This is a genomic window from Polaromonas vacuolata (assembly GCF_012584515.1).
GTDB classification, from domain to species: domain Bacteria; phylum Pseudomonadota; class Gammaproteobacteria; order Burkholderiales; family Burkholderiaceae_C; genus Polaromonas; species Polaromonas vacuolata.
The window spans coordinates 3,505,200-3,620,542 of the sequence record NZ_CP051461.1; the positions used below are offsets into that span (position 1 = coordinate 3,505,200).

The following is a 115,343-nucleotide window of genomic DNA, read 5'->3' on the forward strand; positions in this document are numbered from 1 at the left end:
TGCGCAATACGGTTGGCGTATTTTGGCGGTGATTGTGGTCTCGACGCTTATCGGTTTGGCGATTACCGCACTGTGTCTAAAGAGTCTTGGGCAGGCCGACGAAAAAGCCCGCCAATCCGCGCCAGATAAAGCCGGTTAAAACATGTCTAACTTTGTTGAACTCTGGGTTTATCTATCCGCCACACCGCTGTTTGGCCTGACCGCGACACTCACCGTCTACGTGCTGGCGCACGCGGCTTATTCGCGTTTAGCGCAAGCGCCTTGGGCCAATCCTGTGCTGTGGACGGTGATAGTTTTAGCCAGTGCCTTAATCTTGGGCGACGTGTCGTACCAGACTTATTTTGCCGGTGCGCAGTTCATACACTTTTTGTTGGGCCCAGCGGTGGTGGCGTTAGCTTGGCCGCTCTGGCTAAGACGCGCCGAACTGCGCAAACGCTGGGGCAGACTGCTAATCGCCGCGCTAGCCGGCGGCACTGCGGCCAGTTTGTCTGCCGGACTAATGGCTTGGGCCATGGGTTTGCCGCAAGACGTATTGCTTTCGCTGCTGCCCAAATCAGTCACCGCACCAGTGGCTATGGGCATTGCAGAAAAAATCGGCGGCATACCGGCGTTGGCGGCGGTGTTTGCGGTGATCACCGGTTTGGTAGGTGCATTGGCTGGCAAATACCTGTTTGCCGCTCTAGGCATAAACCAGCAGCCGGGCGGCTGGGCCGCGCGCGGCTTTGCATTGGGCACTGCATCCCACGGCATTGGCGCGGCCAGGGCGCTACAAGTGAATGCCGATGCGGGTGCTTATGCCGGGCTGGCCTTAGGTCTGCAAGTGGTGTTGGCGTCGCTATTGATGCCGCTGGTGTTTAAGTTGTTTTAAAGCCTTGGCAAGGCAAACTGACAAAATAGTTTTCGCCGGTCTAGCCTAAGGCTTTACCCGAGCAGTCAGCTGCGGCGGACACTGGCGATATAGTCAAAGCCATGAGCTACACCTTGAAAATTTTTGCCTCCGAAGACGTGAGTCAAACCGAGCGCGACCAAGCCGGTCTGCGCTTTCGCGCCGCACTCGAAGAGTCCTTGGGCGACGCCAGCTTGGTTGCGCCGGTCTACCGCGCTTGGCTTAGGCTTTATCAAATTTATGGCGACACGCCGCGTCCCTGGCCGGTGAGCCCACCCGAGCTGCTACTGGCCGAACAATGGGATGCAGCTGAACTAGCGGCAACCCAAGCGGCTTTTGGCGAGAACCGCTACATGGGCGACGCGCATTTCGAGATTGAAATCTAAACCAAAGTGAGCAAAGCACACCGGTTGCTAACTAAAACTTAAATATGATTTTTTTTGGCCGCTTGCAGCGAACTCACCAAAATGTGTATGAAGTGCAGCTTGGCTATCACCTCACGCGGCAGTGTGAAGGGATAGAAATCGGGTTGACCCATGCTGCGCGACATCTCGGTCAACATAGTCGTCAAGCGCGTCCAATCGTTGAGGAAGTCGAGAAAAATCTGTGCCTGCGGATGCTGCGGACGGTACAAATCGTCCAAGGTAAAGGGCGTGAATTCCAGCTCGGCATTGTCTGCCGTCAGACCAAAACTCATCGCCGTGTCTATGGTGTCGCGCATATGCAGGTAGTGGGCCCAGCATTCTGCCCAGTCCTCCCAAGGGTGGGTACTGGCGTAGGCGCTGACAAAATGCAACCACCACTGAGCCGGAGGGCCTTCTTCGTAGTTGCGCTTTAGGCTGGCCGCATAGTCTTGCGTCTCATCGCCAAACAACTCATGAAAGCCCTCCATCCAGTCGGTATCCCACACCAGACGGTCCCAGTAGTAATGGCCGACTTCATGGCGAAAATGACCGAGCAAGGTTCGGTACGGCTCATGCATGGCATGACGAACCGCTTCGCGCAAGCTGTCGTCCGCTTCTTGCAAATCCAGCGTGATCAGGCCATTGTTGTGGCCGGTCATGACGCGTGGCCCTTCTATGGGTGAGCGCAGCAAGTCAAACATCAGGCCGCGCTCAGTATCTTCAGAAACTTTTGAGGCCACCGGCAAACCCAACACAATCAAAGCCGACACCAAGCGGCGCTTGGCCAATTCGGTCAGACCGTAAAGCTTGCCGTTGTCAAGCCGATCTGGGTCATTGAGATCCAGCAAATTGCGGTTAAGACGACAGGCGCGGCACAAAAATACACCCGCCTCGGACTCATGCAAAGGCAGCAACCAGTTGCAAGAAGCCCCGGTTTTAAGATTGGCGCAGCGTACAAACACCGGGGAAGGCACTGGAGCGGGGACCAGTTCGTCTAGGACGGCTTGCTGGTCTTGGCTTTGGCTTTGTTGAAAGCCTTGCGTTTGACTCTGCTGCAACCCTTGCGTTTGGCTCTGCGTTTGAATCTCTTGCGGACTCACTAGCGCCGGACTTGTCTCTTGATTTGGCTCCTGATTTGGCTCTTGCCACTCCACCCACGTATCGGCTTGCTCGGCCGGCATCAAAGACAACATCAGCGATTGGCTGGGCTCGTAACCCAGCGGCGTCTGGCAAGTCAAGCATTTACTGTTGCGGAAAAATATCGTATTGCCGCACTGACAATGATAGGCACGACCAGCCAGCGCCGGCAGATGGACTTGAACATGGGGCTGGATTTCGGTGGGTAACAAATCGGTTTTCTCTCGCCAGTAAAAAGGCCTGCGATGCAGACGAAAGAGGATTTTGCCACGCATGAAATGCCCGCAAATTAAACCGGTTTGACGGCGCAATGACAGGCGCTTGGCTTGGGTTTAATCGACTACTAAATACGTCACATCTGTTGTCATCCGTGCCGCAAAGCCGGGCTTTATCGTGCGATCATTGCACCGAGACGCTACTTCTGATGACGCGCAGCAGTAGTTTTTCACCCCACTTTTATTCATCACATCAAGGATACCTATGCCTTTTTACCATGTCGAAATGATGGAAGGCCGCACGCCGGCGCAAAAAAAGCAACTGGTCGAAGCCATGACTCGAACCAGCGTTGAAATACTCGGCGGCAAGCCCGAGTCTGTCACCATCATCATCACCGACGTCAAACGCGAGAACTGGTCCAGCGGCGGCAAGCTTTGGTCTGAGCCGCGTGACTAAGCCGGACAACCTTTAAGCGAGCCCACTATGTGTCAACTGCTGGGAATGAACTGCAACACACCGACCGATGTGACCTTTAGCTTTCGCGGCTTCGCGCAGCGTGCTGGGGTAACCGACCATCACGAGGACGGCTGGGGGATTGGATTTTTTGAAGGCCAAGGCACAAACGCTGACAACCCGCAAGGCGATGACCGCGGCCTGCGTCACTTTATCGACCACCTGCCAGCCAGCCAGTCACCTGTGGCCGAGTTGATAGGTCGCTACCCGATCAAAAGCCGCAACGTGATTGCGCATATTCGCAAAGCCACCCAAGGCGTGGTGGCGCTGGAAAACTGTCACCCCTTTGTGCGTGAATTGTGGGGTCGCTACTGGATGTTTGCGCACAATGGCGACCTGAAAAATTTTGCGCCGCGCCTGCATGCCAGCTTCAAACCGGTCGGCAGCACCGACAGTGAAAGGGCTTTTTGCTGGATCATGCAAGAGCTGGCCAAGTCACACGCCGCTATGCCCAGCATTGCCGAGTTGAGCATCACGTTGCGTGAGTTGGCCGCGCAAGTGGCCAGCCACGGCACGTTTAATTTTTTACTCAGCAACGGCCAAGCCTTGTGGGCTCATGCCAGTACCCACCTGTGCTTTGTGGAGCGACGCCATCCGTTTACCCATGCGAGTTTGAGCGACGAGGACTTGAGCGTCAATTTTGCCGAGCTAGCGGCCAGTACGGACCGCGTAGCAGTCGTGGTCACCGCCGCGCTAACGCGCAACGAGAACTGGACGGCCTTTGCACCGGGCGAGCTCAAGGTGTTTGAGTCTGGCGCGCTAACGGCTTGGTAAATAGGTCGTCAATAGACCGTAGAACTACGCCAGACCCACTAAGCCAAGTCAATTAACGCGACTCGGACCCGGGCAGGTCATGCTTTGACCGTCAAGTCGCTGCCGCGCCAGTGCAAAGTCTGCGCGCATTACCGCGCCGCTGCGGTGCACAGTCAAAATATAAATGCTGTCAAAGTCGCGACTCTTCCAATCCGGAACATCGCCCGCCTGACCACCCATTTGTGACAACATACTTTTAACAATGCCCTCGAGCTGATGGTGCTCCCAGCCCACTAGTAGCACGGCGTTGTGGTACTTGGGCAAGGCCAACTCCTGCTGCAGACCGGCGCTGTCGGCATAACCAAACGCAGTATTAATCGGCAAACCGAGCTGAGCGGCCAAAGGCGCGACTGTCAGCAACGGTCTTAAGTAGTTGTATAGCTGAGAGTCTTCGCCGTCGGGTTTTTTCTCGTGGGGATCGGGCGCAAACACCGCATCAAACTTGCCAAATTTAGCCAGCAACACGGCTGGTAATGCCAATGCGCGGTTCAGACCTTGGCAGTTGAGCATGCCAAGGCCTTGGGCCGGCTTTTCAGCATGGCGTATGAAGACTATGGTCTGCACACTTTCTGCCGCTGCAGCCCCGGCAAAGCTGGGCCAGAAAGCTGCCGCTAGCGCTAGCGAGACTGCGCATTCTTTTAGATTTTTTATACCCATGTGTAGCGCGCTCTTAGCTAATTTTCCGCTTTATGTCAGCCTTTTAACGCCGCTTCCAGCGCATCGATAAACATGGCCGCGACATCAAAGCCGGTCTGGTCAAAGATTTCCTGAAAGCAAGTCGGGCTGGTGACATTGATCTCGGTCACGTGGTCGCCAATCACGTCTACGCCAGCCAACAGCAAGCCGCGTGCGGCCAGCACTGGCCCCAAGGTATCGCCAATTAATTGGTCGCGCACCGAAAGCTTTTGCGCCACGCCCAAGCCACCCGCCGCCAAATTACCACGCACCTCGCCGCCCTGAGGAATACGCGCCAAACTAAACGGCACCGGCTTGCCGCCAATCACCAAAACGCGTTTGTCGCCTTTACTGATTTCAGGCAAGAACTTTTGCACCATCACGCTTTGCGCGCCTTCCTTATTTAAGGTCTCAATGATGCTGCCTAGATTCAAGCCGTCTTGCTTAACGCGAAATATGCCCATGCCGCCCATGCCGTCTAGCGGCTTGAGGATGATGTCTTGGTGCTCAGCGTGAAAGCGTTTGATATCAGCCGCGCTGCGGGTGACCAAAGTCGGACCGCTGAACTGAGAAAACTCAAGCAAAGCGAGTTTTTCGGGATGGTCGCGCAGCGCTCGGGGTTTGTTGAAGACTTTGGCGCCTTCGCGCTCGGCTTGCTCTAACAAATGGGTGCTATAAAAATACTCGCTGTCAAACGGCGGGTCCTTGCGCATGATGACGGCGTCAAAGCTGGCGATATCGGCAAGGCCATCAGGCCTGGCGCTGTCGGGCTTAAACCAGACCACGGCGTCGCCGGTCAAGCTGATGTTTTGGATCTTTGCATTGACCTTGTGTCCGGTCTGCCAGCTCATGTCTTGTGGCTGACAAGCACTGATGCGGTGGCCGCGCTTTTGGGCCTCGCGCATCATCGCGAACGTCGTGTCCTTGTAGATTTTGAAGGTCGAAAGCGGATCAGCGATAAAGAGAATATTCATATTTTTTGACTTTTTGAGGGGTAAATAACGCACAGCCTAGTTAAGCACAGCGCATAAGCATGAAGCTATTGTTGTCTGAACCCATGCACAAACGCGCCAGCCTACCCAAAGACCGGAGCCAAGACGGCCATTAGCTCATCTATTGACTAGCGAATTGCGATGTACGGTGTCATTAGTGCTACGAAAGTCACAGATACAGTTATTTTGCTGCGATTAATGCTGGGCGCAGTATCCAATACAGTAGGGGTATGGATAAAACTGCTCAAAACTCATCTTTATTACCTGCTCAGCGCCCACGCGCCATTTTCTTTGATGCCTACGGCACACTGTTTGATGTCTACAGCGTCGGCTTATTAGCCGAGCAATTTTTCCCCGGCCAAGGCCAAGCATTCAGCCAAATCTGGCGCGACAAGCAAATCGAGTACAGCCGCTTAGTCACCACCAGCAATCACGGCCAGCATTACCAACCTTTTTGGGATTTGACCTTGGCCGGTCTGCGTTACGCCGGTCTGCGCCTCAAGCTTGACCTCACGGCCGAGCGAGAACAACAGCTGATGAACCAATACCGCCACTTGAGCGCCTTCCCAGAAAACCGCGAAGTGCTGCAAGCCCTCAAGGACCGCGGCGTAGTCACAGGAATACTCTCCAATGGCGACCCGTCCATGCTGGATGTGGCGGTTAAATCCGCCGGTTTAGGTGACCTGCTCGACCACGTGATCAGCGTCGACAGCATACGTAAATACAAGACCCATCCCGACGCCTATGCACTGGCCGAGCAAGCCACTGGCCTGAAAGCCAGCCAGATTGGCTTTGTCAGCTGCAACAGCTGGGACGCGCTAGCCGCCACTTGGTATGGCTACCAAACCTTTTGGGTAAACCGCTACCAGCTTCCGTTTGAAACACTAGGCACTGAGCCATGCCACACCGGCAGCAACCTCAAGGACGTTCTGAGCTTGCTAGCCGACTAAGAACCCCAGACTTTTTTAACTTTTCTCCGTTTCTTTTTTTCGAGGACTCCCGCATGACCGTATCCGCCACTCCCCGCACCGCCTGCCATCAGCTACAGGTTGCTACCGTTTTATACCGTTTTATTGAAGACAAAGTTCTGCCCGGTACGGGCGTGGACAGCGCGGTGTTCTGGAAAGGCTTTGACAGCCTGGTCAGCGATTTAGCGCCTAAAAATATCGCCCTGCTGGCAGAGCGTGATCGTCTGCAAACCGAACTCGACACATGGCATAAAGCCAACCCCGGCCCGATCCATGACATGCCGGCCTACCGCGCCTTTTTGCACACGATTGGCTACCTCGTGCCGCAACCCAAAGACGTTCACGCCACCACCACCAACGTCGACGCAGAACTGGCGCTGCAAGCCGGCCCACAGCTGGTCGTGCCAGTGCTGAACGCGCGTTACGCGCTGAACGCAGCCAACGCACGTTGGGGTTCGCTGTATGACGCGCTATATGGCACGGACGCCATCTCAGAAGCCGATGGCGCTGAAAAAGGCCGCAGTTACAACCCCGTGCGCGGCGCCAAAGTGATTGCCTTCGCCCGCAACGTGCTGGATCAAGCAGTGCCGCTGGCCAAGGGTTCGCACAAAGATGCGACTGGCTACAGCGTCGAAAACGGCAAACTCGTGGTGCTCACCGCTGCGGGCAAAACCGGTTTGATGGATGAGGAACAGTGGGCTGGTTTTCAAGGCCAAGCCGCAGCCCCGACTGCGCTGCTGTTCAAACACAATGGCCTGCATTTAGACCTGCAAATTGACCGCAGCACCGCCATCGGCAAGACCGATCCAGCAGGCGTTAGCGACTTGGTGTTGGAAGCGGCGCTGTCAACTATTCTTGACTTGGAAGACTCTGTCACAGTGGTCGATGCCGACGACAAAGTGCTGGCCTACAGCAACTGGTTAGGCATTTTGCAAACCACGCTGACCGAAGAAGTCAGCAAAGGCGGCAAGACGTTTGTGCGTGGTCTGAACCCAGACCGCGTCTACACCGGCGCAGACGGTCAGCCACTTAAGCTGCACGGCCGCTCGCTGATGTTTTTGCGCAATGTTGGCCACCTGATGACCAACCCAGCGATTCTCTATGGCAACGGCCAAGAAATTCCAGAAGGCATTTTGGATGCCATGGTCACCGTGACGATTGCCATGCATGACCTCAAGCGCCGCGGCAAAGAAGCGATAGTGAACTCACGCACCGGCTCGGTCTACATCGTCAAACCCAAAATGCACGGCCCAGCCGAAGTGGCTTTTTCGTCCGAGTTGTTTGGCCGCGTCGAAGCCGTGTTGGGCCTAGAAGCCAACACCGTCAAGCTAGGCATCATGGACGAAGAGCGCCGCACCAGCGTCAACCTCAAAGCCTGTATCGCTGAGGCCGGCCCACGTGTGGCCTTTATCAACACCGGCTTTTTAGACCGCACCGGCGACGAAATGCACACCGCCATGCAAGCCGGCCCCATGATTCGCAAAGGCGACATGAAAACCAGCGCCTGGATTGCGGCCTACGAGAAAAACAATGTGCTGACCGGCCTGAACTGCGGCCTGCGCGGCAAAGCCCAAATCGGCAAAGGTATGTGGGCCATGCCTGACTTGATGGCGGCTATGTTGGAGCAAAAAATTGGTCACCCCAAAGCTGGCGCCAACACCGCTTGGGTGCCGAGCCCAACCGCGGCCACGCTGCATGCCCTGCACTACCACCAAGTCAATGTGGCCGAGGTACAAAAAGAGTTGGAGCAGACCGACATAGAAGGTCAGCGCGATACCTTGCTAAATGGTTTGCTTGAAGTACCCGTCAGCGCCAACCCGAACTGGTCGGCAGCAGACAAACAGCAAGAACTCGACAACAACGCCCAAGGCATTTTGGGTTATGTGGTGCGCTGGATTGACCAAGGCGTGGGTTGCTCTAAGGTGTTGGACATCCACAACGTCGGCCTGATGGAAGACCGTGCCACGCTGCGCATCAGCAGCCAACACATGGCCAACTGGTTGCTGCACGGCGTGGTCAGCCATGCCCAAGTGAAGGAAACTTTCGAGCGCATGGCGGCAGTGGTTGACGGGCAAAACGCCGGCGACGCACTGTACCAACCCATGGCCGGCAACTTTGAAACCTCAGCGGCCTACAAGGCTGCGTGCGAGCTGGTGTTCAAGGGCTTGGAGCAGCCTAGCGGCTACACCGAACCACTGCTGCACGCCTGGCGCTTGAAAGTTAAAGCTCAAGCCTAATCGCTGGCGTTGACGTTGACGTTGACGTTGACGGGTATGTCCCTAGCTACAGGCTGGTGGCGGGGACATACGATGGGTGATCAATTATTTGGAAGTAACACCATGATGCGTTCACTTTTGGCCAGCGCCCTTAGCTTGGCTTGCGTTTCTGCAATGGCGCAAATGAGCCCAGTAGGCTTATGGCAAACCATTAACGACGAAACTGGTAAGCCTCAGTCTGAGGTCACTCTGACCGAGGCCGGCGGCATCATTTCTGGCACTGTCACCAAGAGTTTAGTGCCGAGCAAAGAGCCCAACTGCGTCAAGTGCACCGACGAGCGCAAAGACAAGCCCAAGCTAGGCATGGAAATCATCCGGGGTGCTAAAAAATCCGAGACCCAAGATGTTTGGGTGGATGGCAATATTCTGGACCCCAACAACGGCACAATTTACAAACTCAAAATGACGCCAATCGAGGGCGGCAGCAAACTTGAAGTGCGTGGTTTTATTGGTATTGCGTTGCTCGGTCGAACCCAGACTTGGGTGCGAATTCCCTGAAGACGCGGCTTTGTTGGCCGCGCTAACAACTAGCGTTGTTTATTGCTGTTTCTACGCGATATGGCGTTGTAGTAGCGAGCAAGAACTCACTCGTTTGCAAATAGCCAGGCAAGCGGGATAGCCAGGACCTGATTAGTGCTGCGTGGATTTTTTAGCACAGCAATACCTTCGTTTATGACGGCAACTACGCCCTGTCCAGTCAACAGCGAAGTGCACAACATGCTTGCACTCAAGCGACTCTAACCGCAGGTTTTCAAACGCAATCGCGGATATCGCTCTCTAGCCCAAATCAAATCGCTTTGGCGCCTACATCGCTAGAAGCAACAGCACTTGTCATGGTCAAGTCACGCAGCGCAGATAAGCTGTGCAAATCCTCAATATTTAAGTTTTACTTTGTGCGCATGGATCAATTCACCACCGCAGCCGCAATAACAGTGACGAATTTTATTCCAGTTGCTCTGAAAGAAACACAGAGCCATCTACTCGCACCAAGTCTTGAACTATTTTGTATAGGTATCAGCACTTCACTGAACGGCTACAACCCCACACACTAATGCAAGACTTAACTTCCACCCCATGCAACTCCCTAGGTAGGCGCCTGCTAACTACCTTTTTCACTGTACTGCTGCTGTCACTGATAGGTTCTGCCATCGGTCTGTGGTCGCTCTACCGCGTCAATAGTGCAACCGACCAAATGGTGGCGCAAAGCATGGCCACTGAACGACTGGTGAGCGATGCCTTTCGCCAACAGGAGATCAATGCGGCAAACTACAAGGCGATGGCGCTGAGCTCAGAGCCTGAGGTGGGTGATATTCTTGCCGCGGATATTTTGCTGCGCCAGCAGCGCTATGACGTGTTGATGAAGCAGCTAGCTAGCCGTTTAGAAAGCCAGCAGGATCAAGCTTTGCTAGCAAAAATCAGCAGCACTAGAAAAGATTTCATCGCCGCCCAAACCGAACTGGTGGCGGCGCGCGACTCCGGTCTGACTAGCCGTATTCGCCAAGTTTATGCAGAACGATTCACGCCTTCATCCGATGCGCTGCTGGCGGCCGTTGCGAGCTTGGCTGACTCGCAGCGCCAGTCAATTGATGCTGCAGCCAGTCAAATCGCCCGTTGGAGCGCCATGGCCCGCACTGCATTGATTGTTTTTGGCGTCTTAGCTCTGCTGTTGGGCGGTGTGCTGTCGAAGCGACTGGTGCGCAGTATTACTCAACCGCTTAAACTGGCCAGCGACAGCGCCGATCGCGTCGCCAGCTTGGATCTGCGCCACGAAATCAAAGGCCATGAACGTGACGAAACTGGCAGACTTTTGTCATCTCTAAGTCTGATGCAGACAGCACTTCGTGCACTGGTGCAGCACGTGCGCGGGTCAGCACAAAATATTAGCCATGCATCGACAGACATCGCCAGCGGCAATGCTGACCTCTCCCGTCGCACAGAAGAAACCGCAGCCAGCCTACAACAAACGGCGGCTTCGCTGGAGATGATTACCCAAGCCGTGCAGCACTCAACCAAAGCAGCAGAACGTGCTGAAAACATGGCCAGCTCGGCCGCTACCTTAGCCGTTCAAGGCGGTAAAGCAGTCACCGAAATGGTCGTGACTATGCAGGAAATTCTTGCCTCCTCGCGCCATATAGAGAACATCGTCAATGTCATAGACGGCATCGCTTTTCAGACCAATTTATTGGCACTAAATGCCGCGGTTGAGGCGGCACATGCGGGCGAGCACGGACGCGGTTTTTCCGTGGTCGCCACTGAAGTGCGCAGCCTAGCGAGCCGATCAAGTACAGCAGCGCGAGAAATCAAAACCTTAATCAACGCGTCGATGCAGCGCATAGAAACCGGCGCTCATTTGGTCAACCACACCGGCCAGACCATGAACCACACCGTAGAAGCGATTCAAAACGTAGCCCACACGATTAGCCAAATCTCCAGCGCCACCCAAGCGCAGACCCTAGACATTGCGCAAATCAATATCGCTGTCGCGCGGCTAGACCAGATGACACAGCAAAATTCGGCGCTGGTAGAACAATCGTCCAACGCCTCAGAAAGCCTACGCCTTCAGTCGCATGAACTCGCCAGTCTTATCAGCCGATTCGTGCTACCTGTGCGGGATTTAAAACCTACGGTTTTGGTTAACTTTGGCTGAGGTTTGCAGCAGTGATGGACTAACTTACCAAGGTCAATTCGGTCGCCCAGCAAACGTATGATGTTGGGATTATTTCTAATTCCCCACACTCCTTAATCTGGCCAGCACTGCCAACGCCAAAAGACCCGGCGGCAAAGCAAGACTCTCAGGGCTTTGCCATGCCTTATGTGGTCGATGACGGCCAAGCCCTTTCGCTGCATTTTTCACACAGCGAATTACAAAGCCGTATGCACGCGCAAAAGCCTTGGCAGTTAGAGGTCGACTACACCTTAACCATGATGGGATTTTTGCTGTTGCAGCCAGAGCCCAAACGCATCGCCATGGTTGGCTTGGGCGGTGGCTCGCTGGCCAAGTTTTGTTACCACTATTTACCCGACTGCCAATTCACGGCGGTCGAGATCAATCCCCATGTGATCGCACTGCGCGAAGCCTTTTGCATACCGCTTGATAATCACCGTTTTGAGATCTTGCAAGCCGATGGCGTGGACTTTGTCGCCAGCCCCGCTGAGCCGCTTGATGTGCTGCTGATCGACGGCTTTGATCAAAACGGTCAACCCGCTGCGCTGTGCACTCAAGGCTTTTACGATGACTGCTTTGAGCGCCTTGCGCCCAACGGCTTGCTAGTGGTCAATCTGCACTACGACAGCCCGGACTATCCGCTTTGGGTAGCGCGGATTTTGCGCAGTTTTGATGGCTGCGCGGTCGAGGTTGCGGCGCCCGAAAAAAGCAATTGCATTGTGTTCGCCTCACGTGGAGCGACCCTAGCGTCACGCAAAATCAAACTATCCGCAGCACTGGCTAGGCTTGACCGGGCAGCGCAGTTGCAACTAAGGCCTGAGTTCACCCGTCTGAGCTGGCAGATGCGAGATGCGGATACTCAGGCAAGGGATGCAGCATGACGCGACTCCATTTAAGCCGACCCAGCAGGCCGAAAAAAAACCTCTGTTTACGCCTTAACGCAGCGTCAATCTGATCGCACACCACGCATGGACAAACTCAAACAACTCGAATCTTTTGTCGCCATAGTCGCACGCGGCAGCCTGACCGCTGCGGCTAAGGCCGACGGTTTAGCACCGGCCATCATGGGCCGACGCTTAGATGCCTTAGAAGAGAGACTGGGCGTGAAACTTCTGGTGCGCACTACCCGGCGCATCACGTTAACGCACGAGGGCAGCGCTTTTTTAGAAGACTGTCAGCGCCTGTTGGCCGATCTGGCCAATGCCGAGGCCAGCGTATCGGCCGGCGGCGTCAAGGCCAGTGGCCATTTACGCGTGACCGCACCGGCTGGCTTTGGTCGCCGCCATGTCGCACCACTGGTGGCAAAGTTTCGTGAACAACATGCGGATGTGACCATCTCACTGAACCTAGGCGACCGCATGATTGACTTAGCCGGCGAAGGCTTTGACTGTGCGGTGCGCGTCGGCGATATGCCGGACTCATCTTTAGTCAGCGTGCGCATGGCCGACAACCGGCGCCTGTGTGTAGCCGCGCCAGACTATATTGCGCGTCACGGCAGACCGGGCCATCCCTCAGAGTTGGCACGCTTTGACTGCTTGGCACTGTCGAGCGAAGCATCGCAAACCCGCGGCTGGGCATTTACTGTAGGCTGTGAGTTGCAACACCTCAAACCACATGGGCCGTTAGATTGCTCTGACGGACAGGTATTGCACGATTGGTGTTTGGCTGGCTACGGCATCGCGTGGCGCAGCACTTGGGAAGTACAAGACGAAATCGCTGCCGGCACACTAGTGCCTTTGCTAGAGGAATTTTCAGCCCCGCCCAACGGTATTTACGCGGTATTTCCGCAGGCCCGCCATCTGCCGATACGGGTACGGCTGTGGATTGATTTCTTAAAACACCACTACGGCCAGCCGAGTTTTTGGGCTGGGCCGTCGCTAGACAAAAAAGTTTAAAGCGGCTGATTTAAACCAGCCGCTCTAGACTTAAGCGCTCAATCAGCATTCGCTGTCTTCAGCGCCGTAGTCGACGTAATCGCCTTAGTGACCTTAAGCGCTTTGTGTCGCTGGCCGGACCGAAACACTGATCTTGCGCGCTGGCAGCTGACCGGTAAAGGCAAAGTCAACGTCTGGCACGCGCCCGCTCACGATGTCAGCAATCGCAGCACCAGAGCCGCAAGAATGCGTCCAGCCCAGCGTACCGTGACCGGTATTTAAAAACAAATTACGGGTTTTAGACGCGCCAATATACGGCACGTTTGACGGTGTTGCAGGCCGCAGACCGGTCCAGTATTGGGCGTTCTGGCCGTCCGTCATATCCGGGAACAAAGCACGGGTGCGCCGCACAATCGCTTCGCAACGGGCCAAGTTCAGGTCGGTGTTGTAGCCGCCTAACTCGGCCGTGCCGGCGATTCGCAGGCGGTTGCCTAGACGCGAGAAAACCAATTTATATTCATCATCGGTCAGCGAGACGTTGTAGGAAGCGGCTTCATTAATCACCGGCAAAGTCACTGAGTAGCCTTTGGCCGGATAGATGCGCAGCGTCTGGCCCAACAAATCAGCCCATTGCGCGCTGTATGAACCCAAGCACATCACATACGAGTCAGCGCTAACTTGGCTGACCACGCCAGCAGCATTCGCCACTTGCACGCTAGAGATGGCATCGCCTTGCTTTTGCACACCGACGATGCGGGTGTCATACATAAATTTCACGCCCTGCGCGGCGCACAAAGCGGCAAGTTCACGTGTGAAAGCATGGGCATCGCCCGACTCGTCGCTAGGCGTCATAGAGCCGCCGACGATTTTTGAACGGCTTGCGGCCAGCGCCGGCTCAATCGCCACGCATTCGTCTGGCGTTTTCATGTCCAGCTCGCAGCCGTATTCGCGCATCACCGCAGCCGGGCCTTGTGCGTCGGCGTATTCGCGCTCGCTGGTATAAAAATGCAAAATGCCGCGGGTTTTGTGGTCGTAGTTCAAGCCGGTATCAGCGCGTAATTTCTGCAGCGTGGCACGGCTATACAGCCCGAGGTTGACCATTTGTTTGATGTTGTGGCGGGTGCGTGTGGGTGTGCATTCGCGCAAGAAAGCCAGGCCCCAAAGCCATTGTTTCAGGTCGGGGCGCAAACGAAACAGCAATGGCGCGTCTTCGTGCATCAACCACTTGAGCACTTTGAGCGGCGCGCCCGGGTTGGCCCAAGGTTCGGCGTGGCTCACGGATATCTGACCGCCGTTGGCAAAACTGGTTTCCAGACCGGCGCCGCTTTGACGATCAATCACGGTGACGTCGTGGCCGGCTTGGCTCAAAAACCAGGCCGAAGTAATGCCGGTCACGCCGGCGCCTAAAACTGTGACTTTCATATTGAAATTTCCCAAAGACATAAGCTGAGCAAACCGCCGTTTAAGGCGCGCAGCAAACTATGAAAAAAAGGGATTTTTCATGGGACGCGCACGCGCAACTAAGGCGGTGCCGCTCCCACTGTCCTTGGTACCTGAGAGATTCAACCCCGGGCACAGCGTGCGTCTGGGTTTTGCTCCTTCGGTGGCGTCCGCGTTGCGCGGCAGCTCTCTCCAGATTCGGCGTTTATCCATCCAATACATGGGCCTGAGCGATCATGGGAGATTGCGCCTTCGGCGGCTTGCAACGGATGCAAACGCTCTCTTGGGTGAAGTTTGGATTGTGACACAGGCGTGCAGCTTTTAATCTCTAAGACTTGCCGAACAATCAAGCCCGCGCAAAATAAATCGACACCACTCCAGCCAGTAGGTTTGAGTTTTGGCTTGCGGTTTATGATTTGTAGCTTGTTTCTACAAACGCCTCGCTTTAGCGTCATTGACGGACACCACTGACTGAGATTAAAAATTAAGCCAAAAAAGGCAAGAAAAAGCAGTCCGAAACGCATTCCCTCAGATTTGTACGGCAGTACCAAATTGCCACATTGGCTTGACCGTAAAATCAAACCATGCTTCTGATAAAAAACGACCTTCTGGCAGCCTTGGCTGCAAGCCTTGAACAGCTCTCTCCTGGCGCCGGCGCAAAAGCCGCCTTTGAATCTCCCAAGGTAGCCGCCCATGGCGACTTTGCCTGCACCGCGGCCATGCAACTGGCCAAAAGCCTCAAGCTCAACCCGCGCCAAGTCGCCGACAGCCTGCGCCTGCTGCTGCTGGCCAATCCAGTCTTTGACCGCTGGGTAGAGGCGATTGAAATTGCCGGCCCAGGCTTTATCAACATCCGCCTCAAACCCGAAGCGAAACAAGAAACCGTGCGCGACATACTAAAAGCCGGTAGCGTCTACGGCGTCAAGCCACTGACCGGCGAGCGCACGCTGGTCGAATTTGTCTCAGCCAACCCAACTGGCCCGCTGCATGTAGGCCATGGCCGGCAAGCCGCCTTGGGTGATGCGATCTGCAAACTCTTTGCCACTCAGGGCGTAGACGTGTTTCGCGAGTTTTACTACAACGATGCCGGCGTTCAAATTCACACCTTGGCCACCAGCACCCAAGCCAGAGCCAAGGGCATCAACCCGGGCGATCCGCTGTGGTTAGAAAACGCCTACAACGGCGACTATATTGCCGAGATCGCGGCCGATTTCGTCGCGCTTAAAACCGTGCGATCAGACGACCGCGAAGTCACGGCCACGGGCGATATTGAAGACTTGGATGCGATTCGCCAATTCGCGGTTGCCTATCTGCGCCGCGAGCAAGACCTAGACTTGCAAGCTTTTTCGGTACGCTTTGATAACTACTACTTAGAGTCCAGCCTATACAGCTCGGGCCGGGTCGAGTCCACGGTTGAGCGGCTCAAAGAAGCCGGCAAAACTTACGAGCTCGACGGCGCGCTGTGGCTAAAGTCCACCGACTACGGCGACGACAAAGACCGCGTGATGCGCAAAGGCGACGGCAGCTACACCTACTTCGTGCCCGATGTGGCCTACCACTTGGCCAAGTGGGAACGCGGCTTTAGCCGCGCCATCAACATCCAAGGCATGGACCACCACGGCACGATTGCCCGCGTCAGAGCTGGCCTGCAGGCAGCCGACGCCGGCGTGCCGCTGGGCTACCCCGACTACGTTTTGCACACCATGGTGCGAGTCATGCGCAACGGCGTGGAAGTAAAAATCTCCAAGCGCGCCGGCAGTTATGTGACGCTGCGTGATTTGATTGAGTGGACTAGCGCAGACGCCGTGCGCTTTTTCCTGCTCAGCCGCAAACCCGACACCGAATACATTTTCGACATCGACTTGGCGCTGGCCAAGAACAATGAAAACCCGGTCTATTACGTTCAATATGCACATGCGCGAATCTGCTCGGTGCTCGCAGCTTGGGGTGGCGAGCTCGCCACACTCGATAGCGTAGACCTCGCGCCACTGACCAGCCCGCAAGCCCAAGCCTTGATGCTGCTGCTGGCCAAATATCCCGATATGCTGACCAACGCGGCCAGCGGCTTTGCGCCCCACGATGTGGCGTTTTACCTGCGCGAACTCGCCGCCTGCTACCACAGCTACTATGACGCTGAGCGGATTTTGGTCGACGACCAAGCCGTCAAACTCGCCCGCTTAGCGCTGGTAGCGGCGACTGCGCAGGTATTGCACAATGGTCTGGAAGTGCTGGGCGTTAGCGCACCGCGCAAGATGTAAAGCCATTTCAGCAATTCAAGACCGCCTAAACAAACAGCAACACATGCCGCTAAAAATGCAGGCCATGACAAACGGGAGATTTTCAAGCTTATGAACAAACCAACACGCAAGCCTCAGGCCGGCGGAACCATACTGGGCTTGGTGCTTGGCGTATTGCTAGGCTTGGGCGCGGCGCTGGCAGTCGCGGTGTATGTCACCAAAGTACCGATTCCCTTTCTCACCAAAGGCCAGTCACACGGCGCCGAGAACGACGCTGCTGAAGCCAAGAAAAACAAGGATTGGGACCCGAACGCAGCATTGGCCGGCAAAAACCCCGCCAGAAGCGCCGCCAGCGCGTCCGGCACACTTAATCAAGACAGCACAGCACCCGCTATGCAACCACCTGCTTTAACCGCTGCGCCACCCAATACCGTCGACGAAGGCAAAGCCCCTTCTTCCGATCCACTGGGCGACTTGGCCAAAGCCAAAGCGGCGGCAAAACCGATGGACAAAATCAGCACAAAGCCAGTAGCAGCTGCGGCGCCTAGTACCGATCCGTTTAACTACTTCATTCAAGCCGGCGCTTTTCGCACACCTCAGGACGCCGAGCAGCAACGCGCCAAGCTTTCTTTGCTGGGTTTTCAGGCCAAAGTCAGCGAACGCGAGCAATCGGGCAGCATGATTTACCGTGTTCGACTGGGGCCATTTGACAAAAAAGCCGAGGCCGACAAAATTAAAGAGAAGCTGGATGCAAGCTCGGTAGAAACCGCTTTGGTAAGGATCCAGCGATAAACCTGAACTTTCTGTCGTTAAGCCGTCAAACACTGTGTTGGGGCAAGCCTGCCGCGCCAGAATTTTTTCATTCCTCTATTTATTCGGCCTAAGCCAAGAAAGACGATATCCATGCAAAGACGTGAATTCTCACTATCAGCCGTAGCCGCCACCGCAGCAAGCAGCGGCCTGTTATTGCCAAACCTTGCACAAGCCCAAGCCAAAGCGCCAAAAGAAGGCAGTGATTACCTGCTGCTGGACAGGCCAGCACCAACCGAAGCACCCGCCGGCAAAGTCGAAGTAGTCGAGTTCTTCTGGTACAGCTGCCCGCACTGCAACGCTTTTGAGCCGCAACTCACGGCATGGCTAGCCAAGATGTCCAAAAACGTGAGCTTTAGACGCGCTCCGATTGCCTTCCGGCCCGATTTTGAGCCTCAGCAGCGGCTTTACTACGTGCTCGAAGGCATGAACCGTTTAGGCGACTTGCACGCCAAGGTTTTTTATGCAATTCACGTTGAAAAACAAACCCTGAACAACGCCGAGCAAATCGCCAACTGGATCGCCAAGCAAGGCGTTGACAAGGCCAAGTTCATGCAAGCCTACGAGTCATTCCCAGTGGTGACCAAGGTGCGCAAGGCGGTGCAATTGCAAGACGCCTACAAGGTCGATGGCGTGCCGGCTTTAGGCATTGCAGGAAAGTATTACACCTCGGGCTCGCAAGCCCAGTCTATGGAACGCGCTCTGACGGTGGTCGATTATTTGGTTGGCTTGCAGATCAAAGCCTAAGCAGCCTATAGCGTCGCTTTCACCCGGTTACGCATTGGTTTGAAAGCGCGCCAGCGCCCAAAGCCCGCCGCAATTTTTGCAGCGGGCTTTTTTTGTGTTCTTCTTATTTTGTTACGCTCACTTTGACGCTGTGGCAATCAGATACATTGCAAAAGCTGAGCGTTCAAACGCATGGCTACAATAAACAATCTATGCAGCAAGATTCGTGCCCCTTATGAAAAAACTCCACGCCCTGATGGCTGTCCTGGCAACCGTGACAGCCCTTTCCGCGACAGCAGCTTACGCCCAAAGTGCGCCAAAAGCCGACCGCGATATGCCCATGAATGCTGAGGCGGACGCACTGCGCTACGACGACCTCAAGCAAACCAGCGTTTTCACTGGCAATGTGGTGATCACCAAGGGCACCACCATTATTCGTGGTGAGCGCGTCGATGTGCGCCAAGACCCCCAAGGCTATCAATTTGCCACCGTCATCGCGCCCGCAGGCAAGCGAGCCTTCTACCGCAAAAAGCGCGAAGGAGTTGACGAGTACATTGAAGGCGAAGGCGAATTAATCGAGTACGACAGTCAAGCCGACATTGTCAAATTCACCCGCCGCGCTGAACTGCGCCGCTACAACGGTACTACCTTAGTCGATGAGACAAGCGGTGCCTTAATTACCTACAACAACAACACCGATGTCTTCACAGTAGACGGCGGCGCGAAAAACAGCACTGCCGCCAACCCCACTGGCCGGGTACGCGCCCTGCTCTCACCACGCACAGCAGCAGCGCCGCCCAAAGTAGCGCCAACAACTACCCCCGGCCCGGTGCTACGCCCTAGCCTGCGCTTGGGCGCGGACAAAAACTAAGAAACGCATGCAATCGGGTAACACCACCTCACCACTCAACGCATCGAGCGCCAGCAACGCCGTACCAGGCACCAGCCAGTTAATAGCCAACGGTCTACAAAAAGCCTACGGCAGCCGCAAGGTAGTTAAAGACATTTCGCTAGCCGTCAAAAATGGCGAAGTCGTGGGTTTACTAGGCCCTAACGGGGCTGGCAAAACCACTTCTTTCTACATGATTGTGGGTTTGGTGCGCGCCGATGCCGGCAACATCAGCATTGACGGCCAGCCGATAGAAAACATGCCCATACACCGGCGTGCCAGTCTGGGCCTGAGCTATCTGCCGCAGGAAGCCTCTATCTTTCGCAAACTTACAGTACAAGAAAATGTGCGCGCAGTGTTGGAACTGCAATACGATGCTGCCGGCAAACCACTCAGCAAAACGGCCATTGATCAGCGCTTAGACACCTTGCTAGAAGACTTGCGCGTCTCCCATCTGCGCGACTCGCCAGCGCTAGCGCTGTCCGGTGGTGAGCGCCGCCGCGTCGAAATCGCCCGCGCACTAGCCACCCAGCCGCGCTTTATCTTGCTTGACGAGCCGTTTGCTGGCATTGATCCGATTGCCGTGATCGAAATTCAACGCATCATCGGCTTTTTAAAAGCCCGCGGCATAGGTGTTTTGATCACCGACCACAACGTGCGCGAGACACTGGGCATTTGCGACCACGCCTACATCATCAGCGACGGCCAAGTTCTGGCCAACGGCACGCCAACAGAAATCGTCAACAACGCAGATGTGCGCCGGGTCTATCTGGGCGAACATTTCCGAATGTAGGCACAGCGCAGATGAAACAAGGCTTGTCACTGCGCGTCTCGCAGCATCTGGCGCTCACGCCCCAGTTGCAGCAATCGATTCGCCTGCTGCAACTCTCGACCTTAGAGCTCAGCCAAGAAGTCGAACAAATGCTGGACGAAAACCCTTTTCTAGAGCAATCCGAAGACAGCGCAGCGCGCGAGGACTTCGGCCTAGACCAAGTTGACTCGCCGGTCAGTCAAGAGGCTCAAGAATTTGAATCCGTCGCCGAATTCACGCCCTCCCACGACTCGACCAGCAGCAGTCAAAGCACTAGCGAAAACTCAAACGACAACGACAGCACGCCCGAGATCAGCTCTGAAGCCAAGCTCGAAGAAAGCTGGGACGGCGACGGCACAGTAGAGACCTCAGCAGACGACGGCGAATGGGGCGGCGACGCTCAGCCACGTAAAAACAATGGCGATGACAGCGACGCCGATGCCTCTGATTTGGCCCGCAGCCATGAGTCGCTGCAAGACCATCTGCACCGCCAAGCGCTTAGCCTGCGCTTGTCTGAAGAAGACCGCGCCGCGCTGTACTTTTTAATCGAATCACTCAACGACGATGGCTATTTGGAAGACAGCCTAAGCTCGCTCGCCGCAGGTCTAGCCGGCGCTGAACCCGAGCAGCTCGAAGACCGTGAAGATCTAGAACAGCACTTCACAATTGCCCTCAAGCTGCTGCAACACATGGAGCCCGCCGGCGTAGGCGCACGCCACTTGGCCGAATGCCTAAGCCTGCAACTGCTCGAATGTGAAAGCAGCCAAGCGGTGAGTGCGGCCAAGGCTATTTGTCGCCAACCCATGGAGTTACTGGCCAAGCGCGACATCAAGCGCTTAGTTCATCTGTGCGGATTTCCTGACGCCGTCATACGCGCAGCGATTGCTCTCATCGCCAGACTTGACCCCAAACCGGGCCGGCGCTTTATCAATGTTGAGCGCAACCTAATCGTGCCCGATGTGCTGGTCACCAAAGTCGCCAAAGGGTTTAAGGTCGCGCTTAACAGCGACGTAATGCCGCGTCTACGCGTGCACGACATCTACGCCAACGCCCTGAAGCAACACAAAGGCCAAGGCGGCCCGGCACTCACCCAGCGCTTGCAAGAAGCGCGCTGGTTTATCAAAAACATACAGCAGCGCTTTGACACCATTTTGCGAGTCAGCACCGCCATCGTCGAGCGCCAGAAAAACTTCTTCACCCACGGTGAGTTAGCCATGCGGCCGCTGGTGCTGCGCGAGATCGCAGACGAGCTCGGTCTGCATGAATCGACCATCTCACGCGTGACCACCGCCAAATACATGAGCACGCCGTTTGGCACTTTTGAGCTGAAGTATTTCTTCGGCTCAGCGCTGGGCACAGAAACCGGCGGCAACGCATCTAGCACCGCAGTGCGCGCGCTGATTAAGCAGTTTGTGAGCTCAGAGAGTTTAAAAAAACCACTGAGCGACAATCAGATATCCGAAATGCTCAAAGAGCAAGGCATTGAATGTGCACGCCGCACCGTCGCCAAGTACCGGGAAGCCCTGCGCATAGCGCCGGCAAGCCTGCGCAAAGCCCTCACCTGAATCTAGAACTATGAACCAACTTCAACTATTCCTACCCTGCGCCGCCGGCGTCGAAACCTTGCTGGCCACCGAGATCAAACGCGTCACCGGCATAGACGGCAAAGCCTGGCGCGCCGGCGTACAGCTGCAAGCCTCGTGGCGCGATGCCATGCTGCTGAATCTGCACAGCCGCCTAGCCCAGCGCGTGTTGATCGAGTTGCAACACCGCCAATACCGCAGCGAGCAAGACCTCTACAACGCCGCCGCCGAAGTGGCGTGGGAAATTTGGTTCACGCCCAAGCAAACCTTTAAGGTTGAGATCACCGCCCAGCACAGCCCGCTGACCAGCTTGAACTTTGCCGCGCTAAAAATCAAAGACGCGATTGCCGACCGTTTTCGCGACAAGTTCGATGTCCGTCCCGATGTCGACACGCGCTGGCCAGATGTGCGCGTCTACGTCCACCTGACCACAGAAACCGTGACGATTTATATCGACAGTTCAGGCGAGCCACTGTTTAAACGCGGCTGGCGCGAAGACAAAGGCGATGCACCACTGAAAGAAACCTTGGCCGCCGCCATGATCGCCGCCAGCGGCTGGGATGAATTGTGCAAGCAAGGCGTAGCACTTTATGACCCCTGCTGCGGCTCCGGCACGATTGCCATCGAAGCGGCGCAAATTGCCTGCAACATCGCGCCCGGCATTAACCGTCGCTTTGCTTTTCAAAAGTATTTACCGTTTCAAGCCCACGTCTGGGACGGCTTGCTAGACCAAGCCGAAGCAGCTATTACCGAGCCCACGGCAGAAGTCTTTGGCAGTGATGTGTCGTTTCGTATGGTCGACTTTTCTGAGCGCAACGCAGAGCGCGCCGGTGTTGCTGGCGCAGTTCAGTTCAGAGGTGGCGACGCACTCCAGCGTATGCCGCCAGTCGCCTCCGGCGTGATGCTGGTTAATCCACCCTATGGTGAACGTATCGACGTCGCCGGCGTAGCTGGCATACCCGCGCTGCAAGGCAGAGACCAAAGGCGCAGCCAGTTTCAAGGCCAAAACATTGACGAGTTTGGTCAACCCGTGGCGCGCGACGAATCCCCACAAGTTAGCCGCGACCGCAGCAACAACCCCGGACGCGAGCAAGCCCAAACCGAAACCGGCGAGCAAGCGTCTGAATTTTTTCCACAGCTGTCCGCGCACTGGAAGAAAAACTACGCCGGCTGGACGGCCCATGTGCTCACGCCAGACCTTAAGCTGCCGGGCAAAATGCGCCTCAAAGAATCGCGCCGCGTACCGATGTGGAATGGCCCAATCGAATGCCGCTTGTTCCGCTTTGACATGGTCGCCGGCTCAGCCCGCAACAAGCCCGCAGCATGAGCACTGGCGCATTGCTGGTGCTTGACACGAACATAGTCTTGGACTGTTTCGTGTTCTCTGATCTGGCTGCCAAACCAGTCGTGCAAGGCTTGCAATCCGGTGAGTTTGACTGGATTAGCACCCAAGCCATGCGCGATGAATTAGCCCGCGTGCTGGGCTACCCACAAATCGTGCCGCGGCTTAGTTACTACAAACTCAGCGCCAATAATGTGCTGGCAGCGTTTGATCAATACGCGCGTCTGGTGGAGGTAGCACCCAAAGCAATGCTCAACTGCCGCGATGCTGATGACCAAAAATTCATAGACCTAGCCATCAGCCACAAAGCCCTGCTGCTAAGCAAAGACAAAGATGTGATGAATATGCAAAAAAGACTGCTGGCTTATGGCGTGCAGGCACAACGCGCATCGTAAAAGTCTGAGCCTTAACTTTGAGATGATCCATTAGCGGCTGTGTGCAAAAACAGCCATTGCAACGCAGTGCTTAGTTCCCTTGATCACTTTTAAAAGGCAGAACATAAGCGGCTGGTGTGACCCATTTTTTAAATTCCTCGATAACACCGCACTCACAGTCAGGCGCGTATCCTGAGACAACAAAACTGCCAGTAGTCAATTGTTAACCTATGCGATAGGATTTGCGGATATAGAACATATCAGCAGGAACAATATGCCTAAATTGATTAGCTTGACATCAATTTTCAAACTGCCCACAACAAAAAGAGCGAGTTCAAACGCTCAAGCAGTAAAACCAAATTTGACTAAACCAGAGCAGCACAACACGCTCAAGCCTGTCACCATCCACCTAGCGCAACGTGATGTGCGCGCAGCAAGTTCTACGGCAACTAAGCCAATACCTGAATTAAGGCCTAACCCCACTTTAGGTCCCGCTTTAGGTCCCGCTTCAAAAAGTAGTCAAAGTGTTGAATCAAATAGTAGTCAAGCTTTAGAAAGTAAAGCGCTACAGCCCACCCAAACCAGCATCACGAATATTGAAGCATTCGTTGTGGCCGCCTCTGGCGATAAAGTTCAACTAAAAAAACTGCAAGCCGGCAAAGGTGATCAGCCATCCAGCGTACTGACACAACCCGTACTTTATGACGCCGTAGAAAAATTACTCTACATCGTCAGCAGTGAAGGTAGCAAGCTGACCGTTCCGCATAAGGTCTGCGAAATCGGAGGTGAAGCAGTCATTGGTGGAGACGGTAACCCCGTCGTTATTTTGACGAATCGAAAAGGACAAGAGTCTTACTTCATCGTTAATCAAGAAACGCAGACCTTGCAGCCGAGTAACCCACTGCTACAAAAATTAGCAGCAGAAACGCATGTTATTGGCGGTCAAGCATCTAGCGATGCAAGGTATTTACAAAAGGCTGACCTTAGAAGTTTGGCAACATCTAATGGCGCTGATCTGATGAAAAATATTTTTATTCATAACGGCACACCCGTAGTCAAGATTCCAAATAAAGATAAATTATCTTTTGTCTATCGCTCGCTCGAAGATTTTTCAAAAGATATAGAAAACCATATAGGTCTTGAAATTAAAAAACTTTCAGAGTCAAAAACGTCTGTAGCGCACGCCATACGGATTAAAAAAGAAACCGAAAAAAATATACCCTTTTTAGAACGATTGAAACAAGCCAGCGTAATTTATAAAGCACTGCTTAAGACAGAAAAAATTTCTGTTCCTGTCATATCTGGGCAAATAAAAAATATCGTGGAATTTAATCATTCACCCGGTGGAGAAGGAATTCAATTAGTGCATAAAGTGGGTGATAAAAATCAACAGTCTTTAGTGGAGTACAACCCAGCTGATGAATCTCTCTATGTGCGAGTTGGTCAAACAGACATGACAATTCCGCATGAGGTTTTTAAAGTTAAAGGTGAACCAGTGAAAGACTGCGACGGCAATCAAATTGTCGTTGTTCAGGACGAAGATGGGGCAAATGACTATTACGCTATCGACGTTGATGCCGGAGCACTGCTGCCTATCAAATCACTCCTTACACCATTGGCAAAAAAAGATGAAAGCTTCATTATTGATAAAAACAATGATGCGTATCAAAAATACAAAAAAAATATTGATACAGCAGCCTTAATTAAAGAAAACGTAAACTCTTTACGAGAGCGTGTCTTTATACATAGCGGCATAGCCATGCTAAAAGTCCCGACTACACAGGGAGATCCTTTATTTGTATTTCGCCCCCTTAGTAAAGTTTCAGAAGAAATAATTTTACTTAATGCCGAAATCACAAGTAAATTTTCAGAATCAAAGGCAACAGGAAAAGATCTGATTACTTACGAAAAAGAAATAATCGAAAGATTAGATTTAGCTAGTCGTTTAGAAAAAATTAGCACGACATATAGTGAACTAGCAGAAGAATCATTTGGTGTTTTAGAAAAAACAGAAGCTTTTAAAAGCAGGCGGATTCAAGCTTGAAGTGCAACCGTATGCTGATAGGACTCTAACTGTTCCATAAAAACCTGATGCGGCGTTCGATACCCTAAACATTTTCTAGGACGATGATTGAGCCTGTGCATCGCTAAAGCAATGTCATCGTCGGTGATGCAATTAAAGCGCATCCCCTTTGGGAAAAACTGGCGAATCAAACCGTTCATATTCTCGTTCGCCCCACGCTCCCACGAGGCGTATGGATGGGCGAAAAAGAAATCTGCACTCAGCGCAGAAGCTATTCGTTCATGCTGGGCAAATTCCTTGCCGTTATCAGTCGTGAGAGTGTGCACGCAATGAGCGAACGGTTTGAGTAAAGTGATTAACGCGTCCCCTACGGCTTGCGCTGTTTTGAATGGCACGTGGAAAATTATTGAATAGCGAGAGACACGCTCATTAATCGTCACTAGTGCTTGCTTCTGCCCGGCACCAATCACCAGATCAGCCTCCCAGTCGCCAAAGCGCGCACGCTCAAGCACGATGTCGGGTCGCAGTTCTATTGAGACCTGGTGAGAGATGGTGCCGCGCCGTTCACGGCCACTGCTGCGTTTTTTTCGCGTCTTCTGGCAACGCAGTGTTTTATGCAAGGTGCCGCCCGCGCGTTTGTCAGCGTAGATGTACTGGTAAATGCTCTCATAGCTAACACCGGGTTGGTGGCTAGCTTCGAGGTGGCCGCTGATTTGCTCGGGGCTCCAAGCCTCAGCCAACTTTTCCTCCACTACAGCCCATGTCGAGTCAGCAACTCTAGGACTATTGGCGCAGGCAAGTCTACGTTCTTGGGCTTTGTCATTTGCCTGCTTAGGGCGATAGCCTCGTAGACCGCGGTTACGACGCAACTCACGGCTGATGCTCGATTTATCACGGTCCATCATTTTTGCAATTTCACTTTGATTGAAGTTTGCTTTGACGAGGATTGCAATCTGGTAACGTTCGTCACGGGTGAGGTGTGTGTAAATCATTCTGGGCAACTTTGACTTGGTAGTCGGGAAGCTTGGATGCTCTCACATCTCACCCACCCGTACGGTTAATTTCAAAGTTGCACTTCAGACTTGAATCCGCGGCATCAAAAACTACCAGCTTAAAAATTTATCCGCAATCGCCAGTGGTATTGAATTTGAGGCGGCGCGCAAAGCAATCCATACCGAATTTTTGAGCCTAGAAAAAGAGCTTCAAAAAGAGTGGCCTACAAAAGGACATAACGGAATTATTGGAAAAAACACCTTGCACAGCATAGTGCAAGACAAGGAAAGAGAGATCTTAAAAAATTTGCTTAGTCAAATAATGATTAACGCACTAAAAAATGAAACTGACTCAGAAAAAAGAGATGACTTTTATGACAGAGAAAAACCGGTACTCGTTGGAATGCTGGGGCGTAGGCAAGCTATCTTTAAAGATTTATCTAGTTCAGTACAAAGTCTTGTAGTAGAAAAAATTTTTACTAAACAAGAAGGTGAAAAATTTGTACAAGAACAAATCTTAAGAAAATTAAATATATCGATGGAATCTTTGCTAACCAGCAGTATGTTTTTATTCAATCCACAAAATGGTCTGCTAGACGCTAGTGACCAAGACCTATGGGTAGGCGACTTCGATGATCTGGTTTGGACTATGGCAGCGGGATTTGCGAATCAAAATATACCTGCGACTCAAGCGTTGGAAATAGTGCCTAACCCTTCAAGCAATATAAAAACACATAGATTTTCACAAATAGTCTCCGAAACTGGCCAGCAAGCTTTAGATATTCTGTCTGGTAAAGCAAGTAATTTTACCGGCTTCATACGCTCAATATCAGCAACGTCAACGTCATCGTCAAGCTCGACTTCGACTTCGACTTCGACGGAGTCTACTAACTTATGGGAAAAAACTAAAACAAACACTTTGGAAAATATACGAAAAATGGTGGATACGTCACTTGAAAAAATGGCAGATCAGGATGAAAGCGCGGCAAATATCGCATTCAAAGAAGGGATTCAAAAATTTTTTCAAGATCTGGTGGTTAACAATTTTTCAAGAGTGGAAAAAACTAGACCTATCGCCACATTGTCACCAGAAAAAATAAGTGATTTAGTCGCTCAAGAAGCTAACGCCTTAAAAACTGAAGAACGTCAAAGAGGAAACCCTCATTGCTATATCGACAATATAGTGACTCTGGTCGATACGCTAAACACTTCGACTATTTCTGAAAAGACATCACCTAAAAAATATTTGGAACAACAAGAATTTTTTAAAGCAGAAATTCCTCTAACAGGAAATCGTACATTTTTCACAAAAATATTGGATTGGTTTGCAGGGCGTTCAGCAGAGCAGTCTGCGCTTTTAGGAATAGTCAACAGTTTGCCAGATAAGACGCTTGCCAAAGCAGATAAATCTGCATTGAGAAAATATATACAAAGCAATAAACCCACACAAATCATTATGAATCTAGGAAAAGTGGTTGGCTTCAAAATTGAAAAAAAGGGAGCAAACAATACACTAGAAAAAATAGACGATATTTCTACTGAGAATGCATCGCTTCAGAATTTTTTTAATCTAATCAATACAACTAAAACTGGTTTAGACAAAAATAACCGTAGTGAAATATTAGAAAAAATAAAAACTGCATCGAATACATGTCCCGACAAAATAAAAGCTTATGAAGAAAGTCGCCTTAGAACTATAAAAAGTCTGATGCAGGGACTAGAAAAATTAAACCCAATCCAGCAACCTGAAGAATTTTTACGACACTTTCAGAACCCAAGCGTATTCAAATTTGATTTAATAAAGCCCCTGTTAGATCCGTCAGATACGGCTTACGAAAAAGAAAAAAAGCTGTTTGTAGATGTTTTACGTCAAGGTTTTTATCACGCCTGTAAGCAGCCACCAGTGCCAAATAGTTTGGTAATCATGTTCTTTGGTCAAATCACAGAAAAAACAATGGCTGCCTCGGCACTATTGGTTAGCAAACCCTGGCTAGACAGCCAAGAAGTTTTGAAAGCCAGTGGACTAGTATTTTCGTAATTAGAAAAATTAAAGCAATTGACGTACTTTATAAATACAGCGTGATAAATAGCGATCAACCCACGCCAAATTCACGCTGACCTTAAAAGCGCGCATCTAAAAAAATGCCAAGAAATAAGGCTAAATAATTTCACTGAATCACGCATCGACCAGTTTTTTATAAAGATTTGAGTTCAGGTAAACACTTAAAGTTAAGTGGCTTTTCTTTACCGTAAAGAGTTAATTCTTTATCAAAGCTTACAATAACCTTTCAAATGCATTAATTCGTTGACCAATGGAAGTAAAAAAAGTTAGCTTCTGCCCAGCGAATGATGAATAAAACAATCCATTCAGACCTCTTGCTATAACCGGCAAAAAGTCATCACTCCGACGCTGCACTTGACGCACGCGCTCAGCCACCCCGCAACCCGTTCGGCTAAAGACAGCCGACAACCGTGACAAGCGCCACACGCTTTACGGACCGCGGACAACGCCATCGCACCCTTAAGAGTGCGGCGCTGTTCACACTTTTTTTATCTCTCTAGATACGCTGCCGCATGTCGCGCAGCATCGCCATCTTCCTTGAAAGGAAAACCATGTCGATTAAAGACCCCGAAGACGTCGTCGAAGCGATTCGCAAACGCGCCAGCGCGCTCGGCAGCAAAACAATAGGCACGGTTGCCGTTGGCGTGCTGCTTTTGTTTTTTGTCGTCACAAGCTGGTTCACTGTGCAACCCGAAGAAACCGGCATAGTGCAGCGCTTTGGCGCGGTCAACCGCACGGTTGGCCCGGGCCTACATTTCAAGTTTCCTAACGGGATTGAAAAAGTGCGCATGGTGCCAACAGCCCGCGTGCTGAAAGAAGAGTTTGGTTTTGTCACCACCTCTACTGGCGGTCCTCGCACCCAATATGCGGACAACAGCAACCCGTTCAAAGAAGTCTCATTAATGCTAAGTGGCGACCTTAACGTGATCGATGTGCAGTGGATTGTTCAGTACCGAATTGAAGACCCGACCAAATACTTATTTAACGTGCGCCAGTCGCGCCAGACCATACGCGACACCTCAGAAGCAGTCATGCGCAGAGTGGTCGGCAACCGTTTAGGCAGCGATGTCTTGACTGTAGGCCGAGTGGCTATTTCCTTGCAGGTGAAAGAAGAAATGCAAGAAATTCTCACGTCCTACGGCACTGGCGTGAGGCTGGTGACGGTAGAGCTGCAAGATGTGACGCCGCCAGACAGCGTCAAGCCGGCGTTCAACGAAGTGAACGAGGCGCGCCAAGACAAAGAGCGCACCATTAACCAAGCGCAAGAGCAAGCCAACCGTGAGATTCCCAAAGCACGCGGCGAGGCCGTCCAGACCGTCACCATCGCCGAAGGTTATGCCCTAGAGCGAGTCAACCGTGCAAAAGGCGAAGCGACGCGCTTTACCGCGATTCTGACCGACTACAAAAAGTCCCCAGAAGTCACCCGCCGCCGTCTTTACCTAGAAGCCATGGGCAGCATATTGCCAGACGCAAAAGCCGTCTACATCGTCGACAGTGAACAGCGTGCCATGTTGCCATTGCTCAGCATGGACGGCGGCCAGTTGACCGCACCCGCCAGCGGCTCAACAACCGGCATTAAAGGAGTAAAACCACAATGAAAAAATCCATCAACATCGGTTTTGGGGCCTTGATTCTCGCGGCCATCGTCGCCTTCTCAGGCACTTTCTACACTCTGGAAGAGGGCGAGCAAGCCATCATCGTTCAGTTCGGTCGGCCTATAGGGCAGCCCGTCACCGACGCTGGTCTGCATGTCAAAGTTCCGTTTATTCAAGACGTTCGCTTGTTCGAGAAACGCTTGTTAATCTGGGACGGCGCACCGAACCAAATCCCCACCAAGGGCAGAGAGTTCATTTGGATAGACACAACCGCGCGCTGGCGCATCGCTGATGCCACGACTTTTCTTGAAAGTGTCGCCACAGAAGCGGGCGCCCGTTCCCGTCTGGACGACATCATCGACTCGGTGGTGCGTGACCAAGTCTCGGGCAGCGAGTTAGTCGAGCTAGTACGCAGCGCCTCATGGAAAGCACCAGGCGACAAGGTAATGGAAGAAGTGCCAGCAGAAGTGCAGGCGCAGTTAAACCAAAAAATCTCGCGCGGCCGTGAAGAAATCACCCGCAACATTTTGACCGAAGCGCGCAAAATCATGCCCCAGTACGGCATAGAGTTGGTTGACGTGCGCATCAAGCGCCTTGACTACGTAGAAAGCGTACGCGAGCGGGTTTATTCGCGGATGATTTCGGAACGTAAGCGCATCGCCGCGCAGTTCCGCTCAGAAGGCGAAGGCCAAAGCGCCGAGATTCTCGGCACCATGGGCAAAGAGCTGAGCGAAATTCGCTCCAGTGCTTACCGCAAAGTTCAAGAGATCCGAGGCAAGGCCGACGCTGAAGCGACTCGCATTTATGGCGAAGCCTACAACGCCGATCCTGAGTTTTATGCATTCTCTCGTACCTTAGAAGCCTACAAAGAAGGCCAAAACGAGAACTCGGTGATGATCCTAACAACCGACAGTGATTACTACCGGTATTTGAAAAAGGCCGGTAAGTAAAAAGCAAAGCCATCAGTGCGCGCTGGGCTTGTACTACTAGCTACAAGGCGCGTACTAAGTAACTGATGAGCGAATACCAGCGCAGTGTCCGGCATCAGACGCTGCGCTGATAAGCGCTCATTACTCGCCTAGCCGCAGGGCGTAGATCGGTTTAGAGACAGATGCGCTCACTCGTATCACTTATGGCTAACGGTCTATGTCCTATTGTCCATCAAAACAACGCAGAGCAACACTGGAACAAGGTCATAAAAAGTCAAGAAAAGTGACAATTTAGACCACTAAAACATTTGAATACCTTGGCGCTTATGTTTGACGCTGCTGGCCACCCGGGCGGCACGGTCAACATTGCAAGCATCCACAGGTTTGACTAGACGATGTCAAAGACATGATTGAAGAGCCGCTATTAAAGCTTGTTGACTGATGAAATTCGCTGACAAAGATGTGCACTGACAGGTGACTGGTAGATTTGCACAAAAAACGCTCAAAGCGATACTTGAGCAAGTTGTATATCGCAGTATCAATCGATAAAATTAACATTCGGATCGAAGCTAGTTTTATTGCTAATGTGCGCATCAATGCCGTGCCATACTCGACGCTTTCGGTTGATTTCCCCGTCCGTCTTCTCTTGGATTTTTATATGCGTCACAAGTCAATCCTATTTGCCCTATTGGCTGTCGTACTGACCATAAACAATGTCAATGCACAGCAATACTTTCGCATTGGCACAGGCGGCACATCGGGCACTTACTACCCAATTGGTGTGCTGGTAGCGCAAGTCGTTTCACAGCCCAACAAAATCATAGCGTCAGCGCAGACTAGCAATGGCTCGCTTGGCAATGTAATAGGCATCGCCAGTGGCTCTATAGAGTCGGGGTTTGTACAAGCCGATGTGGCGAGCTGGGCGCAAAAGGGCACCGGTATCTTTGAAGGCCGACCCGCCTTGGGTGAGTTGCGGCTGATCGCCAATCTCTATCCCGAGAGCTTGCACATGGTGGTCAGACAAGACTCAGCGATTCAATCCGTCGCAGACCTCAAGGGCAAACGGATAGCGCTCGATGAAGTCGGCTCAGGCACATTAGTCAACGCGCGCCAAGTGCTGGCAGCTTATGGCTTAGAGGTAACGGATGTAAAAGCAGAATACATAAAGCCTAAGCAAGCAAGCGATAAACTCAAGGCGGGAACTCTGGACGCTTTTTTCTTCACCGGTGGAACGCCTGCAATGGCGATTTCCGAATTAGCCGATAGTGGTGTCGGCATCAGATTGCTGCCCATAGATGGCGCTGCGGCCGTGCGTTTGCGCGCCACCAGTAGTCCCTTCTTATTTAATGATGTGATACCGGCTAACACCTATAAAGGCGTAGGCGCAGTGCAAACACTGGCGGTTGGCGCGCAATGGGTCACCAACGAAAAAATCAGTGCCGACACTGTCTATCAGATCACCAAAGCTCTGTTTACGGAGTCATCCCAAAAGGTCTTGCGAAGCGGTCACCCTAAAGGGCTTTTCATCACCAAGGAAAATGCGGTCAAAGGGGTAGGTATTCCCTTTCACCCCGGTGCCATGCGCTTTTACAAAGAAATCGGAGTGCTGAAGTAGCATGAAACTACCGCAGCGTTACGTGCCAGCTTTGCTAGCCGTATTGACGGGTGTAGTGCTTTTCGCAGCGATTGGTTACAAGCTTGTACGTGAACGCAATGTTGCGATCGAGGTCGCACGCACACAGACTCAAAATCTAGTCGGAGTGCTTGAAGAGCATGCGCGCCAAACCCTTCACCGGGTTGGAAACCACTTAAGCCAAGCCAGCGAAACGCTAGAAGAACAGCGTGTGGCCAACATCACCGATAAAGCATTACTTCGCAATAAATTGATTGCGATTTTGCCAGCCGATAGATTGATTCGCGCATTCTTAGTACTCGATCAAAAAGGCAATGTGCAACTGTCAACGCTAGAGTTAGGCGAGCCAGCGCCAAAAAATCTAGCCGACCGCGACTACTTTTTCCCGCATATTGAGGGGTCTGATCGCGAGCTGGTGTTTGGTGCGTTAGAGAAAAATCCAGCGGATGGCAATTGGACGCTACCAGTCAGTCGCAGTCTGACCTCAGCCAATGGCAAGTTAAACGGGGTTCTTGTCGCATTGGTTGAACCGCGCTATTTCCAATCTTTTTACGACTCGATTGATAGCGGCGAGAAGGGCTTGCTGTCGTTATTCCTGACCTCGGGCTGGGCCGCAGTGACGACCCCGCACAACGCCGCCTTGCTCAATCGTAACTGGTTGAAATCACCCTTGTTTCGAGTTTATATGCCCAAGTGGCCAACCGGTACCGTGCATGAAGTTGAAACTATTGACGGTGTAGAGCGCATCTACAGCTACCGCGTGATGAATGATTATCCGGTGGTCTTGAGCTACGGCCTGTCAATGGATGCTGTACTGTCTGGATGGCGCAGAGTCGCTTGGATGGACGGCATTTTGCTACTCGTCGGACTGATGGCTTTGACAGGCGCGAGCCTGGTGCTCACGCGTCACGACAAACGTCGCCGCGCGACTGAAAAAATACTGGACGAAAGCCAAGAGCGCTACCGCGTCTTGATCGAATCGTCTCCAGTCGGCATCGCCGCTCATAAGGATGGTCGATTCGTTTATGTGAATCCGGCCTGTATCAAGATGTTGGGAGCAACCTGCGAAGCCGATTTATTGAAAAAACCAATACTAGACTTTGTACACCCCAGCTTCCACCGCGCCGTAGTAAAACAGATTAAAAAGCGTTTTATCGACAATGGCGGCGCAATCGACAAACTAGAAGTCAAACTTGTGTGCTTTGATGGCCGGGCAATTGACGTCGAAGTTGAGGGAACCTTGATTCCGTTTGAAGGCAGTAAAGCCTCGCAAATTAGCATAATCGACATCACCGATCGAAAACGCGCAGAAGAAAGTCTGCGCGTTGCGGCTATCGCATTTGAGGCGCAGGAAGGCATCATCGTGACCGATGCCGACAAGATCATCCTTCGCGTCAACAGTGCTTTTACTCGCATCACCGGCTACAGCGCGAATGAAGCGATAGGCAATACCTCACGCCTGTTTCGATCTTCCCGCCACACACCAGAATTCTTTGACAACTTATTGAAAGTTATCACTGACTCAGGCATTTGGCAGGGCGAGTTGTGGAATCAGCGTAAAAATGGTGAGGAATATCCGACCCGACTCTCGATTACTGTCGTGAAAGACATTCACGGACAACTCACCCATTACGTCGCCACCATGGTCGACATCACACAAGACCGGGCAGCGGCAGATGTGATTAAAAAACTAGCCTTCTATGATTCGCTGACAGAGCTGCCCAATCGCCGCCTGCTGATGGATCGCTTACAAGAGGCGGTAACCAGCAGCGCACGACATGACCGGTATGGCGCCCTGCTGTTTTTGGATCTGGATCATTTCAAGATACTCAACGACACGCAAGGGCACGACGCTGGCGACGCGCTACTGCAGCAGGTCGCACGGCGTCTGACTAGCGTGGTACGCGAGGACGACACCGTAGCCCGTTTAGGCGGGGACGAGTTTGTGGTTTTGCTTGAGAATTTAAGCGTGAACGCGCTGGACGCCGCCGAACAAACACAAGTCATCAGCAACAAAATATCACTCGCCTTGAGCCAGCCATACACATTGGACGAGCACCAACACCACAGTACGGCCAGCGTGGGCGCGGTGCAGTTCAAAGGTCAACAACAATCAGCGGCCAATTTACTCAAGCAAGCCGACATAGCCATGTATGCAGCCAAGACCGCCGGACGCAACACATACCGTTTGTTCGATCCAAAAATGCAGGCCTGTATTAGCGAGCGCGCCGCCCTAGACGCTGACTTGCGACTAGCGCTGAGCGAGCAGCAGTTGCGCTTGTATTTTCAAAAACAAGTCAGCCACGACGGACACACTGTGGGGGCCGAAGTGTTGCTGCGTTGGCAACATCCGCAGCGCGGTCTAGTACTGCCAGACCAATTCATTCCACTGGCAGAAGATTCTGGACAGATTGTGGCGATTGGTGCTTGGCTGCTATTAGAGGCCTGTCAGCAGTTAAAGCTCTGGCAGAGCGATCCACAGCACAGCACATTGACGCTGGCCGTGAACGTTAGCGCAGGTCAGTTCAGGCAGAGCGACTTTGTCGAGCAGGTAAAGCACGCGCTGCAGACCACAGGCGCACACGCAGACCATCTCAAACTCGAGCTAACCGAGAGCACTGCGCTCGACAACGTCGACGACACGATAAGCAAGATGAATGCACTCAAAACGCTAGGCGTGCGCTTTGCTATCGACGATTTCGGCACCGGTCAGTCTTCACTGTCTTATCTGACGCAACTGCCGCTAGATCAAATCAAAATTGACCAAAGCTTTGTGCGACACATAGGCAGGCGGCCGCAAGACACATTGATAGTCCAAACCATCATAGGCATGGCCCACAACCTCGGCATGGAAGTGATTGCCGAAGGCGTCGAGACTCAAGCGCAATGCGATTTCTTAGTCAAGCATGACTGCTTGCTGTTTCAAGGTTATCTGTTCGGCCGGCCAGTGCCGCTTGAGGATTTCAATCTTAATGCCGCAGACAAGTGAGTCAGACGTCATCGCCGTATATTGTTAAATCGCTCCCCTATCAAACAAATTTCGATCCTGAACTCAGCACTACAAATTTCGTGTTTGCAGATGCGTATTTTTCGTTTTTTCATTGAAACCTAGCTTCACAGAATTGGCGCGATTAGAGGCAAAAGTCGGAAAGACTCAGCGTCAAACTTCAGCCTGTCATGAAACCGCAGGGCTAAACAGATGTTTGCATTTCTCTAAAAGCAAGCGCCCGTTTTAAGCCCTAACCACAGACCTTAAAGCTTGATACTTTGCGCCCAAACGATTGCGGCGAAGTGCGCCTGATTGATGCGCTCGGCATCCATACCCATGGCTTTGGCCATCGTTGCGACATCGCCGTCCTCTGACTCACAGGCCACAGCCAAAGCCAGATACGGTCCATAGACACCGTCATAAGAGCGCAGGGCTTGGAGGACAGTATCAGGCAACACCACATGGCTAAAAATCTCATCCACTGGAATTTCCAGCAACTGGTCTAGCAGTGAAAAAATGCCCACGATAAACAGGCTGTCGACTTCACTTTTGGGCAACCTGCCTTGGCCTAGCAATTCAATAAATCGCCCACGAATAATCGCCGTCTGCAACATGGCGGGACAAAAACCAGATGTGCAAGTTGTGACGAGTAATAGTGAAAGCCAGCGAAACAGTGGCTTGTAGCCCAGCATAGTCACCGCTTGGCGTACAGACGCAATGTGACCGCCTAGACCAAATCTGGCCGAGTTCAAGTGACCCAGCAACCTCTCTGCAATACTGGCGTCTTGATTCAGTAATTTTTCTAAATGCTGAATGTCGGCATTGTCTTGAACTAGCTGCATCAATTGAAGAAGCAATATCGCCTGCCAGCTTAGCTTTTGGTCTGGGTTGAGCAGACGTGGTGTGGCGCATAAATTTTTGAAAAATCCGCTAACACCCACGCGCGCACGGGCATCAAATGCTTGCCAGCTTGGTAACTGATCCACTACCACAGTCAAAGCAATTTTTCTGTTTTTAGCTAACTGAGTCATAGCGAGTAAATCGGGATGTGCCGAATCAATTTTGAGATGAGTTATCAAGGACAACACCACTTCGTCGGTTTCTAAAAAAACCAAATCTGCATCACACAGCGCCAGCTTAAAACCTCGGCTGCGCAGCAATGTTGCCCGTGCTAAATGGTCTTCATCTACCAAGTCGGCGCAGTTAAGCATCAACACCGTATCAGCTGGCGGCAAGGCATTGAGCGCTGCAGCGCCAAACACAGCAGGACTTGCGTCCAAAAATAAAAAACCTAACTTAGCCGTGTCTATGTGTTGGGCAACAAAGTTCAGCAATTTTGGAGATTGCACGTCGCCCTCACTAAGGCTATGTTTTTGCCATGCCAGTTTGTAGCCCACAACGTTTTGCTTAGGGTCTAGCAGCGGCAACCGCACGAGATAATTATTTTCAATCATGGATGAGTCAAATCCTAATTTGAGAAAGACTTTTAAGTCTTCTATCCGCTAAAACCAACAACAGAAATTTTTGGTGTACGACAAGAAAAAAACTAATCAATTTTTTAAGTATAGATTCAATTTTGTTGCAGTTTTTCAATAAGCAGAGCGAGTAAAAACTCCTTAAAAAATGAGTAAGAATAAAAATAAAGATCTATTTAGAAACACTCTTTATTTCGATTTTTGTCGCATAAATAGTCATATGCATTTAGTTATCGGTGATGACTAAGCCAATTACCAGCACACAGATATTTTGAACACATCTATTAGATAGTACGTATAAATAGAAAAAATTTTAAGAATCTAATTTTGGTTACAAAAATATGAATCTGCCTAGGGAAAACGAGAAGTGTGTACACATCACATCGCCGTCTGTCAGGCCTAAAATAAAAAATCAAAGTCAAAAAATTCAACGCTGAAAAGAGAAATATGCGCCTTCCTATTTTGTTAAACCGTCTAACACTAGCACTTGGTTTATGCCTTGGTCTATCTATCAGTAACAGCACTTTTGCAGGTGCAGTTTTTTCCGATGCAGCAGGCAGTCAAGCAATCGGAAGAGATGTGAAGTTTACGGTTTACTTGCCTGACGGCTACAAAGAAAGCACCCAGCCTTATCCGGTGGTTTATTTGCTGCACGGTGCTGGCGGTGACGAGAATGAATGGCGTACCAAGGGCGGTGCAGTAGAAACACTAGACGGTCTTATTAAACGCGGTCTGATGCGTCCATCCGTCGTCGTGATGCCTACCGTTGGACCAGCGAGTTGGTGGGCTAACGGTGCAGCAGAAAAAAGCGAAAGTGCCATCATGGACGACTTACTTCCGTATGTGGAAAGCCGCTATAAAGTCACGCGTGATCGAAAGGGCCGCGCTATTGGCGGGCTTTCAATGGGCGGCTATGGCGCATTAAATATCGCACTGCGTCACCCAGAAAAGTTTTGTGCGGCAGCCATCATCAGCCCAGCGATTTATGATCCTTTGCCACCCGAGGCATCTGCGTCGCGCCGCACGCCGCAGTTCGTGCGCAACGGTCAGTTTGATCCCGACACTTGGCGGGCGTTGAATTATCCGGCGCAGTTACCCGCCTACACGGCACAAGCGCTGCGCGTACCGATGTGGATTGTTGCGGGTGATCACGATTACCTAGGCATTGCACAGATGTCCGCTAACTTGTTTGCGCGTATTCATCAGATTCAACCCAAGCAAGCTGAGCTGCGAATCGTGAATGGCGATCATGAATGGCTGGTGTTTCGCGATGCACTGCCAGAGGCGTTGCAATATGTTGACCAGTCCTGCTCGCGTAGCTAATGCCTTGTGAGTGACGGGTTGACTTTCCCAATCTGTCAGTGAGCGGTGCGGTCATGCGCGATAAAAAACCTGGACATAGGATATTGGCTAAATCGCAACCGGTCTTTCCCTTAACTTCAGCAGGAGTTGATCGTCATGCAGCGCAAGATTCTCATCGCTCGTTTCAATCATGAAACCAATACCTTCTCGCCGATTGAGACAACGCTTAAAGCCTTCAGTCCGAAGTGGAAACTAGACGCCTACAAAGATCAAAAAGGTGCACGTACCGCTATGGGTGCATTTTTGGATATTGCGGAGTCTGTCCTCAATGCATCACTCATCACGCCAGTCAGTGCGACCGCCAATCCCAGCGGCACTGTCGCGGCGCAGGCTTACGACACCATATGCACAGCCATACTTGAGGCCGTCGCGCAAGGATGCGATGCCATCATGCTGGATTTGCACGGTGCGATGGTGACTGAAAATGCCGCCGATGGTGAAGGCGTATTACTAGAAAAAATTAGGCAAATCGCGGCCAACGTGCCTATCTGTGTCGCGCTAGATCTGCATGGCAATGTGACGCAAAAAATGATGGATAACTGCGACATTATTGTCGGCTTTAAAACCTATCCACATATAGACATGTATGAAACGGGAATGCATGCGGGACTGCTACTTACTCGTTTGTTAGAACAAAAAATCAAGCCGGTAATGGCGTGGCGTCAACTACCGTTGTTGTCGCATACCTTGATGAGTAATACCTCAGAGTCGGCGATGCAACGCGCGGTTTTTGCAGCCAGCGCAGCACAAACTGAACCAGGTGTGTTGGCGGTCTCCATCATGGCGGGATTCTCCCTCGCTGACTTTGAAGACGCTGGCGTGTCGGTTGTGGTTGTCACTGATCAAAATGCTGATTTAGCCGATGCGGTCGCTGCCCGTATCTCAGAACAAATCTGGGCCGACCGCGAAGGATTTATTTATACCAGCGAGCCGCTTGCAATATCGTTGCAGCACGCACAAGCACTCGCATCAAGCGCAGCTACTGGCCCTGTGCTGTTGCTAGACCATAGTGACAATGTGATGTCGGGCGGCAGTTGCGACACCATGGATGTGCTCGAAGCTGCGCTGCAAGCAGGTTTGAGTGACATCGCAGTTGGACCAATTTGTGATCCCGCAGCGGTGGCAGAACTGGTTAATGCCGGCCTAGGCGCTACAGTCACGATTGCGCTGGGCAATAAGACTTTTTTAAAGTCGCAAAACTTGCGCAAAACACCCGTCGTATTAACCGGTGTTGTTCGCACTATCAGCGCCGGTGAATTTCGCGTGAGTGGGCCCATCTACACCGGCTCGACGGTGAAAATGGGGCGTACCGTGTTGTTTGATATTGGAGCGGCGCAAATCCTTGTAACCCAAGAACGGATTGAGCCCTATGACCTAGGTCTCTTTACCAGCGTCGGCATAGTGCCTGCAGAAAAAACCTATTTGCTGCTCAAGTCGCGTATGTATTGCCGACCCGTTTTCGAGCCAATTAGCAAAGGACTGATCGCCTGTGATTCTGATTCTGGTGGTCCGACTAGCTCTAACTATTCCTTGTTTCCATTTAAGAAAATTCGCCGACCGATTTATCCGCTGGATTTGTAATCGATTGGTTTTGAATTTTCTAAGTGACGTTTTAGCGGCCAAAACTTACCAAGGTTTTAGCGTACAAATTTAGTTCTCAGCGCTACACCCAACCACCACACACAGGGAAAACCTGACCGACAAAACAATTCGCGTTGTCACTACAAAGATAGGCGGCGAATTCAGCATCTTCGCTGGCGCCCACTAGTCGGCCCAGTGGTACTTCGCGCTTTATGCGCTCTTGAAATTTTGGATTGGCTTGTACTTCTGAAGGAAAGTAGGTGGGGTTGTCGACAAAGTTTTGGGCAATCGCATTGACCTGAATATTGTGGCTGGCCATTTCCACCCCAACCGCTTGAACGTAAGCCAGTTGCGCGCCACGCGCAGCACTGTAAGTCGACGCTCGCTTCATACCGCGCAGCGCTGAAGCGCTGCCCATCACCAAAATCTTGCCGCTGCGACGCGCAATCATCGCAGGTAACACCGCGCGACATAAGCGCGGCAGCGGGTTCACGAGTGCTGCAAATATGTCACTCCACTCATCATCAAGAACGTCAGTCACCGCAGTACTAGGCGCAGGCACCGCCAAATTCACAACCAATATATCGATCTGCCCCAGAGCAGCGATGAGGGACGCCGGTGCGTCTGGATGCAGTAATGAATCAGTACTTTCAAGCACTGTTGCGCCGTGCGCTGCAAACACTTGGCACAAAACTGGCCCCATGAACACATCAGCGTTGGTGATGAGCACTCGTTTTCCGATCAAGTTCATATTCGCCATAAGTTTTCTTTGTGATGATTTGTTTTGAAAACACCAGTCTATCGCTTGTCAAAAATCAAAATCAATTCAAGCAAAAAACAGTTATTACAAAAAATTCTCAAACCTGCGGTCGCCACTGCGACTTGTCTAGCGGATTTAAATGACGGGAACGATACGATGCAGAGTCCAATAGATTAGTAATTCGAGACCTCAGATTTCCAATCTCGCCATTGAATCTTCCCCGCAATACTTTGAAGGAACACAGATGAACTACCCGACAACCCAACTTTTTATTGATGGTCATTGGCAAGATGCAGCTAATGCCCGTACGCAAGCTGTTTTCAACCCAGCTGATGGCAAAGAAATTGGCCGCGTCGCGCATGCCTCCACGGCTGACTTAGATCGCGCACTGGCAGCTGCTGCCAAAGGGTTTGAGACTTGGCGCAACGTGCCGGCGTTTGAACGCTGCCAAATCATGCGCCGCGCAGCTGGCCTTTTGCGCGAACGCGCTGATGCAATTTCTTCATTGATGACCCAAGAACAAGGTAAGCCCTTGGTGGAGGCGAAGATGGAAGTCATAGCCGCAGCCGGCATCATGGAGTGGTTTGCTGAAGAAGGCCTGCGGGTTTATGGCCGGATCATGCCTTCGCGCAATCTCGCCGTGCGTCAAATGGTGTTGAAAGACCCGGTCGGGCCGGTTGCGGCTTTCACCCCATGGAATTTTCCTATTGCCCAAGTGGTGCGTAAACTGGGCGCTGCCTTGACGGCCGGTTGCTCCATCTTGGTCAAAGCTGCAGAAGAAACACCAGCCAGCCCAGCCGAACTGATTCGTGCGCTAGCCGATGCCGGCATTCCTGCGGGTGTGATTGGCTTGGTCTATGGCGACCCGGCCGAGATCTCAAACTATCTCATTGCCCATCCTGTGATCCGAAAAATCACCTTTACTGGCTCCACACCGGTTGGCAAACAATTGGCGGCGATGGCGGGTAAATATATGAAACGCAGCACCATGGAACTGGGCGGTCACGCGCCCGTGATCGTGGCAGAAGATGCGGATGTCGCGTTGGCGGTGAAGACTGTGGGTGCGTCTAAGTTTCGCAATGCTGGACAAGTTTGTATCTCGCCGACACGGTTTTTGGTGCATGAAAGTTTGGTCACCGAGTTTGCCAACGCACTGGTGTCACATGCACAGTCCCTAAAAGTGGGAGATGGTTTGACTGAAGGTACGCAGATGGGGCCATTGGCCAATCCGCGCCGGTTGTTGGCAATGGCTGACTTAACGCAAGACGCGCTCAGCAGCGGTGCGCGGCTCGCCACGGGCGGTGAACGCATAGGCGAGCAAGGCAATTTCTGGGCGCCAACGGTGCTCATAGATGTGCCGTTAAAAGCGCGGCTTTTTAATGAAGAACCTTTTGGACCGATTGCCGGTATTCACAGCTTCAAAACACTTGACGAAGCGATTAACGAAGCCAATCGCTTGCCATTCGGGCTTGCCGCCTATGCCTTTACCCAATCGCTAGCGACCTCGCATGCGCTGGCGCAGCGGGTAGAAGTCGGCATGCTGTGGATTAACCAAGCCGCTGCGGCTTGGCCTGAAATGCCGTTTGGTGGCGTGAAAGATTCTGGCTACGGCACTGAAGGCGGACCAGAGGCGATAGAGGCTTACCTCAACACACGCGCGGTTTCCATCATGAGTGTTTGAGGGTCGCCGTAAAACTTTGGGCTGGTGTCTGAATTTGCAGACTTAGACATTTGCAATGCCAGCAGGTCAGTCTTTCAAAAACCAGTTGGGGGTATCGCTTTAAGCCACACGCCACTCCCAAGCCTCGGCTTGGAAGACGGCGCGGCGATGGCCTTCACGGCTAAGCTCTAACCAATCAATAGACTGTACTTGTGCGGTGATGATGGCTAGGTTGTGCGAAGGCGAAGGAGACGACGCGAGCGCGGGCTCGGCATCATCAGCGGCACTCTGGAGTAAATCTCCCGGCGCGCGGGCCGACAAATAGTCGCCAGCGGCATGGGACTGACTCACCCGCGCCCAGACCGCATCAACCTCAGGCCCGCTGTGCTGCACCGAGACACTGGCTTTGACCCTGAGTTGCCAGTTTAGTCGCTTGCTCCAAAACGCCAGCATCAGCGCCGGCTTAAATGCCAGCTCCGCTACTTTCGGGCTACGGCCATCGGTATAAATTTGCAGCGTAGCCAGCTTGGCGTCGGCATGCCTTAGCACAACACTGCGCGCTTGCGGCAAGCCGTCTGCGCTGACCGTGGCTAACACCGGCGTGCGCCATTCATGGTGCCGGTCTTGCGTGGCGCGTTGCAGTTCCATCCAAATGCGTTGGCGGATTTCGGGTTCGGTTTGTAGTGAAGTTTTCAAAGTGGTGAGCCTAGGGTGAACAGTAGCAAATGTTTTAACGCAAGCCTTAGTCAAGAAGACCGGCGGGGTCTAAATACCCACTTTTATTCCTGCCTTTTTTCCCTACTTTTTTGCACCGTTCGCTGTGCAGCGCGTCGCGCTTGTGCTGTCACTTTGACGATAAATGCGATTGCCTTTGAATTAGCCAAGCAATGCTAGCGCTCAATTCAAACAAGGCTTCAGGCGATCCACTCCAACTCAGCGCATGGTCTGGTCCAGCGATGCCGCAACAACTGATCCGTCAGCGCGGGCTCAAGAACTTAAAAGCCTAAGAGCTTGAGGTCAAACACGCGCTCTATCAACCACACCAATGCCACCAGCATGATTAGCCACGAACCGACTAAAAATACCCCACGCAGATAAAACCGCGTGTGACGAAGTAAAAAAGCCAGCGGTAAAAATACTGCGACTATGGCCATTTGTCCGACCTCAACGCCAGCATTAAAGCCCAACAGCGACAACACCAAAGCGTCGGCAGGCAAACCAAGTTCGGCCAAAACGCTGGCAAAGCCAAAGCCATGTATCAAGCCAAAACCGAAGGCCACCAGCCAGCGCTTGTGCTCTACAACCGGCCAAATATTGTTGGCCGCAGCCAGCACCACCGACAGTGCGATAGCAGACTCCACCAACCGCGAAGGCAGTGACACCAGTCCCAATGCAGCCAGCGACAAAGTAATCGAGTGCGCGGCGGTAAATGAGGTCACTACCCACAGCACCTCGCGCAAAGCCACGCCAAAATTGTCGACGCCGCGCCACCGCCGCATGCTCACCACCAGCACGGCAGGCAGCAGTAGCGAGAGCAAAAACAAAATATGGTCAAAGCCAATCCAAATGTGCCAAACACCTTCTTCTAGGTACTTGGTGAACTGCTTCCAGCGCGAGACTTTCTCGGCACTAAATTGCACCAAACCGCTGCTTGGTGAGAGCACGGTTGTGTGGGTGACGCCGTCGAGGTTTAAGCGCAGCAGGCCACGGTGCAAATTATCCAGCTCAAACAACAAGCGGTATTGCAAGCCCAAGTCGCCAGTTGCGGCGGGGCAATTACCGGTGATGTGCAAAACAGCGTAGCCGCCATCCGTGTGGTCATCGACCTGAAGACTTGACACCGCCAGCGAGCAAGCACCGCCGCGTGCAATATCTAATCGACTCAAGGCCCAAGCCGATAAGTCGTTCTGACGCGCGCGCAACTCGCCCCAAGTAATTTCAGCATCACCGTTACTGTCAAGGCCTAGCGCAAAGTCTATGTCTCTCAGGGCAATATCCCATTGGGCGGTGATGGCCATGCCTTTTGCATCCACCACCAAAAAGCTGTCGCTGGCTTTATGCGCCCAAGCACTGGGCTGGCACAGCAGCAAAACCATCAGCAGGACAAAGCGCATCATGATTTGCTTTCAGACTTCTTTGAACTAAGCGGTAATTGGCTGATTTGCTTGGCTAGGCTTTGCAGGTGCGCGTCTTCAAAACGACTCGTTTGCAACCAGTCGAGTGCAGGTTTAGCGCCTTCAGCGCTTTTGGCGGCCAGCGCAGATTCGAGCAAAATCCGGACGTCGCGCGGCTCTTTTTGCACCTGATAGTTGTCCATGGCCACTTGCAAAGATAAGGCGGGATTGTTGCGTAGCCGGAGCTGAAAGCGCGCCTCTTCTGCCCGGTGCGTGGTGTCGCCACGCAGCTTGGCTGCGGCGAAGCGGTCATCCAGAGCCTGAATGTGGGCCGCCGCTGCGGGTAGCTTTAACAACGCTTCAGCCTCAGCCAAACGCAGCAGCAGACCGTCTGACGCTTCCCAAGAGGCCAGCAACTTGGCGACTTCAGCGGGGCGCTGGTTATCGAGCAAAAAATCAGCCCAAGCGGCCAACAAATAGCCATCGTCTTGACCTAGCGCCACAGCGTCACGGTAGTGGCGCTCAGCCTTAGCGGTCTGGCCCTTCCAAGCGGCTACCTCGCCCAGCCGGGTGAGTAACCAGCGGCGCCTGTCGTCGTCACGGGTAGTCGACAAGGCTTGTTGCAGCGTCGCATAGCCATCGGCCAGCTGACCGGTATAGGCTTGCAATAGGCCGGTACAACCGCCGTACAGCACGGCGCGCTGCATTTGCAAAAGTGCGGCGCACTCTTGGCTGGCGTTGCTGTACTTGGCTTCCACCAAATAAATCGCGCCACGCCAGGCATGCGCAATGGCTAGATCGGGATCCATAGACTTAGCGGCAGCAAAGTCAGTTAATGCGCCAGCAAAGTCGTGCCGGTATTGCTGCAACATGCCGCGTGTGATGAGCAAGTCCGGTGTCATTTTGCTGCCGAAACGCGCCACGATGGCATCGGCATAACCCACGTAACGCGGGTCACCAAGCGCCAGCGCTAAATTAAAATACGCCTGCGCCAGCGTGACAGAGGCGGCGGCGTCATCAGGCGCCTTCAACACGTTTGCACGCATCTCCGCTAGGGCTTTAGCACGGGTGTCACCAGCGCGAAACGGGAGTCGCTCTATGACGGCGGCGTCTTGGGTTGGTGTGCGCGGGGCAGTCAACGCTGGCGTAGCCAACACCGCTGCAAACAGGGCTAGCCCAAACTTAAAAGACCACTGGTTGCATTTAATAAGCATATATAAGGTACATTGTATCGGCGGTGTAAAGGCCGTTTATCTGATCGATTAAAACTTAGGAGATTGACCATGCAAAAATTATTGTCTAGCCTTGTTATTGCTGCTTTCGCAACTGCTTCAATGGGTGCTTTCGCAGCCGCCCACGGTGGCGCTATGTCGGACAAAGAAAAAGCAGAAATGGCTGAGAAATGCGCCAAGATGGACCCGGCTAAAGCCGATGCCAAAATGAAGGCCGAATGCAAAAAAATGATGGAAATGAAGAAGTAATTTTTACTTTCATCTGAAAAAGCGGACTTTTAGTCCGTTTTTTTTTGGCTTTCCTTTTGTCATTAAGCTATGAAGAACGAGCCAAAACACCTTTTTTGAACCAGCGACTCAACAGCTTTCACAAAAATCCTAATTTTTGTCTTTTAGCTGATGCGCGCTTGTGTCTGACAGCGCGTCACAGCTGTGCCGCTGACGTAGCGCCATTAAATAATGGCCTTTGTAATTTAATTTTTGACACTTTCAGCTCGGATCGATTTTTTTGATCAAATAATCACCCGGCGGCAACCCAGCCCATAGCCGCTCGGCATAAATGACAATTCGCCCTACGCGTTCAGCGCAACGCGTTTGACTAATACTCCGGCGCCAGCACTAACCGCACCAAGCAGATTCTGAGCGAGATTAAACAAGTAATAAAAAAAAGAAACGAAGCAACTTCGTGTCTGTCATTTAGTTTTAGGTCGCCGCGTCTTCGCAACTTTTAAGTGCTCATAGTGAAATAAATTTTGATGCTCATCCACACGTGGTTTAGTTCGACCAAGATGTTAGCCATGAGTCTAAGCATCTCGCGATTTTTGTGACAACGTTGCCACGTGTGTTCTGCGTTTGATATTCTTGTTCAAGCCTTCTAATCACCTGTCCGCCTTTGCGCAATCGCTCATAGCGCGCAAAGAGCAACGCATAAGACGTTTCATCATGTGATGGGTTGCGCCTAGTTTCTAAGCTGACGTCTAACTTTTTGGTGTAGTGACTGATTTTATTTGAAGAAATACTACCCGCTGAATCGACTAGTAATGACTTGCAGATACACCCTAAAAAATTTAAAAAAATTTCTGTAATGCGGAGGTAAATTACAGAAAAAAATAGATCAGAGTACGCGGAAAAAAATTAAAAAATCAAAGAAATAAGCCAATATATTTGGATAAATATTTAAGTTCTAGACACGCGCAATAGGAAGGAAATTTGAGTGAATTTTTTCTTCTTAATTTTGTATTGTTGATTTTATATTTTGGTAATCTCAGAAAGATTTATACCGAATAAAAATGGTTAACTTTGAAATTTATTAGCTTACCAATTCATCAATTTATTGACAATTTTTAATACCTATTAGCGAGCCAGTACGCTCCAAAATAAAAGCATTCCAAGCCAAGCATTTTGCATCGAGCGATGCGGCAGGTTTTCAACACCATCTTCCAAAAAGTTAATGATTATTCTGTCCAGCGCAGTGGCTAAAAAAAATAGCAATGCAAATGACAATCACATAGTCCGCGCGTCATGGTGCGAAATCGCAATCAGTTCAAGCGCCTAAATCTGAGTGAATTTTTTCACTTTTCACTTTTCACTTTTCACTTTTCACTTTTCACTCTCACGAGATATTGAAACCAAAGCGCAATATCAACTGCTATAGCTTGCGTTTATAAATTTTCTGTTGTGTACGTAAAAAACAGAAATTATTAATTGATATAGATCAAACAGAAATAAACGCTTTTGTTTTTATACCAACAACATTTAGAATCCCAATGCCTAAAAAATTTGGTACTTTCTGGCTCATTTAATAAGCACACGCTTGACCGAAAAAATAGAATCTACTAACTATTTTGTGCTGTTGTCAGAGCAAAAAAATTTAGCAAAACAAACTTAGCGGCTATTCATTTGTGGATGAATTCTCGCTACCAAGCCGCGTTTATTAAGGGGCGGATTCAAGCTTGAAGTGCAACCGTATGCTGATAGGACTCTAACTGTTCCATAAAAACCTGATGCGGCGTTCGATACCCTAAACATTTTCTAGGACGATGATTGAGCCTGTGCATCGCTAAAGCAATGTCATCGTCGGTTATGCAATTAAAGCGCATCCCCTTTGGGAAAAACTGGCGAATCAAACCGTTCATATTCTCGTTCGCCCCACGCTCCCACGAGGCGTATGGATGGGCGAAAAAGAAATCTGCACTCAGCGCAGAAGCTATTCGTTCATGCTGAGAAAATTCCTTGCCGTTATCAGTCGTGAGAGTGTGCACGCAATGAGCGAACGGTTTGAGTAAAGTGATTAACGCGTCCCCTACGGCTTGCGCTGTTTTGAATGGCACGTGGAAAATTATTGAATAGCGAGAGACACGCTCATTAATCGTCACTAGTGCTTGCTTCTGCCCGGCACCAATCACCAGATCAGCCTCCCAGTCGCCAAAGCGCGCACGCTCAAGCACGATGTCGGGTCGCAGTTCTATTGAGACCTGGTGAGAGATGGTGCCGCGCCGTTCACGGCCACTGCTGCGTTTTTTTCGCGTCTTCTGGCAACGCAGTGTTTTATGCAAGGTGCCGCCCGCGCGTTTGTCAGCGTAGATGTACTGGTAAATGCTCTCATAGCTAACACCGGGTTGGTGGCTAGCTTCGAGGTGGCCGCTGATTTGCTCGGGGCTCCAAGCCTCAGCCAACTTTTCCTCCACTACAGCCCATGTCGAGTCAGCAACTCTAGGACTATTGGCGCAGGCAAGTCTACGTTCTTGGGCTTTGTCATTTGCCTGCTTAGGGCGATAGCCTCGTAGACCGCGGTTACGACGCAACTCACGGCTGATGCTCGATTTATCACGGTCCATCATTTTTGCAATTTCACTTTGATTGAAGTTTGCTTTGACGAGGATTGCAATCTGGTAACGTTCGTCACGGGTGAGGTGTGTGTAAATCATTCTGGGCAACTTTGACTTGGTAGTCGGGAAGCTTGGATGCTCTCACATCTCACCCACCCGTACGGTTAATTTCAAAGTTGCACTTCAGACTTGAATCCGCGCTGTCTTTCATGATTGTTACGCACCTAAAAAAAAATTTGGGCCGTGATAGGGTGTTTTGGACTGTTTTAGATTGATCGATTTTTTGAGTGCTAATTTGTCAACGACACCATTGAAATGAATTGATTGACCATTCGCGTGAAGATAGCAAGCGCTACTACTAGCGCGCAGCTAGGTGCAAGTGATTGCCCAAATGGCAGGTTCAAGCTAGCGATTAACAGCTTTTAGATTGGAGGACTATGCGTTGAGCAGCGAGCTACGGTTTGTAGCTGCGGCGGCAGCTGTCAATTGTCTGACCTGTATTAGTTCGAATCAGGTAATCGCAGATTGAAGGAAATGCGTACGTGCAGACTGTTATCCCTTAGCCACTCCTTAACACCGCTCAGTGATGCGCAAAAAAACCTGACTGAGACAGCTTTGTTAGTCGTACCTAAGCAGAGCCAACTGGTTGGCACCTACTCCCTAGCCATCGGCTCAGGTGGGCGCACTAAATCTACGCTTGCCAGCGGACGAATACAGCACGGTTTAATCGGCAATTGTCGCAACCGGCACCGACGCACACATTACGTTTGATGATGGTTGGGGACTCGGCGCGTGGCCTTGGGTTATGGCGCTAGCAATACAGGTGGCGCCAGTCATGCGCAGTCGAGCGAGCTGCGCCAACTGTTTAATACCTGCGGCGGCAATGAAGTCGAACTTAAAATTTATAGCCGTTACCTGAGCCCTGAATTAGCCAAGCAAGTGTTGCTAGTACCGAACTTAGAAAAAATCCGACTGCAAAGCAATAGCACAGGTTTTTTTACCGCCAGCGCTACCCAATTGGAACTCCTAAATCCTAAGAAACCAATCTACCAATTTCAGGTGCAATGGGTCTGTCAGGTGATTACCGTGGGTACGGATGCGACCTTGAAAATTGCACGCTTTGGCGCTCATGCCAACAATATGCGTCAACCGGTTGGGCAAGCCAACGGCCGCATGGCGGTCAGCACCGTTATCAGCATAACGCTAAATTCTTCAGGCGGTCTAGCAAAAATTAACCACACATTCTTTGACGCTGCCGTGGGTATTGAGAACATCATTTCCTTCGATGTTCTAACCGATGCCAAACTTTAGTTCAGGCACGCACTAGATTGCTTAAACAGCACGCCGCTTCGACACTACGGCCTCGATTGCAAGCCCTCAGGAGAAGCGGCAAAGCCGGTCAAGGTGCGCTCTGCATGGCTCAAGCGCCAGTTCAGCATTTTTTGTGCGTACTGCAAAATCAGCGTAGCGTAGTGCGGATTGTCGGCCTGGTTGTGCAGTTGCTCGGGGTCTTTTTTGAGGTCAAAAAACAGCGGCGCTAAGGCCGCAAAATGCACGTATTTATAGGCCTTGTCTTGCACCACGGCGAGTGCGCATTGATCCATTTTTAGACCTAAGAATTCTTCTGGCTTAGAGTAAAAAATATTTCGAAAGTCGTATTCATAGTGCACCTCTTCACGCCAATCAACAGGTGTAGCGCCGTGGTGCACAAAGGGCAGCAAGGATTCTCCGTCGCAGCTGCGCGGCACTTCTTGCCCCAACCATTTCAAAATCGTCGGCATGGTGTCTATGGTTTCGGTGAACGCCGACACCAATGTGCCGCGTGTGGCATCGGCAGCAGCACTCGGGTCGCGCACCACCATAGGGATGTGAAAACTCTCGTCAAAATAACCCACCTTGCCAAGCAGGTGATGGTCACCGAGTTGCTCGCCGTGGTCACTGGTGAAAACGATTAAGGTGTTGTCCCACTGACCAGTCTGTTTTAGATAGTCAAACACACGGCCGAGTTGATCATCGATCTCGCTCATCAAACCATAGTAAGTTGCGCGCAGTTGGCGAACTTCCGCATCGCTCATTTCGCTGGCCGCGCCTTGGCCGTTTTGAAAGAATTTTTCTCGTGGTGTGTTGCGCAGATAAAAATCTAACACCGGATGTTGCGCGGCTTCAAGTTCTGCCGAGGCGGCGCGCACCGGTGACGGGCAATGCTGCGGATCGTACATCGCGTGATACGGCGCGGGAGCCGCAAACGGTGGATGCGGCCGGTAGTAACCGAGGTGCAAAAACCAAGACTTGTGCTCAGTGCCGCGCAGATAGTCAAGCGCGCGATCAGTAAACCAAACCGTGTCCGACAGTTCAGCCGGAATGCGACTCGGCTTAGCGCTGGCACCGATATCAGTGGCTTCCAAATCTTGCGGCAACCAAATGTCCCAAGGATTTTCCGGCATGGGAAAACCTTGGCCCGCAACCCAAGAAAAATAGGCCTCCATCTTGTTGCCCCAAGAGCCAACCGGACGCCAACCCTCCATGTCAGCGCCCAGCACTTTAAAGCGCGGGTCTTGTGCGGCAGTTACCCGTGGGTCTGGCGTGGTGGTGGTGTAGCCGACCAGTGCCGGGTCATAGCCGGCCTTGCGCACTTCAAGAGCGATATTGGTGTGGCGCGCATCGAGTGGAATCGTATTTTGAACCGCTCTGTGATTCATCATGTATTGACCAGTCAACAAACTGGCCCGACCAGGACCGCAGGGAACAGCCTGGGTGTAATGCTTGGCAAAGGTCACCCCAAGCGCTGCCAGGGCTTGGATGTTGGGCGTTTTAATCACCGGATGATCGAGCATGGGCAGCGTGTCACCACGCCACTGGTCGACCACAATCATGAGCACGTTTTTTTGTTTCACTAAAACCTCACTGGAATAAAAAAATAAATCAACGAAGCGTGGGATCCAACCGGTCACGCAACCAATCACCCACCAAGCTGACAGAAAAAGTAGTCAGCACAATCACCGCACTAGGGGCCAACAAAATCCACGGCGCCGACTGCAAATACTCGCGGCCAGAGCCGACCATATTGCCCAGACTTGTCATTGGCAGCTGAACGCCCAGACCCAAAAATGACAAGCCGGCTTCGAGCAAAATCAGCTCCGGAAAAGTCAGTGTCACACTGACAATCAAGGTGCTGGCGATATTCGGCAATACATGCAAGGCATAGACCCGCAGCGGTGACGCGCCTATCTCATGAGCCGCTGCGGCATAGCCTTGCTCGTTGGCGGCAATCGTCAAACCGCGGGTAATCCGAGCCGCACGCTCCCAGCCGTAAAACCCCATCAAGGCTATAAAAAGTGGCAAGGTATTACCCAAAAAAGCCAACACAGCAAGGGCTATCACCATGAAGGGCATGGAGGCCTGAAAGTCGACCAGCAGCAACACCAGTTGCTCAACCCAAGCGCGAAAGTGCGCCGCCAAAAAGCCCAGCGTGATGCCTATCGTGGCGGACAAAATCGTGCCCAAAAAAGCCACCAACAAACTGATGCGCACGGAGACGAACAAACGCGAGAGTAAGTCGCGCCCCAATTCATCGGTACCCAGCCAATGCGCAGCGCTGCCGCCGAAAAAGACCGGCGCTTGCAGCCTGGCCGTGAGGTCGAGTTGGGTGTAGGGGTAAGGCGCTAGCCAATTGGCAAAGACGGCTACAAAAAGTACCAACACCAGCCAACCCATACCAGCGAGAACCAGCGGCGGGTAGGCTACCAAAAAGCGTTTTAAACGTTTTAAGAAACTTTGCCGGTTAGAAAAATTAGCCTCGTTTTCATCATTGGCCGCATTTGATTCAGCCAGCAAAGGCGGCGGTAAAACCAAGGTAGAAGGCTTTAGTTTTTGCATTAGCCGGCCCTTCCAGTCTTGGCGCCAGAACGCAGGCGCGGATCAAACCAGCCATACAGTGCGTCGACTAATAAATTCGACGTCACCATGGTCGCGGCCACTAACAGCAGCAAACTTTGCACCACCGCCAGATCACGGCTGGCCACCGCAGACACCAACAAGCGGCCAACACCAGGCCAAGAAAACACACTCTCGACCACTACCGCGCCGGCAATTAAACTGCCCACCATAAAGCCAATGATGGTGATGGTTGGAATCGCAGCATTCGGCAGTGCGTGGTTGCGCACCACGCTTTGCCACTTCAAACCTTTGGCCGAGGCGGTGCGGATATACGGCTGACCCATGACTTCTAGCATGGCCGATCGGGTAAACCGCGCCAAGATGGCAGCGCCGCCCAAACTCAGCGTGACGATGGGCAAAATAGCATGCTGCCAACTGGTATTACCACCACTAGGCAACCAGCCTAAGCCGACGGCAAACAGCAAAACCAAAATCAGGCCCAAGACAAAACTCGGCACGCTATAGCCTGCCACCGCCAAGCTCATGACCAAGCGATCTAGCAGTGAGTTGCGGTTTAGTGCGGCAAAAATACCAGCCGGAATGCCGATCAATAGTTTGAGAAAAAAAGCCGGCAAGGTAATCGCCAAAGTCGCCGGTATGCGTTCGAGCACCATCTCCATTGCAGGACGACTGTCGCGCATAGACTGGCCGAAATTACCCTGCAATAAATTGCTAAAGTAATTGAGGTACTGCTGCCACAAAGACAAATCTAAGCCCCAACCTTGGCGAAAAGCAGCCAGCGCTTCGGGCGGTGCCTCGGCCGACATAATCATCATGGCCGGGTCGCCGGACAGGCGCAAAATAAAAAAAGCAAACGTCAAAACTAAAAAAATCGTCACCAAAGCGCGCAGTAAACGCGAAGCCATGTAGTTCAACATGCTGGCTCCGAGCGCAGTTTTTCGACTTGCATGACCGGCGCTAAAACTGGCGCTAGAACGGGCACTAAAGCTGGCGTTTGAGTCAGCAAGTGACAGGCTGCTAGCCGCCCACTGCCCAACGCCAGCAAGTCAGGCCGCTGCTCGCGGCAGATCGGCATGGCATGCGCGCAGCGCGGGTGAAACGCGCAACCGGATGGGATGTTGGACGGGTTTGGTGGATCGCCTTGCAGCACCACCCGCGGCGCTTCCGTGCTGCGCCAAGGTGAGGCTATCGCCGACACCAAAGCTTGCGTGTAGGGGTGTGCGGGTCGCTGAAAAATCTCTGCCGGTGCACCGCGCTCGACAATTCGGCCCAGATACATCACGGCGACTTCGTCACTGATTTGGCGAATCACTTTGAGGTCGTGGCTGATGAATAAAAAAGCCATTCCCAAGCGTTGCTGTAAGTCCTGCAGCAAGTTGATGACTTGGGCTTGAATCGACACATCCAAAGCAGAAATCGGCTCATCACAGACCAACAAACTAGGCTGCATGACGAGGGCCCGCGCCAACACCACCCGCTGGCGCTGGCCACCGGAGAGTTCGTGCGGGTAACGCGCAAACAAATTCGATGTCAGTCCCACTGCTGCCATTAAGTCGGCCGCTTTAGCGCGCCGCTCAAGCGCATTGCCTTGGGCAAAAATCAGCAGCGGTTCGGCCACCTGTTCAATCACTGGCAGCCGTCTGTCCAAGGCACTGAGCGGGTCTTGGTAAACCATTTGCATGCGGCGACGCAGACTGCGCCACTGGGCAGTGCGCTGTGACGGCACGGCTTGGCCTTCAAAAAAAATCGTCCCCGCACTCGGTTGCAGCAGACCCAAAACCAGTCGCGCAGTAGTCGATTTACCGCAGCCAGACTCACCTACCAAACCGAGGGTTTTTCCCGGCGCGAGTGAAAACGACAAGCCATCAACGGCGCGCAAACTAGCTGGTTTGCGCCAGGGGTTTAACCAGTGACTGCCCTTGGGCGCAGCAAACTGAAACGCTAAATCGCGCACCTCAAGCAGCGCGCTCATAAGCTGGCAGTCTGCAAGCAAGCGACCTGGTGACCACGCTCCACCCACCGCTGGGCGGGCACACCCATCGCGCACGCGGCATCGGCTTGTTGGCAACGCGGGCGAAAGCTGCAACCAGAGGGCAGACGGCCCGGCTCCGGCACGCTGCCAGGAATGGCGACCAATGGCTGGCGCGGTCCGGCCAGATCGGGTAGGGCTTGCAACAAACCGCGGCTGTAGGGATGACGCGCACTGTCAAACAACTGGCGCGCCGAGGACTGCTCGACAATCCGCCCCGCATACATCACCAAGACTCGGTCCGAGACCTCGGCAATCACGCCAAGATCATGCGAGATCAAGGCCATGGCCATCTGCGAGTCACGCCGAATCTCGGCCAGCAATTGCAGTATTTGGGCTTGAATGGTGGCGTCCAACGCGGTGGTCGGCTCGTCCGCCACCAACAGGTCTGGCTCACCCGCCAAAGCCATCGCAATCATCACGCGTTGATTAGTGCCGCCCGACATTTCATGCGGATAGCAAGTCAAGCGCTCGACCGGATTCGGAATATGGACGCGGTCTAACAGCCGTAAGGCCTCCGCACGCGCCGCTTGACCGCGCAGGCCCCGGTGCAACTGCAAGGATTCAATGAGCTGTTTGCCAATGCTGTGCACAGGGTTTAAGGCCGAGGCCGGGTCTTGAAAAATCATCGCGATTCGTTTGCCGCGAATACCTGCGAGTTGGTCACCCGATAAATGATGAATCGCTTGCTGGTCTAAATGCACCGTGCCACTGACCCGAGCTTTTGGTCCGAGCAAACCCAGTACCGCCAACCAGGTCACGCTTTTGCCGCAACCGGATTCACCCACAATACCGACCGCCTCACCGGACTGAATATCCAAGTCAATGCCGTGCAGAACCGGCACTATGCGCTGACCGTTGTCAAAGCCAACTTGCAAACCGCGAATGCTAATTAAGGGGTCAGAATGCTGCGCCAACGGCTCGACGTGCGACTGTTTTAAAACCGCGTTCATGGATTTGGATAACGTAGATTGACCGCCGTGAAATCCATAGTGAAGGTGGGCGACCACTTCCACGCAATATCCTTGCGCTTGCCATAAAACACTGCATTGCGGTGCAGCACGGTATAGGCCGGGTCTTCACGCTCAGCAATTTCCAACATGCGGTGAAAGGCTTGGCTGCGCTGCTGCATGTCGGTTGAATTTTCTAACAAGGTCGACAAAGTATTGAACTCAGAATTCGTCCACTCCCCGATTTGCTGCTGTTGTCCGTTCGGGCCGTGTTGGTTGACAATAGAACTAACCGGATCATTAAACGGAGCGGAATTTGACCAATCACGAATGCCGCGCGGTGTGCTCTGGTCAAAAATTTGCTGCCAGTTTTCCTTCATTTGCAAATCTATTTTCAAACCCACTGCACGCCACATTTCGGTCAGTACTTGCGCGGTCTGCACTTGGTTGGTGTAGTAGTTGTTCAGCACTCGAAAAGGAATGGCTTCGCCCTTGTAACCAGCCTCGCGGAGTAATTTTTTGGCTAGTTGGGGGTCATATTTCGGCACAGTCCAGTCTTTTTGAAACATCGGGCCGTAATACTCCCACTGCAAACCGGCGGGTACGCTGGTGCGCTTAGACCAGAGCGCATTCACAATCGCTTCGCGGTCAATCGAATGCGCCATCGCCAAGCGAATGCGCGGGTCGGCCAGCTGTGGATTGGTTTTATCAAACACAATCAGGCGGTGATTCAGAACCGGGCCACCGACCACTTCGAACTTGGGATTGGCTTCAATGGTTTTAATCTGATCGGGCGGAATATCGGTGACAAAGTCATACTCACCGCTGAGCAAGCCATTGACCCGGCCAGAGACTTCTGGGACCACCTGATAACGCACTTCACGAACCGTTGGTTTGCCGCCGAAATACGCATCATGAGCGGCCAACACCAAGACGTTGTCTGGCGTGAAAGACTTGATCTTGAACGGCCCAGCACTGATAGGATTGCGCGCCCACGAGGCCCAGTCTTTGGCCTCCATAAAGGCGCGCTTGGAAATAATTTCAGAACCCGAACGGGCCAGCCGCCCTTCCATGGTGACATCCGGAACAGTATTGATAAAACGCACCGTGTACTTATCAATTATCTGAACTTTCTCTAACGATGGCCAAAGCCGGCGGGCAATTGCCGGTACCTCTGGCGGCAGTGTCGGGGCTAAGCCCTTGGCCGCAGCTGGCTTAGCGGGTGCATTGGCGGCCTGACTCTCGTTAACACGAATGGTGCTAGCAACTTGGCCGGTGCGCACCGGTTGGGTATTGCCAAACATATAGGCCGGTCCAAATGTAAACACTACATCTTCGGCCGTCATGACATCGCCGTTATGAAACTTCACGCCTTTGCGCAATGTCAACTCTAACGTGTGATCGTTAATACGCTTCCAAGAAGTGGCCAAGCCTGGAATGAGTTTGAGATCACCCTGCCGATCAAGATCAATTAAGGCCGAGTAAATCATCGGAAAACTACGCGAGCCCACATTGCTTTGCTCACGCAAAGGAGTCAGCGTGCCAGAGGTTGAAACCTGCTGAACCGCCACCTTGACGACCGGGCGCGTATCGGTCTGAGTCTGTGCCGACGAGGCAGCGGCAAGCATGCAAATAATCGCTGCCGCCGCCTTTCTAAGCTGAATTTTCATGCTATTTATTCCTGTGTTGAGACCCTGGATAAAATACTAAAAGTGCAATATGTCGTGCTTATGACGCTTGCACTTACACACACTTTTTAAACCCATTGAGGGGCTGAAAAATTCAGTCTCTCAAAATAAATACTAAAGACAAAAAATAAAAATAGCATCTCAAAACTATTTTTAATTTACTTTCTAAAGTGCTCTGATCGACTGGTTTATAGGGCTAATTTTTATCGCCTTGATGGCTTTCATGGAGTTCATTTTTCGGCGCTTGATTAATTTCATACAAGTCATGCGCTTGTCACTGAGTCAAATTAGAGTAGCAAAATTGTCAGCATCACTGCAGTGTTTGCCGCGATTATTCACAGCAACAAACAAAAAAAATCGGCGAGAAACTCCCATCTACTGCTTTTTTTAATCTTTAAAATCAACATGCCCGAAAACCTCTTAGAGCCTTTAAGTGAGATTGAAAATTATTTCAAAACCGATGGTCACTTGGTTTATGGAGAAGCCATCACCCAGTTAGAGCATGCACTTCAATGCGCGCATCTGGCCGAACAAGCTGGCGCCAGCGATGCATTGATCGTGGCGGCTCTGTTTCATGATGTGGGTCATATGCTGCACCGCGACGCAGCCACTGCACTGGCCAATGACGATAAGCATGAAATTTTGGGGGCTAAATTTTTGTCCCGTTGGTTTGCGCCTGACGTCACGCAGCCGGTGGCTTTTCATGTTTCCGCCAAGCGCTATTTATGCGCTCGCGAAGCGCAATACAAAAACAGTTTGTCAGTTATTTCTCAGCACACATTGCGCTTGCAAGGCGGAGTGATGACGGCCGAACAAGCCGATGAATTTTCTGCAACGGCCTACGCCATGGACGGCGTTAGCTTGCGCCGTTGGGACGATTTGGCGAAAGTCAAAAACTTAAGTACCCCGCCCTGGGAACACTTTATACAAATTACATACCGCTGCGCCGCCCTGAAAAAATGCGAGAGCAACTGATTTGAAAATGTTTTTTTTTATTAAAAGATTAGTTCAAAAAACTTTAGTTGTCGCTGCAGCTCTGCATATGCATGCCAAGCAAGCACTTGGCACAAGCCTGAAAGCAGTAGGTTATGTCTTTGACACCACCACTATCAATTTGTACCTGTGGCTGTAACCTATACACACCGTTACGATTGACCAAGGTGGCTTTGCGATGCTGTGCTGCTGTGCTGCTGTGCTGCTGTGCTGCTGTGCTGCTGTGCTGCACAAAAATCTTAAATATTAGCTTTGTTTCTTTGTTCTTTAAAAACGTTATTTTTTGCGGCTCACAGCATCTTTTAATTTTTTAATTTTTTAATTTTTTAATTTTTTAATTTTTTAATTTTTTAATTGTCTGCGCTGTGTTCGGCTCAAATCTAAATGTCTTCCCACTAATTTTTTAATTCTTCATCAATTCCATTGTGAATATTCAATGACACCTGAAAAATTCAGTTTTACAAATTAATTCTCAAGGCAATGAAAGACACTACTCTTTACAAACATCTTCTTGGGTTCAAGACCCAATGGTCGGTCAATAGATATGACTTGTAGCTCAAAAATTAGCGCATAGTCATTAAGGTCGTTTTGAAGAAAGGACAAATCTGGTCTGATCCAACTGATAAGACTAAGCACGCCCACATTAACGGTTGGACTGCTCGCGAATGGCGGCACTTGGATACTTGTTAATTTGAGACGCTTATCAAGGCTCGCTTACCTCAACTTAAGTACAGCGACGGCACAGTTGAAGAGTTGGTCGTACCTTGGGCTGAGCGCTACAGTCGCATGAGTAAATTGATGACCGATTTTTTTATTAAGCTGCTCGAAGTTTGCCCCACAACCCAAGACGTTTGTAAGCTCACGCGCCTGTCTTGGAGCACTGTCAATTCCATCATGGTCAGCGCGGTAGAACGCGGCATGCTCAGGCGGACTACGGACAGCATTGACTATTTGCGAATCGATGAAAAAAGTTCTCAGAAAGGCCACAGCTACGTGACTATTTTGGCCGACATAGCTAGCTTTCAAGTGTTGGACTTAGTGAAGGAAAGAAAGCTCACTGCAGCTCAAGATTTGATCGAAATATTGAGCCCGAAGCAGCGTCAATCGGTCAAGGCGGTGGCCATGGATATGTGGCTGGCTTTTATGAGAGCAGCGCGGCAATACGTCCCGCAAGCTGCCATCATGCATGACAAATTTCATGTCTCTAAATATCTGCGTGACGCGGTGATCACGGTGAGAAAACAAGAGCATCGCAGGCTCTCGCAGCAGGGAGCTTCGCCGTTCACAGGCAGTAAGTGTGTGTGGCTCAAAATCTAGCCAGACGGGCGCGGCGTTGAGGCGATAGCGATTCGAAGTTTGAATCAGCTCAACCTCAAGACGAGTCGCGCGTGGGCGGTTAAATAAAAACTTCGACGCCTTCTTGCATTACAGCTACAAAGGTGCGGCGAATCGTTTCTTTGATGTTTGGGCCATTAGCGCCATGCGCAGTCAACTCAAGCTCATCGAAAAAGTTGTCGGCATCCTTATTAAAAATAAGAATGGACGGCTTAACTTCAGTCAACACAAAATTATTAACACCTGCGCTGAAGGTTTCAATAGTGCCATCCAACTCATCAAAGCTAATGCGCTAAGGTTTCGTCATTTCACTAACTACCGAGCACGAATTTTGTTTCATTGCGACAAGTTGGATTTAGGCATGGCTTGAGATAAAAATCACAGTGAAATTAACGAAGATCCTTTAATAGAGATGTTGTTCACTAAAGGAGTACACTAAATAATAAAAAAACATCTATAAATATTTTTATTTGTGAAAATTTAAGGGTCGCTAATATGGTTACCGCAGCATTTAGTGATTCTGAAGAATACCGCCTACTAGCTCTTGAACAGCTCGAAATTCTTGATTCGCAGGCTGAGGAAGGTTTTGACTCTTTAGTCAAGGCGGCTGCTTTAGTGTGTGAAGTACCTGTGTGCTTAATAAGTCTTGTCGATAAACATCGCCAATGGTTTAAATCAAATTTCGGCTTTTCTAATTTCACGGAAACGCCACGAGACATTGCATTTTGTGCACATACGATTTTGCAAGATGGTCTACTTGAGGTTAAAAACGCCCTAAAAGATAAACGGTTTTACGATAACCCTTTAGTTCTTGGCGATCCGCATTTTCAGTTTTATGCTGGTGCCCCTCTGGTCTTGTCTGGTGGCGCACGTGTGGGAACGCTCTGCATTTTTGACCGTGAACCGCGCACGCTTAATCAAAATCAAAAGCAAGTTCTATTGCAATTAGCTAAGACTGCGAGTCAGCTGATGGAGTTGCGCGCCACTGCTCGCAACAACGAGATTAATTCTGCACAGTTTCGAGATCTGAGTAGCGCCTCGCCAATGGGTATTTTTGCGACTGATCTACTAGGCATTTGCACCTACAACAATGCCGCTTGGCTTAAGATTTTTAATATTTCATTAAAGCAAAGTATTGGATCCAACTGGGCCGCTAGCATCCATCCCGAAGATGCGCCAATAGTTTTCGAACAATGGCAGGCCTTTGCTGAGAAAGGTGAAGTATTTGATGCCGAGTTCCGCATACAGCCAATAGGAGGAGATCTTCGCGTCGTGCATAGTAGTGCGAGCAAGATTATGAATTCGCAAGGCAAGCACACTGGCTATGTAGGAGCAGTCAAAGACATTACGAAACAGTCTCTTGTCGGATACGCCAATCACTCCTTGTTAGGCATGATCAAAAAGCACTTTATGGTCGCGGTGGTCGATTTGTCGGGTCACATAACTGATGTGAATGACGCGTTTTGTGATTTCAATGGCTACTCGCGCGCAGAGTTAATAGGCCAACACCACAACTTGTTGAACTCAAGCTCACACCCCGAATCACTTTTTGCAGAAAGGTGGCTAAAAGTAGAGCAAGGTGAGTCATGGCAAGGTGAAATTTCATACTGCAAAAAAAATGGAAAGCTGCAATGGGTGGATAACGTGATGGCACCACTCAAAGGTGTCTCTGGCCCTGTAGAGAGATATGTTTCGGTCAGTCGCGATATTTCGCAACGTAAAAATTTTGAAGAACAACTGCGTAAAAATAAGCTCTTCCTCGACCGTACAGGCAGCATGGCTGGAGTCGGCGGTTGGGAGGTAGACCTAGTAGCGAACACTGTTTATTGGTCTGACGAGATCTGTCGTATTCACGGCGAAGAGCCTGGTTACGCGCCTTCATTTGATGGGGCAATACACTACTACGCGCTAGACTCGCGCTCTGTCATCACGAACGCAATTGATAGCGCCATTTCGACTGGCAAAGGTTGGGACTTAGAGTTGCAACTAATACGTAAGGACGGCGCTTTAATCTGGGTCAGAGCAATAGGTTCTGTTGAGTTTGAACTGACTAAACCCATACGTCTAATCGGTGCATTTCAAGAAATAACGGAGACCGTTAAAACACGCCAGTTAATTGCAAACATCCACGAGCGTATGCTGCAACTGACAAAAACAGCGGGGGGCGTGGGTGTTTGGGAATATGACGTGCTTAAACATACCCTAGTGTGGGATGAATTAATGTACCGTTTATGTGGTGTTGAGCAAGATGACACGCTTAGTGCAAGAGCTCTTTCGTCACGCCATCTGCATCCGGATGATAGAAAAATAATTAAAAATAAATTTCAAACAGCAATTATTAATGCACAGCAATATGATGCGGAGTTTCGTATTATTTGGACAGATAAAAGTGTTCACACTATCAAAACACTTGGTCACGTAGAGCGTGATGCCACGGGAGCCGCTCAGCGAGTTATTGGTGTAAGTTGGGACGTAACGCATGAACGCGAAATCGAAGCTGTCTTAGTCGAACAAAATGAGCTACTTCGAATCACCATGCAGTCTATCGGTGATGCAGTCATAACTACAAATGCAAAAGGAGAAGTCACGTGGCTCAATCCAGTAGCGGAAAGAATGACTGGATGGGGGGCTCTAGAAGCACACGGGTGTCCATTAAAGAAAGTCTTTCACATCATTGATGAGCAGACGCGATTGCCGCTAAAAAATCCAATCGAGACTTATCTCCAACAAGACCAGATCGTCTGCCTTTTAAACCACACATTATTAATTTCGCGCAAAGGCATAAAGTTTGGAATTGAACATTCTGCTGCGCCCATTCGCAATGCACAAGGCGTAGCACTTGGCGCTGTCGTAGTCTTTCGTGATGTTACAGAGCAACGTCGCCTCGCTAGTGAGATGAAACACCGCGCCACCCATGATGAATTGACTGGCTTGTTCAATCGTGGTGAGTTCGATGATCGCTTAAGTCGTCTTTTAGAAAAATCCAGTGAAGACGGCAGTATTCACACCTTGTTATATATAGATCTAGACGAATTCAAACTGGTTAACGACGCATGCGGACATACGATAGGCGATCAATTACTGAAACAAATAAGTAGTTTGATGGGGGCTGTTATTCGCGACTGCGATACCCTAGCGCGTTTAGGCGGAGACGAGTTTGGTATTATTTTGGAGCATTGCAGCGGCGAGCAAGCTCAGCGTGTGGCGCAGCAGGTCTGTGACCATATAGGGGAGTTCAGACTACATCACGACGGCAAACGCTTTCGCGTGAGCTCTAGCATCGGCCTAGTCGAGCTGAGTCATACTTTCACCAGCACCATCTCAGTGATGCAAGCGGCTGACACCTGCTGCTACGCGGCTAAAGAAGGTGGTCGTAACAGAATTCACACTTGGATTGATAACGACCAAGCTATAAAAGAGCGTCGTCATGAAATGCAGTGGACAAGCCGAATTGAGCAGGCGCTAGACGAGGACCGGTTTGTACTCTATGCCCAGCGATTACATTCTTTAGAAGCCGATACTCAAGGCATACACGCCGAAGTGCTGCTGCGTATGCTTGACAACAACGGCTCTATCATTTCTCCGGCAGCTTTTTTACCAGCAGCGGAACGGTTTCACTTGGCTTCACGTATCGACCGTTGGGTGTTAAACCGCTCGATCGCTTGGCTTAAGGCCTTGGGCTCAGACAGCCCAATTCAGCTGCTTGCGATTAATTTATCCGGTCAAAGTGTCGGCGATATGGCCTTTCACCGAAGTGTTATGGAATATCTTGTGACGCTGCCAGCCACTCTTTGTAAACGCTTATGCTTCGAGATAACCGAAACTGCAGCAGTTACCAATTTAGCTGCTGCTGCACTTTTCATAGAACAAGTACGTGCATTAGGAATCAGCGTCGCACTGGACGACTTTGGCGCTGGTGCGTCATCTTTTGGATATCTCAAACGACTACGTGTGGACTACCTCAAGATCGACGGTCAATTTATTACGAACTTGCTTGACGATGCTTTGGATGATGTAGCTGTGAGGTGCTTTGTGGATTTAGCCAAGGTCATGAATATCAAAACTATTGCCGAATACGTTGATAAAGCACCGGTTTTAGAGAGGATTAAGGAACTTGGTGTCGACTACGCTCAAGGATTTTTTCTGCACAAACCTGAGCCTATTAATTTTTTACTAAAAAGCCCAGTGACTCATAGCGATGGTCAAGCACATCTAAGCCTTCGGTAAGTTTTAAGTTACTCCAAGATAGTCGATTTATTGTTTATACCAGCAGATACCTTAAAAATAAGCTTCTTTATATTCAAATTCAGCCTGTTTTTTTCCTGATCTTGGGTTGCAAAGTATTCCCGTAAATAGCTTGCTTTTTCCGTGCGGCGAAGAACGATTCTGTTATGGCGTTATCCCAATAATTTTCGCGCCTGCTCATGCTTTGAACATGCAAACTTTTCCCGAGTATTTTGCGGTACGCGTTTGACGCGTATTGCGAGCCTTGAACCGTGTGAACCATCACGCTCTTTGGTTTGTCCATAGTGGGAATGGCCGCTTGCAATTCATCTCAAACTAACCTGCTGCCAAATCGTCCACTCATCTACCAGCCAACAACAGCGCGACTGTACAAAACTCGATAACCGCAGCCTCTTTTGGTAATACACAGCCAGCCTTGCGCAGTGTGCATATGAGTAATATCTCCAACCCAAACCTGATGGGGATGCGCACTTCGAACTGGCACTCCAGCAAGTTAGGCGAGACTAATTTTCCGTGATTAGAGTCAGTTGTGCGTTTAAATTTCTGACTGCCTTTAGCGTGTGAACCCAAATAATGCATATGCCTACCGACGGTGCGCGGGCAGGCGCTAAAGCCGCTACCAAGGAGCTCGGCGTGGATGCTGGGTACACCCACTACTCTCGCCATATGCGCATTATGTGTCGTATTACAGGCACGAATGGCATCGCACATATCAGTTGCTCGCTGTGGGCGGGCAAGCCATGCGTATTAGTCCGAGTGTCTAACCGACAAAGCCGCGCATAAAGCGGCCAGGCGGTATGCGCCCAAGTGATATTTCATAATCGTGTACTTGGCAGACTAGGATTTTTTTCAGGAAGTACACGTATGCTTTTCTAGTATGCCGTTGACCTATCGTAAGAGAGCATATTTACGCTCAAGCGAACGCAGTCGTTGTTGATCGGCCATTAAGGCAGCGCCTATCAGCTTAGCTGTGTTCGTAACGGACTGATCTGGGTGAATTAAAACGTATTCGACTACTTCCTGCCTGAACTGTTCGCACTTGTGTTTGCGCATGTTTTTCCTTTTTAAGGTTTAGTTAAAAACCTTTAGAGAAACTCTTTATCTACTTTTTTGGCTAGGTTTAAATCAGTTCTTGCATATTTTAGGGTACCACTATCAGAACGTTTCTCAAGTCAAACTACTTGTCAAGTATAAAAATACTTGCTCAACGCAACTTCGTAGTGTCTTGACGAAAAACTGGCAGAAATTTCAGAAACAAAACGGACAGTAACTTTAGTGAGTCGCGAACTGACGAGGGACCAAGTATTTGACCTACAAGCCAAACGGCAAAAATGTTTTAAGGTTAATAAATATTTCGGCGTTGTCGCCAACCCTCATCAATCAATCATCATGGCTCACTTGCAGTACGAGCCTAGATGAGCAAAGGAGTTTTCATATGCAACTAAGTACATTCATCAACATCCGTCGCAGTTTTACGACGCGTTCAGCTGTAGCACTGGTTGCCGTTAGCGCTCTTGCGGCCTGTGGCGACACCGCAAAATTGCCTGATACTGCTGGTATGGGAACAAACCCTACCTTACCTTCGCCGCAAAGTAGCCTGATTCCAACTGTCAATATTGCTCCAGCTAAAGGCTGGCCAGCGGGCACGAAACCTATCGCCATGGCGGGTTTAACCGTTACTGCCTTTTCTACCGGATTGGAACATCCGCGTTGGCTCTACACCTTGCCTAATGGAGATGTGTTGGTTGCCGAAAGTAACGCGCCGCCGAAACCAGAAGATGGAAAGGGTATTAGAGGTTGGGTGATGGGTCTAGTCATGGGCCGCGCAGGCGCCGGTGTGCCATCAGCCAACCGAATAACACTGCTGCGCGACGTAAACGGAGATGGGCAAGCTGAGGTCAAAACTGTGTTTTTAGAAAACTTGTCATCCCCGTTTGGCATGGCTTTAGTCGGCAATGACTTATATGTAGCCAATACTGATGCTGTAGTTAAATTCCCCTATCGATCGGGAGAAACCAGTATCAGCGCTGTCCCGACCAAGTTAGTAGATCTGCCGGCCGGGCCAATTAACCATCATTGGACCAAAAATCTAATTCCAAACGCCGACGGCAGCAAGCTTTACGTCACGGTGGGGTCAAACAGCAATGTAGGTGAGCGAGGCATGACAGCTGAAGAAGGCCGCGCAGCCATCTGGGAGGTAGATGTCAAAACCGGACAACATCGCGTATTTGCCAGCGGCCTTCGCAATCCGAATGGCATGGGCTGGGCGCCTGACGGCACACTTTGGACAGTAGTGAATGAACGCGACGAAATTGGTAGTGACCTTGTGCCCGACTATCTCACCAGCGTCGTTGATGGCGCGTTCTACGGCTGGCCATATAGCTACTATGGTCAAAACGTAGACGAGCGAGTAAAACCAGCACGACCTGATTTGGTTGCAAAAGCTGTATCCCCTGACTTCGCGCTAGGCTCGCATGTTGCTCCGCTCGGCATGGCGTTTTCGAATAGTAAAACTATGTCCCCGGCGTTAAGTAGCGGCGTTTTCGTAGGAGAGCATGGATCATGGAACCGTAAGCCGCATAGTGGTTATAAAGTAGTATTTGTACCGTTTACTGGATCCAAACCTTCGGGTTTACCAGTCGACGTGCTAACAGGATTCCTTAGCGCAGAAGGTGATGCATATGGTCGCCCTGTAGGTGTAGCGATGGACAATCGAGGAGCACTTTTGGTAGCTGACGATGTAGGCAATACGGTCTGGCACGTTAGCGGACAAACACGGGTAGCTAGTGCTGGCCCGTCATTAGCCGCGAAACCTTGACCGCTAGTTTTACATTTACTAAATAGTTAGTACCAACCAGCTATCGCCATTATTCGCACTGATCACGTTGAAGCCTTTGCAATTTAACCAACTCCTTCAAAATATCAAGTGTGAATTGGTTGTACACAACTGAGCGGTGTATTACGTAGATCGCTGACACTATGCATACGGTTTAAATCAAGGTAAAAAATATTTTAATGACTAGTCATAAATAGCTCTACCGAACACCTCCAAGTCGTTTGTCGTGAAGCAACATCAACTAAAATTTGTATTTAAATTAGTCTTAAATAGCTACAATAAGCAATTGTTTAAATCAATTAATTAAAGTGTATGAGAGTCTTTGTCACCGAAAGTCAACCTCTTGTGCGTGAAGCTGTTGTGAAGTTGTTTCATAAGCTTAGCAATAAGGTAATTGTGATTGGACTAGCTAGCCATAATGAAATTACCACAGCTACAAATATCCACGGCCAGCCTGATCTCATTTGTCTTGATTTAGCATTTTCAAATGATCAAGATGTATCAACAATTCGCGAGCTTAGAGATAAATTTCCCGATTCAAAACTAATGGTTTTTTCAGCTGTAGAACTGGCTGTTTTTTACCAAGAACTAGCGATTCAAGCTGGCGCTGACGCGTTTATTAACAAATTACTTAGCATTGAAGATATTTCAAATAGATTACGTATTTTCCTTGAAGGAGAGATTAATGAAGACAATTTAGTGGGGCTAGAAAAGCTTTCTAATCGACAGAAACAATTACTAGTCCTGCTGGACAAGGGAATGAATAACAAAAGTATTAGTGAATCATTGGCGATCAGTGAACACACCGTAAAAGTCCATTTATGGAGACTGTTTAAACGACTTAATGTCCATAGTCGTGCCCAAGCTAGTCATATTGCCCGAACCCGTGGGTTGGTTTGAATACAGCATTAAAAGTACCGCTTGTATTCGCGAATTCAAGTCTGAAGTGCAACTTTAAAGTTAACCGGACGGGTGGGTGAAATGTGAGAGCATCCAAGCTTTTCGACCACCAAGTCAAAGTTGCCCAAAATGATTTACACACGCCTCACCCGCGGCGAACGTTACTAGATTGCAATCCTTGCCAAAGCAAACTTCAATCAAAGTGAAATTGCAAAAATGACGGAACGTGATAAATAAAGCATCAGCCGAGTGTTGCGTCACAACCGCGTTCTACGAGGCTATCGCCCTAAGCAGGTAAATGACAAAGCACAAGAGCGTAAAATTACTTGCGTTAGTAGTCCCAGAGTTGCTGACTCAACATGAGCTGTGGTGGAGGAGAAATTGGCTGAAACTTGGAGTCTCGAGCAAATCAGCGGCCACCTTAAAGCTAGATGCCAACCCGGAGTTAGCCACTAAAGCATCTACCAGATCATCTACGTAGACAAACGCGCGGGCGGCAGCTTGCATAAAACATTGAGTTGCCAGAAGACGAGAGAAAAACGCAACAGCGGCCCTAAACGGCGCGGCAATATACCCACAACTAGGTCTCTATTGAGGTGCTAACCGCCATCGCGCTAGAGCGTGCGCGTTTTGGAGGCTGTGTGTTAGCGCTGACCAAAAATGACCCAACAAGCATCTAACAGCGGTGGGCCCAAGTTCCATGCCTTTGCACACTTGGCTGATGCTCACGCCTTGCGTTTTAACCATTTGTACGACTTGCAGTTTGAAGTCTGTGTCAAAGGCTCTTCTAGTTTTAGGATTACTTAAGGGTTTTGCCATTTCGGTTTTAACAAACTATCGAGCTGTATGTTTTTATTAGACCATTACAGGAAATCGGCTGAGAGATTTACGAATGCAATCTAGCGAAATCTTGCTGACTAAGATTTCGGGCTTATTGGAGAACTGGGGTATCGCCCCAACATCTCAATTTCGCTAGGCAGGATATTGCAAGAGTTCCACTCGTCCGACAGCCTCAAAAAGGGGTTTGCTGAACAAATAACCCTGCATCAGACTGATACCCAAGTCTTTTAAAAATTGAAATTCATCAAGGGTCTCGATTCCCTCAGCGATGATTCGGATTCCTAACTCTTCGCATATACGCGTCACGCCCCGCACGATAACTTGACTGGTCTTGCGCTTATCAATGTCGCGAATAAGGCCCATATCAATTTTGATGATATCAGGCTGAAAATCCGCCAATAAGTTGAGTCCAGCAAAACCAGAACCAAAGTCATCAATGGCTGTTAAAAAACCAAAGCGCTGGTACTCACGAAACACCTCCGCCAACCATTTCCCGTCGCTGATGCACTCACCTTCAACCGTCTCGAACATGATGCGCTCTAAAGGGAAACCAAATGACCGCGCCGATTCAATGGTGGTGCGAATACACACCTCAGGTCGATAAATCGCATTGGGCATGAAATTGAGGGACAATAATATCGACATTTTTAACGCCGCCGCCAACTTGATGGCCTTCACTCGGCAAGCTTGGTCGAAGCGGTAGCGGTTTGCCTCGGTAATATTCTCAAGGACGCTCAGTGCTGATTCGCCGTTGATTCCACGAACCAGAGCCTCGTGGGCAAAGATCTCGCGTTTTTGGATGTCGACAATTGGCTGGAATGCATAGCTGAACTTGAAAGCCAGCTTTTGATCGCTGCTGCAATCGGCACAAGGGTTGCCATCCTGCTCAATGATGAATTTTGTGGAGCGTAGAGTGATAGGTGCGTTCATTGGATCTGCAGTAGTCAAGTAATTTCGGGCAGTTCGCTAGCTTTTTCAGATGTCGATTCATGCTCAAAAACGTTGGGTGACATGTTGTCCCGTTTTGAGTGCAGCCTGAGCGAAATGCAAAATTTAATACTATCAGTAATCTCTTTAGTGAAGAAATTAATTTTGGGCAGTACGATGGGTTTTTTTGATGTCTATTCACGCTCGAAAGCGTTGGGTGACATGTTGTCCAGCTTTGAGTACAGCCTGTGCGCGTTGTAAAAAACAACAATTTAGTACGTGAAATCGTTTGCTGCTTCAGCTTGATTGACGTAGTCTTTTTGCCAAACCCGCTACATCTTCAGATTCAAGAAGAATCGCTCCATCACGACTTTGACGTTTCTATGTCAAGCATATCTACAGCCTCGTTCAACTCAGCCAAGATAAGTAGATACAGATAAGTAGATACAGATAAGCAGTTGCCTTTGCGGCTCATGAATCTAGTCAAAAGTGTAGACAAAAAATTCCTATTAAGATTTAAATCAAACCTTAAAAAAGTAGTTCTTCATCGATTCCACTGTGAATTTTTATTAGCGCCCGCAAAATTCAGTTTTACAAATAAATTCTCAATGCAATGAACGACACTACCCTTTACGAACATCTTATTGGTCTGAAGACCCCATGGTCGGTCAATAAAGTTGACTTGTCGCTTGAAGACCAGCGCGTAGTCGTAGAGGTTGTTTTGAAGAAGGCGCAAGTCTGCGCTGACCCAACTGATCCAACTAAACGCGCCCACATTCATGGCTGGACTAATCGCGAATGGCGGCACTTGGATACTTGTCAATTTGAGAAGCTTATCAAGTCTCGTATGCCTCAACTCAAGTACAGCGACCGCACAGGCCAAGAGTTGGTCGGACCATGGGCTTAGCGCTACAGCCGCGTGAGCACATTGATGGCCGGTTTTGTCATTAAGCTACTCGAAGTTTGCCCCACCACCCAAAGCGTTGTAAGCTTAAACGCCTGTCTCGGGGAACGGTCAATTCCATCATGGTCAGCGCGGTAGAACGCGGCATGCTTAGGCGGACTGCGGACAGCATTGACTATTCGGGAATCGATGAAAAAAGATCTCAAAAAGGCCACAGCTACGTGACTATTTTGACCGACATAGGTAATTCTCGAGTGCTGGACTTGGTCAAAGAAAGAAAGCTCGCAGCGGCTAAAAATTTGATGGAGACGTTGAGCCCGAAGCAGCGCCAATCGGTCAAGGCAGTGGATATGGATATGGATATGGATATGGATATGGATATGTAACCAGCCTTTATTATTGGCGCACGTCAATGTGGACCTAGTTAAAAAAGTAGACAAAGAGTTCCTCTAAAGGTTTAAATCAAACCTTGAAAAGGAAATTCATGCGCAAACATCGCAGTTAACAGTTCAGGCAGCAAGCAGTCGAACACGTTTTAAATCACCCAGGGCGGTCCGTTGCGAACACAGCCAAGCTGCTTGACCTTGGCTACTCTACGTTAGACAAGTGGATGCGTGTACACCGCACTAGCATTGGCGTTACCGCCAGCACGGCCTTATCGACAGATCAACAACGACTTCGTACGCTTGAGCGTGAGAACGCGCATTGACGAGAGGTCAACGACATACTAAAAAAAGCGCACTTGTACTTCGTGAAAAATCCAAATCTGCAAAGTACACGTTTATGAAATTTTGACCGAGCAGGGCTTGCTTCTGAAAACCGGCACAGTGGTGGACGCCGCCTTGATTGCAGGTCCTACATCCACCAAAAACAAAGACAAGGCGCGCGACCCCGAAATACACTCCAATAAAAAGGGCTACCAGTGGTACTTTAGCTGGAAGGCGCATATCGGTGCTGACGCTGAGTGTGGATTGGTACACACCTTACGCGGTACATCGGTCGACATCGCAGAAGCCAACACCTTGTTGCACGGTGACGAGGTACTGGCCTTCGGTGACGCGGGATACCAAGGAGTTCAGACACGCCCAGATGCCAATGCGGATGTAACTTGGCATGTAACCGTGTATCTAGGAAAGCTCCGTGCGCTGAACAAAGACAACAAAACCGGCGCACTACTGGACAAGGCAGAAAAACTTAAGGCCGATGTACAGGCCAAGGTTGAACATCCGTTTCTGGTTATCAAGCGCTAGTTCGGATTTATGAAGGTTCGCTACCTTGGTTTGAAGAAGAACACGGCGCAGATCTTTACATTGTTTGCACTGTACCCGCCTGTTGATGTTGCGACACAAGCTTATAGGAGCCAGAGCATGAGTGCGCCCGCAAACAGGGCAATGGAACACAAGAGAGCAGCAATGGCATCGTAAAACGTTGAACATAATACGATTTCACGATAGTCGCGGTTGAAATCCCGCTATTAGAAAATTACACCGCATTTACCAGACATTGCAGCAAGTTATTCAGACCTTGCTTAGAGGACTCTGCTGTCCATTAATTTGGCTAAGTCCAATAACCAGCTAGTGATTTACCGCTGAAAAAAAGTCAGTGTTGAGCGTGTAAGAAATCTATATTTTCATTTGCGATTTTTACCAATCGCTTATAGCGAGAGGGCGTCGTGTGCCATTAAGGGCCTTTGTTTCAAGTCTAATAAGCGCTCCACTGCTGCGGCGCATCTGAGTACGCTAGCTTCATCAAATGGTCTACCTGCGATTTGCAAACCAATTGGCATAACCTCTTTATCAAAGCCGCAGGGGACAGAAATAGCGGGCAAACCGGTTAGATTAAAGGGATAGGTCAAGCGCCATGAAGCGGCTAAAACGCTTTCATTTTGCTCGCCAATACGCACTATTTCATTACCTTTTTTCCAAGCGGTCATCGGCTCAGTGGGTGAGATGACAACGTCGACTTGATCAAATATACGTTTAAATTCTTCGCACAACAGAGACCTGACTTGCTCGGCTTTGAGGTAGTCAACGGCAGACACTAGACGGCCCATTTCGACCAATGCTCTGACGTCTTTTTGGTAGCCGCTGGAGTGCCCCGCATTGACCGCGCTATCGTGGTGTGCGCCCGACGAGGCCAATTCGATGGCGTAGATGGCGCCCAGCCCGTAGGCCAGCAAGGGCAGCCGAAAGTAGATGATTTTTGCGCCGCTATTTCGCAGTGCTTGAATGCTTGCATCTACTGCATCTTGAACTTCAGGCGTGTTCTGATCCATGAAGTGGTTTTCGATAATGCCAATCACAAAATTTTTACTGCTGTGTGCAATAGCTGCGGTGTAATCTGGAACAGCTTGATCTTGGCAAGCCGGGTCGCGTGCATCGTAGCCAGCAAGAGTATTCATAGCTATTGCCGCGTCTTCTACAGTGCGTGTCAGCGGTCCCGGATGGTCTAGGGACCAACTGTGGGGAACAATACCGGCTTTGCTGATGCGCCCAAAAGTTGGCTTGAAACCGACTGTGCCGCAAAAGCTGGCGGGTATGCGTATTGAGCCACCCGTATCAGATCCCAACGCCAGCGGCGCAAAGCCGGATGCAATGCAGGCTGCTGATCCACCACTAGAGCCACCTGGAATTCGTTCAATATCCCATGGATTTGATACCGGTGGGCTAGTTGTTCCCCAGGCGAATTCGTGAGTGCGCGTTTTACCGATTAAGACGCAGCCAGCGGCTCTAAGCCGCTGCGCACATGCCGAGTCTTTTGCTGCGAAGGTCCAGCCAGTCGCGTTAGTTCCTGCTGTTGTGGGCATGTCCGCTGTGAGGTAGTTGTCTTTTAGCGCAACGGCAATACCATCGAGCGGCCCTAATGTGGCGTTACGGCGCGAACGACGTGCATCAGAAGCTTTGGCTTGGGTCAGTGCGTGTTCCGAAACGTGAATAAAGCTTTTAATCGCGTGGTCGTAACGCGCTGTTCTATCAAGCAAGTGCTGGGTTGGCTCTAGGCTGCTAAATTTTTTTTTGCAAAGTCCATCACTCATTTCTTTGAGGGACAACCATTCCATAGACTTGATTTTCATTGGATATTCCTATAAGTTGCAGTCGGCTCGAAGACGATCGCTGGATGGACTGCTGTCAGGTCTAACGCTCTTAGTTTTGCAATCTCAAAAAGAATTGGTTGGTATTCATTTATGAGTTCCTGCAGTCGCTCCGTTGCTAGCGGTGATCCTGTGATTTTGCTACGGATTAAGTCAGAGATTTCTGAACGATCGGTAGAGTCTGCTGCCATTGGTTGTCCTTTAAATACAAGTGAGTGTTGCTATTGAGCATATGCAAAGAAGAGACCAGTTATTTCTACTTGACGCTATCAAGAGTTTTTTACTCGCTGCAAGTGCTTCATCCTACTTTTGGGCCGCTTGCGTGCGGACAGCACAGCGGTCTTCATTGCTAAGCTCGCCATATAAAACTTAAGTGGTGCGTTGAAAATACGATTGTGGTGCAGACGCCAAATTGGCGAGCCTCACAAATGAGTGTTTAGTGCATTTTCCTTTCTGTTTTTAGTTTTCACGCTTGGCATAGTTTGTGCTAAATTAGTAATTATGCTTACTAATTTAAACTAATCATGAGCGAAATAAAAGACTCTCTACCTGTCTCGCCTGTCAAAGTTGCTTGCTGTCAGTTGGCTCCCAAGGTCGGCTATAAACAGAACAATCTTGATAAGACAGCAGACTTTATTTTGCGTGCAGCTAAGGACGGCGCTCAAATTATTGTGCTACCTGAGCTGTGTAGTTCTGGTTATGTATTTGAGAGTCGTGCTGAAGCGGCATCTTTGGCCGATGCCTACGATGACGGCGAAACGACAACGCTTTGGCAAGGTTTAGCGAAAGATTTGGGCGTTTATATTGTGGGTGGCTTCGCTGAGCGGTCGGCTGCAACATTGTTCAATTCGGCGGCGGTGATAGGTCCACGCGGCCGCATGGGTTTGTTCCGCAAGGTTCATCTTTGGGGTGACGAGAATTTATTTTTTTCTCCAGGCGACTTGGGCTTTCCTGTTTTTGCAACTGAGTTCGGAACTATTGGAGTGGGAATTTGTTACGACGGCTGGTTTCCTGAGTTCTACCGAACCTGCGCGCGCAAAGGTGCAGAGTTGATTTGTGTTCCAACCAATTGGGTGCCTATACCCGGCCAAGATCCCAAGCGTGAAGCCATGGCGAATATTCTCACCATGGCTTCTGCGCACTCTAACTCTATTTATATTGTGGCGGCTGATCGCGTGGGCATGGAGCGTGGACAACTCTTTATAGGTCAGAGCCTGATCACGGGATACACCGGCTGGCCAGTCGCTGGTCCTGCCTCACCAAACGAGGAGCAAATTCTCATGGCTGATATTGATATGGCCAGTGCCCGAAAAGCACGTCGTTGGAATGACTTCAACGAGGTGCTTAGAGATTGTCGTCCCGATGCGTATCGTTAATTTCGGTTTTTTTCTCCATTGTGTTTTTAATTTTTCTCTAGGATTTTTCAATGAAAATTTTAAAGTGGTTTCAAATATCTCTAACGACTAGTGCCTGTCTCGTGGCCCTAGGTGCGCATGCGGCTGAGCCAATCAAGATTGGTATACCGATTGGTCTGAGCGGTGCCAACAGCGTTGTTGCACCGTCTGTGGTTCAAGCGGCTCAACTGGCAGTTGAAGAGATAAATGCTAAAGGCGGCGTTTTAGGACGCCAGCTGCAATTAGAAGTTGCGGACGATGGCAGTGGTGCTGCTGGTGCGCAAAAAGCCTTTGATTCTTTGATTTATCAAAAGAAAGTCGACGCATTGATTTCGATGGAAACCAGCGCCGCCCGTAATGCTGGGCTGCCTATCGTGTCACGCGGAAAACTGCCTTACATTTACACATCTTTTTATGAAGGTCGTTCGTGCAACCCATACATGTATGTCAATGCATGGGTACCCAATCAACAGGTTGCACCGATAGTAGATTTCTTCATGGCAGCTAAAAGCGCTAAGACTTTCTTTTTAATTGGCAGTGATTACTCGTTTGGCCGCGGGATGCTCGACTTTACTAAAACCTATATTGGTAAAAAAGGTGGCAAGGTCGTCGGTGAGGAATATCTGCCAATGGATGGCTCCGATTGGACTGCGGTTATCAATAAGCTCAAGTCCGCCAAGCCTGACGCCATCATTACCTCAACTGCAGGTGGTGCGCCAAACGTGACGCTTACCAAGCAACTGCGGGCAGCAGGCATCACACTTCCATATGGCAACTTAGCAGTTGATGAGGGTACGGCCAAAGACATGGGTTCTGATGCTGAAGGTATGGTGATTTCAGGCTCTTATCTGACCAGTATTGCTAGCGCTAAAAATAAAGAATTTCTCGCTGCAATGCAAAAGAAGTTTGGAGCTGACCTGAAGACGCCAAACGATCTTTCTGTGCCGCAGTACGAGGCAGTTTATTTGTATAAAGCTGCGGTTGAAAAAGCCGGTGCAACCGCTGCTGAAAAAGTCATTCCAGCATTAGCAACGGTTTCGTTTGAAGGTCCTCGCGGCCTGATTCAAATGAGCAAGCAGCGTCATGCGCCACTGACCATGTATCTCGGACAAGTGCAAAAAGACGGCGGTATCAAATTACTTGAGAGCTTTAAGAATGTTGACCCGGGTAATCAGTGCCCAAATCTTAAGTAATTTCTAAGGGCTTACGCCTTTTTCAATAAGTTGGACAGTGTCTTTAAAAGCCTCTGTCTCCCGTTTAAGGTGTTGCATGTCCATACTGTTCGATATTCTCAGTACAGCGGGAATTCTTTTTATCGTCTCATGCGGTTTATTGCTTATCTTCGGGGTCATGAAGATCATCAATTTCGCCCATGGTGGTTTTCTGACTTTGGGCGGTTATGCCCAGCTCATGTCAACGCAGCTGGGCTGGAACCCATGGATGGGATTGCCGCTGGCTTTTACCATGGGTATGCTGCTAGGTGCAGTAGTTGAGGTGCTAGTGGTTAAACCTCTGCATGCAAGACCACTTGATGCAATTTTGGCAACATGGGGTTTGGGAATCATTATTGGGCAATTGATCACATTGATATTTGGCCGTGGTGTTCAGTTCGCGCAGAGTCCATTAGAAGGCGCAATTCATTTATTCGGTACGGATTACTCTTTGTACCGCCTCACGCTGGTCGGACTTGCTATTGCTGTGGGGCTAGGCATTGGCGCCGTTCTCAACGGTACGCGCTTGGGCTTAATTACCCGCGCTGTCACCATGAATGAGTCGCTTGCTCGCGCTTTAGGTGTTAACAGCTCTTGGGTTCGGTTGTCTAGTTTTGCGATCGGTGCTGGGCTAGCTTGTTTAGCTGGCGCGCTAATCACCCCTCTATCTAGCGTTGACCCCAGCATGGGCGTGCCGTGGCTGACTAACGCATTCATGCTGGCCATGATTTCGGGTACGTCCTTGGTGAGTCTGGCAATCGCCTGCGTAGTGCTTGGCGCATCGCAAGTATTGGTCAGCGTCTACGTCAGTCCTATTCTTGGCTCGTTAACAATTGTTGTGTTGGGTGCGCTGGCACTTCGCCTACGGCCACAAGGATTTGCCCGTGGTTGATTCGCCTATTTCTGCCAAGACAACAACGAATACCGCTGCACGCCAACGAGTATTTGGTCCCAGCATTTGGTTATTGCTTGCCGCCATCGTTCTTTTAATTGTGTCGCCTTGGGTGTTGCCGCAGTTTATGCAAAACACTTTGGTTCGATCTTGTCTCTATGCTGTCGTCGTAATCACTGTTGATTTGCTGTGGGGCTATACCGGCATTCTTACCTTCGGTCAGGCCACTTTTTTTGGCATAGGCGCATATGCCACTGGGCTTGTGTTCACGCACATGGGATTTTCGACGGGCATGGCTGTCTTTGCTTTGTTCGCAGGAATCGCTGTGAGTATGTTGGTGGCGTGTCTTGTGGGAATTCTTTCTTTTTATCCAGGCGCTACGCCTTTATATGCTTCTGTGGTGTCTTTGGTTCTACCCATTGTCATGACCCAAGTTATTTTTGCGGGAGGAACTTTTACGGGTTCTAGCAGTGGTCTGTCGGGTTATGAAAGCTTTGACTGGGACACATCGACTTGGCTTTGGGTTTGTGGTGGTTTTCTACTCATCACCACTTTGTTGGCAAGACGCTTTGTCAATAGTGACACCGGACGACTGCTGGTCGCTATCCGCGAGAACGAGGTCCGCTGTGACTACCTCGGCATTAATACCTCAAGGGTCAAGATTTTGTTATTGATTGCTTTGTCTGCGGTGAGCTCTGTTGCCGGTTTTCTGTACGCTTGTTATGGCATGGTCGTCGCGCCTGAGATGGCAGGCTTTCAGTTCGGCACAGAGATGCTGGTTTGGGTCGCACTCGGAGGGCGCGCAACCATCCTAGGGCCGGTTTTAGGCACCTTGCTAATCGATGTCAGTTCTGCCTACCTTAGCGGCGATCTTCCTTTTGTCTGGAAGTTGTTCTTGGGACTTTCGTTTGTAATTGTTATTGTTGCGCTGCCAAAAGGTTTGTTGCCAGCTTTGGTTCAGTTGGTGGGTCGGGGAAAATTCGCGTCATCCATTGATCAGAAAAGCCAATTGTTAGCTGCCCAAAATAGACCGCTTAAAGGTTTGGCTGCGCGCGGAAAAGTTGCGCTTTCAGTCAAAGGTGTAGTGCGTTTTTTTGGCAGTTTAAACGTACTGCGAAACGTCAACTTTGACGCTAAGCACGGCGAGCTGCTTTCCTTGGTCGGACCTAACGGTGCAGGGAAGACGACATTGATGCGTTGTATTAGCGATGGGCGTGAGCGCTCTGGCGGTGACATTGCCATCAACGACCATGCGATAGAAAAGCTTGCACCTTTTGAATGTGTGCAGTTGGGAATCGGACGTAAATTTCAAACTGCCAATGTTTTTGAAGATTTAACGATTTTTGATGCACTCGCTGTTGCTCGTACAAAAATTAGTCGACCCAGTATTTGGCATCGCACACACGCTATCGCTTTGTCGCCACCGGCATTGAGTATTGTTCAAACAACAGGTTTGGACGCTTTGCTGGAGACCCCTTGCAGGCTGCTATCGCACGGCCAAAAGCAAGCGCTAGAACTCGCCATGGTGCTAGCTCTTGAGCCTAATATTCTTTTACTAGATGAGCCTACAGCCGGCCTGACTAAGCCAGAGCGGACCGCTATCGGGCAAACGCTCACCAGTCTTGCCAGAAATCACCAGATGTGTGTTGTTCTGATAGAGCACGATTTAGATTTTGTTTGTGACATTAGCAGCCGTGTGATCGTCTTGCACCAAGGGGAAATCGTTTTGGATGGATCGGTCGATGATGTGGTCAATTCCGAATTGGTACGCGACATTTATTCAGGCAGTGCCGCATTGCCAAGCCAAGCTGCGCAAAAGCCGGAGGATGTGTAATGACTAAAGAAGTTTTACGGCTCGATGGATTGCGCTGCGGATACGGCCAGGCGACTGTGATTCGCGAAGTCAGTCTTTCTATTCACAGTGGCGAGATAATCAGCATATTGGGGAAAAACGGCATGGGCAAATCTACTTTGCTAATGTGCATTATGGGATTTTTACCACGTCAGTCTGGCCATGTTTTTTATAACGGCACGTTATTAGAAGCGGGTAATGCTCACCTTCAGGCAGAACAAGGCATGGCTTACGCACAGCAGGAAAAAGCCGTTTTCCAAGACCTCAGTGTTGAGGACAATCTGCGCATCGCAGTAGCAAATAAAAAACAATTTTCTGACGGCTTAGCACGTATTGCAGAGTACTTTCCATTTATTCCTAAACGCCTGAATCAAAAGGCTGGAACGCTCTCAGGGGGGGAGCAAAAAATGCTGATTCTAGGGCGTGCGTTAATGATGCGGCCAAAGTTATTGCTGCTTGACGAGATCAGTGAAGGCCTGCAGCCATCCGTCATAGAACGCATTTCTTTGGTGCTGCAAACCGAGCGTAAGGCATCCTCAGTTGCCATGCTGATCGTCGAGCAAAATGTGAGTTTCGCGTTAAAGACTGCAGATCGCTACGTGCTACTAGAACGCGGTGAATTAGGTGCGTCTGGCGGCACTCAAGACAGTGGCGCTAAAGAAAAAATTCTTACTGAACTAGGCGTTTAAAACTATGCAGTTCAATACCTTTTCAATCGTTGGGCGCTGCCTTAAAACAGGCGAGTTGGGTGTCGCTGTCAGCAGCGCTGTGCCCGCTGTTGGCTCCCTCTGCATTTATATAGAACCGGGTGTGGGAGCGGTATCTACTCAGTCTTGGGTGAATCCTTATTTGGCTGTTGCGGCGCTTGCAGCTATGCGTGATCAAGCCGATGCACAGCATGCGCTTGAACTTGCACTTAGCCGGGATGCTGACTTGCATCTCAGACAGATTGGCGCGGTTGCTGCCCGGGGTCATGGCGCTGCATTTACCGGAGACAGTTGCACTGGTTGGTACGGTCATCTAACGGGGACTGACTACGCTATTGAAGGCAATATGTTGGTTGGCGCTGAAACCTTAGCGGCTATGTCACGAGCTTGGCATGAGAGCTGCGACATGGCTTTGGCTGAACGCTTACTACTCGCTCTTGAGGCCGGCGATAACGCCGGTGGTGATCGCCGCGGCAAGCAGTCCGCAGCGCTCAAGGTGATGGGAACTGAGGTTTACGCATTAGTCGATTTAAGAGTCGATGAACATCTCGAACCGGTGGTTGAATTACGGCGTATTTTTGAAGTTGCAAAGTTGCAATTAATTCCCTTTGTGCAAGGTATGCCTAGGCTGTATGGTCAGCCGCTTGCTTTGCCTGAGTCGGTGATGCGCATGCTACTCAAATGCCCAGCAGATAGGCCGTAAGCAGATGAATATTTTTCTTGCAGCAAGTCGAGTTGTTTAGGCTGCTCAATTTATTGAGACTGGGACAATTCATTTTCTAGGCACTAGGCACTAGGCGTTGGCTAAAACGGTCACTGCATAAGCCAGTGCTTGAACCCCAAGGAACAAGTCTTGGGGATCCGTTTTTTCTGCCGCATTGTGGCTGATGCCGCCTATGCTGGGCACGAAAATCATGGCTGTTGGACATTGATCGGCAAGATACATGGCGTCATGAAACGCACCGGATGTCATGCGCATTGGCGGCGCACGCTTGGCTATCGTGCAAGCTCGCTCACAGGCTTGGGTGATGATGCCGAGATGCTGTCTGGAAAAATAGTTGGCGCTCTTGCAAAAAGACTCTCGACTGAAACGCGTCCCTTCTAGTCATGGTCTTGAATCATGCGGTGCATGGCCGCTTCAAACTGATTTAACACGGCCTCATCTACCGAGCGCGCGTCAACGCTAAAAGTGACGGCGCCGGGTATGGTATTAATCGAGTTGGGGCTAACTTGCCAGCGTCCTAGCGTTAACCGCAGGGAGTCAGCCACTTGGCTGTCGCGGTAGTTGTGAAACTGCTGCGCTAGCGCAATTGCGGCGGTCATGGCGTCGACGCGCTCATTCATGGGCATGGTGCCGGCATGACCGGCTGAGCCTTTGAGCGTGAGCTCAAACCAGCGCACACTTTGTATACCGGTGACGACGCCAAAGGATATTTGCGCGCTCTAATACCGGGCCTTGCTCAATGTGTAGTTCGACGCAGGCGGACATTAATTAGCCCATAGCGCGCCGCGGAACGTCGGCAACGGCTTGCAGCGCTAGGTCAACGGCAGCACCAAAACTAATGCCTTTTGAATCGACGGATTTTCGGTATTCAAGCAAGCGACTTGGCTCGACATAAGCGCTAGAGCCCATGGCGCCTGGACTGAATCTGCAACCTTCTTCGTTAGTCCAGGCGACGACCTCAATCGCGCGTTGGGTTTGTATGCCGGCATCGTTTAAGGCGGCAATCACTTCGAGTCCGCCGACTACGCCATAAGCTCCGTCTAACTGACCGCCCACCGGCTGAGTGTCTGCATGACTGCCGGTTAACACCGCTGGTAAATCGGTCAAACCTGAGCGCCGAAAAAATAAATTTGCGCATTCATCAACCCGCACTTCACAGCCCAAGGCGCGCGCTTTGTCGATAAGAAAACGTCTGGATTGAAGGTCTATATCGGTTAGAGCTTCGCGCGCTACGCCGCCGTCATCATGGCCCCAAAAGGCGGCCAACTGTTCGAGAAACTGCTGTAAGCGGTCGAATTGAATATGGTCTTGCGCTGACTCGGCATGCGCGCTTAGCTGGTTATAACTGATGTCCATTTGACTGACCTTTTCTTGTGCGGTTTTTACTTTTTGCAGGTTATAAAAATTAATTAGCGCAAGGCGAGCTCTAGCGTGTGCGCTGCGCTCAGTGCTTGCAGATCGGCCCAGCGCGGCCCTATAAGCGTCACACCAACTGGCATGCCGCAACCACCCAAGCCGACGGGCACATGCACGCAGGGCAGGCCTAACAAAGTCCACAGGCGGTTAAAAATGGGGTCGCCAGTGGCGTCTAGTCCAGCAGGTGCTTCTGCGCCTGCGCTGGGCGCCAGAATCGCGTCGCAAGACGCAAACAAAGCATCCACATCAGCTCTGGCTTTGCCAGCCTGACTTTGTGCTTTTGCAAAATCTATCCCACTAATGGCTTGACCAGCTGTCATCAGCGCCGAGAACGCGGGGCTAAAAAGTTCTGCATGGCTTTTGCGCTCAGGAGCAAAAGCGGCAGAGGCTTCATACGCCATGATTTGAATTTGTATCGCGGTCAAATCCTCACAGGACGGCGGCAGCGTCAGGTCGTGCAGTTGGGCGCCGCTTTTTTCTAATGCTTTCATCGCTTGCGCTAAAGCGCGCTGGCTGTCAGCGGTGGCTAAACCCCAGTGCGGTGTGCGGCAAACGCCAATGCGCAGCTGGCCCGTTTTTATGGGCGTCATTGTTTGATGGATTAAAGCGCCAATAAAAAAAGCCGCATCGTCGACTGAGCGCGCAAGAACACCCACCGTATCGAGACTCGGTGACAGCGCTTTGATGCCGGCTAATGCCAGCGTGCCATGCGTCGGCTTATAGCCAACCACACCGCAGTAAGCAGCGGGGCGAATAATTGAGCCCGCAGTTTGCGTGCCAAACGCCAGTGGCACCATGTTGGCCGCCACTGCTGCGGCTGAACCACTGGATGAGCCGCCAGGGCTGTGCTCTTGATGCTTGGGTGCACGCGGATTGCGCGTCATGCCTGGCTTGAAGGTTGCAAACTCTGTGCTGACGGTTTTGCCCATGATGAGCGCGCCATGCGCACGGCAAGTTGCGACGCATGCGGCGTCGGTTTGCGGTCTATGGCCGGCATAAATTGGAGAGCCATAGCTGGTCGGCATATCGGCTGTGTCCATCAAATCTTTGATGCCCACGGGAATGCTGCTAAGCAAGCCGTCAACGCCTTTTTGATCTAGCGCTTTTGCGTTTTTAAGCGCTAGGTCAGGATCAAAAAATTGCCAGGCTTGGATGTCGGCGTCCAGCGACTGTATTTGCTCAATGTAGGCGCTGGCTACTGCTTGAGCAGTTAACTCGCGATTCGCAACACGTTTGGCAATTTCGCGTGCCGATAAAGAAATCAAAGGTGACATAAAAATTTAACCAAAGTAAGCGGATCGAACAGCATCGTTTTCAGTCAGTGCTTTGGCGCGTCCCTCCGCAACGACTCGACCTTGCGGTAGTACATAACCGTAGTCGGCGATGGCCAAGGTTTGGCGGGCATTTTGCTCGACCAGCAAAACGGTTGTGCCCAGTGCATTAATTTGTTGAATAACTTTGAAATTTTCTTTTACATACAAAGGCGATAAGCCCAGCGAGGGTTCGTCTATCAGCAGCAGTTGGGGTTTGGCCATCAAGCCCCGACCAATCGAGACCATGGCTTGCACGCCGCCCGACATGGTGCCGGCCAGCTGTGACTGGCGCTCTTGTAAGCGCGGGAATATAGCGTAAACATCCGCCAGTCTTTTTTTAATTTCGGATCTATTGGATTCTAAAAATGCACCCAAGCTGAGGTTTTCCGCGACTGTCATGCGCGGGAAAACTTTGCAGCCTTCGGGTATGCAAGCAATACCACTGGCAATAATGTTGTGGGGTTTTTCACCGGCGAGATTTTTTCCATTCCACCAGACCTCGCCCTGACGCACCGGTGTGAGGCCCAAAATAGAGCGTATTAAGGTACTTTTTCCGGCGCCGTTAGAACCCAAAATACAACTTATTTTTCCGGGCTCAATGTTGATAGAAACATCGTGTAAAACATTGACCTTGTCATAGCCAGTCGTGAGATTTTTGACTTTTAACATATTTATTCGTCCTCGCCGAGGTAGGCGGTCTGAACATTTGGATCACGGGTAATTTGTGCGTAAGTGCCTTGTGCAATTTTTTTACCGTAGTTCAAAACGATGCAGTGGTCAGTGATTTTTTCAATCACTTTGATTTCGTGCTCAATCAATACAACCGACAAGGTTTTTAATTTGCTACGCACCTGCATGATGTCTTGCATCAAGGCATCGGTTTCATCATGCGTCATGCCTGCTGACGGCTCGTCTAGCAATAAAAGTCTTGGCTAGTTCATGAGTGCGCGACAAACTTCAATTCGGCGTCGGTTAATCATGCTGAAGGTGTCGACTGGCTCAAACAAATGCGCCACCAAAGCTAGGCTAAAAATGTTCAACAAGTCGGTTACTTTGGCGACGTAGCTGTCATATTCAGCTTTAAAAGCTTTGCGTCTAAACAGATTAAAAATCAGTCCATGCTGCAAGCGCTGGTAGTCACCGATGACGATATTGTCAAAAACCGTCAGCGATAGCGAGAGCCGGGAGCGCTGAAAAGTACGCGCCACACCTTTGCGGTAAATGTCTTGCGGTGTTTTGCGCGTTACATCTTCACCGTCCAAAGTGATGCTGCCGCCGTTGGCTTTATACAAGCCCGTCAAAACATTAAAGAAGGTTGTTTTTCCAGAGCCATTCGGCCCTAATAGGCCAAGAATTTCGCCTTCTTGGACCGTCATGTCTAAGGCATCTAAAGCCGTTAAGCCACCGAAGCGCATGCTCAAGCGGTCAACTTTTAATAAGGTTTTATCCGCCATCATGATTTGTCTTGCTTGAAAAATAAACGTGTTTTTCTCGGCATCAAGCCTTGCGGTCTAAATAAGAGAATCAAAATCACCAAGGATGACGATTGAGAGCATCAACAGAGAATCAGAAAAGGTGAAATTATTCGGCGCAACAAAGCCAGAAATCATGCCGTATGCCGCCAGCAAAGCCGACGATAAAGTTGCCCAAAGTGAAAGCGACTATTTTCCAGCGCACGATGTGCAGACCAAACGTTGCAGCCGCCGTCTCGTCAGTGCGAATCACATCCATGCTAAGCCCTATCCATAAGCGCTCTAGCGCACTGACAATCGCGTAGAAAGTAACAAAAGTAATCAGGCTCAAAATTGAATAAGCCAGGTAAAACGAGATCTCTAAGCCAAACAGCATAAAACCCTGATTGAAGTTAAAGCCAAACAATTCCATACCCGGCACGCGCAAACCCTGTGGACCGCCCAGCACATCATTGACCTCGATAAAAGTTTTAAACAGTATGCCGAAAGCGATGGTGACTAAAGCGGCATAGTGACCACGTGTTCGCAGCACTGGCAGTATCAAAAGCGATCCTATGAGCGCTGCAGACAAACCAGAAATTAAAAGAATCAGCAGATGTGGAATGACCGTATGCGCCGCCAGCACTGCGGTGGCGTAACTCCCCACACCAAAAAATGCAGCGCTGGCAAAGTTGGTTACCCCAGAGTAGCCAAACTGAAGCGTCAAGCCCAGACAAGTGGTGGCGTAAAGCATGACCCCACAGAGCATTAGCAAGGTGAAGTGCGAATCATAAAATACGGCGATCAAAACCAATGCGCTGCCAATTGCCAAAAGATTTGATGCAGTGGGCCGACTAGCGGCTGACTGCTCTAATAATTGCGTCGTACCGAATCGGCGGCTAACAATCACCGCCAGCACAGCGCCGCATAAAAGCGCGGCTATGCCAATTTGTGACTCGGTATGCAAAAACATCCAAAGATACAAAGTCAAAGCTATCGCCGCGCTTATCAACACGACTAAGGGCTGCGACTTGGTAGGTCTGCTTGGATTTTTCATATTCTCAAACCCGTTCGCTTGATTTTTCGGCGATTAAACCAGTTGGTTTCCAAGCCATCAAAACAATGACGGCGGCAAAAGCAAAAACATCTTTGTAAGAACTGGGAATATTTGGAATCAGCGCCGGCAGCATGGCACTGCCAAGCAGCTGTAATGCAGCGAATAAAAAGCCGCCAATAATGGCGCCATAAATATTCCTCAGACCGCCCAAAATAGCCGCTGTAAAACCGATTACGCCAAGCAAAAGGCCCACATTGAAATTAACTTCGTTGTAGTAAAGACCATTCATCACACCAGCCAAGGCGGCTAAACCCGAGCCCAGCGCAAAAGTAATCAGCACTACCGCCTCAAAATTAATCTCCATTAACCGCGCCGTTTCTGCGTCTTGTGCGACCGCACGAATCGCCATACCAAGTTTGCTGCGGGTAATTAAAAAATGTACCGCGGCAATCGCGAGCAATCCACTGGCGGCGGATTCAAGCTTGAAGCGCAACAACGTATTATTTGGACTCTAACTATTCCATAAAAACCTGATGTGGTGTTCGATACCCCAAACATTTTCTAGGACGATGATTGAGTCTGTGCATCGCTAAAGCAATGTCATCGTCGGTGATGCAATTAAAGCGCATCCCCTTTGGGAAAAACTGGCGAATCAAACCGTTCATATTCTCGTTCGCCCCACGCTCCCACGAGGAGTATGGATGGGCGAAAAAGAAATCTGCACTCAGCGCAGAAGCTATTCGTTCATGCTGGGCAAATTCCTAGCCGTTATCAGTCGTGAGTGTGTGAACGCAATGAGCGAACGGTTTAAGTAAAGTGATTAACGCGTCCCCTACGGCTTGCGCTGTTTTGAATGGCACGTGAAAAATTATTGAATAGCGAGAGACACGCTCGTTAATCGTCACTAGGGCTTGCTTCTGCCCGGCACCAATCACTAGATCAGCCTCCCAGTCGCCAAAGCGCGCACGCTCAAGCACGATGTCGGGTCGCAGTTCTATTGAGACCTGGTGAGAGATGGTGCCGCGACGTTCACGGCCGCTGCTGCGTTTTTTTCGCGTCTTCTGGCAACGCAGTGTTTTATGCAAGGTGCCGCCCACGCGTTTGTCAGCGTAGATGTACTGGTAGAGGCTCTCAAAGCTAACACCGGGTTGGTGGCTAGCTTCGAGGTGGCCGCTGATTTGCTCAAGGCTCCACGCCTCAGCCAACTTTTCCTCCACCACAGCCCATGTCGAGTCAGCAGCTCTAGGACTGTTGGCACAGGCAAGTCTACGTTCTTGTGCTTTGTCATTTGCCTGCTTAGGGCGATAGCCTCGTAGACCGCGGTTACGACGCAACTCACGGCTGATGCTCGATTTATCACGGTCCATCATTTTTGCAATTTCACTTTGATTGAAGTTTGCTTTGGCGAAGATTGCAATCTGGTAACGTTCGTCACGGGTGAGGTGTGTGTAAATCATTCTGGGCGACTTTGACTTGGTGGTCGGGAAGCTTGGATGCTCTCACACCTCACCCACCCGTCCGGTTAATTTCAAAGTTGCACTTCAGACTTGAATCCGCGAATGGTTAAGTGTGGATTTAGTAAATTTGGGGAGAAGAATGAGTAAAGAGCGCGAGCGACTAGTTGCGGCATTGACGCACGAACTTCATGAGTCTAATTTGGCAATCTTTGCGGGAGCAGGTTTGTCCAGCGGAGCGGGCTTTGTGAACTGGTCCCAACTACTTAAGCCAATAGCGGATGAACTCGATCTAGACATTACTCTTGAGACTGACCTAGTCACATTGGCCCAGTACCATGCAAATGCAAATCAAGCCAATCGCGGCAAACTAAACCAACTCTTGGTGACCGAGTTTTCCCAGGCTGCGGAAGAAACCGAAAATCATAAAATATTGGTGCGTCTACCAATTGAAACGTACTGGACGACAAACTATGACACCCTGATTGAGACTGCGCTAAAGGATTCTGGAAAAGTTGCAGATATTAAGTACACGTCCAAGCAGCTGGCACTCACAATACCTAAACGCGATGCAGTTGTCTACAAAATGCATGGAGATGTTACTAATCCAGCTGACGCAATTCTCATCCGGGATGATTACGAAAAATACCATATCAAGATGGCACCTTTTGTTACGGCCCTCAGTGGGGACTTAGTTTCAAAAACATTTCTGTTTCTCGGGTTTAGCTTTACTGACCCAAATCTTGAATACATATTGAGTCGGGTACGTGTTCACTATACAAACGATCAACGGCAACATCATTGCATCTTGCGAAAGGTAAGCCAGGAAAAAGAAGAAGAACTTGCAAACTTTGAATATAGAGACCGGAAGCAAAAGCTTTTCTTGCAAGAGTTGATGCGTGTTGGAATAAAAACAACCCTTGTCGCTGAATATGCCGAGATCACAGACATTCTTCGCGATGTCGAGGCGCGTTACAAGCAACGAACAGTTTTCATCTCAGGTGCAGCTCATGAGTACGGGAGATGGTCTCAGGCTGAAGGTCAGCTCTTCGTCTATCAGTTGAATAAAGATATTGCAGCCACCCAATGTAAGGTCGTATCAGGATTTGGTCTTGGAGTCGATAGTTCAGTGATTGCTGGAGTGCTCGAACAAATTTATATGAAGGGAGGCCGTCTCGATCACGATCAGTTGATTTTGAGACCATTCCCTCAGTATCAAGTTGGCGCAAAGCCACTTCCACAAGTTTGGACTGAGTATCGAGAGGATATGGTAAATCGAGCAGGAATTGCCATTTTTGTCTTTGGCAATAAAGTACAAGATGGTCTCGTTGTCTCATCGAATGGCATGCGGGAGGAGTATGAAATTGCAAAGGCTAAGGGATTATTTCTAGTTCCGATTGGGATTACGGGATATATGGCGAAAACGCTGTGGGAAGAGGTCTTCGCTGAGTTCGTGGAGAGCAAATACCTCCGAGGTAAAGAGATCAAGGAAAAACTCGGTATTTTGGGGAATGTAAATACTCCACCGGATACTGCTTGCGAAGCTGTAATTGAAATTATTGGTTTGTTAAAAAACTAGGAGTCATTTCATGGCGCGGATTCAAGTCTGAAGTGCAACTTTGAAATTAACCGTACGGGTGGGTGAGATGTGAGAGCATCCAAGCTTCCCGACTACCAAGTCAAAGTTGCCCAGAATGATTTACACACACCTCACCCGTGACGAACGTTACCAGATTGCAATCCTCGTCAAAGCAAACTTCAATCAAAGTGAAATTGCAAAAATGATGGACCGTGATAAATCGAGCATCAGCCGTGAGTTGCGTCGTAACCGCGGTCTACGAGGCTATCGCCCTAAGCAGGCAAATGACAAAGCCCAAGAACGTAGACTTGCCTGCGCCAATAGTCCTAGAGTTGCTGACTCGACATGGGCTGTAGTGGAGGAAAAGTTGGCTGAGGCTTGGAGCCCCGAGCAAATCAGCGGCCACCTCGAAGCTAGCCACCAACCCGGTGTTAGCTATGAGAGCATTTACCAGTACATCTACGCTGACAAACGCGCGGGCGGCACCTTGCATAAAACACTGCGTTGCCAGAAGACGCGAAAAAAACGCAGCAGTGGCCGTGAACGGCGCGGCACCATCTCTCACCAGGTCTCAATAGAACTGCGACCCGACATCGTGCTTGAGCGTGCGCGCTTTGGCGACTGGGAGGCTGATCTGGTGATTGGTGCCGGGCAGAAGCAAGCACTAGTGACGATTAATGAGCGTGTCTCTCGCTATTCAATAATTTTCCACGTGCCATTCAAAACAGCGCAAGCCGTAGGGGACGCGTTAATCACTTTACTCAAACCGTTCGCTCATTGCGTGCACACTCTCACGACTGATAACGGCAAGGAATTTGCCCAGCATGAACGAATAGCTTCTGCGCTGAGTGCAGATTTCTTTTTCGCCCATCCATACGCCTCGTGGGAGCGTGGGGCGAACGAGAATATGAACGGTTTGATTCGCCAGTTTTTCCCAAAGGGGATGCGCTTTAATTGCATCACCGACGATGACATTGCTTTAGCGATGCACAGGCTCAATCATCGTCCTAGAAAATGTTTAGGGTATCGAACGCCGCATCAGGTTTTTATGGAACAGTTAGAGTCCTATCAGCATACGGTTGCACTTCAAGCTTGAATCCGCCTGGGAAGAAAAGTATTTTTTAGTTTTAAATATGAAGACGTTAATAGGGCGATGATTATCCGTAACAGTTGGGTTGTTCAAGGAAGCGAGAAGGCTGGTTTTATTGACAAGGCGGATTTTGAAAGTATTGAGCGACAAGGTAATTCTGGTATCAAGCGATGGATTGATGAACAACTCAAGGGTACGACCGTAACTGTAGTTCTTGTCGGTGCTAAAACCTGTGGAAGGCGATGGGTGAAGTACGAAATTCAGCAAAGTATTGCAAGAGGAAATGGTCTTCTGGGAATTGATATAAGCAAGGTTAAAAGCTTCAATCAACCCTGTACTGAGCGGTGTGGAAAAATACCTCAAGGGTATCCTTTCTATCTTTGGAACAAACACGATGGATATCAGAACCTTGGCAGTTGGATCGAGTCCGCTGCAAAGGCTTCTGGAAAGTGAGTTTGATGTATCAGGGGGGCAACCACTAAATGTTGATAGTAATCTGCTAATCGTTTGTCGACTAATGCCGAATCCGCCTGCGAATTCGCTTGAAAAATACTAATTTTCTTGGTCAAATCCTCAGAAAATATAAGTAATCTGAGTCACTCTAACGCTGAGTATTGGTAGAGTTAATGAAATATTTCTTTAACCATTGCCCGTGATGATCAGCATTAGCTGATCGTCAATAAAACTGAAGCGCCTTGCTTCAGTTTGCGTTTCCCCAACTTCCCCAATAGTTTTTCAGTAACGAATTTTTAAGTGCTGGATTTGCTCGTCGATTCGGCTTGCCTGTTGCTTTTTTAATTTTCATTTCAAGTTACGAAGACTACCAATATCCGTAAGTCTTCGTAGCAATTAGAAGCACTTTTCACGACCAAAATTTTCAGTACAAAAACAGGCGCTTAATCACTGAACGCGAGCATTGCGACAGATACTGCAACGCAACCAGAGGCGGTTTGCAGCGGTTTTTCCGTCGTTGCCGAAGCGATATCGCCGCAACGGTTGCCGCTTAGGGTCCATTACCACTGGCTTGGGTGGCTCAAAAGGGCGTGCAACGCCAAGCTGATTCGTTAGATATCACGCAAAGGGTGCTCGCCCGACAACTCGGTCTGCGAAATATTTTTCAGTCGACTGAAAACAGAGATGTCCTGTCCTCAAAAACAGGAGGCCATAAACATTGAGGAATTTATGAACTTTTTTGACGGCCGATACACTGTTTTTCGGAAAACGAATCAAGATATTTTTCGAATCACTTAGCCCCATCGAATATCGTGAAGTCGTAGAATTTTCAGCCTAAACCAGTCTAAGTTTTACTCTGCGCTACCTTACATAACTTTAAAAAAAATACTGGAACGGATAAGTTACATCAAAAAAAGTAAAGCACAGAATAATTTCTGGGGAAAGATTAATTACAAATGCGATAGATATAACGCAACTAAATCATGAAATTTTTATAAACTTCTTTACCATGCTTTTGTTTAAATAAAATTAGTAGAAATCCTGATAGTTAAAAAATTTTGTCGTCGCAAAATAAATATAGACAGACACTAAACGTCATTCATCAATCAACACCAAACTGCCAATGCTGCCAGTTTGATGCTGGGCAAAGAAGCCCGAACTAGATAATTTCCGGTTCGGGCTTTTTTGCTTTTTTCTTTAATGCAAGTAGTTTCGAAAGAACATCTGTTCGTTCGGTGGCGTAGCTTTGCCTAAGGAAAAGTTGTTTCAGTTGACGTCGACTGTCGGAGGTCCAACGGTTCACTTGTGACATGTATAGATCATAAGTTGATCCTGCGGAGATGCTTTTAAATGCCCACCATATTGAGACAACAATGAAACAATTCAATCGTCGCCAGATCGTTAAGACGGCCAGTTCGCTCTTCGTCATTGGAGCTACAGCCGGATCAGTCACCCGTGCCTTAGCGCAAGACACGATAAAGCTTGGCTTGCTACATTCGCTCTCAGGCACGATCGCCATTGCAGAGGCATCGCTTGTTGACGCAGAAAAAATGGCAATTGAAGAGATCAATGCTGCGGGCGGCGTGATGGGTAAAAAAATTGAAGTTGTAATTGAGGATGGAGCTAGCGAAAACTCGGTGTTTGCAGAAAAGGCGCGTAAGCTGATCGAGCGAGATAAAGTTGCTGCCATCATTGGCTGCTACACCTCAGCCTCACGCAAAGCGGTACTACCCGTTCTAAATCAAACCAAAGGACTGTTGTTCTACCCCACATACTATGAGGGTCAGGAAGAAGACAAGCATGTGTTTTACACATCACAGGAAGCAACTCAGTCGGTAATTTCAGCTATCAATTGGCTGGTTAAGGAAAAGGGTAAATCGTTCTTTTTAGTCGGCTCCGACTATATCTATCCACGTACCTGCAACAAGATCGCTAAGCCTACGATTGCCAAAGCTGGAGGCAAAGTATTAGGCGAGGAATATGCCCCGCTAGGCCACACCGAATTTTCTTCGATCATTAACAAGATTAAGGCTGCTAAACCTGACGTAATCTACAGCACGGTGGTGGGCGGCTCTAACGTAGCGTTCTACAAACAACTGCGCGCCGCAGGCTTAGATGGCACGAAGCAGGTTTTGTTGTCGACCGTGGTGTCAGAAAACGAAATCGAAGGTATCGGCAAGGACAACGCCGCCGGCTATTACGCCTGCATGGGGTATTTCCAAAGTATCAAGTCACCAGCCAACGAAAAATTCATTAAGGCGTTCAAAGCCAAGTACGGGCAGGAGCGCGTTATTGGGGACCCAATGGAATGCGCCTACAACAGTGTGTATTTATGGAAGATGATGGTCGAGAAAGCTAAGTCCTTTGAAATCGACAAGGTTGTTGCCAGTGCGGCGGGTATTGAGTTGCAAGCGCCTGAAGGTGTCATCCGCGTTGCAAGTAACCACCACGTCGCAAAAAAAGTGCGTATCGGCCGTGCACGCCCCGATGGTCAATTCGATATCGTTTGGGAATCTCCAATGATCGAACCAAACCCATTTCCCAAGTTGTAGGAAATATTTTGCCAGCCACAAGTGCTGACAACCTTTGTGCTGGGCGCCACGCGATTCCAGCATTTCAGAATTTTTTACGAAAGTAACAGTTCCATGAGTTTTGATATTGCAGTGATGCAGGTGTTCAACGGGATTAGCCTGTTCACCATTTTGTTGCTCATGGCGCTCGGTCTGGCAATCGTATTCGGCCTGATGGGCGTCATCAATATGGCGCATGGCGAATTGATGGCGTTAGGTGCCTACATGACCTACGTTGCTGCAAAATTTTTTGAACACTTTGCACCAAGCTGGATGGACGTCTACCTCTTTGCAGCAATTCCTTTTGCATTTGCAGTGACCTTCGGCTTGGGTTATCTGCTTGAGCGAGGCTTTATACGATTTTTTTACAATCGGCCCTTGGACACACTGCTTGCGACTTGGGGACTAAGCTTAATTCTGCAACAAGCTTATCGCAACATCTTCGGTGCTCAAGAAGTCAGTGTGCCGCTACCTACATGGTTAGCTGGTGCTTGGGAGCCGGTCATAGGTATCCAGTTACCGTTGACACGCCTTTTTATCGTGGCATTGACTGCGGTGGTAGCTATCGCTGTCTACCTGCTGCTCTACCAAACACGTTGGGGTTTAAAGGTGAGGGCTGTTACACAAAACCGTGCAATTGCTGGCGCTGTGGGGATCGATACCAATCGAGTGGACGCCATGACGTTTGCTTTAGGTTCTGGTTTGGCTGGCATCGCCGGTTGCGTCTTCACCATGATCGGATCAACCAACCCCGGAACTGGTCAGTTGTACATCGTCGATTCATTCATTGTTGTTGTTTTTGGCGGAGTTCAAAGCCTCTTTGGAACTGCCCTATCGGCTTTCGCCATAGCTCAGTCGCAGACTTGGATGGAATTCTTTCTAAGTGGTTCCATGGCCAAAGCCACCATTTTGCTTCTGGTGATCGTGGTTCTTTATTTCCGCCCAAATGGGCTTTTTGCTGTGCGCTCAAGGAACTGACAACATGCTAAATGTACAACGTCGTTCCGATGTTCTCGCGGTACTGCTGGTCACACTACTTCTAGCTATAGTGCTGCCCGCATGGCTAGACTCATTTCGTTTAAATCTGATCGGAAAGTACCTCACATTCGGTTTCGTAGCAGTTGGCATAGTCCTGACCTGGGGGTATGGTGGTGTGCTCAGCTTAGGTCAGGGCATGTTCTTCGGCATGGGTGGCTACATGATGGCAATGTTTCTGAAGCTGGAGGCATCAGCGCCGGAGTTGCCCGACTTCATGGTTTGGAGCAGTGTCGAGCAACTCCCAGCCTGGTGGCAACCGTTTCACTCTATGGGGTGGACATTGCTCGCCATTTTGTTGATCCCTGCGGTGATTGCTTATGTATTTTCTTACGCCATCTTTCGCAAGCGCGTAAGCGGTGTTTACTTTGCAATTGTGACTCTGTCACTCGCACTTACCCTCACTGTGGTGGTGGTAGGTCAGCAAGGTGGTACTGGTGGTGCCAACGGCATCACCGACTTTCGTACGCTATTGGGTTGGGACATACTAAGTAATACGGCTAAAAAAACGATGTACTTTATCGAAGTTGCAGCGATAGTCTTAGTGATGGTGCTCTCTCTGGCCATCGTACGCAGCCGATTCGGCAAGATTTTGATTGCAATAAGAGACCGTGAAGACCGTGTGCGTTTCAGCGGCTACGACACGGCTCATATGAAAGCCTTTGTGTTTGCAGTTGCAGCTGTCCTTTCGTCTATCGGCGGTGCGTTTTACAGCTTGCAAGTCGGACTAATCGCACCCAGCGTGATCGGTGTAGTCACTTCAGTAGAGATGGTCATTTATGCAGCGGTCGGTGGTCGATTATCGATCCCGGGAGCAGTCGTCGGGGCTTTACTAATCGGTTTTCTGAAGTCGTATCTGTCAGAGATGTTTCCTGAAAGCTGGCTTTATTTTCTCGGTGCAGTTTTTATACTTGTGGTCTGGGTTATGCCTAATGGACTCGCAGGTTTGACTGATCACCTGCCATGGCAACGCAAAGCACGGGCTGCACGATCATGAGCGCATTGATGAATTCCCAGTCTGTCGCTCAACCGAAAAAGGCGGACGACGTGCCACCTTATCTGAGCAGCTCCGCTATGTTGCCTATTCCTGAACAAGTCTTGCTGGTGGAAGAACTCACGGTGTCCTTTGATGGTTTCAAGGCGGTTGATGCATTGAGTCTTTCGGTTGAACGCAACGAGCTACGCGTAATCATCGGTCCAAATGGCGCAGGTAAAACAACGCTACTTGACATGATTTGTGGCAAAACCAAACCAACGAAGGGTCGTGTATTGTTCAAGGGCCTTGATTTGACCCGCATGAGCGAGCATCAAATCGTACGCGCTGGTGTTGGACGGAAATTCCAGACTCCGTCTGTGTATGAAGATCTTACGGTGTTTGAGAACTTCGAAATTTCGTTGCCAAAAATGCATGGTTTGTTTCAGTCACTTACCTTTCGCCGAACCCCTGAGGCGCGCGAGCGCATCCACAAGATGGCCGGCGAGGTGTATCTGAGCGATCAGCTAAGCAGACGCGCTGGTCAGCTCAGTCATGGGCAAAAGCAATGGTTAGAAATTGGCATGTTGCTAATGCAGGAACCTGAACTTTTACTGTTGGACGAGCCGGTGGCGGGCATGAGCCCGCGCGAACGTGAACAAACCGGCGATTTGCTCAACCGAATTGCTCAAGGCAAATCGGTTGTCGTGATCGAACACGACATGGATTTTGTCAAGCGCATTGCTCACAAGGTTACGGTGTTGCATCAGGGCAAGATGCTCAGCGAAGGCACCGCCACCGAAGTCCAATCCGACCAACGCGTTATTGATGTTTATCTTGGTCATTGAAAGAAAGCCCTGCCATGTTTGAAGTATCACAACTCAACGTCGCTTACAGTGAATCCCATGTGATTCATGATGTTTCACTGGTGGTTGGCGCCAACGACTCTGTTGCCGTGATGGGACGAAACGGTATGGGCAAAACGACTTTACTTAAGTCGTTGATTGGATTGCTGCCTACGCGTTCCGGCAGCATTCGCCTAAACGGTCATGAATTGGCCGGCCTGCCCAGCTACGAGCGCGTGAAGCAGGGACTGGCCTTTGTGCCTCAGGGGCGCATGGTGTTTCCCTTACTGACAGTAGAGCAAAATATTCTTACGGGCGCCGAGCACTCAGGCCACCGCACTGTACCCGATTACCTTTACCATTTTTTCCCGGTGCTTCAAGATATGAAATACCGCAAGGGCGGTAACTTATCGGGTGGTCAGCAACAGATGCTAGCCATCGCACGCGCGCTAATCTCAGATCCCAAGGTCTTGATCCTTGACGAACCAACCGAAGGCCTCCAGCCTTCGATCATCAAGGAACTGGCTCAAACGCTCAACGTGCTGCGCGCGGAGCGCGGCTTCGCCATCGTCATATCCGAGCAGGTACTGAGCTTTGCGCTCGACTTGGCGGACCGGTTTCTAGTCATTGACCGTGGGCGCATAGTGCACGACGAGTTGCGCGCCGGCCTTGATCAGGAGAAGGTCAGGTCTTTCCTGACCGTTTGAAATCGCACTCACCCTATCAACCATAGAAACTTAAGTGGAGACAAAATGACCAAGGTAAATTCGAATGATATCGACCTGACTGAATTGACTGTTGAGCAGGTTCAGGCGGGTTTCGCCAGCGGCACCTTTAACTCAGAACAGCTGACCGAGGCTTATCTGAAGCGCATCGCAGAATTCAATCCAGCATATAACGCGATCATCTTTTTCAATGAAAAAGCAGTTGAAGAAGCCCGGGCAATCGACAAGCGCCGTGCTGCCGGCGAAAAACTCGGGCCTCTCGCGGGCGTTCCGGTCGTCGTGAAGGAAGCGATGGATATGAAGGGTTTTCCGACTACGGGCGGCTGGTCACTTCTTTACAGCAAAACCGGTGGCGTCGACCTGTTACCAGAGACCGACTCTCCTGTAGTGGCTCGGATGCGCAAAGCCGATACTGTGATCCTGGGTAAGACCAACATTCCGGTGCTCAGCCACACTGGCTCGCATGCTAACGGTAGCTGGGCTGGCTCTACTTACAATTCGGCTGGCCGCGAGTTTCTTCCCGGTGGCAGCAGCGCTGGGACTGCAACTGCAGTTGGCGCTAATTTCTGTGTGCTCGGTTTGGCGGAAGAAACCGCTGGCTCGATCCAAAACCCTGCCTCGGCTCAAGGACTTGTGGGAATAAAACCGACCTTTGCGCTCGTTCCCAACGCCGGTGTCTTTCCGCTTTCTAGCCTTCGTGACGTTGTTGGTCCCATCGCACGGTGCGTGCGAGACGCAGCATTGACGCTGGACGCACTGGCCGGATTCTCGATGGAGGATCCCAAGACGACCGCAAGCATAGGAAAACTTCCGAAAGGCGGCTACACGTCGAAACTAAATAAGGACGCGCTGAAGGGCAAGCGCATTGGCCTCTATGGACCGGGCTGGCGTGCCTCGACATTTGCGGAGGAGACGAAAGGACTATATAAACGTTCACAGGAAGAACTAAGAAAACTCGGAGCAGACCTTATTGAGGATCCCTTCGCCAATTCCGGATTCATGGAACTACGTAAAGCTGTCTTGCCAGGGGCAGAGTTCGACGCACGTGGTATGGAATCAATTGCTTATGACATTCAAAAATATCTCGAACGCATGGGTTCGAGTGTCGCTCTGAAAACATTCGCCGAATTTGCTAAGGCAACGCAAAAAGAGGATGCGTTCGGGCCAGAGGGAACATTGAGTTATATGAGTCATATGCCCGCGTTCGTCGAATCAGCTAAGTCTCCTTCCACCCCCACGGATATGACATTGTTCATCGCTCTGAGAGAACTCTACCTAAATACATTCAATACAGTTTTCGACAAGCATGGGCTTGATGCGGTCATTTATCCACAAATGCGTGGCCCTTTAGGTCCGCTTCACGGTGACGAAACAATCGATGGGATGGTAGTCAGTGAGGTAAATATTGCAGGTCTTCCAGCGGTAACCATTCCAGCAGGCAACTACGCCTCCGGCGCTCCGTTCAACCTCGTTATCGTTGCGCGGCAGTGGAACGAAGCCGACATGCTTGCTATCGCGTACGCCTACGAACAGGGAACAAAGTACCGTAAGGCGACGGAACTCAAAAAAAATTAATAAGTTTCTTGTAACCAACGGGTTCCGTGCTGGCTCACGAGATTGAAGCAGATCCGTTTGGCTGGCCGTCTTTGAAACGCAGTCCGTGTATGCGTTGGACCGGCCAGCTCCTTTGTCCAGACAGTTTGAGTCTCAATCACCTAAAAGAGCAAGGTCATGAAAATATGGTGATGTCTCATTCAGCAGAAGTTGGTGTGAAGGTCATCAACTGCAAGATAATGCGACTGCACCTCAAGGTCGAAGTCTGCTTTGAGCAGTTGATCAAGTCCGGAGCGATGTCTGCATTGGTATCCGGTGCTCAGGTCGCTTTTTTGCGAATGCGTGAATTCTTATGCATTGACACTGCAACTCGGCAAGCCTGGGGACATCGAAGTGCACCACCTACTTTATCTAATCGAATACGCTCGCGTAGCCGTACTGTAAGCCTACAAAACCAATATGCGCAGCTCCAGTGTCAGAGTAGATGCAGACGAGAAGAAGTCTACTCAAAGCATTTTCGGCTAATCCAACTAGCGTATCGCGTTCAATCCAAGCAGTCTGCCCAACCAATTACGGCGCGCTTGCACGCAACTCACATCAAACTGAGATAAGGTCTTGAAAATGACATTAATATCGATAATGAAAAAATCTATCGGGAAAAGGCGACATCGTGGCTAACAAGGATCCTATTCGCGTCGGCATTCTGTACTCAGAAACGGGCGTCACTTCGACAATTGGGCTGTCGCAACTGCAGGGCGCTCTTCTGGGCATTGAGGAAATCAACGAGGCCGGAGGGATCGATGGACGCGAGTTGGTGGCCGTTCGCTACGATCCTCAATCCACGCCCTCGCGATACGCCGAACTGGCCGAGAGACTAATTGTGCAAGATGGCGTCAATGTAATTTTTGGATGCTACATGTCTAGTAGTCGCAAAGCGGTTATACCCGTGATTGAAAAATGGAACAAGCTACTGTTTTATCCCACTCTGTATGAGGGATTCGAATATTCGAGCAACGTCATTTATACAGGGGCTGCACCCAACCAAAACAGCGTTCAGCTTGCCGAGTTCATGACTTCTAACTTTGGTTGCCGTGTGTACCTGATTGGTTCAGACTACATCTATCCTTATGAGTCGAACCGTATCATGGGCGAATTGGTCCAGCAACGACAAGGCAGAGAGAAACTTGCGGAGCGATACATGCCGCTCAATGCGACAGAGAAGGACTTTGTCGAAGTCATGGCCGACATTCACAACAAGAAACCAGACTTCATCTTTTCGACCGTGGTCGGCGAGTCCACTGCAGCGTTGTACCGAGCCTATTCCGATGCCGGGTTTGATCCCAAGACTATGCCTATTGCCAGCTTAACGACTTCAGAAGCAGAGATTTCTCAAATGGAGCGCGGCATGGCAACTGGTCACTACACTTCTGCGCCTTACTTCCAGTCCATCCAGTCAGAGGTCAATCTCCGATGTCTCGCGCGGCTGCGCCAACGTTTTGACGGATTCAGCGTACCCAATCTTTGCTGGGAGGCATCCTATTTCCAGATGCATATTTTTGCGAACGCATTGCGCCGCTCCGGTAATGAAGGCATTGCTCAACTTATTCCGCATATTTTGGGTAGCGAATTTGACGCTCCCCAAGGGCGCATCAAAATCGATCCTGCAAACCATCACACTTGCTTATACCCCCGCATTGGACGCGTCGATGCAGAGGGTCAATTCACGATTGTGCGCCAAGCGACACGCTCGGTTTACCCTGATCCTTATTTGGTCACGCATTCACTGGGTGACTGGGCTGCCAAACTAGAAACGTTGGAGCACTGATGAGCGACAGTAGTGCTACGCGCAGCACATTGCGGGTGACGCCTCCGCAACTCAAAGAGCTACGTGCACTCAAAATTATTGTGATTCATCCTGATGATGCGGACGGCATGCAGTTGACTCAGCAGCTACAACGCATCGGTTGCCAGGTGCAAGCTTTCTGGCCTCCCGTACAGATTTTACCTACGGGCATCGACATCGTCTTCATGGCCGTGCGGCCCGACACCATTGGTTTGCGATTTGAATGGATACAGAGTGAAGATGCTCCGACCGTGATTGCAGTAGTGACATATGAAAATCCAACGATTATTGACGCTGTTCTAGCCTTAGGTGCTCAGGCAGTTCTACCTTCGCCGGTTCGTTCATTTGGATTATTAACAGCATTGGTTCTCGCTCGCGAAACCCACAAGGAAAATCGGTCATTGACACGCCGATTACGCAAGGTAGAAGCTAAACTGCTTGGGGCTCGGCATTTATCAGAGGCAAAAACAATTCTAATGAAAACGCACAACGTTTCCGAATCGCAAGCCTACGATCTAATTCGTGATCAAGCCATGAGCAAGCGCACAACAATAGAAGACGTCGCCGCGGCTATCGTTCATGCTAGTGAAGTTTTGTCACTTGGCAGGCGGTGAGCCTGTTGATAAAGTAATAAAAAAGATATAAAAAGGCAGGAAAAACTTCAACTCGATAAATGTCGAACGACATATTAATATAGTTCGAAGCAACTTCAGACCTAGCTAACTTACTAAGAAGCATAGCCTTATAAAAGAAGTTGATACAAATTTTTAAAATCGAATGAGCCTTACAAGCCAATGTTTAAATGCATGCGGATACGATTTTAATAAAAAAATCTATGTGCTCAAAGATTACCCACTTAGTTTGCTCTCGAGTTGCGAAGTATTCACCGTAAATAGCTTGCTTTTTCAGCGTAGCAAAAAAGACTCTACTAAGGCTTCATTCCAACAATTTTCTATCCTACTCATGCCGCGGATTCAAGTCTGAAGTGCAACTTTGAAATTAACCGTACGGGTGGGTGAGATGTGAGAGCATCCAAGCTTCCCGACTACCAAGTCAAAGTTGACCAGAATGATTTACACACACCTCACCCGTGACGAACGTTACCAGATTGCAATCCTCGTCAAAGCAAACTTCAATCAAAGTGAAATTGCAAAAATGATGGACCGTGATAAATCGAGCATCAGCCGTGAGTTGCGTCGTAACCGCGGTCTACGAGGCTATCGCCCTAAGCAGGCAAATGACAAAGCCCAAGAACGTAGACTTGCCTGCGCCAATAGTCCTAGAGTTGCTGACTCGACATGGGCTGTAGTGGAGGAAAAGTTGGCTGAGGCTTGGAGCCCCGAGCAAATCAGCGGCCACCTCGAAGCTAGCCACCAACCCGGTGTTAGCTATGAGAGCATTTACCAGTACATCTACGCTGACAAACGCGCGGGCGGCACCTTGCATAAAACACTGCGTTGCCAGAAGACGCGAAAAAAACGCAGCAGTGGCCGTGAACGGCGCGGCACCATCTCTCACCAGGTCTCAATAGAACTGCGACCCGACATCGTGCTTGAGCGTGCGCGCTTTGGCGACTGGGAGGCTGATCTGGTGATTGGTGCCGGGCAGAAGCAAGCACTAGTGACGATTAATGAGCGTGTCTCTCGCTATTCAATAATTTTCCACGTGCCATTCAAAACAGCGCAAGCCGTAGGGGACGCGTTAATCACTTTACTCAAACCGTTCGCTCATTGCGTGCACACTCTCACGACTGATAACGGCAAGGAATTTGCCCAGCATGAACGAATAGCTTCTGCGCTGAGTGCAGATTTCTTTTTCGCCCATCCATACGCCTCGTGGGAGCGTGGGGCGAACGAGAATATGAACGGTTTGATTCGCCAGTTTTTCCCAAAGGGGATGCGCTTTAATTGCATCACCGACGATGACATTGCTTTAGCGATGCACAGGCTCAATCATCGTCCTAGAAAATGTTTAGGGTATCGAACGCCGCATCAGGTTTTTATGGAACAGTTAGAGTCCTATCAGCATACGGTTGCACTTCAAGCTTGAATCCGCCTGCGTTAAACAAGCCATTTTTCCCTGAATATTTTCAGTATGCATTTGACACGTGTCGCGAGCCTAGCGCAGTTCACATATAAGCGTCAGCGCTGATTGAATTCAGCACCCCCAGTGGCTCAGTTTTTGGTCAGCGCTAACACTTTGCTACAGTTGCTCTGGTACAAAGACACTGGAAAAACCAACGGCATTATCTACTTACTCAGACTACGGTAGTCGAGTCCGCTTGAAGGCCGGTTCAAGTCGGCAAGACTCGAACGTCTTTGCGGCGTACGACGCGACACTGGCGTAAATGCAGGTAAAACCGGATGTACGACTTTGCTCCGCCCTAAGCGTAAATCTTCAAGGTACTCAGCCCACGTCTGCATCATCTCAACCCGTAGTTTGATGAACTCTGTGCGGTTGTATGCCGTCCCGTTAGCGTCCTTCACAGCATGTGCCAGTTGCGCCTCAACCACGGACTCTGGGATTTGCAGCATCTCCACAATCAGCGTTCGCGCTGTGGCCCTAAAGCCATGAGCAGTTGTCTGGCTTGACGAATAGCCCATGAGCCGCATAGCCTTGTTCAAGGTATTTTCAGACATGAATCGGCCCGGACGCCCTTCTGCCGGAAATACCTGTCCGGTATCGCCAGTTTTTGCGAATAACTTTTCAAGCACCGCTACCGCCTGCGTAGCCAGCGGCACAAGATGCGGTTGGCCGTTGTGTTTTTGATCTTTGGTTCGCTTCATGCGGATGGACGGTATGTACCACAAGCCGTGGTCCAGATCGAATTCCTCCCATCGCGCCAACCGAAGTTCACCGGGTCGGACCATCAGCATGGGTGCTAGCTGCAACGCAGATCGAACAACGAATGTTCCTGCATATTGTTCAATGGCCTTGAGTAAATCGGCCAATTCATCAGGTTTAGTGATGGCTGGAAAATGCCGCACAGGGGGTCGCTTGAGAGCATCACGGATATCTTGGCACGGGTCGCGTAAGTCGGCCCCTTCAGCAATCGCGAACCGGAAAACCGACGAGCAATGCTCGCGCAGACGGTGAGCAGTCTCAAGCCTATCGTTAGCCTCGACAGCCCTACAGGCGTCCAAAATCATTTTCGGCGTGATCGTCTCCAGCGGCTTGCCGCCAAAGCGAGGCATGCCGTGAAGTTCAAGGCGCCGGATGACTTTGGAACTGTAGCTATCGACCCATTGGTCTTTTTTGACGGCAAACCAGCGCCTGGCCACCGCCTCAAAGCTTCCTTCAGGCGCAAGGCCCGCATTAGCCCGTTTTTCGGTCTCGATGGATGCCAGTTGTACAGACCTGATCTGTCGACGCTCTTGCGACGGATTCAGACCACCTGCAAGGGTGGCTCTGGCCTTTGCCGACTTTTGCCGGGCCATGACCAGATCAACATCGGGATGGACGCCAAGACTTAAGGTCTTGCGCCTGCCCTCATGTGTGTAATCTAGCCGCCAATAATGCGTATCGCCACTTGCGAAGGGAAGCAGATAAAGCCCCCCACCGTCGTTGAGCCGTTTGGCCCCACGTTTAAGCGCGTGAATAACGCGCTCGCCCTTAATCAATTCCAGTGCCATTGCCTGACTCCATTGCAACACGCGTCCCGGTCGGGTCGAGGTGATGCGGCGAATCTGCTGTGCCTAATGCTGTAAAAAAAGTTACTGCAAAAGTTACTGCATATTGACTGCAAAAAGCGTTGGTTTTGGGCTGTTGGACCGGATCGCAACAGACAACAAAAAAGCCCTAAGTTATTGAAAACAAAGGGCTTTTTTGGTTTTCATGACGCTTTGAAAAATCATGAAAAAATCAGTATGGTGGCCTGGGGCGGAATCGAACCACCGACACAAGGATTTTCAATCCTCTGCTCTACCGACTGAGCTACCGGGCCAAGCCTCAGAGTATATATCACCCAAGAGGGCTTCCTGAGCAAAAAGCCATAAAAACCTAAACGATCTTAGGCAACGCTGCGTTTTCCGCGCGAAAGGTCTACGCCTAGTTGTTTGAGCTTGCGGTAAAGGTGGGTGCGCTCTAGACCGGTTTTTTCTGCGACGCGAGTCATTGAGCCGCCTTCCTTGGCCAAATGAAACTCGAAATAGGCTTTTTCGAACTCGTCGCGGGCATCGCGCAAAGGCTTTTCCAACACGAAGCTTTGGGTGGCCTGCGGGCCTAGGTCTATGACCGGGGGCAACGCAATACTCATTAAGGCGGTGTCCGCCATCACGTCGGAAGGCCGCACAACTGTGCCTAGTGGCACTACTTTGCGGCCTATGGAGCGGCTCAAGCCTTGCTCGACAGCTTTTAGCAGTTTTTGTAGCGTGATCGGCTTTTCTAGAAATGCCAACGCACCTATCTTGGTGGCCTCTACTGCCGTGTCTATGGTGGCGTGGCCGCTCATCATGATGACGGGCATGGTCAGCAGTCCACTGGCCGACCATTCCTTCAGCAAGGTGACGCCGTCGGTGTCGGGCATCCAGATGTCTAGCAAGACCAAGTCTGGCTTCATACGAAGGCGGGCGGCTCTGGCTTGGGCTGCGTTTTCAGCGCTCTCTACCTGATGACCTTCATCGTTAAGAATTTCTGACAGTAGGTCGCGAATACCTAACTCGTCATCGACCACCAAAATATTTGCCATGATTTAATTAATGCTCTCAAAACTGGTATTTGTACTAAATAAATGCCTACAAATGTTGCCAAATGTATATCTAAACTACGACAGCAAAAGACAATGATACTTGAGCGCCCCGCACCTGCCCATCTTCAACGCGGTTAGAAATGTCTATGCGCGCCCTATGCTCGTCAGCAATTTTCTTTACTACCGCCAGCCCCAGTCCCGTGCCTTTGACTTTAGTCGTTACATAGGGCTCAAAAGCGCGCTTGAGAATGTACTCTGGAAAGCCGGTTCCGCGATCTCGCACCGATAAGCGCACACGCCGTGTAGCGGCAATAAAATCGGTTTTGATGGTGACCTTGCCGTCGGGTTTCCCCTCATGCGCATCCTGTGCATTTTGTAGCAAATTGTGAATGACTTGACGCAACTGCTGCTCATCTCCGAGCACTTCAGGCGCTTGCTCATCGAGCTCACAGAACACTGGCACCAAGGCGTTTTCAGAGCCGTATAAACACAATACGTCGTTGATCAAGGCGTTCAGGTTGACCGGCTTTAGCTCAGCAGCAGGCAAGCGTGCGTAGTCGCGAAACTCATTGACCAAGCGCTTCATGGCGTCGACCTGATCGACTATGGTTTTGACCGACTTGGTCAGCAGTGCCTGCTCAGGCTCGCCCAGCTTGCCGGTGAGTTTCATCTCCAGCCGTTCAGCCGAGAGTTGGATTGGGGTGAGTGGATTTTTGATCTCGTGCGCCAGCCGCCGTGCGACCTCGCCCCAGGCTTGGGCGCGTTGGGCTGAGACCATTTCTGAGACATCGTCAAAAACCAGTAAATACTCTTCAGCACCCGGCATTTTTGCGCCGCGTGCAATTAGCGTAGTGGCGGTGTCTTGCGCACCCAGCGCAGCGGCATTGAGCTCAAACGATTGTTGCCACTGCTCTTGGCCGTGGGTTGCACCATCTACCAAATAGTCGCGGCGAAAGTTTTCAAACTGCTGCTGAACTTCTCGGGCAAACGACTCTAGCCCAGCGACCTCGCCCAGCAACTGGCCGTGATGGGCTGCTAGCGGCAGGCGCAATATGCGGGTAGCGCCAGGATTGCTGGAATGAATCCGGCCAGCGGCGTCCAGTACGATGACGCCAGCTGTGAGGTTATCCAGTATGGTTTGCAAATTCACTCGCGCAGCATCGACTTGGCTCATGCTTTGCTGCACTGCCGTGCGGGCGTCAGCCAGCTGCTGCGTCATGTCGGCAAAAGAGCGGGTCAGCCCGCCTAGCTCATCGCGGCCCGCCAACACCGCTTTGGGCGTGAGGTCGCCACTGGTCACCTGGCGCACGCCTTCGGCCAGCAGCAATAGCGGTTTGGCCAGTTGATTTCCCAAAATGACGGCTAACAATACCGCACCAAACACCGCCAAGAAAAGACTGAGCGTGAGTGTGCCTATATACATTTTTCGCAGACCACCACGGGCTAAGGCGCGCTCTTGGTATTCGCGGTTGGCCTCTTGCACAGCGATGGCATTGGCGACCAGAGTGGGTGGAATATTGACTGTGATTTGCAAAAATCGCGTCTCACCCAATAGGCCAACATTCGGATTATTGACCACGGCCAGCGCTTTAATACGCGCAGGCGTGGCGATGCTGGGCGGCGCAAAAACGCCGCTGGCGAGCTCTCCAATGCCGCTAGAAGTCATCTCGTCCAGCCCCTCTATCTGGGTGACGACGCGCTGCAAACGCGCGGCACGAAACTGCTGCGTGGCGGGTCGCTCGGGGTTGATAGTGAAACGCGACGCACCGACGCTAGAGATGACTTGGCCGGAGGCTGACCACAGCACCAGATCGCTGGCTGAGAGCTGGTCGCGCAGGCGCTCTAGCGTTAAACCGACAGAAGCATCGGGAAGTTCAGCAATCTGCGTGGCCGCCTGACGCGTCTTGCTGGATAAATCGAGCGCCATTTGGTCTAGCGTAGCCCGACCCAGATTCAGGCCAGCGTCCAGCGCGCCTTCGACCTTGACGTCAAACCAACTTTCAATCGAGCGCGAAACAAACTGATAAGACACCACATAAATCATCAAGCCGGGAGCCAGACCCACTAGCGCAAAAATCGCCGCTAGTTTTAGCAGCAGCCGACTGCCAAAGCGGCCGCGACGCAAACGAAACAGCAAGCGCAGCACAATCCAGCCAATCACCAACAGCAGCAAAGCAGCGACGACGACGTTGAGAATGAGCAAGCGCTCGTAATTGCGCTCGTAAAGCTCGCGGTTGCCCGTCGCTTGGGTCAATAAAAACATCAACACCAAGCCTAAAGCCACTACTGCACCGACCCCTACGCCTACAGTCCAACGAAAAGCGCGGCTGTTTTTGATGGGCGGATTGTGAGGCTCGCTCACGGCGTAGCCTTGGATTTATCTATCACTGGCGGGCGAATGCGCTCTAACTGCAGGCGTTCGCTGGCGCTAACTGAAATCGTCCAGTCTTTTTGTCCGGCCACACCGATCTGAAAAGGTCTTGGCAGCTGGGACAAATCGAGTTGAAAGCTAAAGTTCAGCTTGTGCGGCAAATCTGGATTAATTTCACTGATGTCAGCGATGCGCCAACGCGCTAAGCGCTGCACCGCAGCCAAGGCTTCAGGCAAGCTGTCGTAGTTCTGATTCAAAGTGGCGCGTAAACCAGTGGAACTCTCCACCAGACCGGTGACGATATTGACGCGAAAGCGCCGGGTCAGCGGCTGAAAGGCTAGGCGTATGGTGCGGGTTGCGCCTGCGACGCGCCGGTCGGTCCAATACCAGCGGTCGCGATAGATGTCGGCCTCGACCAGAAACAACATAGGAATGCCTTTCAAGAGGGCATCCTCAACCGCCAGCGGCAATTCAAAATTCACCAACGCAGACAGGTAGATGCCGTCGTCGGCGCTTTCAACCTTGAGTTGACTTAGCTCTGCGGCCCTAAGGAGGTGCGCGCTGAACAGCACACACAGCAGCAGGGGCAACAGCCAGAAAATGCGCAGGCGTCGCACCAGCAGATCAACTCTGACGTTTTTCAAGTGCTGCGTAATAAAAGCCATCATGTTCACGCATTAAATTGTCCAACATAGCAGTGCCAACAGCGCTAGTTTGCGGCAGTAAATGACCTGGTGAGGGCATTAACTGTGCATCAGTGTGGCGTGAGACAAACGTTTGCACTTGACTCTGACCCTCAGCGCGGAAAACCGAGCAAGTGCAGTAGACCAGTCGGCCACCGGGTTTGAGCAAAGGCCAGAGAGATTCGAGCAACTGGGTCTGAATACTGGCGAGTTGACCTATGTCTGTAGGCCGGCGCAACCAGCGCACATCGGGGTGACGCCGCACTATGCCAGAGGCGGTGCAAGGCGCGTCCAGCAAAATCGCGTCAAAAGCGTGGCCATCCCACCAAGCTCTTGGCCGGGCCGCATCGCCAATGACTATTTTTGCCGTCAAACCCAGCCGTGCTAAATTGTGGGCCACGCGTTCACAGCGGCGTGCATCAATGTCTAGTGCCACTACGTCAGCATCGGCCAGTTCCAGCAAATGCGCCGTTTTACCGCCAGGCGCCGCGCAGGCGTCCAAGATACGTAGCCGCGGCTGACCGGGTAATGCAGCCTTCAGTCCCGGCTGTCCGCCCTCTGGCCCACCTTCTGGCAAGCCTTCGAGAAGCAGCGGTGCGGCCATCTGGGCAGCAGCGTCTTGAACCGAAAACCAGCCCAGATCAAAGCCTGGCAATGACGGCACAGACTGGGCGTTAGCCAGCACAATGCCGGCTTGACCGACGGCTGTGGCCTCAATGCCCGCATCATGTAGCACTTGCAGATAAGCAGCTTGGGTGGTTTTACGCACGTTGATACGCAAGATTAATGGTGCCCGGGTGTTGTTGGCGCGCAGTATGTCTTGCCACTGGTTGGGATGGTCTAGTCGCACCCGGTCTATCCACCACTGCGGATGATTCCAGACGGCTTGGGGATTGCGCTCGGTCACTGCAACCAGCGCTGCCTGCTCGCGCAGGAATCTGCGCAAACAACCATTAATAAAACTCGCTTGATGCTTGGTCGCGTCGCTGCGCTTGGCCGCTTCTACGGCTTGATCGACCAAGGTGTAAGCGGTGTAGGCTGGACCGTCGTGTGGCGCGCCATCAACTTGCCAAGCTAACGCCAGCACCACGCAAAGCAGTGCGTCGGCTTCTGGCGGTGGTGGTCGGCTGACCAGTTGCATGCGCAGCGCCTCAGCGCGGCCTAGCCAACGCAGAGTATGAAAGCCCAGCGATTGCACGCCAGGCCGTAGCTGGCTGTCCACATCTTCCAGCGCAGCCGTCAGCGACTGCCCGTCTCGCACTGCCATCAAAAGGGAGGCTGCGCCTTGTAGCTGGCGCCAGAGGGGAACTTGGGTCGGGTTGTCTTGCATAAATTTCGAAGAAGGCCAGCCCTTTTAATGGTCAGGACTGTGGGGTAATAAAGGCTGCCCGAGAACAGGCGGCGTAGGCAACACGAAAGGCTTGGATGATGTTGCCGGCTATGACAGTATTAGACCAGCGTATCAGCCCAAATATTTTTCGCCCAATTGATCGCGTAACTGCCCTCGATCTCACTAGGCTGGCTGCACACCTGGCCAGCGCCAGCAACGGATCTGAATGTTTTCTCGGCCACGATGTATTCGTACACGCTGGCCTCATGAATTCCACGCCGGCCATCCACAAAGCTATAGCAGGTGTCAGTCAGCATAGGGGCAGGATTGATATCCCGTCCAGCCAATTCAGCGACGATGGCGGCGGCGGCCACCTTGCCGTGGTGGTTAGCCATGTGGGCACTTTTAGGCATGGCCGGCGCGACTTGTATTGCGTCACCCAGCACATGCACGTCCTTGGCGACGGTGGACTCAAAGTTTAGAAAATTCACGCCGCACCAACGTTGATTGGCTTGATTATTCAGCCCCGCTTTAATGGCAATGCCGCAGGCGCGCATGGGTGGCAACACATTGAGTACATCGGCTTTTACCGCGTCTTGAAAATCAAAATAGACCATGCCGGTCTTGCCATCGACCGATGACACATTGTGGCTGCAGCGGTAGTCGAGAATGCCAGCGTAGTCTTCAGCCCAGACTTTTTTAAACAGCGCGGCTTTAGAGACCACGTCCGGATTCGCATCCAATATCAAGACCTTGCTGCGCGGTTTTTCGGCTTTGAAGTAAGCCGCCACTAATGAAGCTCGCTCGTACGGGCCAGGTGGACAGCGGTATGGCGCTGGGGGAATGGTAATGGCGTAGACGCCGCCGTCAGGCATGTCAGCGAGTTGCTGGCGCAGCGCTGCGGTTTGCGCGCCAGCCTTCCAAGCATGCAAAATCTGGCCCGAGGCGTTGCCAGCGACCAAGCCCTGTATCGCATCCAACTGCAAGTCAACACCGGGGGACAGCACCAACTTGTCATAGCCTATGCTGACGCCACTGGCCAAGGTGACGGTTTTTTTAGCGCTATCAATCGCACTGACGTAATCACGCACCAGCGTCACGCCGTGGTTTTTACTCAAGCTGGCGAAGGGCATAGTGATGTCAGCCATCTGCCAGCGCCCACCCACCACCAGATTGGACATGGGGCTGGACACAAAGGCCGTTTGTGGCTCAATCAAAACCACCTCAATTTTGTAGCCGCTAAGTAAGCGCACATACTTGGCCGCCGTAGCGCCGCCAAACCCGCCACCAATGACCACAACCGTGGCCTTGGACGGCATTCCGGCGGCAATCACGTTGCCGCCCAAGCCGATCAGAGCGAGGGCAGCAGAAGACTGCAAAAGGGCTCGGCGCCTCAGGCCAGTGGTAGCTAGAAATACAGGGACTGTTTTGGGTTTCATTGGACTTATTTTTTTGTGCAAAGAAGCACGCAGGGCAAAAAATACGCTGGAGCCAGGATAAGGTCAAATTAATGAGCAGAAGCAGAGCAAGCATGAAGGCGAAAAACAGCAGCCAGCGTGTGGTTTGCGATCTGGCCTGAACTTGTCGTTCAAATTCGCACGGCTGATTTAATAAATTAAATTAAAGATTAGTACGAATAGCTTGTCGTTCGGCAGCGCTTTCGGTCTCACGCAACACCAGCGCGGGTGAGAACCTAAACAGTCTTGCCACCAGCACAGCAGGAAACTGAGCTCGGGCGTTGTTGTAATCGAGTACCGCATCGTTATAAGCTTGGCGCGAGAAAGCCACTTTGTTTTCAGTGCTGGCCAGCGCTTCGGAAAGCTCACGGATAGTGGCATCTCCCTTTAATGCGGGATACGACTCAGACACGGCGAAGAACTGACCCAGCTTGCCGTCTAACACTTGCTCGGCCGCCGACAACGCGCTCACGGCTTGGGCATTGGTGGGACGACTACGCACGGCTTCGCTAGCGGTTTTAGCAACATTACGCGCTAACGTGACGGTCTCAAGGGTTTCATTTTCATGCCGCAAGTACTTTTTAGCAGCTTCTACCAAGTGGGGTATTAAGTCATAGCGACGTTTGAATTGAACATCGATCTGCGCAAAAGCGTTGGCGATCGCGTTCTTGAGTCTAACCAAGCGGTTGTAGGCACCGACGACCCAGCAAACCAGCACGACGCAGATGACGAGGAGAGTGATGGATTGAGCTGACACAAGCGCTTTCGTTTTTATATTGAAAACTTAGCTTAGCGGTTTTTAACCCCGACTTGTAGGCAGAGCGATCACAAAAAATCCGTTAGTTAAAACATGCAAAAAAAATGCCCCGCAAGCGGCGAAGCTTGCGGGGCATGGCAGAAGCGGGTTGATCAGACCTGCTTCAAGCGCAGCGCTTGATTACTCAGTCGCTGGGCCTTCGCTCTGTGATTCTGTGACTGCACTGGTTTCCATTTCAGCCGCTTCAGATTCGGAGATGGCGCGGCGCTCGGCGTCGTCCATCAAGTCCTTGGCTTTGCGGGCATCGTGGTAAGCCATGCCGGTACCGGCTGGGATTAAGCGGCCAACGATCACGTTTTCTTTCAAACCGCGCAGCTCGTCGCGCTTGCCCATGATGGCAGCCTCGGTGAGCACGCGAGTGGTTTCCTGGAAGGAAGCCGCAGAAATAAACGAATCCGTTGACAACGAAGCTTTGGTAATACCGAGCAACAAATTGGTATAGGTCGCTGGCAGTTTGTTGGCCGCACGCAATGCATCGTTGTTGTCAAACAGCGATGAACGCTCGACTTGCTCACCGGCGATATAGGTTGAATCACCCACATTGTCGATAACCACACGGCGCAGCATCTGACGAACAATCACTTCAATGTGTTTGTCGTTAATCTTCACGCCTTGCAGGCGGTAAACGTCCTGCACTTCGTCAACGATGTAGCGGGCCAACTCTTCCATGCCGAGCAAACGCAAGATGTCTTGCGGATCGGCCGGGCCGTCCACAATTGACTCGCCCTTGTTCACAACTTGGCCTTCGTGAACCAGAATGTTCTTTTCCTTTGGAACCAAGTCTTCCCAGACCTTGCCTTCAGGATCAGTAATTTGCAAGCGGACCTTGCCCTTGGTTTCCTTACCGAAAGACACGGTACCCGTCATCTCGGCGAGTGTGCCCTTGTCTTTTGGCGTACGGGCTTCGAACAGCTCGGCAACACGCGGTAAACCGCCGGTGATGTCGCGCGTCTTCTGGCCTTCGACAGGGATACGCGCCAGCACTTCGCCAGGGCCAACTTCTTGTCCGTCACGCACCTGAACCAAAGAGCCGATTTGGAAGCCAATCGTCACAGCATGATCGGTGCCCGGGATCTTGACTTCATTGCCAGTTGCATCAATCAGCTTAACCAAAGGACGAATCACCTTGGTTGCACCGCGACGTTTTGGATCGATCACCACCAAGGTAGACAAACCGGTCACATCATCGAGCTGCTTAGCAACTGTCACGCCTTCTTCCACATTCTCGAACAGCACCTTGCCGGCGAACTCGGTAATGATGGGGCGGGTCAATGGGTCCCAGTTAGCCAGAATGGTGCCGGCCTTGATTTGTTGGTCAGCCTTGACCGCCAAAATCGCGCCATACGGCACCTTGTGGCGCTCACGCTCACGGCCATGCTCGTCATGAATGACGATCTCACCGGAACGCGCAATCACCACCAGGTCACCCTTGTTATTGGTCACATAACGCATAGGCACGTTAAAGCCGATCACGCCGTTGGACTTGGCTTCTACGCTGGAAGCAATCGCTGCACGGGAAGCCGCACCGCCGATGTGGAAGGTACGCATGGTTAGCTGCGTGCCTGGCTCACCGATGGACTGGGCCGCAATAATGCCGACCGCTTCACCGATATTGATCAGACCACCACGGCCCAAATCGCGGCCGTAGCAGCTGGCGCACAGACCAAAGCGAGTCTCGCAATTAAGAGCGGTACGAACTTTGATTTCGTCAACGCCGGCCACTTCGAGCACGTCCATCATGTCCTCGTCCAGCATGGTGCCGGCGGGGTATAAAACAGAGCGGTCTTCTGGGTGCAACACGTCTTCGACAACCGTGCGTCCGAGTACGCGGTCGCGCAATGATTCGATCACTTCGCCGCCTTCGACGATGGCGCGCATCACCGAGCCTTCGCTGGTGCCGCAATCGTGCACTGTCACCACCAAGTCCTGCACCACATCGCACAAACGGCGTGTGAGGTAGCCGGAGTTAGCGGTTTTCAGTGCCGTGTCAGCCAGACCCTTACGGGCGCCGTGGGTGGAGATGAAGTACTCCAACACGTTCAGGCCTTCACGGAAGTTGGCGGTAATTGGCGTCTCGATGATGGAGCCGTCAGGCTTGGCCATCAAACCGCGCATACCGGCAACCTGGCGAATCTGCGCAGCAGAGCCGCGAGCGCCAGAGTCGGCCATCATGTAGATGGAGTTGAACGACTCTTGATCGACTTCATTGCCATGACGGTCAATGACTTTTTCTTTCGAGAGCTGGGCCATCATGACCTTGGAGACGTCGTCACCCGACTTGCCCCAAATGTCCACCACCTTGTTGTAGCGCTCGCCGGCGGTCACCAGACCCGAGACATACTGCTGCTCGATCTCTTTGACTTCCTTCTGGGCGCGCGCAATGATGGCGTGCTTTTCAACCGGCACCAACATGTCGTCGATACAGATGGAAATACCCGCCCGGGTTGCTAGGCGGAATCCCGACTGCAGCAACTTATCGGCAAACACCACGGTCTCTTTCAAACCGCACTTGCGGAAAGACACGTTGATGAGTTTGGAGATTTCCTTCTTCTTCAAGGCTTTGTTGATGTTGGAGAAAGGCAGACCTTTTGGCAAGATCTCGGAAAGCAACGCGCGTCCGCCGGTGGTTTCCCACAGCTTGGTCGACGGAATGAATTCCTGCGTTTCTTTGTCCTTGGTCCACTCGGTCAGACGCACGCTGATGCGGGCGTTCAAGTCGAGCTCACCCGCATCAAAAGCGCGGCGCACTTCGCCGGTGTCCGAGAACACCAGGCCTTCGCCCTTGCCGTTGGTACGGTCGCGCGTCGTGTAGTACAAGCCGAGCACAACGTCTTGCGACGGAACAATCGACGGCTCGCCGTTGGCCGGGAACAAGATGTTGTTTGAAGCCAGCATCAAAGTGCGCGCTTCCATCTGTGCTTCCACCGACAGGGGCACGTGAACCGCCATCTGGTCACCGTCAAAGTCGGCGTTAAAGGCCGAGCAAACCAGTGGGTGCAGCTGAATCGCTTTACCTTCGATCAAGATCGGCTCGAAAGCCTGAATACCCAAGCGGTGCAGCGTAGGCGCACGGTTGAGCATGATCGGGTGCTCTTTAATGACTTCTTCAAGAATGTCCCAAACCACTGGCGTGCCGGTTTCGACTTCTTTCTTAGCCGCTTTAATCGTCGTGGCAATGCCGCGCGATTCGAGTTGCGCGAAGATGAAGGGCTTGAACAATTCCAGTGCCATCAGCTTTGGCAAACCGCACTGATGCAATTTGAGCGTAGGGCCCACGGTAATCACTGAACGACCCGAATAATCGACCCGCTTGCCCAACAAATTCTGACGGAAACGACCGGATTTACCCTTGATCATGTCGGCCAAAGATTTCAGTGCGCGCTTGTTGGCGCCGGTCATGGCTTTACCGCGACGACCGTTGTCAAGCAAGGAGTCAACCGCTTCTTGCAGCATGCGCTTTTCATTGCGGGCAATGATTTCAGGCGCTTTTAATTCCAGCAAACGGCGTAGACGGCTGTTGCGGTTAATCACGCGGCGATACAAGTCGTTCAAGTCGGAGGTCGCAAAACGGCCACCGTCTAGCGGCACGAGTGGGCGCAGGTCTGGCGGCAGAACCGGCAGCACGTCGAGCACCATCCAATGCGGCTTGATACCGGACTTTTTGAACGCTTCCATCAACTTCAAACGCTTGGCGTTTTTCTTGATCTTGATTTCGGAGCCGGTCAAGTCGTTGCGCAACTTGTCGATTTCCATGTCGAGGTCTAGACCTTCGAGCAAGTCCTTGATACCTTCAGCGCCCATTTTGGCAACGTACTCGTCACCGTATTCTTTGCGCTTAGCGTCATAGTCGTCTTCGGACATGATGCTGAATTTTTTCAGCGGTGTCATGCCGGGATCGGTCACCACATAGGCTTCAAAGTAGAGCACGCGTTCGATGTCCCGCAGCGTCATGTCCAGCACCATACCCAAGCGCGATGGCAAGGATTTGAGGAACCAGATGTGAGCGCAAGGCGCGGCCAAATCGATGTGACCCATGCGCTCGCGGCGCACTTTGGTCTGTGTGACTTCAACGCCGCACTTCTCGCAGATCACACCGCGATGCTTGAGGCGCTTGTACTTACCGCACAGGCATTCGTAGTCTTTAATAGGGCCAAAAATCTTGGCACAGAAAAGACCGTCGCGCTCTGGCTTGAAGGTACGGTAGTTGATGGTTTCTGGCTTTTTAACTTCGCCAAAAGACCACGAACGGATTTTCTCCGGCGAGGCCATGCCGATTTTGATGGCATCGAAATGCTCATCCGGCGTGAACTGCTTGAACAGGTCGAGTAATGATTTCATGTGTAAATCCTTTTATCGTTG

84 protein-coding genes, 1 tRNA gene, 8 pseudogenes and 1 riboswitch (1 of these 94 only partly in view) are annotated in these 115,343 nt (G+C 50.9%); of the genes and pseudogenes, 56 read left to right on the forward strand and 37 right to left on the reverse strand.

Going from position 1 to position 115,343, the window contains the following annotated elements:
• The 3 genes from HC248_RS15970 to HC248_RS15980 all read left to right on the forward strand — a co-directional run.
• Positions 1 to 139, forward strand: partial view of a CidA/LrgA family protein gene (locus HC248_RS15970; protein WP_168923351.1) — the 3' portion only. It extends 239 nt beyond the left edge of the window; only the last 139 of its 378 coding nucleotides appear in the window; the start codon falls outside the window, past its left edge; its stop codon occupies positions 137 to 139.
• 3 nt (positions 140 to 142) lie between these two features.
• Complete coding sequence (locus tag HC248_RS15975; protein ID WP_168923352.1) at positions 143 to 868, forward strand: LrgB family protein; 726 nt, start codon at positions 143 to 145, stop codon at positions 866 to 868.
• A gap of 101 nt (positions 869 to 969) precedes the next feature.
• Positions 970 to 1,272, forward strand: coding sequence for a hypothetical protein (locus HC248_RS15980; RefSeq protein WP_168923353.1), 303 nt, complete (start codon positions 970 to 972; stop codon positions 1,270 to 1,272).
• 38 nt (positions 1,273 to 1,310) lie between these two features.
• Here the strand turns inward: HC248_RS15980 and HC248_RS15985 are convergent, their stop codons facing one another.
• Positions 1,311 to 2,702: a zinc-binding metallopeptidase family protein gene (locus HC248_RS15985; protein ID WP_168923354.1), complete on the reverse strand. Its 1,392-nt coding sequence runs from the start codon at positions 2,700 to 2,702 to the stop codon at positions 1,311 to 1,313.
• 205 nt (positions 2,703 to 2,907) lie between these two features.
• Here HC248_RS15985 and HC248_RS15990 point away from each other — a divergent pair, with 205 nt between their 5' ends.
• Positions 2,908 to 3,099 (forward strand): 4-oxalocrotonate tautomerase, encoded by a 192-nt coding sequence (locus tag HC248_RS15990; RefSeq protein ID WP_168923355.1) that lies wholly within the window; start codon positions 2,908 to 2,910, stop codon positions 3,097 to 3,099.
• 27 nt (positions 3,100 to 3,126) lie between these two features.
• Positions 3,127 to 3,930, forward strand: a complete 804-nt coding sequence (locus HC248_RS15995; protein ID WP_168923356.1) for a class II glutamine amidotransferase — start codon at positions 3,127 to 3,129, stop codon at positions 3,928 to 3,930.
• A 48-nt stretch (positions 3,931 to 3,978) separates the two neighbouring features.
• On the opposite strand, the gene HC248_RS16000 is transcribed toward HC248_RS15995, so the two are convergent.
• Both HC248_RS16000 and gshB read right to left on the reverse strand, forming a co-directional pair.
• A complete protein-coding gene (locus HC248_RS16000) occupies positions 3,979 to 4,626 on the reverse strand; it encodes a hypothetical protein (protein ID WP_168923357.1) in 648 nt (215 codons plus the stop codon).
• A 35-nt stretch (positions 4,627 to 4,661) separates the two neighbouring features.
• On the reverse strand, positions 4,662 to 5,618 hold the full coding sequence (gshB, locus tag HC248_RS16005; RefSeq protein ID WP_168923358.1) for a glutathione synthase: 957 nt from the start codon (positions 5,616 to 5,618) through the stop codon (positions 4,662 to 4,664).
• Between the two features lie 248 nt (positions 5,619 to 5,866).
• On the opposite strand from gshB, the gene HC248_RS16010 reads away from it, so the two are divergent.
• The 6 genes from HC248_RS16010 (at position 5,867) to HC248_RS16035 (ending at position 13,440) form a co-directional block, all read left to right on the forward strand.
• The gene (locus tag HC248_RS16010) at positions 5,867 to 6,586 is read left to right on the forward strand and encodes a haloacid dehalogenase type II (RefSeq protein ID WP_168923359.1); all 720 of its coding nucleotides are present in this window, start codon (positions 5,867 to 5,869) and stop codon (positions 6,584 to 6,586) included.
• 53 nt (positions 6,587 to 6,639) lie between these two features.
• Positions 6,640 to 8,841 carry a malate synthase G gene (locus HC248_RS16015; protein WP_168923360.1) on the forward strand — a complete coding sequence of 734 codons (2,202 nt, stop codon included), beginning with the start codon at positions 6,640 to 6,642 and terminating at the stop codon, positions 8,839 to 8,841.
• Between the two features lie 102 nt (positions 8,842 to 8,943).
• Positions 8,944 to 9,378, forward strand: coding sequence for a DUF2147 domain-containing protein (locus HC248_RS16020; RefSeq protein ID WP_168923361.1), 435 nt, complete (start codon positions 8,944 to 8,946; stop codon positions 9,376 to 9,378).
• A 553-nt stretch (positions 9,379 to 9,931) separates the two neighbouring features.
• The gene (locus tag HC248_RS16025; RefSeq protein WP_168923362.1) at positions 9,932 to 11,527 is read left to right on the forward strand and encodes a methyl-accepting chemotaxis protein; all 1,596 of its coding nucleotides are present in this window, start codon (positions 9,932 to 9,934) and stop codon (positions 11,525 to 11,527) included.
• 158 nt (positions 11,528 to 11,685) lie between these two features.
• Positions 11,686 to 12,426, forward strand: coding sequence for a spermine/spermidine synthase domain-containing protein (locus tag HC248_RS16030; protein WP_168923363.1), 741 nt, complete (start codon positions 11,686 to 11,688; stop codon positions 12,424 to 12,426).
• Positions 12,427 to 12,513: 87 nt separating this feature from the next.
• Complete coding sequence (locus HC248_RS16035) at positions 12,514 to 13,440, forward strand: LysR family transcriptional regulator (protein WP_168923364.1); 927 nt, start codon at positions 12,514 to 12,516, stop codon at positions 13,438 to 13,440.
• 93 nt (positions 13,441 to 13,533) lie between these two features.
• Here the strand turns inward: HC248_RS16035 and HC248_RS16040 are convergent, their stop codons facing one another.
• Positions 13,534 to 14,841, reverse strand: a complete 1,308-nt coding sequence (locus HC248_RS16040; protein ID WP_168923365.1) for a D-amino acid dehydrogenase — start codon at positions 14,839 to 14,841, stop codon at positions 13,534 to 13,536.
• Between the two features lie 222 nt (positions 14,842 to 15,063).
• A riboswitch (glycine riboswitch) is annotated at positions 15,064 to 15,155 on the reverse strand.
• A gap of 288 nt (positions 15,156 to 15,443) precedes the next feature.
• On the opposite strand from HC248_RS16040, the gene argS reads away from it, so the two are divergent.
• The 9 genes from argS (at position 15,444) to HC248_RS16085 (ending at position 25,675) form a co-directional block, all read left to right on the forward strand.
• Positions 15,444 to 17,117 (forward strand): arginine--tRNA ligase, encoded by a 1,674-nt coding sequence (gene argS / locus HC248_RS16045; protein WP_168923366.1) that lies wholly within the window; start codon positions 15,444 to 15,446, stop codon positions 17,115 to 17,117.
• 90 nt (positions 17,118 to 17,207) lie between these two features.
• Positions 17,208 to 17,888, forward strand: coding sequence for an SPOR domain-containing protein (locus tag HC248_RS16050; RefSeq protein WP_168923367.1), 681 nt, complete (start codon positions 17,208 to 17,210; stop codon positions 17,886 to 17,888).
• A gap of 111 nt (positions 17,889 to 17,999) precedes the next feature.
• Positions 18,000 to 18,653, forward strand: a complete 654-nt coding sequence (locus HC248_RS16055) for a thiol:disulfide interchange protein DsbA/DsbL (RefSeq protein ID WP_168923368.1) — start codon at positions 18,000 to 18,002, stop codon at positions 18,651 to 18,653.
• Between the two features lie 235 nt (positions 18,654 to 18,888).
• Positions 18,889 to 19,503, forward strand: a complete 615-nt coding sequence (lptA, locus tag HC248_RS16060; RefSeq protein ID WP_168923899.1) for a lipopolysaccharide transport periplasmic protein LptA — start codon at positions 18,889 to 18,891, stop codon at positions 19,501 to 19,503.
• Positions 19,504 to 19,510: 7 nt separating this feature from the next.
• On the forward strand, positions 19,511 to 20,314 hold the full coding sequence (lptB, locus tag HC248_RS16065) for an LPS export ABC transporter ATP-binding protein (RefSeq protein ID WP_168923369.1): 804 nt from the start codon (positions 19,511 to 19,513) through the stop codon (positions 20,312 to 20,314).
• A gap of 11 nt (positions 20,315 to 20,325) precedes the next feature.
• Positions 20,326 to 21,897, forward strand: coding sequence for an RNA polymerase factor sigma-54 (locus HC248_RS16070; protein WP_168923370.1), 1,572 nt, complete (start codon positions 20,326 to 20,328; stop codon positions 21,895 to 21,897).
• Between the two features lie 10 nt (positions 21,898 to 21,907).
• Positions 21,908 to 23,242 (forward strand): THUMP domain-containing class I SAM-dependent RNA methyltransferase, encoded by a 1,335-nt coding sequence (locus HC248_RS16075; protein ID WP_168923371.1) that lies wholly within the window; start codon positions 21,908 to 21,910, stop codon positions 23,240 to 23,242.
• Positions 23,239 to 23,652 carry a putative toxin-antitoxin system toxin component, PIN family gene (locus tag HC248_RS16080; protein WP_168923372.1) on the forward strand — a complete coding sequence of 138 codons (414 nt, stop codon included), beginning with the start codon at positions 23,239 to 23,241 and terminating at the stop codon, positions 23,650 to 23,652. Before HC248_RS16075 ends, HC248_RS16080 begins: the two co-directional genes overlap by 4 nt.
• Before the next feature lie 253 nt (positions 23,653 to 23,905).
• Positions 23,906 to 25,675 (forward strand): hypothetical protein, encoded by a 1,770-nt coding sequence (locus tag HC248_RS16085; RefSeq protein WP_168923373.1) that lies wholly within the window; start codon positions 23,906 to 23,908, stop codon positions 25,673 to 25,675.
• Here the strand turns inward: HC248_RS16085 and HC248_RS16090 are convergent.
• Entirely contained in the window at positions 25,666 to 26,646 is a 981-nt protein-coding gene (locus HC248_RS16090) for an IS30 family transposase (RefSeq protein WP_168920864.1), read from the reverse strand. The two genes, HC248_RS16085 and HC248_RS16090, sit on opposite strands and share 10 nt — an antisense overlap.
• 190 nt (positions 26,647 to 26,836) lie before the next feature.
• Here HC248_RS16090 and HC248_RS16095 point away from each other — a divergent pair, with 190 nt between their 5' ends.
• The 5 genes from HC248_RS16095 to HC248_RS16115 all read left to right on the forward strand — a co-directional run bounded on the left by HC248_RS16095 (position 26,837) and on the right by HC248_RS16115 (position 35,854).
• On the forward strand, positions 26,837 to 28,684 hold the full coding sequence (locus HC248_RS16095; protein WP_168923374.1) for a hypothetical protein: 1,848 nt from the start codon (positions 26,837 to 26,839) through the stop codon (positions 28,682 to 28,684).
• A 575-nt stretch (positions 28,685 to 29,259) separates the two neighbouring features.
• Positions 29,260 to 30,306, forward strand: a complete 1,047-nt coding sequence (gene hflK / locus HC248_RS16100) for an FtsH protease activity modulator HflK (protein WP_168923375.1) — start codon at positions 29,260 to 29,262, stop codon at positions 30,304 to 30,306.
• Positions 30,303 to 31,253, forward strand: coding sequence for a protease modulator HflC (hflC, locus tag HC248_RS16105; protein WP_168923376.1), 951 nt, complete (start codon positions 30,303 to 30,305; stop codon positions 31,251 to 31,253). Before hflK ends, hflC begins: the two co-directional genes overlap by 4 nt.
• A gap of 637 nt (positions 31,254 to 31,890) precedes the next feature.
• A complete protein-coding gene (locus HC248_RS16110) occupies positions 31,891 to 32,847 on the forward strand; it encodes a TAXI family TRAP transporter solute-binding subunit (RefSeq protein WP_168923377.1) in 957 nt (318 codons plus the stop codon).
• A 1-nt stretch (position 32,848) separates the two neighbouring features.
• Positions 32,849 to 35,854, forward strand: coding sequence for a bifunctional diguanylate cyclase/phosphodiesterase (locus tag HC248_RS16115; protein ID WP_168923378.1), 3,006 nt, complete (start codon positions 32,849 to 32,851; stop codon positions 35,852 to 35,854).
• 263 nt (positions 35,855 to 36,117) lie between these two features.
• On the opposite strand, the gene HC248_RS16120 is transcribed toward HC248_RS16115, so the two are convergent.
• Complete coding sequence (locus tag HC248_RS16120; RefSeq protein WP_168923379.1) at positions 36,118 to 37,308, reverse strand: EAL and HDOD domain-containing protein; 1,191 nt, start codon at positions 37,306 to 37,308, stop codon at positions 36,118 to 36,120.
• 468 nt (positions 37,309 to 37,776) lie between these two features.
• Between HC248_RS16120 and HC248_RS16125 the strand changes: the two genes are divergently transcribed.
• Both HC248_RS16125 and HC248_RS16130 read left to right on the forward strand, forming a co-directional pair.
• Positions 37,777 to 38,652 (forward strand): alpha/beta hydrolase, encoded by an 876-nt coding sequence (locus HC248_RS16125; protein WP_168923380.1) that lies wholly within the window; start codon positions 37,777 to 37,779, stop codon positions 38,650 to 38,652.
• 135 nt (positions 38,653 to 38,787) lie between these two features.
• Complete coding sequence (locus tag HC248_RS16130) at positions 38,788 to 40,272, forward strand: M81 family metallopeptidase (protein WP_168923381.1); 1,485 nt, start codon at positions 38,788 to 38,790, stop codon at positions 40,270 to 40,272.
• An 82-nt stretch (positions 40,273 to 40,354) separates the two neighbouring features.
• Here the strand turns inward: HC248_RS16130 and HC248_RS16135 are convergent, their stop codons facing one another.
• The gene (locus HC248_RS16135; RefSeq protein ID WP_238342659.1) at positions 40,355 to 41,023 is read right to left on the reverse strand and encodes an SDR family oxidoreductase; all 669 of its coding nucleotides are present in this window, start codon (positions 41,021 to 41,023) and stop codon (positions 40,355 to 40,357) included.
• A gap of 253 nt (positions 41,024 to 41,276) precedes the next feature.
• Here HC248_RS16135 and HC248_RS16140 point away from each other — a divergent pair, with 253 nt between their 5' ends.
• Positions 41,277 to 42,713, forward strand: coding sequence for an NAD-dependent succinate-semialdehyde dehydrogenase (locus HC248_RS16140; protein ID WP_168923383.1), 1,437 nt, complete (start codon positions 41,277 to 41,279; stop codon positions 42,711 to 42,713).
• Positions 42,714 to 42,812: 99 nt separating this feature from the next.
• On the opposite strand, the gene HC248_RS16145 is transcribed toward HC248_RS16140, so the two are convergent.
• The 3 genes from HC248_RS16145 to HC248_RS16155 all read right to left on the reverse strand — a co-directional run bounded on the left by HC248_RS16145 (position 42,813) and on the right by HC248_RS16155 (position 46,020).
• A complete protein-coding gene (locus HC248_RS16145; RefSeq protein WP_168923384.1) occupies positions 42,813 to 43,388 on the reverse strand; it encodes a pyridoxamine 5'-phosphate oxidase family protein in 576 nt (191 codons plus the stop codon).
• A 299-nt stretch (positions 43,389 to 43,687) separates the two neighbouring features.
• Positions 43,688 to 44,809, reverse strand: a complete 1,122-nt coding sequence (locus HC248_RS16150; protein ID WP_168923385.1) for a HupE/UreJ family protein — start codon at positions 44,807 to 44,809, stop codon at positions 43,688 to 43,690.
• The gene (locus tag HC248_RS16155) at positions 44,806 to 46,020 is read right to left on the reverse strand and encodes a tetratricopeptide repeat protein (protein ID WP_168923386.1); all 1,215 of its coding nucleotides are present in this window, start codon (positions 46,018 to 46,020) and stop codon (positions 44,806 to 44,808) included. The genes HC248_RS16150 and HC248_RS16155 overlap by 4 nt, the downstream gene beginning before the upstream one ends.
• Positions 46,021 to 46,089: 69 nt before the next feature.
• On the opposite strand from HC248_RS16155, the gene HC248_RS16160 reads away from it, so the two are divergent.
• The gene (locus HC248_RS16160; RefSeq protein WP_168923387.1) at positions 46,090 to 46,287 is read left to right on the forward strand and encodes a hypothetical protein; all 198 of its coding nucleotides are present in this window, start codon (positions 46,090 to 46,092) and stop codon (positions 46,285 to 46,287) included.
• Positions 46,288 to 47,984: 1,697 nt separating this feature from the next.
• Here the strand turns inward: HC248_RS16160 and HC248_RS16165 are convergent.
• The gene (locus tag HC248_RS16165; RefSeq protein ID WP_168922266.1) at positions 47,985 to 48,965 is read right to left on the reverse strand and encodes an IS30 family transposase; all 981 of its coding nucleotides are present in this window, start codon (positions 48,963 to 48,965) and stop codon (positions 47,985 to 47,987) included.
• A gap of 693 nt (positions 48,966 to 49,658) precedes the next feature.
• On the opposite strand from HC248_RS16165, the gene HC248_RS16170 reads away from it, so the two are divergent.
• The gene (locus HC248_RS16170; protein ID WP_168923388.1) at positions 49,659 to 50,177 is read left to right on the forward strand and encodes a hypothetical protein; all 519 of its coding nucleotides are present in this window, start codon (positions 49,659 to 49,661) and stop codon (positions 50,175 to 50,177) included.
• 44 nt (positions 50,178 to 50,221) lie between these two features.
• Here HC248_RS16170 and pehA read toward each other — a convergent pair whose 3' ends face one another.
• From pehA to HC248_RS16200, 6 genes are read right to left on the reverse strand one after another with little or no spacing between them, the layout of a single operon-like run.
• A complete protein-coding gene (gene pehA, locus HC248_RS16175) occupies positions 50,222 to 51,760 on the reverse strand; it encodes a phosphoric/sulfuric ester hydrolase PehA (RefSeq protein WP_168923389.1) in 1,539 nt (512 codons plus the stop codon).
• Positions 51,761 to 51,788: 28 nt separating this feature from the next.
• On the reverse strand, positions 51,789 to 52,742 hold the full coding sequence (locus tag HC248_RS16180; protein WP_202882391.1) for an ABC transporter permease: 954 nt from the start codon (positions 52,740 to 52,742) through the stop codon (positions 51,789 to 51,791).
• Positions 52,742 to 53,680, reverse strand: a complete 939-nt coding sequence (locus tag HC248_RS16185; protein WP_168923390.1) for an ABC transporter permease — start codon at positions 53,678 to 53,680, stop codon at positions 52,742 to 52,744. The genes HC248_RS16180 and HC248_RS16185 overlap by 1 nt, the downstream gene beginning before the upstream one ends.
• Positions 53,674 to 54,735 carry an ABC transporter ATP-binding protein gene (locus HC248_RS16190; RefSeq protein ID WP_168923391.1) on the reverse strand — a complete coding sequence of 354 codons (1,062 nt, stop codon included), beginning with the start codon at positions 54,733 to 54,735 and terminating at the stop codon, positions 53,674 to 53,676. Before HC248_RS16190 ends, HC248_RS16185 begins: the two co-directional genes overlap by 7 nt.
• Positions 54,732 to 55,745: an ABC transporter ATP-binding protein gene (locus HC248_RS16195; protein WP_168923392.1), complete on the reverse strand. Its 1,014-nt coding sequence runs from the start codon at positions 55,743 to 55,745 to the stop codon at positions 54,732 to 54,734. Before HC248_RS16195 ends, HC248_RS16190 begins: the two co-directional genes overlap by 4 nt.
• The gene (locus HC248_RS16200) at positions 55,742 to 57,412 is read right to left on the reverse strand and encodes an ABC transporter substrate-binding protein (protein WP_168923393.1); all 1,671 of its coding nucleotides are present in this window, start codon (positions 57,410 to 57,412) and stop codon (positions 55,742 to 55,744) included. The genes HC248_RS16195 and HC248_RS16200 overlap by 4 nt, the downstream gene beginning before the upstream one ends.
• Before the next feature lie 423 nt (positions 57,413 to 57,835).
• On the opposite strand from HC248_RS16200, the gene HC248_RS16205 reads away from it, so the two are divergent.
• From HC248_RS16205 to HC248_RS16225, 5 genes and pseudogenes are all read left to right on the forward strand, one after another.
• A complete protein-coding gene (locus tag HC248_RS16205; protein WP_168923394.1) occupies positions 57,836 to 58,405 on the forward strand; it encodes a phosphonate degradation HD-domain oxygenase in 570 nt (189 codons plus the stop codon).
• A 498-nt stretch (positions 58,406 to 58,903) separates the two neighbouring features.
• Positions 58,904 to 60,128, forward strand: a pseudogene (locus tag HC248_RS16210) (ISL3 family transposase).
• 125 nt (positions 60,129 to 60,253) lie between these two features.
• The gene (locus HC248_RS16215) at positions 60,254 to 63,985 is read left to right on the forward strand and encodes an EAL domain-containing protein (protein ID WP_168923395.1); all 3,732 of its coding nucleotides are present in this window, start codon (positions 60,254 to 60,256) and stop codon (positions 63,983 to 63,985) included.
• Between the two features lie 1,453 nt (positions 63,986 to 65,438).
• Entirely contained in the window at positions 65,439 to 66,821 is a 1,383-nt protein-coding gene (locus HC248_RS16220) for a PQQ-dependent sugar dehydrogenase (RefSeq protein ID WP_168923396.1), read from the forward strand.
• Between the two features lie 330 nt (positions 66,822 to 67,151).
• Positions 67,152 to 67,739 (forward strand): LuxR C-terminal-related transcriptional regulator, encoded by a 588-nt coding sequence (locus tag HC248_RS16225; protein ID WP_272953625.1) that lies wholly within the window; start codon positions 67,152 to 67,154, stop codon positions 67,737 to 67,739.
• Positions 67,740 to 68,711: 972 nt separating this feature from the next.
• Here HC248_RS16225 and HC248_RS16230 read toward each other — a convergent pair.
• Positions 68,712 to 69,509 carry an EAL domain-containing protein gene (locus tag HC248_RS16230; RefSeq protein WP_168923398.1) on the reverse strand — a complete coding sequence of 266 codons (798 nt, stop codon included), beginning with the start codon at positions 69,507 to 69,509 and terminating at the stop codon, positions 68,712 to 68,714.
• 610 nt (positions 69,510 to 70,119) lie between these two features.
• Here HC248_RS16230 and HC248_RS16235 point away from each other — a divergent pair.
• The 3 pseudogenes from HC248_RS16235 to HC248_RS16245 form a co-directional block, all read left to right on the forward strand.
• Positions 70,120 to 70,769: pseudogene (locus HC248_RS16235) on the forward strand (transposase); the annotation flags it as partial.
• A gap of 158 nt (positions 70,770 to 70,927) precedes the next feature.
• A pseudogene (locus HC248_RS18025) lies at positions 70,928 to 71,119 on the forward strand (transposase); the annotation flags it as partial.
• Between the two features lie 70 nt (positions 71,120 to 71,189).
• Positions 71,190 to 71,781, forward strand: a pseudogene (locus HC248_RS16245) (transposase); the annotation flags it as partial.
• Positions 71,782 to 72,064: 283 nt separating this feature from the next.
• On the opposite strand, the gene HC248_RS16250 reads toward HC248_RS16245, so the two are convergent.
• Together HC248_RS16250 and HC248_RS16255 are read right to left on the reverse strand one after the other, a co-directional pair.
• On the reverse strand, positions 72,065 to 73,483 hold the full coding sequence (locus HC248_RS16250) for an amidase (protein WP_238342660.1): 1,419 nt from the start codon (positions 73,481 to 73,483) through the stop codon (positions 72,065 to 72,067).
• On the reverse strand, positions 73,480 to 73,692 hold the full coding sequence (locus HC248_RS16255) for a hypothetical protein (RefSeq protein ID WP_168923400.1): 213 nt from the start codon (positions 73,690 to 73,692) through the stop codon (positions 73,480 to 73,482). The genes HC248_RS16250 and HC248_RS16255 overlap by 4 nt, the downstream gene beginning before the upstream one ends.
• A gap of 333 nt (positions 73,693 to 74,025) precedes the next feature.
• Between HC248_RS16255 and HC248_RS16260 the strand changes: the two genes are divergently transcribed.
• The 6 genes from HC248_RS16260 to HC248_RS16285 all read left to right on the forward strand — a co-directional run bounded on the left by HC248_RS16260 (position 74,026) and on the right by HC248_RS16285 (position 80,260).
• Complete coding sequence (locus tag HC248_RS16260; RefSeq protein WP_168923401.1) at positions 74,026 to 74,877, forward strand: nitrilase family protein; 852 nt, start codon at positions 74,026 to 74,028, stop codon at positions 74,875 to 74,877.
• A gap of 50 nt (positions 74,878 to 74,927) precedes the next feature.
• Positions 74,928 to 76,088 (forward strand): substrate-binding protein, encoded by a 1,161-nt coding sequence (locus HC248_RS16265; RefSeq protein ID WP_168923402.1) that lies wholly within the window; start codon positions 74,928 to 74,930, stop codon positions 76,086 to 76,088.
• A gap of 76 nt (positions 76,089 to 76,164) precedes the next feature.
• Positions 76,165 to 76,998 (forward strand): branched-chain amino acid ABC transporter permease, encoded by an 834-nt coding sequence (locus tag HC248_RS16270; protein ID WP_168923403.1) that lies wholly within the window; start codon positions 76,165 to 76,167, stop codon positions 76,996 to 76,998.
• The gene (locus HC248_RS16275) at positions 76,991 to 78,832 is read left to right on the forward strand and encodes an ABC transporter permease subunit (RefSeq protein ID WP_238342661.1); all 1,842 of its coding nucleotides are present in this window, start codon (positions 76,991 to 76,993) and stop codon (positions 78,830 to 78,832) included. Before HC248_RS16270 ends, HC248_RS16275 begins: the two co-directional genes overlap by 8 nt.
• Positions 78,832 to 79,539: an ABC transporter ATP-binding protein gene (locus HC248_RS16280; RefSeq protein ID WP_168923404.1), complete on the forward strand. Its 708-nt coding sequence runs from the start codon at positions 78,832 to 78,834 to the stop codon at positions 79,537 to 79,539. The genes HC248_RS16275 and HC248_RS16280 overlap by 1 nt, the downstream gene beginning before the upstream one ends.
• A 4-nt stretch (positions 79,540 to 79,543) precedes the next feature.
• On the forward strand, positions 79,544 to 80,260 hold the full coding sequence (locus tag HC248_RS16285; protein ID WP_168923405.1) for a DUF1028 domain-containing protein: 717 nt from the start codon (positions 79,544 to 79,546) through the stop codon (positions 80,258 to 80,260).
• Positions 80,261 to 80,350: 90 nt separating this feature from the next.
• Here the strand turns inward: HC248_RS16285 and HC248_RS16290 are convergent.
• The 7 genes and pseudogenes from HC248_RS16290 to HC248_RS16320 all read right to left on the reverse strand — a co-directional run bounded on the left by HC248_RS16290 (position 80,351) and on the right by HC248_RS16320 (position 86,975).
• A pseudogene (locus HC248_RS16290) lies at positions 80,351 to 81,637 on the reverse strand (M20 family metallo-hydrolase).
• A gap of 53 nt (positions 81,638 to 81,690) precedes the next feature.
• The gene (locus tag HC248_RS16295; RefSeq protein ID WP_168923406.1) at positions 81,691 to 82,971 is read right to left on the reverse strand and encodes an amidase; all 1,281 of its coding nucleotides are present in this window, start codon (positions 82,969 to 82,971) and stop codon (positions 81,691 to 81,693) included.
• 6 nt (positions 82,972 to 82,977) lie between these two features.
• Complete coding sequence (locus tag HC248_RS16300; protein ID WP_168923903.1) at positions 82,978 to 83,685, reverse strand: ABC transporter ATP-binding protein; 708 nt, start codon at positions 83,683 to 83,685, stop codon at positions 82,978 to 82,980.
• Positions 83,682 to 84,467: pseudogene (locus tag HC248_RS16305) on the reverse strand (ABC transporter ATP-binding protein). The gene HC248_RS16300 and the pseudogene HC248_RS16305 overlap by 4 nt, the downstream one beginning before the upstream one ends.
• A gap of 124 nt (positions 84,468 to 84,591) precedes the next feature.
• Positions 84,592 to 85,518 (reverse strand): branched-chain amino acid ABC transporter permease, encoded by a 927-nt coding sequence (locus HC248_RS16310; protein ID WP_238342662.1) that lies wholly within the window; start codon positions 85,516 to 85,518, stop codon positions 84,592 to 84,594.
• 4 nt (positions 85,519 to 85,522) lie between these two features.
• A pseudogene (locus tag HC248_RS16315) lies at positions 85,523 to 85,984 on the reverse strand (branched-chain amino acid ABC transporter permease); the annotation flags it as partial.
• Positions 85,985 to 86,033: 49 nt separating this feature from the next.
• Positions 86,034 to 86,975: pseudogene (locus HC248_RS16320) on the reverse strand (IS30 family transposase).
• Between the two features lie 139 nt (positions 86,976 to 87,114).
• Here HC248_RS16320 and HC248_RS16325 point away from each other — a divergent pair.
• From HC248_RS16325 to HC248_RS16375, 11 genes are all read left to right on the forward strand, one after another.
• Positions 87,115 to 88,551 (forward strand): SIR2 family protein, encoded by a 1,437-nt coding sequence (locus tag HC248_RS16325; protein WP_168923407.1) that lies wholly within the window; start codon positions 87,115 to 87,117, stop codon positions 88,549 to 88,551.
• A 115-nt stretch (positions 88,552 to 88,666) separates the two neighbouring features.
• A complete protein-coding gene (locus tag HC248_RS16330; RefSeq protein ID WP_168920864.1) occupies positions 88,667 to 89,647 on the forward strand; it encodes an IS30 family transposase in 981 nt (326 codons plus the stop codon).
• A 6-nt stretch (positions 89,648 to 89,653) separates the two neighbouring features.
• Positions 89,654 to 90,094 carry a TIR domain-containing protein gene (locus tag HC248_RS16335; RefSeq protein ID WP_168923904.1) on the forward strand — a complete coding sequence of 147 codons (441 nt, stop codon included), beginning with the start codon at positions 89,654 to 89,656 and terminating at the stop codon, positions 90,092 to 90,094.
• A 1,373-nt stretch (positions 90,095 to 91,467) separates the two neighbouring features.
• On the forward strand, positions 91,468 to 92,646 hold the full coding sequence (gene urtA, locus HC248_RS16340) for an urea ABC transporter substrate-binding protein (RefSeq protein ID WP_168923408.1): 1,179 nt from the start codon (positions 91,468 to 91,470) through the stop codon (positions 92,644 to 92,646).
• Positions 92,647 to 92,739: 93 nt separating this feature from the next.
• On the forward strand, positions 92,740 to 93,642 hold the full coding sequence (gene urtB, locus HC248_RS16345) for an urea ABC transporter permease subunit UrtB (protein WP_168923409.1): 903 nt from the start codon (positions 92,740 to 92,742) through the stop codon (positions 93,640 to 93,642).
• A gap of 4 nt (positions 93,643 to 93,646) precedes the next feature.
• Complete coding sequence (urtC, locus tag HC248_RS16350) at positions 93,647 to 94,696, forward strand: urea ABC transporter permease subunit UrtC (RefSeq protein ID WP_168923410.1); 1,050 nt, start codon at positions 93,647 to 93,649, stop codon at positions 94,694 to 94,696.
• A 77-nt stretch (positions 94,697 to 94,773) separates the two neighbouring features.
• Positions 94,774 to 95,520 (forward strand): urea ABC transporter ATP-binding protein UrtD, encoded by a 747-nt coding sequence (gene urtD, locus HC248_RS16355; RefSeq protein WP_168923905.1) that lies wholly within the window; start codon positions 94,774 to 94,776, stop codon positions 95,518 to 95,520.
• A 14-nt stretch (positions 95,521 to 95,534) separates the two neighbouring features.
• Positions 95,535 to 96,224 carry an urea ABC transporter ATP-binding subunit UrtE gene (gene urtE / locus HC248_RS16360; protein WP_168923411.1) on the forward strand — a complete coding sequence of 230 codons (690 nt, stop codon included), beginning with the start codon at positions 95,535 to 95,537 and terminating at the stop codon, positions 96,222 to 96,224.
• Between the two features lie 45 nt (positions 96,225 to 96,269).
• Positions 96,270 to 97,817, forward strand: coding sequence for an amidase (locus HC248_RS16365; protein ID WP_168923412.1), 1,548 nt, complete (start codon positions 96,270 to 96,272; stop codon positions 97,815 to 97,817).
• A gap of 649 nt (positions 97,818 to 98,466) precedes the next feature.
• Positions 98,467 to 99,621, forward strand: a complete 1,155-nt coding sequence (locus HC248_RS16370) for a transporter substrate-binding domain-containing protein (protein ID WP_168923413.1) — start codon at positions 98,467 to 98,469, stop codon at positions 99,619 to 99,621.
• Entirely contained in the window at positions 99,621 to 100,253 is a 633-nt protein-coding gene (locus HC248_RS16375; protein WP_168923414.1) for an ANTAR domain-containing response regulator, read from the forward strand. The genes HC248_RS16370 and HC248_RS16375 overlap by 1 nt, the downstream gene beginning before the upstream one ends.
• Positions 100,254 to 100,437: 184 nt before the next feature.
• Here HC248_RS16375 and HC248_RS18030 read toward each other — a convergent pair whose 3' ends face one another.
• A complete protein-coding gene (locus tag HC248_RS18030) occupies positions 100,438 to 100,548 on the reverse strand; it encodes an integrase core domain-containing protein (RefSeq protein ID WP_168923906.1) in 111 nt (36 codons plus the stop codon).
• Positions 100,549 to 100,707: 159 nt separating this feature from the next.
• Between HC248_RS18030 and HC248_RS16385 the strand changes: the two genes are divergently transcribed.
• A complete protein-coding gene (locus HC248_RS16385; protein ID WP_168920864.1) occupies positions 100,708 to 101,688 on the forward strand; it encodes an IS30 family transposase in 981 nt (326 codons plus the stop codon).
• Positions 101,689 to 101,888: 200 nt separating this feature from the next.
• Here the strand turns inward: HC248_RS16385 and HC248_RS16390 are convergent, their stop codons facing one another.
• The 9 genes from HC248_RS16390 to rpoC all read right to left on the reverse strand — a co-directional run bounded on the left by HC248_RS16390 (position 101,889) and on the right by rpoC (position 115,322).
• Positions 101,889 to 103,271, reverse strand: a complete 1,383-nt coding sequence (locus HC248_RS16390; protein WP_168923415.1) for a tyrosine-type recombinase/integrase — start codon at positions 103,269 to 103,271, stop codon at positions 101,889 to 101,891.
• Between the two features lie 235 nt (positions 103,272 to 103,506).
• Positions 103,507 to 103,582: transfer RNA gene (locus HC248_RS16395), tRNA-Phe, on the reverse strand.
• Between the two features lie 66 nt (positions 103,583 to 103,648).
• Positions 103,649 to 104,326: a response regulator gene (locus tag HC248_RS16400; RefSeq protein WP_168923416.1), complete on the reverse strand. Its 678-nt coding sequence runs from the start codon at positions 104,324 to 104,326 to the stop codon at positions 103,649 to 103,651.
• Between the two features lie 70 nt (positions 104,327 to 104,396).
• Positions 104,397 to 106,688, reverse strand: coding sequence for a sensor histidine kinase (locus HC248_RS16405; RefSeq protein ID WP_168923417.1), 2,292 nt, complete (start codon positions 106,686 to 106,688; stop codon positions 104,397 to 104,399).
• Positions 106,685 to 107,365 carry a DUF4390 domain-containing protein gene (locus HC248_RS16410; protein WP_238342665.1) on the reverse strand — a complete coding sequence of 227 codons (681 nt, stop codon included), beginning with the start codon at positions 107,363 to 107,365 and terminating at the stop codon, positions 106,685 to 106,687. Before HC248_RS16410 ends, HC248_RS16405 begins: the two co-directional genes overlap by 4 nt.
• A complete protein-coding gene (rsmB, locus tag HC248_RS16415; RefSeq protein WP_168923418.1) occupies positions 107,322 to 108,710 on the reverse strand; it encodes a 16S rRNA (cytosine(967)-C(5))-methyltransferase RsmB in 1,389 nt (462 codons plus the stop codon). The genes HC248_RS16410 and rsmB overlap by 44 nt, the downstream gene beginning before the upstream one ends.
• A 119-nt stretch (positions 108,711 to 108,829) precedes the next feature.
• Positions 108,830 to 110,149 (reverse strand): NAD(P)/FAD-dependent oxidoreductase, encoded by a 1,320-nt coding sequence (locus tag HC248_RS16420; RefSeq protein ID WP_168923419.1) that lies wholly within the window; start codon positions 110,147 to 110,149, stop codon positions 108,830 to 108,832.
• Between the two features lie 181 nt (positions 110,150 to 110,330).
• A complete protein-coding gene (locus tag HC248_RS16425; RefSeq protein ID WP_168923420.1) occupies positions 110,331 to 110,924 on the reverse strand; it encodes a LemA family protein in 594 nt (197 codons plus the stop codon).
• Positions 110,925 to 111,104: 180 nt separating this feature from the next.
• The gene (gene rpoC / locus HC248_RS16430; protein ID WP_168923421.1) at positions 111,105 to 115,322 is read right to left on the reverse strand and encodes a DNA-directed RNA polymerase subunit beta'; all 4,218 of its coding nucleotides are present in this window, start codon (positions 115,320 to 115,322) and stop codon (positions 111,105 to 111,107) included.
• Positions 115,323 to 115,343: the final 21 nt, after the last annotated feature.

Coding starts and splice junctions, on each gene's coding strand:
- HC248_RS16025 (WP_168923362.1), top strand. CDS start 9,932: ATGCAAGACTTAACTTCCACCCCATGCAACTCCCTAGGTAGGCGCCTG.
- HC248_RS15975 (WP_168923352.1), top strand. CDS start 143: ATGTCTAACTTTGTTGAACTCTGGGTTTATCTATCCGCCACACCGCTG.
- HC248_RS16205 (WP_168923394.1), top strand. CDS start 57,836: ATGCCCGAAAACCTCTTAGAGCCTTTAAGTGAGATTGAAAATTATTTC.
- HC248_RS16375 (WP_168923414.1), top strand. CDS start 99,621: ATGAGCGACAGTAGTGCTACGCGCAGCACATTGCGGGTGACGCCTCCG.
- HC248_RS16390 (WP_168923415.1), bottom strand. CDS start 103,271: ATGGCACTGGAATTGATTAAGGGCGAGCGCGTTATTCACGCGCTTAAA.
- lptB (WP_168923369.1), top strand. CDS start 19,511: ATGCAATCGGGTAACACCACCTCACCACTCAACGCATCGAGCGCCAGC.
- HC248_RS15980 (WP_168923353.1), top strand. CDS start 970: ATGAGCTACACCTTGAAAATTTTTGCCTCCGAAGACGTGAGTCAAACC.
- HC248_RS16280 (WP_168923404.1), top strand. CDS start 78,832: ATGACTAAAGAAGTTTTACGGCTCGATGGATTGCGCTGCGGATACGGC.
- HC248_RS16020 (WP_168923361.1), top strand. CDS start 8,944: ATGATGCGTTCACTTTTGGCCAGCGCCCTTAGCTTGGCTTGCGTTTCT.
- HC248_RS16035 (WP_168923364.1), top strand. CDS start 12,514: ATGGACAAACTCAAACAACTCGAATCTTTTGTCGCCATAGTCGCACGC.
- HC248_RS16185 (WP_168923390.1), bottom strand. CDS start 53,680: ATGTTGAACTACATGGCTTCGCGTTTACTGCGCGCTTTGGTGACGATT.
- HC248_RS16265 (WP_168923402.1), top strand. CDS start 74,928: ATGAAAATTTTAAAGTGGTTTCAAATATCTCTAACGACTAGTGCCTGT.
- urtC (WP_168923410.1), top strand. CDS start 93,647: ATGCTAAATGTACAACGTCGTTCCGATGTTCTCGCGGTACTGCTGGTC.
- argS (WP_168923366.1), top strand. CDS start 15,444: ATGCTTCTGATAAAAAACGACCTTCTGGCAGCCTTGGCTGCAAGCCTT.
- HC248_RS16365 (WP_168923412.1), top strand. CDS start 96,270: ATGACCAAGGTAAATTCGAATGATATCGACCTGACTGAATTGACTGTT.
- HC248_RS16330 (WP_168920864.1), top strand. CDS start 88,667: ATGATTTACACACACCTCACCCGTGACGAACGTTACCAGATTGCAATC.
- HC248_RS16125 (WP_168923380.1), top strand. CDS start 37,777: ATGCGCCTTCCTATTTTGTTAAACCGTCTAACACTAGCACTTGGTTTA.
- HC248_RS16110 (WP_168923377.1), top strand. CDS start 31,891: ATGCGTCACAAGTCAATCCTATTTGCCCTATTGGCTGTCGTACTGACC.
- HC248_RS16200 (WP_168923393.1), bottom strand. CDS start 57,412: ATGAAAATTCAGCTTAGAAAGGCGGCGGCAGCGATTATTTGCATGCTT.
- HC248_RS16225 (WP_272953625.1), top strand. CDS start 67,152: ATGAGAGTCTTTGTCACCGAAAGTCAACCTCTTGTGCGTGAAGCTGTT.
- HC248_RS16030 (WP_168923363.1), top strand. CDS start 11,686: ATGCCTTATGTGGTCGATGACGGCCAAGCCCTTTCGCTGCATTTTTCA.
- urtD (WP_168923905.1), top strand. CDS start 94,774: ATGTTGCCTATTCCTGAACAAGTCTTGCTGGTGGAAGAACTCACGGTG.
- HC248_RS16075 (WP_168923371.1), top strand. CDS start 21,908: ATGAACCAACTTCAACTATTCCTACCCTGCGCCGCCGGCGTCGAAACC.
- urtA (WP_168923408.1), top strand. CDS start 91,468: ATGAAACAATTCAATCGTCGCCAGATCGTTAAGACGGCCAGTTCGCTC.
- HC248_RS16010 (WP_168923359.1), top strand. CDS start 5,867: ATGGATAAAACTGCTCAAAACTCATCTTTATTACCTGCTCAGCGCCCA.
- HC248_RS16255 (WP_168923400.1), bottom strand. CDS start 73,692: ATGGCAGCAGACTCTACCGATCGTTCAGAAATCTCTGACTTAATCCGT.
- HC248_RS16055 (WP_168923368.1), top strand. CDS start 18,000: ATGCAAAGACGTGAATTCTCACTATCAGCCGTAGCCGCCACCGCAGCA.
- HC248_RS15985 (WP_168923354.1), bottom strand. CDS start 2,702: ATGCGTGGCAAAATCCTCTTTCGTCTGCATCGCAGGCCTTTTTACTGG.
- lptA (WP_168923899.1), top strand. CDS start 18,889: ATGGCTGTCCTGGCAACCGTGACAGCCCTTTCCGCGACAGCAGCTTAC.
- HC248_RS16195 (WP_168923392.1), bottom strand. CDS start 55,745: ATGAACGCGGTTTTAAAACAGTCGCACGTCGAGCCGTTGGCGCAGCAT.
- HC248_RS16420 (WP_168923419.1), bottom strand. CDS start 110,149: ATGAAACCCAAAACAGTCCCTGTATTTCTAGCTACCACTGGCCTGAGG.
- HC248_RS16135 (WP_238342659.1), bottom strand. CDS start 41,023: ATGAACTTGATCGGAAAACGAGTGCTCATCACCAACGCTGATGTGTTC.
- HC248_RS16085 (WP_168923373.1), top strand. CDS start 23,906: ATGCCTAAATTGATTAGCTTGACATCAATTTTCAAACTGCCCACAACA.
- HC248_RS16230 (WP_168923398.1), bottom strand. CDS start 69,509: ATGAACGCACCTATCACTCTACGCTCCACAAAATTCATCATTGAGCAG.
- HC248_RS16400 (WP_168923416.1), bottom strand. CDS start 104,326: ATGGCAAATATTTTGGTGGTCGATGACGAGTTAGGTATTCGCGACCTA.
- HC248_RS16250 (WP_238342660.1), bottom strand. CDS start 73,483: ATGAAAATCAAGTCTATGGAATGGTTGTCCCTCAAAGAAATGAGTGAT.
- HC248_RS16190 (WP_168923391.1), bottom strand. CDS start 54,735: ATGAGCGCGCTGCTTGAGGTGCGCGATTTAGCGTTTCAGTTTGCTGCG.
- HC248_RS16285 (WP_168923405.1), top strand. CDS start 79,544: ATGCAGTTCAATACCTTTTCAATCGTTGGGCGCTGCCTTAAAACAGGC.
- HC248_RS16120 (WP_168923379.1), bottom strand. CDS start 37,308: ATGATTGAAAATAATTATCTCGTGCGGTTGCCGCTGCTAGACCCTAAG.
- rpoC (WP_168923421.1), bottom strand. CDS start 115,322: ATGAAATCATTACTCGACCTGTTCAAGCAGTTCACGCCGGATGAGCAT.
- HC248_RS16080 (WP_168923372.1), top strand. CDS start 23,239: ATGAGCACTGGCGCATTGCTGGTGCTTGACACGAACATAGTCTTGGAC.
- HC248_RS16160 (WP_168923387.1), top strand. CDS start 46,090: ATGCAAAAATTATTGTCTAGCCTTGTTATTGCTGCTTTCGCAACTGCT.
- HC248_RS16150 (WP_168923385.1), bottom strand. CDS start 44,809: ATGATGCGCTTTGTCCTGCTGATGGTTTTGCTGCTGTGCCAGCCCAGT.
- HC248_RS16270 (WP_168923403.1), top strand. CDS start 76,165: ATGTCCATACTGTTCGATATTCTCAGTACAGCGGGAATTCTTTTTATC.
- HC248_RS16325 (WP_168923407.1), top strand. CDS start 87,115: ATGAGTAAAGAGCGCGAGCGACTAGTTGCGGCATTGACGCACGAACTT.
- HC248_RS16260 (WP_168923401.1), top strand. CDS start 74,026: ATGAGCGAAATAAAAGACTCTCTACCTGTCTCGCCTGTCAAAGTTGCT.
- HC248_RS16410 (WP_238342665.1), bottom strand. CDS start 107,365: ATGATGGCTTTTATTACGCAGCACTTGAAAAACGTCAGAGTTGATCTG.
- HC248_RS16040 (WP_168923365.1), bottom strand. CDS start 14,841: ATGAAAGTCACAGTTTTAGGCGCCGGCGTGACCGGCATTACTTCGGCC.
- HC248_RS15995 (WP_168923356.1), top strand. CDS start 3,127: ATGTGTCAACTGCTGGGAATGAACTGCAACACACCGACCGATGTGACC.
- HC248_RS16130 (WP_168923381.1), top strand. CDS start 38,788: ATGCAGCGCAAGATTCTCATCGCTCGTTTCAATCATGAAACCAATACC.
- HC248_RS16215 (WP_168923395.1), top strand. CDS start 60,254: ATGGTTACCGCAGCATTTAGTGATTCTGAAGAATACCGCCTACTAGCT.
- HC248_RS16070 (WP_168923370.1), top strand. CDS start 20,326: ATGAAACAAGGCTTGTCACTGCGCGTCTCGCAGCATCTGGCGCTCACG.
- HC248_RS16180 (WP_202882391.1), bottom strand. CDS start 52,742: ATGCAAAAACTAAAGCCTTCTACCTTGGTTTTACCGCCGCCTTTGCTG.
- HC248_RS16000 (WP_168923357.1), bottom strand. CDS start 4,626: ATGGGTATAAAAAATCTAAAAGAATGCGCAGTCTCGCTAGCGCTAGCG.
- hflC (WP_168923376.1), top strand. CDS start 30,303: ATGAAAAAATCCATCAACATCGGTTTTGGGGCCTTGATTCTCGCGGCC.
- HC248_RS16295 (WP_168923406.1), bottom strand. CDS start 82,971: ATGTCACCTTTGATTTCTTTATCGGCACGCGAAATTGCCAAACGTGTT.
- hflK (WP_168923375.1), top strand. CDS start 29,260: ATGTCGATTAAAGACCCCGAAGACGTCGTCGAAGCGATTCGCAAACGC.
- HC248_RS16050 (WP_168923367.1), top strand. CDS start 17,208: ATGAACAAACCAACACGCAAGCCTCAGGCCGGCGGAACCATACTGGGC.
- urtB (WP_168923409.1), top strand. CDS start 92,740: ATGAGTTTTGATATTGCAGTGATGCAGGTGTTCAACGGGATTAGCCTG.
- urtE (WP_168923411.1), top strand. CDS start 95,535: ATGTTTGAAGTATCACAACTCAACGTCGCTTACAGTGAATCCCATGTG.
- HC248_RS16220 (WP_168923396.1), top strand. CDS start 65,439: ATGCAACTAAGTACATTCATCAACATCCGTCGCAGTTTTACGACGCGT.
- HC248_RS16015 (WP_168923360.1), top strand. CDS start 6,640: ATGACCGTATCCGCCACTCCCCGCACCGCCTGCCATCAGCTACAGGTT.
- HC248_RS16165 (WP_168922266.1), bottom strand. CDS start 48,965: ATGATTTACACACACCTCACCCGTGACGAACGTTACCAGATTGCAATC.
- HC248_RS16140 (WP_168923383.1), top strand. CDS start 41,277: ATGAACTACCCGACAACCCAACTTTTTATTGATGGTCATTGGCAAGAT.
- rsmB (WP_168923418.1), bottom strand. CDS start 108,710: ATGCAAGACAACCCGACCCAAGTTCCCCTCTGGCGCCAGCTACAAGGC.
- HC248_RS16115 (WP_168923378.1), top strand. CDS start 32,849: ATGAAACTACCGCAGCGTTACGTGCCAGCTTTGCTAGCCGTATTGACG.
- gshB (WP_168923358.1), bottom strand. CDS start 5,618: ATGAATATTCTCTTTATCGCTGATCCGCTTTCGACCTTCAAAATCTAC.
- HC248_RS15990 (WP_168923355.1), top strand. CDS start 2,908: ATGCCTTTTTACCATGTCGAAATGATGGAAGGCCGCACGCCGGCGCAA.
- HC248_RS16310 (WP_238342662.1), bottom strand. CDS start 85,518: ATGAAAAATCCAAGCAGACCTACCAAGTCGCAGCCCTTAGTCGTGTTG.
- HC248_RS16155 (WP_168923386.1), bottom strand. CDS start 46,020: ATGCTTATTAAATGCAACCAGTGGTCTTTTAAGTTTGGGCTAGCCCTG.
- HC248_RS16385 (WP_168920864.1), top strand. CDS start 100,708: ATGATTTACACACACCTCACCCGTGACGAACGTTACCAGATTGCAATC.
- HC248_RS16090 (WP_168920864.1), bottom strand. CDS start 26,646: ATGATTTACACACACCTCACCCGTGACGAACGTTACCAGATTGCAATC.